Source organism: Neisseria elongata subsp. elongata, assembly GCF_900113545.1.
GTDB lineage: Bacteria > Pseudomonadota > Gammaproteobacteria > Burkholderiales > Neisseriaceae > Neisseria > Neisseria elongata.
Genome location: NZ_FOPS01000008.1, coordinates 1 through 91,907 on the forward strand (window position 1 = coordinate 1; position 91,907 = coordinate 91,907).

Genomic DNA, 91,907 nt, shown 5'->3' on the forward strand with positions numbered 1-91,907 from the left:
AAGCACTACCCCGCTGCCGTCCGACTTGCATGTGTAAAGCATGCCGCCAGCGTTCAATCTGAGCCAGGATCAAACTCTTATGTTCAATCTCTAACTTATAACTTCTGGTCTGCTTCAAAGAAACCGACAGAATAATGTTCAAAACATCATCTTGTCTGTCTTCTAAACAGTGTGAGGCCTAAGCACTCACACTTATCGGTAATCTGTTTGTTAAAGAGCAAAGACGATTATTATAGCACGCCGCTTCTTTTTGTCAAACTATTTCTGAAAAGAAACGGAACTCAACCGTCAAAATACGCCGCCGAAGCGGCGAAGAACCGAACTATACGCACATCCGAAAATACTGTCAAACAAATATTGCAAGAAAATATGGGAAATTGCTTATCAAATTGTTTTATAAAATTTTATTTTTCTAAACCTCGAACAATAAAACTAAAAAATTTATTTTGCGTACATTCTTTCCTAGTAAGTTTGTATATTTGATATGATGCCGCAGTTTTAAAACTTATCTGTATCTTCTCCAAAGATAGGCGATTCCCATGTCTGTTTATACCAGTGTTTCCGATGATGAAATGCGTACTTTTTTAACTGATTACAATTTGGGTGATTTTATTTCCTTAGTAGGAATTGCCCAAGGCGTAACCAATAGCAATTATTTTTTAACCACATCCCATGGCCGTTATGTGCTGACTGTATTTGAAGTGCTGCAACAACACGAACTGCCTTTTTTTCTTCTGTTAAAACAGCATTTGAGCAAAGCCGGCGTTGCCTGCCCGGCACCTATCATGCGAAAAGACGGTCGTTTTGATTCTATCTTGGCAGGGAAACCGGCTTGTTTGGTTAGCTGCCTTCAAGGTGCGGATACGGGTTGGCCGACTATTAGGCAATGTTTTAACACAGGTGCGATGCTAGCCAAAATGCACTTGGCGGGCCGGGATTTTCCGCTGCATATGGAAAACCCCCGCCATGCTGCCTGGTGGCATGAAGCGGCAGATAAACTGCTGCCGGTATTAAATCAAGAAGATGCCGAACTCTTGCAGGATGAGATTGCTTATTTGGACAACCACCCCGATACAGGTTTGCCACGCGGCATTATCCATGCAGACTTATTTAAGGATAATGTGCTGCTGAACGGCGACGATGTAGCGGGTTTTATCGATTTTTATTATGCTTGCGACGGCAATTTTATGTACGATTTAGCGATTGCGGTCAACGATTGGGCGCGAACGGCAGACAATCACTTGGACTCTTCTTTAGAAGATGCTTTCGTTCGCGGTTATGAAAGCATCCGTCCACTTTCCGATGCCGAACGTGCTTATTTCCCTACGGCCCAGCGTGCCGGCTGTATACGTTTTTGGGTTTCCCGCCTGTTGGATTTCCACTTCCCGCAAGAGGGAGAAATGACCTTCATCAAAGACCCGAATGTATTCCGTGATTTGCTGCTGACCTTCAGACGGCCTTAATCCTCTTAAACGGCAGTCTTGTCCCTTTGCCGCCACTCGGAAAGAGTAAATTTACCGAATATGGCCGTTACTGTTTTTTAGATATTTCACTATACTGTTTCAGACGGCCCCGTCCTGCTTTTGAGGCCGTCTGAAAATGTTTTCACACTGGAGAAACTGCTCATGAAACTCTACCGCTACCTCACCGGACCGGACGACGCCTCGTTCTGCCGCCGCGTTACCGAAGCCCTGCAAAACGGCTGGGAGCTGTACGGCAACCCCACCCTCACGTTCGACGGCGAACACATTATCTGCGGGCAGGCCGTCATCAAGGAAAGCGACGGCGGCTACGACCCGGAAAAACCGCTGTCGGAATACTGACCGGACGCGCCGCCGGTTTTCGTTTTTGTTTTTCAGACGGCCCCGATGACGGTTTGAGGCCGTCTGAAACCCGCCCCCACCGAACCTATGCCTCCGAAACCTTCTTATTTCAACCTACCGAACCTGCTGGCGCTGGCGGTACTCTTTATCGTCAGCCTCTCCGTCGGCGTCGACGATTTCAGCTGACGGCACGTCCTCTCGCTTAAAATCCTTAAAATATAAAGAACACAAACACCATACGGCATATCCATCGTTTCAAAATATATTCGTTTTTTAAAGAAATGAATTACCCAAAAAATCCGTACTTGATGATTTTGTTGAGATTGCGCAGAAAATAGACTAAGATAGGCTTATAAGAAAACTTGGGAACATTATTATCAAAACAAACTGTTCAGCGTATTCCCAACATACCCAAACAATGATGTTTTTGTTCCCATATATCCTTGCCGCCCCAATTACAGTCAAATATTTTTCAAAAAGGCAGAATCGAAAATTCTGCCTTTTTTCTTAATTCGGCGCATTTCCCTGCTGCGTTTCATTGATTTTGTTTTTCCGTTACAATCGGACGGTAGTTTTTAATAATCAGACCGCTTGACTATAAAGGAAGGCCGTCTGAAAAATATCCTGCCGACCGGAATAAGAAAAGGAACTCTAATGCCGCACAAACTCCTTCTACCCCTGCTATTACTCTTTCCGACTTCCGTTTTCGCCGCCACACCCGACGGCTCAACTCTAAGTTTGTTATGGGGTTTGCCGTTTGCCTTGATTCTGCTGTCGATTGCTACCGGTCCGCTGCTGTTCTCACACACTTGGCATCATCACTTCGGCAAAATTACCGCGTTTTGGACGCTGCTTTTCCTTATTCCGTTCTCGCTCAGCTATGGCCTAGGTTCCGGCATTTCTACCGTTATCCACGCTCTAGTGGATGAATACATACCCTTTATCGCATTGCTGCTGGCACTCTATACCGTGTCCGGGGGCATTTTGGTATGGGGCAACCTGCATGGCTCGCCCAAAACGAATACCTCCATCCTCGCCATCGGCACCCTGCTGGCTTCCGTGATGGGGACGACCGGCGCGGCGATGTTGATGATACGCCCGCTGCTGAAGGCCAACGATAACCGCAAACACCGCGTACACGCCGTCATTTTCTTTATTTTCCTAGTAGCCAACATCGGCGGCGGCCTGACCCCGCTGGGCGACCCGCCCCTGTTCCTCGGCTTTTTGAAAGGCGTGGATTTCATGTGGACGGTACGCCATATGCTGATGCCCGTATTGATCAGCAGCACCGTCCTGTTAACTCTGTTTTATTTTCTTGACAGACATTTTTACAGCAAAGAAAACGAAATCCAACCCCGCGATCCAAGCCCCGACAGCCGTCTGCAAATCCACGGCAAACGCAACTTTGCCTTGCTAATCGGCATCGTCGGTACCGTATTGATGTCCGGCATCTGGAAACCCGGCATTTCCGTAGATGTATTCGGCAGCCATTACGAACTGCAAAACCTCATCCGCGACCTGCTGCTGCTGTCTATAACCGCCGTTTCGCTGATGATTACGCCGAAACAGGTTCGGGCCGGCAACGAATTCGACTGGGACCCGATAGCCGAAGTCGGCAAACTCTTCCTCGGCATCTTTATCACCATCACACCTGTTTTGGCCATCCTCAAAGCAGGCGAAAACGGTGCGCTGGCAGGCGTGGTCGCACTGGTGCACGACAGCTCCGGCCATCCGATTAACACCATGTACTTCTGGATGTCGGGCCTGTTGTCCGCCTTTTTGGACAACGCACCGACCTATTTGGTGTTCTTCAACCTCGCCGGCGGCGACCCCCACGTTTTAATGAACGGCCACCTGTTCCACACCCTGCTGGCCGTCTCAATGGGTTCGGTCTTCATGGGCGCGCTCAGCTACATCGGCAACGCCCCCAACTTCATGGTAAAAGCCATCGCCGAACAACGCAAAGTGCCCATGCCCAGCTTCTTCGGCTACATGGCCTGGTCGTTCGGCATTTTGGTGCCGCTCTTCCTGCTCCACACACTGGTTTTCTTCGTGTGGCAGATATTTTAAAAAACGGCAGACAGCCTTTCGGGGCCGTCTGAAAACATCCACCGGCCGGACGGAAACGTCCGGCCGGCCTATCTTCCGACAAACCGCAGAATACGAATAACCAATGTAAATCAAGTGCGGCACATTTGGGCAAAGCCAGCAAACCTTGCTATCATCCCTCCCTGCTTTCAGACGGCCTCCAACCCATCAAACACACAATATAGGCCGTCTGAAACCCGCAACAGAAAGAACGACGACACATGATCCGATACAGAATACCCCTGATTGCCGCCCTGCTCTTGGCAGCATGTACCGCCGAAAAGCCCGTAGAACCCGTAAACAGCAGGCACGCCCTACCGTCCGACGTTTCCGGCGGCTTCAGCCTGCCGACCGCCCGCAGCAGCGAAAACCCGGCAAAAACACTGAACGACTACGCCCTCTACGAAAACGTATTGCGCGCCGCCAAAGCCGGCGACGACATCCAGCCCGCCCAATTCCTCAGCGGCCAGAGCGACAGCGCGATGGGCGAAGCCGTCCGCAACGAATGGCTCAAAAGCCTGGCGCGGCGCGGCGACTGGGCAACCTTCCAACGCGAATACGCTAAACTCGCCGCCGAAGGCCGCAGCCAGGAAGTCGGCTGCTACGCCGAAAACCTGCAAGACACCGGCTTGGCGGCAAAACTCGTCCGCGAAACCGGCCGCCTGCCGCAAGGCTGCACCGCCTTAATCGAAACCCGCGCACGGGAAGGCCGTCTGAAAACCACCGATGCCTGGCGGCGCGTACGCGGCCTGATTGCCAACAACCAAACCACTGATGCCTCCCGTCTTGCCGCCGCCCTCGGCAGCCCGCTTGAAGGCGGCAGCGGGCAAGGCGCGCAAGAAAACCTCCTGCGCGGCATCATCGGCGCGAACGCACAAAAAAGCCCGGCGGCAGCCCAAAACCTGAGCAACCAAGAAAGCCTCTTCACCCGCGAACAGGCTGGATTCGCCTGGGGCGTACTGGCGCACCGTCAGGCCAAAAGCCAAAACTTCGCCACCGCCCTCGAATACTACCGCCGTGCCGACCGCAACCAACTGACAAACGACCAATTCGAATGGTTCGCCCGTTCCGCCCTGAGGCTTCAAGACTGGGGCACACTGGCCGACATCATTACCTCCATGCCGGCCGAACTGCAGGGCAATCCAACCTGGCTGTACTGGCTCGGCCGCAGCCACGCCGCACGCGGGGACAACGCCCGCGCCCAAACCCTCTATCGTAAAGCAGAGCAAAGCGGACGCAACTTCTACGCCGTACTGTCCGCCGAAGAACTCGGCAACCGCATCCGCACCGACAACAATGCCGCCGCTGCAAGCCGCCGCGACCTCGACACCCTGGCACGCGACGGCGCCATCGCCCGCGCCCTCACCCTGTTCAAAGCAGGCGGCGGCGACCGCGCCATGCGCCGTGCGGCACAGGCGGAATGGCGTTACGCCACGCGCGGCTTCAACGAAGACACCAAACTGGCCGCCGCCCAGCTTGCCTACGACAACCAATTCTACGAAATGGCCATCCACACCGCCGACAGCACTACACACAAACTCAACTACAACCTGCGCTACATCTCGCCCTTCCGCGACATTACCGGCCGCTATGCCGCCGAAGTAGGCATCGACCCAGCATGGGTTTACGGCCTCATCCGCCAAGAAAGCCGCTTCATGCTCGGCGCGCAATCCAGCGTCGGCGCACAAGGCCTGATGCAGGTTATGCCCGCCACCGCGCGCGAAATCGCAGGCAAAATCGGTATGGACAGCAGCGAACTCTACACCATGGACGGCAACATCCGCATGGGCACATGGTACATGTCCGATGCCAAACGCCGCCTGCAAAACAACGAAGTCATGGCCACGGCGGGCTACAACGCCGGCCCAGGCCGCGCCCGCCAATGGCAGGCATCATCCCCGCTGGAAGGCGCGATTTACGCCGAAACCATCCCGTTCGATGAAACGCGCGACTACGTGAAAAAAGTGATGACCAACGCTACCTACTACGCCTCGTTGTTCAAACAGGCGAACACCTCGCTGAAACAGCGCATGGGCGTCGTTCCCGGCAAATAAGCGCAGGAAATCACCTGAAACTGAAAGGCCGTCTGAAAATCCGTTTTCAGACGGCCTTTCCGTCAAAAATCCATCTCCCATACAGTTTATCCGACCCAAACCGCCAGAATTTTAAAAAATTAACAATAATTTTTAACCGTTTGATTTATTAAATTATTCATTGAAAAATTCATTAACTGGCTGATTGATGGCTTAGATGAAAATGTAAAGCGGCTTGCGACAAAATAAATTATCGGATAAGGTAAAAAACAAGCGGATAACGCCATTAGTATTTAATTATTAAGAAATATTGAAATGTATAACCATGAATGAATATATTATCAAAGAAAAATGGGCGCAACTCAAAGGTAAGGCTAAAGAGAAATGGGGCGAATTGACCAATGATGATTTGGACATCATCGAAGGCAAACGCGACCAATTGGCAGGGAAAATCCGCGAAAAATATGGCTGCACCAAAGAAGAAGCCGAAAAGGAAATCGACGATTGGCTAAACGGTCAAGATTAACGATTTCAATCTAATATTAAAAACATGCGGTTGCTTTCGGCCGTACACTCACCACAACAATTGAAAGGAAAAAAATCATGCTACATTATGCAGTCGTTTTCTTCGTTATCGCCATCATTGCAGCCGTACTGGGTTTCGGCGGCATCGCGGGCAGTGCGGCAGGCATTGCCAAAATCCTGTTTGTCGGCTTCCTGATTCTGTCGGTGTTGTCGCTGATTTTCGGCAAAAAGAAATAACCACCGACAAGTACCGAAAATCCGCTTCGGCAATCGGGCTGGGAAAGCTTTCGCAAATTGTGCGTCTAAAACCCAGCCCTCCATATTCCTGGCTTGTTGATGTATAGGCAGGTGGATTATTACCCGGCAGGCCGTCTGAAAATCCGTTTTCAGACGGCCTTTTCTATTGAAACACATCATAAAACGTAAATCCGCCATTGCCCGTTTTGACAAATTTTAAATATTGAGTTACAAATCACTACAAGGCAGGCATGATTCGGCTGCTGCCGTTGTTTTCAGACGGCCTGACTGCCGGATGCCGCTTGCCGACTAATAAAAAATTGATTGCCTTTTGTTAAGGAGAATTTATGTCTACCCCAAACCCGGCCAAAAAATTCTTCGGCCATCCGATTCAGCTTTCCACGCTGTTCCACATCGAACTGTGGGAACGTTTCTCGTTCTACGGGATGCAGGGCATCCTGATGATTTATCTATACTACGCCGCGAAAGAAGGCGGGTTGGGCATCGATAAAACCCTGGCCGGCGGCATCGTCGGCGCATACGGCGGCAGCGTCTACCTCTCCACCATCCTCGGCGCGTGGCTGGCCGACCGGATTTTTGGGGCGGAAAAAACGCTGTTTATCTCAGGCATCGTCGTGATGCTCGGCCACATCCTACTGGCCGTCATCCCCGGCCTGTCCGGCCTGCTGTTTGGCCTGGTGTGCATCGCATTGGGTAGCGGCGGCGTGAAATCGTCGGCCAGCTCCATGGTCGGCTCGCTGTATGAAAGCGACGAAATGAAACCGCTGCGCGATGCCGGTTTCTCGATTTTCTACATTTCCATCAATATCGGCGGCTTCTTCGGCCCCATCATTACCGGCCTGCTGCAAAAAGATTACGGCTTCCATTACGGCTTCGGCGCGGCTGCCGTCGGCATGGCGTTTGGTTTGTGGTGGTATTCCCTCGGCCGCAAAAATCTGCCGCAAACACCCGCCCCCAATCCGTTGCAGCCGGAAAAAGTAAAAACCGCCGCCGCAATCGGTGTATTGATCATATTGGTTTTGGGCAGCCTGATTGCCACCGGCGCGCTGAACCTCGAAACCTTCCCGCAATTCCTGCTGGCAACGGTGATTCTGGCCGTGATTGCCTACTTTGCGCGACTGCTGGGCAGCCAGCATGTCAATGCGGACAACAAACGCCACATCATCGCCTATATCCCGCTTTTCATTACCATCTGCGCCTTCTGGGCGGTATGGTTCCAGGTGTACACCGTGGCCACCGTATATTTTGACGAAACGGTAGACCGCACCTTCTTCGGCTTTACCGTACCCGTAGCATGGAAAGACTCGATACAGAGTATGTGGGTGGTGCTGTTCTCCGGCGTGTTGGCTGCCGTATGGACGAAAATGGGCAAACGCCAGCCGAAAACGCCGCTGAAATTCGCCCTGGCGATGCTGATAGTCGGCGTATCCTACCTCGGCTTCGTACCCTACATTTCTTCCGGTACGCCGATGCCGATCATCATCTTCGCATTGGTACTGCTGGCCGTAACGATAGGCGAACTGCTGCTGTCGCCGATTTCCCTCTCGCTGTCCACCAAAATCGCCCCGCCGATGTTCAAAACCCAGATGGTGGCCTTGAACTTCCTCGCCCTATCCATCGGTTTTACCTTGGGCGGCCAGTTGTTTAAACGGTTCTATGATGAAAAAGCACCGCTCGATTTCTACTGGTTGCTGTGTATCATCGGCGTATCGGTCGGCATCGCGCTGCTGGTACAGGTTCCCGTACTGAACCGTATGCTCAAAGGTGCGGATTAACATGCGCTTCAGGCCGTCTGAAAACATTTCAGACGGCCTTCCTCTGTTTTTTCAAAGGCATCCCATGAAACGCGCTATTCTCCTTCCCCTACTGCTCGCCGCCGCAACGGCGCAAGCCAATGACAGCACCGGCTTTGTCGAAACCGGCGGCATCCAATATTTAAAAAATCCGCATATTGAAATGCAGAGCGAGGATTTGTACATCAGCCAGCGGCAAATCCGCGTGGCTTATTCGTTCAAGAATCACTCTGCCCAAGACATTACCGAAACCGTATTATTCCCGCTGCCCGAAATACCGGCAACTCCCGACGGTGATTTTGCCGACACCGCTGGCCTCATCAACAGCTTCCGCATTTGGGCTGACGGCAAAGCCGTCAAACCTCAAATCCATGTGCGCGCCTTTTTTGAAACCAAAGACGGCAAAAAACTCGACATGACCGCCAAGCTGAAACAATGCGGTCTGTCCGATATCGAATTGATGGCTCCGTGGACGAATAGATACGACCATGAAAAAGTATCGGCCAAAATCAAAGCCTGCCTGGCCCCGCAGGCGGCCAAACTCAAGCTGAAAGTCGATGACGACATAAGCGATTTCTGGTCGGCAACAATCGTATACAGTTGGAAGCAGACCTTCAAAGCCGGCAAAACCACTAACATAAAACATCAATACACCCCACTTTTGGGCGGCAGCTTCCTCATCCCGCCCGCAGAACCGGAAAAAGGCGGCCCGATGGCGAAAACGTACTGCATCAGAGAAGACCTGCGCCGCACGCTGGCCGACCCGCGCCACCGCTTCCGCACCTACACCCAACTGGGCTACGTCTTAACCACCGGCGCAAACTGGGCCAAGCCGATCGGCAAATTCACACTGACAATCGAGCGCGAACCCGGCCAACTCGTTTCCCTGTGTTGGGACAAATCCTTACGTAAAATCAGCCCGACGGTTTTCCGCGCCGAAAAAACCGATTTCCTACCCAAAAAAGACTTGGATATTATCTTCTTCGCCGATTTAGAACCCATCTAGCCCAAGCACGAATTCTTCCATACCGCGTTTGCAAGCCCGCTATGAAGAAAGCACGGCCTGCGATATATTAGACAAACAAACCGAATCGGACAGGCCGTCTGAAAAACCGAAACCCTGCTTTCAGACGGCCCCTCCACCCATCCAATCCGCCGCCGAAACGGCGCGCACGCAGAAAGGAACAACTCATGAACCCCGCCGCCCAACGCCTTGCCAAACTCCGCCAAACCATGCGCGAACACAACCTCGCCGCCTGGATTATCCCGTCCGCCGATCCGCATTTGTCCGAATACCTGCCCGAACACTGGCAGGCGCGGGTGTATTTTTCCGGCTTCACCGGTTCGGTCGGCACCTTGGTCGTTACCGCCGACAAAGCCGGCCTGTGGGCGGACAGCCGCTATTGGGAACAGGCCGCACACCAGCTCCAAGGCAGCGGCATAGAATTGCAGAAAGTCGGCGAAGTCGCGCCCTACACCGACTGGCTGGCTGCCGAACTGCCGAACGGCGCGGCGGCGGGTGCGGCAGCCGACATGCTGTCGCTGACCGCCAAACGCCAGCTTGAAACCGCCTTCGCCGCCAAAAACATCCGCCTGGACGTATCGCGCGACATCGCCGACGCGGTTTGGACCGACCGCCCCGCCCTGCCGCAGGAAACCGTTTTCCCGCACGACGCGGCCTTCGTTTCCGAAACCGCCGCCGCCAAACTCGCCCGCGTGCGCGCCGCCATGAAAGAACAAGGCGCGGCCTGGCATCTGATTTCTTCGCTCGACGACACCGCTTGGCTGACCAACCTGCGCGGCAGCGACGTACCGTACAACCCCGTATTCCTGTCGTATCTGCTCATCGGCACTGATTCGGCCGTATTGTTTGTCGATGAAGCCAAGCTGAATCCGGCATCGCGCGCGCTGCTGGCCGAAGCGGGCATCACCACCGCGCCCTACACCGCCGTGCGCGAAGCCTTGGGCAAAATTTCAGACGGCCTGCTCGTCAATCCCGACAAAACCGCCGTCAGCACGCTGCAACTCATGCCGTCTGAAAGTCGCCTGATTGAAAACATCAACCCGTCCACCCTGTTCAAATCCGTCAAATCCGCCGCCGATTTGGACCATGTACGCGAAGCCATGCGGCAGGACGGCGCGGCACTGTGCGGCTTCTTCGCCAAATTCGAGCGCAATCTGGCCGACGGCACCGCCATGAACGAGCTGGACATCGACACCATGCTCCACAAATACCGCAGCGCGCGCCCGAACTTCGTTTCACTCAGTTTCAACACTATCGCCGGCTACAACGCCAACGGCGCGTTGCCGCACTACGCCGCCACGCCCGAAGCGTTCAGCGACATCACCGGCAGCGGCCTGCTGCTGATTGACTCGGGCGCGCAATATCTGGGCGGCACCACCGACATCACCCGCGTCGTCCCCGTCGGCGAAACCACGCCCGAACAAAAACGCGACTACACATTGGTCTTAAAAGCCCATATCGCGCTGGCCGAAACCGTGTTCCCCGAAAACATCGCCGCCCCCCTGCTCGACGCCATCTGCCGCAAACCCCTGTGGCAGGAACAATGCAACTACGGCCACGGCACGGGGCACGGCGTGGGCTACTTCATGAACGTGCACGAAGGCCCGCAGGTCATCTCCTACCTTGCCCCCGTCAATCCCCATCACGCCATGAAGGCGGGCATGATTACCTCCAACGAACCCGGCCTCTACCGCCCGGGCAAATGGGGCGTGCGCATCGAAAACCTCGTCGCCAACCAACCCGTAGCCTCGCCGCAGGAAACCGAATTCGGCAAATTCCTGCATTTCGAAACCCTCACCCTCTGCCCCATAGACACGCGCCCGATAGACCTGTCGCTGATGACGGCCGAAGAAATCCGCTGGCTCAACGCCTACCACGCCGACGTGCGCGAAAAACTGCTGCCGCTGGTAGACGGCGAAGCACGCGACTGGCTGCTGCTGCGGACAGAGGCCGTCTGAAAACGGCAAAGGCCGCAATAAATTGAAAGGCCATCTGAAAAACCCGCGACAAGGTTTTTCAGACGGCCTCTTTGATGTTGAAAGCCGTACGGGCTCAATACCCTGCATCCTCCAGCTGCAAAAACGCCCGATAGTAATCCTCCGTCGCCGCATCGTCGGCAACGGACTGCCCGGCTTTGGCCAGATAATCGCGGGCCAAACGGCGGCTTTCCTTACCGAATTTACCGTCGGCCTTAATCTTATAACCGCCTGCCTGCAAACGGCGTTGGATATAGAGCACCTGCTCTTTTTGCGCAGGCAGTTCCATCCTTTCGGTATGATTGTCAGAAGGCCGGCAAAGACTGCCGAAATCCCGTTTCAGCTTCGCAAAAAAACCGTTTCCTTCGAATTCCCCGTTTTCAGACGGCCCCAACCACCCGTCCGCCTGCCTGCACGCCGCCTGAGTTACCTCCAAGGCCAAACGGCCTTCGCTTTTCGGCAGCCAATCCTGCGAGGCGGCAAAACCGTAGGCGCAGGCCGCCAGCCATACAAGGAAGCCCCAGCCGAACAATTTTCCGAATGCCTCCGCATGACGCATCTGCTGGCGGTAGGCAGGCGGCACTTTGCGCCGCTGCCAGGCCACGACCACCATACTGAGCAAAGAAGCCGCAATGCCGACGGCCAACAGGATCAGCAGGAAAGCCAATCCGCCGCCCAGTAATGTTCCGAACGGCTTCGCGGCAATATTCTGTTCGGCATCCCATTCCTGCAACAAGGCCAGATAGGCCAAAACCGGCAGACCGGACAAAACCCACACGGTCGGGGAATAGGCGGGAGACACTTTATCGATGATCAGGTTCAGCACATTGGCCAGCCACCCTGCCATTTCCGTACTGATAAAGCCTTGGCAGGCCGTCTGAACGGCATGGCCGGTATCTTCGTCCTGCGCCGTGCGGCAGTCCGCGATTTTGCGCATGGCATCATCCAAAACCGGCTGTCCGGCATAACGGCTGAAAAACGCCACCGCATCCTTTTTGCCCAATTTCCGCTTTCCGGACAAATTCGTCTGCAGGAACGCCAGCTCGTCGGCAAACAAATCGTCGAACACGGTCGGCCGCACATAGGGATAAGGCGGATTGGAAAACGCATGGCAGATATACGTCTTCCCCTTCAGCCCGAACGGCAGCATGACAGCGGTGCTGATACCGACATACGACATCCCGTGCGTCTTTTCACCCGCCTGCTCCCCATTCAAATCGAAAGGGATTTTCTCGCCGCAAAATTCCGCACCCGACCGGGCCAGCAAATCACTTAATGCCTGCGGCGCAAACCGCGTATCCGCCGCCACCTCGTACGACGGCACGGCCAATGCCTGTATTTCACGGACACGGGTAAAAAAGCCGTAGCCCGAACAATTGCCGCATTTTTCCCTGCCGCTGCCCGAACACGAACCGCACGTCCTGTATCCGCTGCCCCAGCAGCCGCCGCAGCTTTTGTACACCGTCCGCGTACCCCGGTATTGGCTGTTGCCGTCATATACCGGCACCTGCTCGGCATGTTGACCCGAACCGCCGCACCAATGACACCGCTCCCGCCCCGATCCTTGGCAGGAGCGGCATGAGACATTGCCCTTGCCGTGGCAGGATTGGCATTGCTCATGCATGGAAAACGGCCGGAAAGTATGGAAAGCCGTTTCCCGCCCCGATTCGGCCACACCTTTCCCGCCCGCAACACGCAGCCTGTCCATAAAGCCCGCCCGCAAATCTGTATCGCAGGCCGCCCGTTCCGACAATTCGCCGCTGTGCCGCGCAAATGCCGCGCCGTTGTAACCGAAATGATCAGCCATCGAAGCATCGCCCGCCGTTACGCTGTCCTCCATCGTGCCGGAGAAAGACCACAACACGAGCAAACGGACACAGAAATCTTCCGCTTCATACTGCCCGGGCACAACTTCGCCCGCCCGCGCCTGATTACCATCAATCAGATTGCGTAGCTGGTGTAGTAAAATACCCGCCAACTCATCATGTTTTCTGTTATCACTCATTCATTCCCCCTGAAAACGCCCTGCCAGAAACCACGGCCGCGCAATTATACCCACCGGCGCCGAATCGCGCCGACCGTTTCGCACTATAATCCCGCCCGTTTCAATCCATTCGAGGAACCCCCATGATCAGCCGCCTGACCGGAAAACTCATCGAAAAACAGCCGCCGCAAATCGTCATCGACGTAAACGGCGTGGCCTACGAAGCCAACGTTTCCATGCAGACCTTCTACAACCTGCCGCCCTTGAACGAAACCGTGCAGCTCTACACCCAACTCGTCGTGCGCGAAGACGCACACCTGCTGTTCGGCTTCGGCACGGCTGCCGAACGCGCGACTTTCCGCCAACTGGTCAAAGTAAGCGGCATCGGTGCAAAAACCGCCCTGGGCATCCTGTCCGCCATGACCGCCGACGAACTGGCGCAGGCCGTGGCGCAGGAAGATGTCAAACGCCTCTCCTCCGCTCCCGGCATCGGCAAAAAAACCGCCGAGCGCATGATACTCGAACTGCGCGGCAAACTTTCCGGCGGCACGGTTTCAGACGGCCTGTTTGCCCAACCGCAGGCCGCCGACGAAACCGACGACATCATCGGCACGCTGCTGGCCCTGGGTTACAGCGACCGCGAAGCCCGCGCCGCCGTCAAAGGCATCGCCCCGGGAACGGAAGTGGGCGAAGGCGTACGTCTGGCCTTGAAAAATCTGCTGAAATAAGCTGCAAAGCAATAAAAATACAACAGGCCGTCTGAAAATACCGTTTTCAGACGGCCTTTTTACATTCGGCCATGGCGGCAAACATCAATAAAAATTCCCTTTAGCCGATTGGGAGAAACTTTTCTTTACTTGCATTACTTTTAATAGCATAATAAATAAAAATTATTATCAGGAGTTGAGATGAAACAAAAATACTTGGCTTGGCTGCTGATGGGCGGCCTTGCATCAGCACCCATTTTCGCGGAAACCTTGGCAGACCCTGACGAAATCCAGCCTGTCAAAACCTTCTCGCCCCCCAAACCCATTGCGCCAACCGCGGCTCAGGGCTACTTCCCCGAAAACCAATTCGACCGCACCGACCGCAGCAATCATTACTTTGTTACCGAAAACATAGACCAAGCCTTCCGCCCGCTGAAGGCAAACAGCGGCTTTTACGGCAAAAGCTTTTACAACTCCGTTACCGCGCAAGCACGCGGGGCGAAGGTGTACGGAGTAGCCAACCTCAATCACACCAAGGCAAACGGCTACAAAGACGGCGGCGGCCGCGATACCGATTGGAAATACAGCCGCTTCAATCAGGCTTTGGTGCTTGGTTTCGTGCCGTCTGAAAATCAGGAATACCGCCTCACTTATCTGCACGACGACATCAACAACGACCGCCAGCCGCAGTTCGTCAACGACGCATTGGACACCGAACGCCACATTGCCAAACTCAACGCGCGTTGGGGCAATGCCGATTTGAGCAATACGGTCAGCGCGGAAGCAGGCATCATCAAACTCAAACGCCGCGCCGACAATTACTCCCTGCGCCAAAACAACACGCCGCAGCAAGTGTTCGTAGAGCTTGACCGCAAAGTGTATGATTTCTCGCTCAAACACGACGCGGACTTCGGCAAGTTCCACAACACGGCCGCCATCAGCTACCGCAACGACAGCCAAAACGGCGAACGCAACGCCCACACTCCCATGCGCGATTTCCTCAACGGCTACCGTTTCGCCGATGTGCACATCGACCGCTGGCGCATTGCCGATACCTTGTCTTACAAGTTTGACGACCGACACAAACTGGGCTTGGGCTTGAGCTACGAACTCAACGAAGCGGACGTTCGCAAAAATACGGCGCAACCCGCCCATCCGATGAACCGCAATCTCGCCTTCGCCTCGGCGCAACAAATCTGGAAAACCCATTACGGCTACGACTTCAACAGCAAAGTGCGCCGTCATGCTTTATCGGGCGAAATCAAATACGATTTCACGCCGTCTGAAACGCAAAAATACAGCGTTTCCCTTGCTCACTTAGAACGAATCGGCGACAACACCGAACGCTTCAACTCGCTTGCCGCCATCGTGCAAAACCGCATGAACGGTGCGCTGATGAACCAAACCCCAGCCGCCGCCATCGCAGGCAATCCCCTGCTGAAAACCGAAAAACACAACCGCATCAAGCTCACCGCCGACAGCCGCAACGACTACTACAACGGCTACATGAACTCGTTGGCAGGCGCGGGCTGGAACGTGGGCGGCACGCTTGTAGCGGACAAAGTCAAAGACCTGATTATTTTTGACCGCGCACACGGACAAAGCGGTATTTCATCCAATCGCGGCGGCATCATCACACGCAACGTGGACGCACGCCTATTCACAGCGCAAGCCTACGCGCGTTACAACTTCAATCCGCATTGGGCGGCAGGCATCAAAGCCGCCTACAACTACGGACACAACGAAACCGACGGCAGGCCGCTCTATCAAATCCGTCCGTTTGAAGCCGCCGTCCAAGCCGACTACAAAAACTACTTTGCCCACGGCAGCTACAACATCGGCACAGCGGCACGCTTTGTCGCCAAACAAACGCGCGGCGATTTTGACGCGGCAAGCGGTCTGGGCATAGACAAACGCGAAGCCGCCAAAGGCTTTACCGTTGCCGACGTGTACGCAGGCGTAAACATCAAAGACAAATACGGCTTGCGCTTGGGCGTGAACAACGTGTTCAACAAAAAATACGCCGAACACATCAGCGGCGACCACGTCCTCGCCCTGTCGCCAAGCGTGGTGTACGCACCGGGCAGGACATATTGGTTGAGTTTGCATGCGGCTTTTTAAAATCAGGCCGTCTGAAAGAATGCCTACACTGGCTTATTAAGAATTAGGAGATAAAAAATGGATATGAAGAGACGTGATTTCTTAAAAATGACCGCCGCGCTGGCTGCAGCAGGGGTTTCGCCCTCGCTGTTGGCGGCGGGGAAAGAGCAATTTACCGTGTACGGCGCGCCGGCGATGCCCAGCGTCACCATCGCCGTAGCGGCGTTGCAAGGCAAACTGGCGAAACAGGCGGATGTGTCGCTCAAGGTTTGGCGATCGCCCGACCAGCTTCGCGCGGGCGTGGCGAGCGGGCAATTTAAAGTGATGATGAGTCCGAGCAATGTCGGCGTGAACCTGCGCAACCAAGGGCAGAAAGTCGGCATGGTGAATATTTTGACCAACGGCATCACGCAGCTGATGTGCAAAGGCAGCGCGATTACCTCGCCGCAGGATTTGGTCGGCAAAAAAATTCTTGTGCCGTTTAAAAACGACATGCCCGACATCGTGCTGCAAGCCTTGTTGAAAAAACTGAAAATCGACGCGCACGAAGTCGGCATCACTTACACCGCCACGCCGCCCGAAGCGGTGGGGCTGTTTTTGAGCAAGGACTACCACGCCGCCATCCTGCCCGAACCGATGGCAACTGCCAGCATGCTCAAAGGCAAAACCATGGGCGTAAACGTCGTGCGCGGCTTTGATTTGGTAAAAGCATGGGGGCAGGCGTTTGACACCAAACCGCTGATTCCGATGGCGGGCATCATCGCCAACGAAGAATATTTCCACGCACACAAGGCGCAGTTCGACATCTTCCATCAGGATTTGAAAAACGCGCTCAACTGGATACTGGCTAACCGCCAAAGCGCGGCGAAAATCGGCAAAAACTACCTCCCCGCCCCCGAACCCGCCCTAGTCATGGGCTTGGACGGCGCGCGGCTGACGGTAACCAAAGGCAGCGAAGTGAAGAGCGAGATTTTGAAGTTTTACGAAATCCTGATGCAGTTCAACCCGAAACTTCTGGGCGGCAAGCTGCCGGATAACAGGTTCTTCTTGGCTTAAAAGAGGAAAGAGGCCGTCTGAAAATAATGGTGTAGCCATAAAATCCGCCTTGTCATTTTCAGACGACCTATCAGGACATTATCAGCAGCGTAGGTCGGATTCTTGAATCCGACATTTCGGCTAAAAGGGGCTGTCGGATACGAGTATCGGATCTACTCTTTTCAGACGGCCTGCGCGTCCAAACACTCGCCACCATCGCTGCTGTCCGCAACTTATTGGAAAGCGGACAAACCCCTCCGCCCGGATATAGCAAATGCTGCAAAGCTTGTTTGCTGGTAGAGATCTGCCAGCCGGAGTCGTTGGGAAAGCGGGATAGGTCAAAGAATTATATTGAGGAACTATTTTTATAAGAAACACAATTAATATTAATATTAGGTAGATAAATTATGTTAAGAGCTTATTATGGTAAAAGTATTACTGATTTCATCCAGGAAGATGATTTAAATATTTTGGGTACATTAGCTAAAAATCATGGTTATCAAACACTAGAAAAATCGCAACAAAATGCATGGGAACGGCAAATTACCATTTTAAAGTCACAATTAGCAGAACTAACTGGTTATATTTATTTTGAATTTTCAATTCCAAGAATGGGGAAGCGTGTTGATAATATTGTAATTCTTGGAGATAAGATTTTTTTGCTAGAGTTTAAAATTGGCAGCGAACAATATGATAAGCATGCCATTGACCAAGTAATTGACTATGCGCTTGATTTACGAAATTTTCATGAAGGTAGTCATTATGCAAATTTAATTCCTATATTGATTGCAGAGAAAGCGCCAATTTTTGAAAATAATTTTCAGACAGCACAAAATCTAGATCAGGCAATTTTATTGAATGCGCGGAATTTAAATGAGTTTTTCAAACCTTATGATTCAAGTAGTCTGATGGATGTTTTAGCTTGGGAGCAATCTCCATACAAACCAACGCCTACCATTATTGAAGCAGCACAAGCACTTTATCAAAATCATGATGTTGCAGAAATCACGCGTTCAGATGCTGGTGCAAAAAATTTATCAGCTACGGCTAATTGCATTAGTAACATTATTGAGCAAGCCAAACAAGGGAGTAAAAAAGCTATTTGTTTTGTTACTGGTGTTCCAGGTGCAGGGAAGACATTGGCTGGGCTCAATATTGCTAATCAGCGTTTAAAAGTAGCAGAAGATGAGCACGCTGTTTTCTTATCAGGAAATGGCCCGTTGGTACAAGTTTTGCAAGAGGCTTTAGCAAGAGATAGTGTCATTAAAAATAAAATCAAAAAAGAAAATGCATTAAAGGCAACCAAAGCATTCATTCAAAATATTCATCATTTTAGAGATGAATATTTGAAAAATTCACAGGCACCAACTGAAAAAGTTGTGGTATTTGATGAAGCACAACGAGCGTGGAATCAACATCAAACTCGTAAATTTATGAGTCAAAAACGCGGAAGGCCAGATTTTAATCAGTCTGAACCAGAATTTTTGATTGAGGTAATGAATCGCCATCAAGATTGGTGTGTGATAGTTTGCTTGATTGGGGGAGGTCAAGAAATCAACACAGGGGAAGCAGGTCTTGTTGCCTGGATGCAAGCTTTGAAATCTTCTTACATAGATTGGCAGGTGCATTATTCTAATTTAATTGTCAATCAAGACAATTATTTACAAGATACTGCAATAAAAAACTGGTTATCTACGACAGGCGTTAAGCAAAACCATTTACATCTGGCTACTTCAGTGCGTTCGTTTCGGTCAGAAAAAGTTTCGGCATGGGTACACGCGTTATTAGACATAGATGAGCAAGCCAAGTCACTTTGGAAAGAAATTAAAAGCAATTATCCTATTGTACTTACAAGAGATTTGCAAAAGGCTAAAGCATGGGTAAAGGCACAAGCCAAAGGAAGTGAGCGTTATGGCTTGGTGGCTTCATCTGGGGCGCGTCGTCTGAAAGCATTAGGAGTGCATGTCAAAAATGAAATCGACGTGGCCAATTGGTTTTTAAATCCCAAAGATGATGTGCGTTCCTCTTATTTTTTAGAAGATGTGGCAACAGAGTTTGATGTTCAAGGACTTGAGCTTGATTGGGTATGTCTAGCTTGGGGAGAAAATTTCTATTATCAGGATAACCAGTGGTGCTACCAATCCTTTAAAGGATACAAATGGCAAAATATCAATAAAGAAGAGGATAAACAGTTTACCCAAAATGCTTATCGAGTTTTATTAACAAGAGCAAGGCAGGGCATGGTAATCTGGATTCCGGAAGGTAGTGAAAGTGATAACACTCGTCAAAAAAAGTTTTATGATGGGACATATCAATACTTAAAATCTATCGGTATAGATGAATTGGTTTAACTGTAAATACAGTGTGTTTAAATTAAAACCTAAAGAATTTCACCATACGCAAACTGCAAAACATGTTCTATATCACCACCAAAGGCAGTTATCTGCATAAGGAGCAGGAGCGTAAGAAAGTCGTCTGAAAAGAACTTATGGTGTTTATCCGATTGTCCACCCAACTTTTCAGACAGCCTATCGTCCCCAAACCAGCCCCATCAACCAACACTCAAACCATGATTAAAACCGACAAAATACGCAAACCGCAGCCTGCGGTGTTTTACATCATCGACTACCTTTGGAGCGGCTTTGCCGGTCTGAGCGTGGCGATGGTGGTGGTGGCGTTGTGGGCGTGGGGTAGCGCCGTGTTCGGTGAGTTTATGCTGCCTGCGCCGGTTGAGGTGTTTCAAAAATCTTTGGATTTATTGAAACATTTTCAGGAAAACGAAATCGGGATTTCGCTGTGGCGGTCGGTGGTGGGGATTTCGGTTGCTTTGGTAGCAGGATTGGCGGCAGGGCTGGTGGCGGGCAGTTTTAAGACGGCGATGGCTTTACTCAAGCCTATGATTACGATTTTGTTGGCGATGCCGCCGATTATTTGGGTGGTGATGGCGTTGTTTTGGTTCGGTTTCGGCAATCCGAGCGTGCTGTTTACCATCATTGTGTTGGTTGCACCGCTGACGTTTGCGAGTGCGGCAGTCGGGATGGCGAGCGTGAACAAGCAGCATGAGGAATTGTTTGACGCTTATAAATTAGGCCGTCTGAAAAAAATCCGTTATCTGTATATCCCGCATCTGACGGGCTATGTGATTTCCAGCATCGGCGTGGCGGTGGCGATGGGGGTGAAGGTGGTGATTATGGCGGAACTTTTGGGCGCGAGCGAAGGCGTGGGCGCGCGGATTGCGGACGCGAGGGCGATGCTGGAGACTTCGACGGTGATGGCTTATGTGGTGTTGGTCATCGTGTTTGTATCGCTGTTTGAATACCTGATTACCAAGCCTTTGGAAATTTTGTTTATGCCGTGGAGGAGATGATGCTCTGTCTTGAAAACGTGCGTTTTGAAATTCTCCGCGACCCCATCGTGCGCGATTTCAGTTTGAACCTGCAACACGGCGAAGTGAAAGCCTTGTTCGGGCCGAGCGGCTGCGGCAAGACGACGGTTTTGCGGCTGATTGCGGGCTTGGAAACGCCGAAATCAGGCACGATACGCAATACTTTCCGCAAAACGGGTTTTCTGTTTCAGGAAAACCGTCTGCCGGAAAACCTGACCGCGATGCAGAATATCGCCATTTTTATGAACAAACCCGATGAGGACGAAATCATCGCGCTGGCGGCGAAAGTCGGGCTGACTGTGGGCGATTTGAACAAATATCCGACCGAGTTGTCCGGTGGCATGGCGAAACGGGTAGCGTTTTTGCGCCTGCTGCTGTGCGGCTGCGACCTTGCCTTGCTGGACGAGCCGTTTGTCGGTTTGGACCGCGATTTGCGCGATATTTTGGTTGCCATGCTGGTGGAAAAAATCGAGCGGCAGGGCATGGCGTGTATGCTGGTAACGCACGACCGCTTCGAAGCCGCGCGCCTGAGCCATGAAATCATGCTGCTTTCCACTAAGGGCATGAACGTGCAAAACGTGATTACCCTGCCTACGCCGCTGTCCGAACGCGATTCGGCTTTTGAAGAAGCCGTGGTGGCAAGAGAGTTTCAGGGGATTCATTATTATGAATGATACGGGCATTTGAGTGTCTGACGAACCTTGCGGTTCGTTGCCCTCTCCCTAACCTTCTCCCACGGGGCGAGGGGATCAGGTTTCTGAAAATCAGAGGGTGCAGGATTGGGAATCGGATGGCAGGTAAACATTGAAAATGTTCGGGTTTGGCAGCTTAATTCCCTCTCCCCGTGGGAGAGGGCTAGGGAGAGGGCAAGCAAGCCGCAGGCTTGCCTCTTTAGCGAAAGATACGAATCTGTTATCCGAACGCGATTCGGTTTTTGAAAAAGCCGTGGTGCCAAGGGGGCAGGGGATTCATTATGAGGTGCTTTATGTTTTCGACTGTGATTACTGCTGCTGTTTTATATATTGCTACAGCAGTAGATTTGTTGGTAATACTATTAATATTTTTTGCTAGAGCAAATACTAGAAAAGAATATCGAGATATTTATATCGGACAATATTTAGGTTCTGTAATTTTAATATTAGTTAGTTTATTTCTAGCTTTTGTTTTGAATTATGTTCCGGAAAAATGGGTGTTGGGTTTATTAGGTTTAATACCGATTTACTTAGGTATTAAAGTTGCTATTTACGACGATTGTGAGGGCGAAAAAAGAGCTAAAAAAGAATTGGATGAAAAAGGGTTGTCAAAATTAGTCGGTATTGTTGCTTTGGTTACAGTTGCTAGTTGTGGTGCAGATAATATTGGACTTTTTGTTCCTTACTTTGTGACTTTAGATCTTGTCGACTTATTAGTTACTCTTCTTGTATTTTTAATATTGATTTTTGTTTTAGTATATACAGCACAAAGATTGGCTAATATTTCAGGTGTTGGTGAAATTGTAGAGAAGTTTAGTCGTTGGATAATAGCTGTTATTTATATTGGTTTAGGGTTATTTATTATTATTGAAAATAATACAATTCGAACAATAATATCAATAATATGAATGATACGGGCATTTGAATATCTGACGAACCTTGCGGTTCGTTACCCTCTCCCCGTGGGAGAGGGTTAGGGAGAGGGTAAGCAAGCCGCAGGCTTGCTTCTTTGGTAAAAGATACGGACCTGTCTGCCCAATAAATCCATATCCGAAAGCATCTTCATGCAGAATCAAGCCAAGCCATGAATAAATTTTTCACCCACCCCATGCGGCCGTTTTTTGTCGGCGCGGCGGTACTTGCCATACTCGGCGCGTTGGTGTTTTTCATCAGCCCCAGCGCCATCGTCCTGCACCGCCAAATCTTCTTAGAACTCATGCTGCCTGCGGCATACGGCGGTTTTCTGACTGCCGCCATGCTCGAATGGACAGGTTATAAAGGCCGTCTGAAACCCGTTGCCACCGTCTTGGTGGCGTTGTTGTTCGCCGCAACCGTCCTGCTGCCGTTTGCTCCGCAAACCGCTTCGTTTTTCGTCGCCGCCTATTGGCTGGTGTTGCTGCTGTTCTGCGCCTGGCTGATTTGGCTCGACCGCAACACCGACAATTTCGCCCTGCTGATGCTGCTTGCCGCGTTTACCGTTTTTCAGACGGCCTATGCCGTCAGCGGCGATTTGAACCTGTTGCGCGCGCAAGTGCATCTGAACATGGCGGCGGTCATGTTCGTATCCGTGCGCGTCAGCGTCCTTTTGGGTGCGGAAGCACTCAAAGAATGCCGTCTGAAAGACCCCGTATTCATCCCCAACGTCGTCTATAAAAACATCGCCATCACCTTCCTGCTCCTGCACGCCGCCGCCGAACTTTGGCTGCCCGCGCAAACCGCCGGTTTTACCGCATTCGCCGTCGGTTTCATCCTGCTCGCCAAGCTGCGCGAACTGCACCATCACGAACTCCTGCGCAAACACTACGTCCGCACCTATTACCTACTCCAGCTTTTTGCCGCCGCAGGCTATCTGTGGACAGGCGCGGCGAAACTGCAAAACCTGCCCGCTTCCGCGCCCCTGCACCTGATTACTCTCGGCGGCATGATGGGCGGCGTGATGATGGTGTGGCTGACCGCCGGACTGTGGCACAGCGGTTTTACCAAACTCGACTACCCCAAACTCTGCCGCATCGCCGTCCCCATCCTCTTCGCAGCCGCCGTCTCGCGCGCTGTTTTAATGAACGTGAACCTGATATTCTTCATCACCGCCCCCGCGATTCTGACCGCCGCCGTGTTCGTGCTTTATCTGTTGACGTTCGTACCAATCTTTCGGGCGAATGCGTTTACGGATGATCCGGAATAATGGAGAGGCCGTCTGAAAATCTGGTTTATATAGTGGATAGAAATAAAAAACGCCCTATATCGTCATTCCCGCGTAGGTGAAAATTCAGAGTTTGGGTTTTCAGGCATTGATAGGAAAGGATTGTGATGCGACGGTCTGGATTCCCGCCTGCGCGGGAATGACGATACAGGGCGTTCGTATTTGAATTGGCTACAAAACAGCCACCTACCAATCCATGACAAATAACTGACAAAATCCGTCAACTGCCGCCCAGCGTCCCTTCCAACCTGCCCCGAAACGTCAAATCTGCCGTAAAAATACACCTGTCATTCATACCAATCAGACACTAAATACAATTTGATTGAAATTTAAAATCTAAAATAAATAAATACTTAAATAAAAAAATAGCTGGAAATACTCCGTTGGCACAAGCTTTGCTTGATACATTTCATCCGCAACAGGCAACGCCAAAAAGCGAAGCCTGAAGCAAATTGAAAGAATATGTGCCAAGCACATTATGGGATAACCACAAGGCGGCGCCGCATGGGGCGGCAAAGCTGATTTTTAAAACGGTAATTTTTACCAAACACTTAACTGGAGTTAATCATGAAAGCAATGCAAAAAGGTTTCACCCTGATCGAGTTGATGATCGTAATCGCTATTATCGGTATTTTGGCTGCCATCGCCCTGCCGGCTTACCAAGACTATATGCAGAAATCTGCTAACAACGCTTGCTTGGGCGAAGCCAAAGCTTGGGTTAACGGTGCTGTTGCCGAAGTTACTACCGACGGCGAAATCACTACTGCTTGGAAAGCTGCAGCTTGTGACACTACTACTGCTGACCCTGTTACCAACAAACAGTTCACTGCTGCCAAACTGCCGTTTGTTGCCAGAACCCGCGGTACTGCCAGTCTGAAAAAAGACACCGAGTGTGACGTTAAAACTGCAACTTGCGCCCTGAAATAATCTCGGATTTATTTACGACAGCCGCTGCTACAGCGGCTGTTTTCTTTTACCTGGCCGAAACGGCAAAACTTCAGCACGGGTTTGCCAAACTGCCGTTTACCCGCAAAGACAAATCAAACCCGCCTTGCGCTTGCCACATACAAATACGTCCGAACACGCCGTCTGACACTGCCGAAACTGACACAATCCATCACTGCAGCTAACAAAAAGAGTCATATCTGCCGCCGTTCAGCAGCCCATTTGCACCGCCAAACCGCGCTACCATCTAACATGGAAAAATAATACTCTTATAAAACATTAAATTAGAGATAAAATTTTTTCTTGGCACAACGATTGCTTAAAGAATGTCATCTGATTTTTTAATTCTTACTAAATTTGCACAGGAAACAATTCTCCATGAACAGCAAAAACAACATTCGGGGCTTCACATTAATCGAACTGATGATCGTAATCGCCATTATCGGTATTTTAGCCGCCATCGCCCTGCCGGCTTATCAGGACTACATGCAAAAATCCGCTAACAATGCCTGCTTATCAGAGGCCAAAGGCTTTATCAATGCCGGTGTAGCCGAAATCGGCACAGATGGAGTCATGGCTAATACTTACACCGTAAAAGCCTGTTTGTCTGTCAATCCTGCAACCAAGTTAGTTCGCGGTGCGACATGGGATAGAACTGAAACTATCGAATTCGTACCTCAAACCAGGGGAACAGCGGCCCTATTGAAAAAAGTTTCGTGTAAAACACGTACAGGTTCATGTGAGCTGGTAGCTCCGTAAGCAACACATATGCATTAAAGAGGCCGTCTGAAAACAAAATGTAGTTTTCAGACGGCCTGGCTCTTCCCAAATCTAATGATGCGTTAGAACACCTATAACCTGGTAATGTTTAAACCTTCTTAAGATAAATGAAAATATTCTAAAACCCTGCAGAAGGCAACTTGGAATGGCAGCCTGCTTTTATTACTTTTCCTTTATCCAACAACTCATAATACTTGACTAAATTAAATATCCCGCCATCCAAACTCGGCGACCACTTCTATTTTATCGTTCAACACCAGATTAACGGTTTTATATTTTCCTGCTGCTATTACAGCATATAGCCTGCCATGTTGTTTTTCCAAATGGCTCAAATATGCCTTGTCTTCAAAAGTCATCACACTTCTGGCCGCCGGATCTGCTACAGACAACATCTGTACAGTCAATGGGACATATGCCCCCGTACCCACTTGATAGGCCCCCGTCGGTACACCTCCTACAACAGGGAAATTTTCCGTACTACTAGGATTAGCTTCCCATGCCTGCTGAGTAATTACCTCTATACGCCCATAATCGTAAAACACCAGCATTTTGGGATGTTGTTGATACATGGTATTCAAACCGTAGGCTAGTGCGGCCAACTGCACAATACCGATGACCGTAAAATCACCAATTCTTTCCTTAAGACCTTTCATTGGATGAAAAACTAACAATGTCAGCAGCGGTCCCAATACCAAATCTACACCAATTAATAATTGAAGGGCATGAACACCACCATTTAGTTTGAATTGGAATGAAGGATAAAGTACGCTGATTAACCATCCGACAACAGCTAAGAAAATCATCAATGAAAACAAAAAATGTATTAAAGCTGCCCGAAATTTAGATTTAAAAACTACTTTATTAAGAGGTAAACTTTTTTTCATGATTTTCTCAAGTAATGTAAGAATGATAATTTGATTAGTTACAGCAAGATTGAAATGATATTGAATTTTCTTATTCCATTCCTGTTATTAGCTAACATTATACCGCCAATATGCAGATAGCGTTAAAACTATCGTGGATCAACCAAAAGCTGACACCTCCAAACTCAAAAGAGATCCTTAACGAAAACACTAAAATATCTCTCATAAATTGATCCCATACCCTGCACACTTTGCTGCTTCTATCCTTATCCGAATTGAAATTTTACCTACTATATTTTTTATAACTTAAGCCGTCTGAAAAACCATTTCAGACGGCCTTTGTATGGAAACCGGCAGCCAAAATCACTCCACCACAATCTTCGGAAACGCCTGGCTGTAATCCTTGCCTTTATCGGCAATCGTCAGTGCAATGTTGAATGCCGCATCGGTATAAAGTTTGGCAACGGCGGGATGGTTTTCCTGCAAAGCCTTAGCCGTACCGCTATCCATCGCTTCGCGCACTGCCAATGTGAGCGGCAGTTGGCCCAAAAGCGGCACGTTCAACCTTTCGGCCAAGGCCTTGCCGCCGTCGCTGCCGAAAATTGCTTCGCTATGGCCGCAGTTGGAGCAGATGTGTACCGACATATTTTCCAGCACGCCGAAAATCGGGATATTGACTTTGTCGAACATATCCACCGCCTTGCGTGCGTCTATCAGTGCGATGTCCTGCGGCGTGGTAACGACCACCGAGCCGGTAACGGGGATTTTCTGCGATAGGGTAAGCTGAATATCGCCCGTACCCGGCGGCAAATCTACAAACAGGTAATCCACGTCGTCCCATTCGCTTTGAAACAATAATTGCTGCAAAGCCTGGCTGACCATCGGCCCGCGCCAAACCACGGCCTGATCGGTATCGACCAAAAAGCCGATAGACATTACTTGGATGCCGCCGTCCGCCTCCACGGGAATCAGTTTTTTGTTTTCCTGATCGGGCTTGCGGTCTTGCACGCCCAGCATGGTCGGCTGGCTGGGACCGTATAAATCGGCATCCAGCACACCCACACGCGCACCCATCCGCGCCATGGCCATCGCTAAATTAGCGGTGGTGGTGGATTTACCCACGCCGCCCTTGCCCGAGGCCACGGCGATGATGTTTTTCACGCCTTTAATCGTTGCTACGCCGGGCTGCACTTTGTGCGTGGCAATTTCGGTGGCGATTTCGATATGCAGCGGCAGGGTATTACCTTCGGCAGCCAAGACCGTCTGAATACGCTCGGACAGCCCGTCCCACAAATGCGCGGTCGGAAAACCGAAAGATAACTCGATATACAGGCCGTCTGCCTCTTCATGCAGTTTTTTAACGGCCTTTTCTCCGCCCAGGGTGCGTTGCGTGCCGGGCAATTGGATATTTTCCAAAATTTGTGTGTAGTCAGGTGTTTTTTTTCGTTTAAACATGATTATTTCAACTTACTGCAGATGATGGGAAATTTGCCGTCTTCGCTCATATGCAATGCCGCCACATCCAGTTTTTTGACGATATATTCGCGCATTCCTTTAATTTCCTTTTGCTCCTCTACAGCCTGTTTCATGCTGGCAAACATCTCATCGTCTAATCTCCGATCTAACGTGCCTATTTTCGCCAGGTCGTGCATCCTCTCAACCTTTTCCTCACGGACTATGGTTTCCAGCCTGTTGCCCTCCAACCGCCAAGTCCCGCTTTCGGTTGTGCGGTAAATTGCAGTTTTAACGCCTTGTTTTGGCGTATCTGTTTCCAGAGGGATATACATATCCGTATAAGACTTGATTTTTTTATCGGTGGAAAATGTGAAAGTGGATTTGTAGGAAGGGCTGTCGGATTTGCCGGGCGGGACACATGTCCAAGTGCCGGCTAACCTCTCCTCTTGCAACCCACCCGCCCAAGCCGTAGCGGACAATAGGATAAAAAGCCATATGGGCGTTACTCGTCTGAGCATTGGAATCTCCTCGATTATTGTGCAGGGTATTTTAGCAGATTGAACGGGCTGTCGCGAAGGCTCAGGCCGTCTGAAAAGCACAACACAGGCGCAAACGCGGCCGCAACCGTTGAAACGGCACAATATCAGCCGTTTGCATACACTTCCGCGTTTAAAGCATTTTACAGGCCGTCTGAAAATTTGCCCCTGCCGCAACAAATATTTAGAATGCAAAGCTTTCAACTTTGAGCCGCACCATGACCCAGCCGTTTATCGAAATGAAAAACGTCGTCTTCGCCTATGGCGAACGTCCGATACTGCGAGATGTCAGCTTCCGCATCGCGCAGGGCGCGTTTGCGGCGGTAATGGGCGGTTCGGGCAGCGGCAAAACCACGCTGATGCGGCTGATTACCGGCCAAATCCGCCCGCAGTCGGGACAAGTGCTGGTTCAGGGGCGCGATTTGTCGGCCTTTTCGGCGCAGGAACTCCACGAACACCGCCGCCGCATGGGCGTACTGTTCCAGCATGGCGCATTGTTTACCGATTTGTCGGTGTACGACAACATCGCCTTCCCGATGCGCGAGCTGACCAAACTGCCCGAAGCCGTCATCCGCGATTTGGTGCTGCTGAAACTGAACGCCGTCGGCCTGCGCGGCGTAGAAAAACTGATGCCCGCCGAATTGTCGGGCGGTATGGCGCGGCGCGTGGCTTTGGCGCGCACCATCGCGCTCGACCCCGAATTGATGCTGTACGACGAACCGTTCACCGGACTCGACCCGATTTCGCTCGGCGTCATCGCCCACTTAATCAGCCGTGCCAACAAAGCACTGCGTTCCACCAGCGTGATGGTTACGCACGATATTGAAAAATCGCTGGAAATCGTCGATCAAGTGATTTTTTTGGCACACGGCGAAGTGGTATTTTCCGGCTCGCCCCAGGAAATGCGCGAACTCGATTCGCCTTGGGTGCGCCAGTTTGTCGGCGGCCTGGCCGACGGCCCCGTCGCCTTCCGCTATCCGGCGCAAACGACTTTGCAGCAGGATTTGCTGGGGCGTTAAACCAGTTTTCAGACGGCCTGCCGAATACAAAAGGCCGTCTGAAAAAACAATTGAACCGAAATATGAACCTTATCCGAACCGTCGGGGCGAAAACCCTCGGCTTTATACAGGCACTCGGCAGCGTCTGCCTGTTTCTACTGCAGATACTGGCGCACTCCGGCACATCGCTTTTACGCTTCCGCCTGAGCGTGCGGCAAGTGTATTTTGCCGGCGTGCTTTCCGTGCTGATTATCGCCGTCTCCGGCCTGTTTGTCGGCATGGTGCTGGGCTTGCAGGGCTATACCCAGCTGGCCAAATTCAAATCGGCCGACATCTTGGGCTACATGGTGGCGGCTTCCCTCCTGCGCGAACTGGGCCCCGTATTGGCGGCCATCCTGTTTGCCAGCAGCGCGGGCGGCGCGATGACCAGCGAAATCGGCCTGATGAAGGCCACCGAACAACTCGAAGCCATGAATGTTATGGCGGTAAACCCCGTTGCCCGCGTCGTTGCGCCGCGCTTTTGGGCGGGCGTGTTTTCCATGCCGCTCTTGGCCTCCATCTTCAATGTGGCCGGCATTTACGGTGCGTATTTGGTCGGCGTGCAATGGCTGGGTTTGGACGGCGGCATCTTTTGGTCGCAGATGCAAAACAACATCTCCTTCGGCTACGACGTACTCAACGGCCTGATCAAATCGGCCTTTTTCGGCGTGGCGGTTACACTGATAGCCGTCCACCAAGGCTTTCACGCCTTGCCGACGTCCGAAGGCATCCTGCGCGCCAGCACGCGCACGGTCGTATCGTCCGCGCTGGTCGTACTGGCGATAGACTTCATCCTGACCGCCTTCATGTTTACCGGCTGAACGCAGCGCAATTACAACCAAGGAATTTTTCATGAAACGAAGCATTTTGGAATTTTGGGTCGGCCTGTTCGTCCTGATCGGTATCGTCGCACTGGCCTTCTTATCCTTCCGCGTTGCCGGTGGCGGCAACTTCGGCGGCGGCAGCGGGCAAACCTACACCGTCTATGCCAACTTCACCGACATCGGCGGGCTGAAAGTGAAAGCCCCCATCAAAGCATCGGGCGTATTGGTCGGCCGCGTGCAAAACATCGCGCTCGACCCGGCAACCTATCAGGCCAAAGTAACGCTGCAATTGGACAAACAATACACTTTCAGCAGCGACGTTTCCGCCCAAATCCTGACTTCCGGCCTGCTTGGCGAACAATACATCGGCCTGATGCAGGGCGGCGACAGCGACAGCCTGGCCAACGGCGACACCATCAGCCTGACCAGCTCCGCACTGGTGCTGGAAAACCTGATCGGCAAATTCATGACCAATATGGCGGAAGGCAATGCCAAGCCGTCTGAAAAAACAGCCGACAGCCAACCCTAACCCCACAACTCCCGAACCGAGAAAGTTACAACATGAAAACCACATTCTACACAGCAGCCCTGATTACCCTTGCCGCAGCAGGTATCGCACAGGCCACGCCGCAGCAGGCGGTTTCCCAAGTACGCGAAAATGCCGCCCAAGTATTGGCCATCCTGAAAAAAGCCAACGGCAGCAACGATGCGGCCGTACGCAAAGAGGCGGAGAACTATGCTCTGCCCTATTTCGACTTCCAGCGCATGACCGCACAAGCCGTCGGCCAACCCTGGACGCAGGCCACACCGGCGCAGAAACAGGAATTGTCCAAAGAATTCCAAACCCTGTTAATCCGCACCTACTCCGGCACCATGCTGAAATTTAAAAATGCCGCCGTCGATGTCAAAGGCAATCCCATCATCAACCGTGGCGGCAAAGAAGTCATCGTCCGCGTGGAAGTCAGCCAGGCAGGCAGCAAACCGGTCAATATGGACTTCACCACCTATCAGAGCGGCGGCAAATACCGTGTCTACAACGTGGCCATCGAAGGCGCGAGCCTGGTTACCGTTTACCGCAACCAATTCGGCGAAACCATTAAAAACAAAGGCTTCGACGGCCTGATTCAAGAATTGAAAAACAAAAACGGCGGCAAATAATGAACTGCGAAATCTGCGACGGCATATTGCACCTTGACGGCGAAATCACCGTCAAAACCGTGCACGGCAACGCCTACCGCCGATTTGTGCAACTGAGCGGCGGCGACATCAAGGCTGTGGACTTGTCTGCGGTCAGCCGTGCCGATTCGGCCTGCCTGTCGCTGCTGTTTTCCGTACTGCGCCGCAACGGTAGCCGTCCCGAACTGAGGCATATGCCGCCCGCCGTGGCGGACTTGGCCGAACTGTACGAAGTCCGAGAATGGATCACGCCATGAAACGACACCCCATCGCATACACCGCCGCACTGGCATTGCTGCTTGCCGCCCTGCCCGCTGCTGCCAGCGATAAAGAAACCGCGCCGCCGCAAAACACAACACAATCCGGCACGCCTTTTCAGACGGCCTCCGAACCCGCCCGGCAGCCGGCCAAAGCAAAAAGCAAAGACCCCTACGAGCGCTACAACCGTTTCATGTTCAAAGTGAACGACAAAGCAGACCGCTACGTCCTCGCGCCGGTTGCGCGCGGCTACCGCAAAGTTACTCCCGGCCCGGTACGCACCGGCGTGGGCAACTTCTTCAACAACCTGCGCGACGTGGTCAGCTTCGGCAGCAACCTGCTGCGCCTGGACATCAAACGCGCCAGCGAAGACTTCATGCGCGTTTCCGTCAACACCACCTTCGGATTGGGCGGCCTGATCAACGTGGCCGGGGCGGGCGGCATCCCGAACAACAAAAACACCCTGGGCGACACTTTCGCCTCATGGGGCTGGAAAAACAGCAACTACTTCGTTTATCCGATTTTGGGCCCCTCCACCGTCCGCGACAGCCTGGGTACGACCGCACTGATGGCCTATCCGGTGCAAAACGCCGTATTCCACACCACCGCCGGCCGGGCGGCAGCCTCTACCGTCAATGCGGTCAGCACGCGCGAAAGCCTGCTCGACCTGACCGACGGCATGGAGGAAGCCGCCCTCGACCCCTATATCATGATGCGCGACGGCTACATGGAAATACGCCGCCGCCAGCTCGGTTTGAAGCCGTCTGAAGGCAGCGGGGAAGACATAGACATCGACGAATTGGTGGCACCGGAAGAATCTGCCGCCGCCATACCGGCCGCAGCAACTGCCTCAGCCGCTTCCGAACCTGCCGTTGACACAAACGCCGCCGGCATTGCCGCCCCCGAAGCAGCTTCGGCGGAAGAATCCAATCACATCGGCACTATCGGCGAATAATCCGTTTTACCGTCTTCACCATCATCTTGAGGCCGTCTGAAAACACCTTTCAGACGGCCTCATACAATTGGATAACAAGCAAACGGCAACACCATGGTTCACACCATCGGTTTCCTACTGTGCACAGGAAAGACAATGTGATAATGTATCATTTCCGTTAAACAACCTTTGCCAAGGTGAAATGATGAAAAAACTGCTTTTGATTTCCTTAATCGGCATCTGCGCGTCCGCACAGGCGCACGAAGTGTGGGTAAACGCCCCGGCAAAACTCGCCTCGTCCGACACCCTCCGCGCCGATTTGGCCTACAGCCACGACTTCCCTCATGCCGAAAAAATTGCCGACGACCGTTTGCATATCTTCGCCCCGCTGCAACTGACTTCGCCCGACGGCAAACACAGCAACATGAAACAACAGGGCGAGAATTACCAATACACCGGCGGCAAGCTGAAAAAAGGCAGTTACATCATCAGCGCAACCTACAAACCGACATTCTGGTCGAAAGACGCGGCGGGCAAATGGGAACAGAAAAATTTGGCCGAACGTCCCGAAGCGGTATCGTGCGAACAGAGCCGGATGTTTGGAAAAAGCGTGCTGATCGTCGATGACGGCGAAGATTTGTCCGCCATCAGCCGCCCGATCGGCCAAACCTTGGAAATCGTACCATTGGCCAATCCGAACACCGTGCGGCCGGGCAGCCTGTTTCCAGTACAAATCCTATACGAAGGCAAACCGCTGGCAGGCGCGACGGTAACCGCCACCGCCGATACCGTTGCGGCAAAAGACCCGGCGGCCACGCACGACCACCGCGAGCCGCAAGCGTTTTCCGGCAAAACTGACAAACAGGGCAAAGTGAACATCCTGCCTTTGGTTGAAGGGCTGTGGAAAATCAGGCTGGTACACAAAACCCCGTTTGCCGACCCCAAAGTATGCGGCGACTCTACCGCGTATGCCACACTGATTATGCCTGTCGGCACTGCGCGGACAAATGCGGAACCGCATCACCATCATCACCATTAAGCGGCAGATAAAAGGCAAGAGGCCGTCTGAAACCTGAAAATCGGGTTTCAGACGGCCTCTCGGTTTATCCGTACTGCCTACAGCAAGAACGCCGTTGCCAAGCCGAGGAAAATCAGGAAACCGCCGGAGTCGGTTACGGCGGTAATCAGCACCGAGCTGCCGAGTGCGGGGTCTCGGCCGAGTTTTTCCATCACAATCGGAATCAATACGCCCACCGCCGCCGCCAGCAGCAGATTGAGCGTCATCGCCGCCACCATGACCAAACCGATGCCGATGCTGTCGTAGAGCAGGAAGGACACCAGCCCCATCACGCTGCCCCAAATCAGGCCGTTGGCCAGGGCGACGCCGATTTCCTTCCTCAGCAGACGTCCGGTCTGGATGTCGGCCAACTGGCCGACGGCAATGGCGCGGACAATCATGGTGATGGTTTGATTACCCGAATTGCCGCCGATGCCCGCCACAATCGGCATCAGTGCGGCAAGGGCGACGATTTTGGAAATGCTGCCTTCAAACGCGCCGATGACGCGGCTGGCGACGAATGCGGTGCAGAGGTTTACCGCCAGCCACGTCCAGCGGTTTTTCACCGAATCCCACACTGGTGCGAACAGGTCTTCCTCTTCCTGCAAACCGGCCATGTTCAAGATGTCGGCTTCCGATTCTTCACGGATAACGTCCACCATTTCGTCCACCGTGATACGGCCGATGAGCTTGTTGTTTTCATCGATGACGGGCGCGGTAACCAAGTCGTAGCGTTCGAACGCCTGCGCCGCCTCTTCCGCATCGTCGGACGGACGGAAACGCACCACGTCGGTCGCCATTACGTCGGCAACCAAGTCTTCGGGGGCGGATACCAGCAGTTTACGGATGGGCAGCACGCCGATGAGGATGTCGTCTTCATCCACGACGAAGATTTTGTCGGTGTGGTCGGGCAGGCTTTCGAAACGGCGCAGGTAGCGTAACACGACCTCGCAGCTCACGTCTGCGCGCACGCTGACCAATTCGAAATCCATCAGTGCGCCGACCAGGCCGTCTTCGTACGACATCGCCGCCTTCACCTGTTCGCGTTCTTCCTCGTCGCGGGTTTGCAGGGCTTCATAGACCACCTGGTGCGGCAAATCGTCGGCCAGTTCGGCCAAATCGTCGGCATCCAAATCTTCCACCGCCGCCAGCAATTCGTCTTTGCCCATGCTTTCGATCAGGGTTTCGCGCACGGCTTCCGACACTTCCAGCAATACGTCGCCGTCGTCTTCCGGCTCGGCCAGTTTCCACACGACAACGCGCTCTTTCGGCGGCAGCGATTCGAGCAGGACGGCCATGTCCGCAGGGTGCAGTTCGTGCAGGATGGCGGTCAGCTCGACCAGTTTCGCGTTCAGGTTTTCGTCGGCAGGCGCGCGCCCGGCGGAAATATCGGCGTAAACGGGCAGCAGTGCATCGGCCAGTTCGTGAACGTGGTCGATATCCAAATCGAGGCGTTGGCCGTCTGCGGCCTGGGCAGGGGTGGGGATGTTCGGTGTGGTCATAAATGCTCCGCCCGCAGGAAGGCGGCGGCGCATTCAGGCGGGTTCAGAATCAGGTGGAGAAGCGGGAATTTTCGGGAAACGAACCGGGAAGTTCCATGATTTCTGCCTGCGGCGCAGGCGGGCTGTCAAAAACGGGGCGCATTCTAACATAGAAAAGAGGCCGTCTGAAAAACCGTTTGCAGGTTTTCAGACGGCCTCCGGCGTTTGCCGATTTACCAGCCGGGCTTGGCCAGGTTTTGCAGGCCTTCCCTTACTTGGTTTTGCACTTCGCCGTTGAGGCGGCGGCTGATGGCGCGCGCCAAATCGTCTTCGTCAGGCGTGTAATCCACCAATTCGGGGGCTTGGACGACATCGCGGGCGACGCTGTAAATGTTGCCGAAGTCGTCTATCAGTCCATTTTTCTTCGCTTCCAAGCCGGTGTAAACGCGGCCGCTGAATATTTCGGGATCGTTGTCCTTCAGGCGGCTGCCGCGCCCCGATTTGACGGCTTTGATGAATTCGCCGTGTATGTCGTTGAGCATTTGCTGCCAGATGGCCTGCTGTTCGGGCGTTTCTGGTGAGAAGGGGTCGCCCATGCCTTTGTTGCTGCCTGCGGTTTTCAGACGGCGTTTGACACCGATTTTATCCATCAGCTCCGTAAAGTCGAAGCTGCCGCCGATGACGCCTATGCTGCCCACCAGGCTGGACGGGTCGGCATAGATTTTGTCCGCAGCCGCCGCGATGTAGTAGCAGCCGGAAGCACACATGTCTTCGGTAACGACATACAGCGGGATGTCTTTGTGTTCCGCTTTCAGACGGCGTACTTCTTCAAAGGCGGTATTCGAGATGACGGGCGAACCGCCGGGGCTGTTGGCACGGATGATGATGCCTTTGACTTTGCCGTTGGCGTAGGCGGCTTCCAATCCGTCGCGCAGCATCGCCACTTGGTCTTGATAACCGCCGCCGATGACGCCGTTCAACCGGATAACGGCGGTATGCTCGTTCGACTGTTTGTGCAACGCGCTGCCCAAACTGTTTCCGCCGGTACCGGTGCCGCCGCCGCTGCTGCAGCTGTACATGGTGAACAGCGTGCCGGCAAACAGCATCGCGCCGACACCGCGCCAAATATTGCGCCACAAGCGGCTGCTGCGTTGCTCCTTGTGTACGCTCATCAACAGCTTGTAGAGCGTGTCGCGCTCCCAGCTTTCGTTTTCAGACGGCCCGGACGAAGGATGGAAGCCCGATTGTGCCTGTTGCTGTTCTTCTTCGCGTTGGATTTTAAAGCTCATAAATAATTTTCCTGATGTGCAAACGGTGTTTGCTTTGTTTTCAGACGGCCTCTATGCTTCCTTGCCGTTGCAAAAAGCCTTCCAGCTCGCCAAAGCAGGACAAGATACCGATGTTCGGCGCGCTCTGCAAGGTTTCGCGGCTATGCGCGCCCGTTACCACGCCTATCCCGCGCGCACCGGCATGGGCGGCCATTTCGAGATCGAAGGCGGTATCGCCGATGACGATGCTTTCAGACGGCATCACGCCCAGTTCGTCGCACAGCCGCCACACCATATCGGGCGCGGGCTTGGACGGGCATTCGGACGCGCAGGCCGTTGCCAGCCAAAAATCCCCCGTACCGGTTTGGGCTATGGCCTGATTCAAACCGCTGCGCCCCTTGCCCGTGGCCACCGACAGCCAGTACCCCGCCTCCCGCAGGCGTTCCAGGGTGGGCGGTACGTCGGGAAACAGCCGCATATGGCGGTTGTTCGGATTCAGATAATGCGCGGCATAAGTTTCCACCAGTTCTTCATGTTTGCCCATGCCCGCAGTCGGCGCAAGCTGCTGCATCATCTGCATCAGGCTGCGGCCGATTAAGTTGCGGATTCGGTCGGCGGGCGGTTTGGCCAGCCCGCATTCGTAAAAGGCCTGCTGCACGGTTTCGATAATCGGGTTGGTGGTGTCGGCCAGCGTGCCGTCCCAATCGAAGATAAGCAGTTTAGACTGCATCGCTCCCTCCTGCGCCCTTACAAACCCAATTCCCAATCGGTGTTCGGATTGATGCAGAACCCGTCGGTACAGTTTTCGTAATGGCGGAAAATAATATCGGTTACTTCGTCGGCGGTGTCGGCCGTTTCAAACAAATCCAAATCGTCGGGCTTGATAAAGCCGCGCGTCAAAAGCCGGTCGGCTATCCAATCAATCATCCCCTGCCAGAAATCTCGGCCGACCAAAATAATCGGACGGGGCGGAATCTTGCCGGTCTGCACCAGTGTCAGGCTTTCAAACAGCTCGTCCAGCGTGCCGAAGCCGCCGGGCATCACCACATACGCCACAGCGTGTTTCACAAACATTACTTTGCGCGGGAAAAAATGTTGGAATTTAACCGACAAATCCTGATACGGATTGGACTGCTGTTCATGCGGCAGCACGATATTGAGGCCGACGGCGGGACTGCGTCCGGCAAACGCGCCCTTGTTGGCCGCTTCCATAATCCCCGGCCCGCCGCCGGAAATCACCGCGAAGCCCGCATCCGAGAGGCGGCGGGCAATCAGTTCGGCCAGCAGGTAGTCGGGATGGTTTACCGGCGTGCGCGCGCTGCCGTATATGCTGACGGCGGGATAGATGGCGCGCAGTTCTTCGCCTGCCTCGACGAACTCAGACATGATTTTCAGCAAATGATAGCTTTCGCGCGCCTGAATTTCGTTGCGCGTGCCATCGGGCAGGATGGGGTGCGGCAGCTTGTCTTGCAAGGGCATGGGGGCAACTCCGAATTGGGAAAACGGCGGTTATAAACCGATTTGCGCCGCACTGCAAATCTGTCTGCCGATTCAGAGGCCGTCTGAAAACCCCGCTTGCGATACGGAAACGGGTTTTCAGACGGCCTCAAACTGCGGCGGGCGCGTTTATTTGTCTACAAGCAAACTTTGGCCGAGGAAGCCGCCCTTTTCCACGCCGGGGAGGGTGAAGAAATAACCGCCGCCGAACGGGCTGATGTATTCCTCCAAGGGTTCCAGATTGAGTAGGTTTTGCACAAAGATAAAACCGTCAGCAAGATTGGCCTGATACATAACCAGAATCAGGCCGACGTCCAACTGGCCGGACTTGGCCAAACCCATGGAATAGTTGAACGGGCGGCGGAACAGCAAATGCTTTTTCATGAACTCAGGGTCGCGCGGATTACCCAGCCGTATATGGCTGTCGGTAGGGACGGCCTTGCCTTCCGGGTCTTTGGCATAGTCGGGAATGTCGCCCTCTTTTTTCATGCCTAAGGGCGCGCCGCTGTATTTTTCGCGGCCGAAAATGGCCTGTTGCTCCTGCAAGGGCGTCCTGTCCCAAAATTCGACAAAATGACGGATGATGCGTATGGCCTGATAGCTGCCGTTTTTCGTCCATGCCGGTTCGTCCAAACTGTTGGAAGCCACACCCGTCCACAATACTTGGTCGGCGATTTCAGGCTTGCTGACGTCGGGGTTGGCCGTACCGTCGCGGAAGCCCAACAGGTTGCGCGACGCAATCGCGCCCGGCTCGGCCTTGGGCAGCCAGCCGTCCAGCGACCAACGGGTAATCGCGTATTTGGCGGTGTTTTTGATGATGTCGCGCAGGGCGTTTTGACAGGTTTCGGGCGAAAAGGCGCAGATTTGGATGCCGATGTCGCCGTCGCACCATTCTTTTTGCAGTTTGTCGTTGGGGAAATCCTTCATTTCCTGCAAATGCTTGGGCTTTTTACCGCCCAACCCGAAACGTGCGTCAAACAGGCTCGCGCCGACGGATACGGTAACAGTCAGGCCGTCGGGCGGGACGGTTTTGCCCAGCAAGCCGCTGCCGGCAGGCGGCAGCTTTTCGTCGCCGTCCACCAGTTCTCCGCCTTTGGTCAGAAATTCGATGCGGGCGGTCAGGGTGCGGAAATAGTTGATGAGCTGGGAAATATCGGAAACGGTAACATCAAAGGCGCAGAGGATGCCGAAGGTTTGGTGCGGCGTGGTAATGCCGGCCTGATGTACGCCGTAGCAGTCGTAGGAAGTTTGGCTGTGGCTGCCGTTGCCGGAGCAGTCGGCGGCGGCTTTGCCCTCGGGCGATGAAGCCGTTTGAGCGGATTGGCCGCCTTGTCCGCAGGCCGTCAGTGCGGCGGCAGCCGAAACGGCGGCAGCGGTTTTGAGCAGTTTGCGGCGGTCGGGATTGTCGGGCTGTTGCATATTTTTCTCCTGAAAAGGCCGTCTGAAACCGGAAAAACGGTTTTCAGACGGCATCATTTACCTGAATGTGAATCTCTTTCGATTACAATACCCGCCTTTTCAGACGGCTTCAAGTATTAGAATCAAATTTCGGCCGGGCGGATGTCCCAAATATGCTCAAACAGGACAACCTTCTTCCGCCGGCTCTGTATCCAACCGTACAAACCAGCCGCCCACCACGTTTTCCACTTCTTCCATGCCCTGCTTTTTCAAACTCGAAAACAGTTGCACCGACACATCCTGCCGCTCTGAAAACGGTTTTAACGCTTTCTTGACAGAAGACAAGGTTTTAATCTGTTCGTTCTTAGATAATTTGTCGGCCTTTGAAAGCAGGATATGCACCGGCCTGCCAGTTTTGGCGAAAAAATCCAACATTTGGATGTCCAGCGGCTTGAGCGGATGACGGCAATCCATAATCAACACCAAACCGATGAGTTGATGCCGTGTCTGCAAATAATCGCCCAACAGGGTTACCCAATGCTGACGCACCGCCTCCGGTACGGCCGCGTAGCCGTAACCGGGCAAATCAACCATAAAATGACCGTTGGCCAGTTCGAAAAAATTGATATGCTGCGTACGTCCGGGCGTTTTCGATACATAGGCCAGACGAACATGGTTGCACAGCGTATTGATCGCACTGGATTTGCCCGCGTTGGACCGTCCGACGAAGGCTATTTCGGCTCCCGTATCGGGCAAATCTTTCAAGTGGTTTACCGTAGTAAAAAATTTTGCGTTTTGAAATAAGTTCATAACTATGGAAAAAACAGGTAAATTTGGTATAGAATACCACGTTTGCCGAATAATCGGTTTAAAGCGACGGAATTCCGCCGCATATTTTGAGTATCACAGATAAAAAAGGGTATTGCGGATACCGCAATGCCGCAATCAGGAGCCTTCCATGAAACGTACCACCTTACTGACTCTGGCATTGGCGTGCGGTGCGGTGTTTGCCGCGCCGAAGGCCGATTTGGCCAAAGGCAAGCAGATCGCCCAAACCGTATGCGCGGCCTGCCATGCCGCCGACGGCAACAGCGGCATTTCCTCCTACCCGAAACTTTCGTCGCAACATGCCACATACATAATTAAAGAAACCGTTGCCATCAAAGACGGCAAACGGACAACCGGCGGAGCGGCAGCTATGCGCCCGATGGTAGGCAGCCTGAGTGCGCAGGATATTGCCGACGTGGCCGCTTTCTATGCCACCCAAACTCCGAAACCGGGTGAGGCCAATCCGAAAGACAATCTGGACCTGGGCGCCAAAATCTTCCGCGGCGGGCTGTCCGAGAAAAAACTGCCTGCCTGTATGGCTTGCCACGGCCCAAGCGGTGCGGGCATACCGGGCAGCGGCACCGATGTGTCCGCCTATCCCCGCTTGGGCGGCCAACACAAAGACTACACCATGACACAGCTGAAAGCCTATGCCTCCGGCCAGCGCAAAAGTCCCAACGGTATGATGGAAGACGTAGTCAAACGCATGTCTGAAGAAGAGATGAACGCCGTAGCCAACTTCATCCAAGGGCTGCATTGATTTTCAGACGGCCTCCATCTGATAAAGGCCGTCTGAATACCACCATTGGAATAAACAATGACCATCGGGCTGCCGGTACATCCAACGTATCGGCAGCCCGATTTGTAGTAGAATCCACCTCTTTGTTTTCCCGAAATTTCTCTCCCCTAAAGATGGCAACCGGTAAAAAAATCCCGCTTATCCGCCGCCCGTGGTTCGCTTTTTTAAGCTCCATGCGTTTCGCGGTTGCGCTGCTGTGCATATTAGGCATCGCCTCGGTCATCGGCACGGTTTTGCAGCAAAACCTGTCCTACACCGACTACATCGTCAAATTCGGCCCTTTCTGGAGCCGGATTTTCCAAGCACTCGGCCTGTTTGACGTTTACTCCTCCATCTGGTTTGTCGTCATCATGCTGTTTCTGGTGCTCAGCACCGGCCTTTGCCTGTGGCGCAACATTCCGCCCTTTATGCGCGAAATGCGCTCGTTCCGCCTGAAAGCAAGCCGGCAGTCGCTTGCAGCCATGAAACACACCGCCCTGTTGGAAAACGGCCTTACCCCGTCTGTAGGCATGCGTTATTTCAACGTCCGCGGCTTCGCTGTCAAACAAGTCGAACGTGAAGACGGCTCGGTATTGGTTGCCGGTAAAAAAGGGGCGGCCAACAAATGGGGATACATTTTTGCCCACCTGGCCATCATTGTCATCTGCCTCGGCGGCCTGATAGACAGCAACCTGCTATTAAAAATCGGCATGCTGACCGGGAAAATAACTCCTGACAACACAGCGGTATTCGCCCGCAACTTCAAACCCGAAAGCATCTTAAGCGACGGCAATCCGTCATTTCGGGGCAACGTAAACCTCAGTGAAGGGCAAGAGGCCGACGTTGTTTTCCTGAATGCCGACCAAGGGCTTTTGGTTCAACAGTTGCCGTTTTCGGTCAAACTGAAAAAATTCCACATCGATTTCTACGATACCGGCATGCCGAGTGATTTTGCCAGCGATTTGGAAGTTACCGATAAAAAAACCGGCAAGGTCAGCGAACACACCATTCGGGTAAACCACCCACTCACCCTGCACGGCATTTCTATCTACCAGGCAAGCTTTGCCGACGGCGGCTCCGGCCTCCAATTCAAAGCTTGGGATTTGGCGGCGAACAGCAGTCGTTTTGCCGAATTGAAAGGCACATCGATGAACAGTTTTCCGCTGAATATGGGCGGCGAACAAAAATTCACTTTGGAATTCGACAAATTCACATCGATGAACGTTGAAGACATGAGCGAACCGGCCAAAAAAGAGCAAGGTTTGAAACAAAAACTTAACGATGCCCGCGCCGTGAAACAGGAGAAAAAATTCACCAACCTGGGTCCCAGCATCATCTACCGCCTGCGCGATTCTGCGGGACAGGCAATAGAGTTCAAAAACTACATGCTGCCGATCAAGCAGGAAGATGACTACTTTTTCATCACAGGCACCCGCTCCGGCCTCGAGCAGCAATACCGCTGGTTGCGCATTCCTGCCGACAGCAAACACAAGGCCGACACCTTCATGATTTGGCGCGAACTGATGAACGACGAAACCGTCCGCAGCCGCATCAGCACAGCCGCAGCCGCCAGCGCGCCGGAAGACATCCGTCCGCAATTCAAACAAGCCGTTGAAAACACCCTGCTCCTGTTCGCCCGCGGCGGCTATCTGGAATTGGATAAATTCGTCCAAACCGCGGTTCCTGAAAACGAACGGGAAAAAATGCGCGATTATTTCTATCAAATCCTAATCGGCGGTGCCAGCCTCACCTTAGACGAAGCCTTAAACCGGCAAAACCTGCCTGCATGGCAACAGGAAGACAAACGCAACCGTTTCCTATTACACGCCATGGATGCCTATACCGGCCTGACGGAATATCCCGCACCCGTACTGTTGCAACTGGACAGCTTCCAAGAAGTCCGCTCCTCCGGCCTGCAGATGACGAAATCCCCGGGCGCGGTGTTGGTTTACATCGGATCGCTACTGCTGGTATTGGGCACTGTCTTTATGTTCTACATCCGCGAAAAACGCTTCTGGCTGTTATTCGAACCCAACGGCATCCGCTTTGCCATGTCGTCCAGCCGGCACGAACGCGACCTGCAACGAGAATTCCCCGAACATCTGCAAGGCCTGAAACGGCTTGCCGAGGATTTAAACCATGATGCAAACCACCGACAACACTAAAACACACGCCGACCTACCACAGCACGAACTCTTGGCAGAACGTTCTTTTTGGCACTCTCTGGATGCTAGAGACTGGCTGTTTGCCGCCCTGATCCCGCTCATTGCCGCCTTCGTGCAATACACCCTGCCGCACAAAATGGATGTATACGAAGTCGTTATCCTCTGGTCGAGCGTAATCTGCACCGTCAGCCTGGGCTGGTTTTTCAAACCCATGCGCTGGTTCGTCCCGCTCTCGCTGGCACTGGCCTACGGCGGCGTATCCCTCTATGCAGGAAACTTCGGCAACAACGATAAATTCCTCCTGCGCTACTTCCTCAGCAGCCAGTCGGCGATTATGTGGCAATGCGCAATGATTTTTGCCGCCCTATTCGCCTACGCATGCGGCTCCCTGTTGGCTGCACACAAAAAAAGCCAAACCAATACCCTTCTCGGCATGGGTACCGCCTTCGGTTGGATCTCCGCCTTGGCGGGCTTTACCGGCCTCCTGGTTCGCTGGCACGAAAGCTACCTGTTGTTGGGCGATGCCGGCCATATCCCGGTTTCCAACCTCTATGAAGTCTTCATCCTTTTCCTCGTCATCAGCTCATTGATGTACTGGTATTACGAAACCCGTTTTACCGTACAGCGGCTGGGCGTGTTCGTCTACACACTGATGGCCGGAATCGTCTGCTTCGTGCTGTGGTACAGCCTCGCGCGCAACGCACAACAGATTCAACCGCTGATTCCCGCCCTGCAATCGTGGTGGATGAAAATCCACGTTCCGGCCAACTTCATCGGCTACGGCGCATTCTGTATGGCCGCCATGCTCGGCGTGGCCCAGCTTATGGTCATCCGCAGCACCGAAAAAGGCAAAGCCAGCCGCCTGCCCGATTCAGCCGCCATTGAAGAAATCATGTACAAAGCCATTGCCGTCGGCTTCCTGTTCTTTACCATCGCCACCATCCTAGGCGCACTGTGGGCGAAAGCCGCGTGGGGCGGTTATTGGAGTTGGGACCCGAAAGAAGTATGGGCACTCGTCGTCTGGCTGAACTACGCCACATGGCTGCACCTGCGGCTGGTTGTCGGCTGGCGTGGAAAAATATTGGCCTGGTGGGCGATTATCGGCCTCTTCATCACCGCCTTCGCCTTTGTCGGCGTCAACATGTTCCTCAGCGGCCTGCACTCCTACGGGGGACTGTAATCCAACAAAAAGGCCGTCTGAAAACGCAGTTATGCAACGTCTGAAGTCTTTAAGACTGACACCGTCATCATCAGATTTTAAATACTGTTGAAACATTTTCAGACGACCTCCAAACCACACATCCATCAGCACACACCTGCAGCCCGACCCGACAAACACACCATCCTGCTGATAAGGCCGTCTGAAACGAAGTACCGAACAGTGCCGAGCTTCTGCAAAGCTCAAACAGAGTTGGAAGATGCAGAATTTCTGCACAGCCAACACAAAGCTTCCTAAAAACAAGCTCCTACCAAACTGCAGCACAGCCCCGCCCTACCTTATAGTGGATTAAATTTAAATCAGGACAAGGCGACGAAGCCGCAGACAGTACAGATAGTACGGCAAGGCGAGGCAACGCCGTACTGGTTTAAATTTAATCCACTATATTTTCAGACGGCCTCCAACCACGCCAACCCGCAAAAGGAAACATCATGACAACCTGCCGCGAAATCCTTGCCTGGTGCGACGACATCCTGCAAACCGCCCAATTTAAAGACTATGCGCCCAACGGCCTCCAAGTCGAAGGTGCGGAAAAAATTGAAAAAATCGTTGCCGCCGTTACCGCCAGCCGTGCCGCCGTCGAATGTGCCGCACAACAAGGCGCACAACTGCTGCTCGTCCACCACGGCATGTTCTGGAAAAGCGAACCCGCCACCATCACCGGCTGGAAAAAGCAACGCATCGCCACCCTCCTGCACCACAACATCAACATGGCCGGCTACCACCTGTCTCTCGACGCCCACCCCGAACTCGGCAACAACGCCCAACTGGCCAAACTGATGGACTGGCAAACAGATTACACCTGCGGCGAGCAAAACCTACTGAACATAGGCCGTCTGAAAACCCCGAAAACCGTTTCCGAACTGACTGCCGAAATCGCCCAAAAACTCGGCCGCACCCCCACCGTCGTCGGCAATCCGCAACAAACCGTTAGCCGTGCCGCATGGTGCACCGGCGGCGCACAGGGATTTTTTCAGACGGCCATAGACGAAGGCGCCGAAGTTTACGTCACCGGCGAAATTTCCGAAGCGCAATACCACCTTGCCAACGAAACCGGCACAGTTTTCATCTCCGCAGGCCACCATGCCACAGAACGCTATGGCATACAGGCACTTGCCCGTGCCCTGCAACAGAAATTCGGCACGGAAATTTACTTTTTTGACGAACAAAATCCTGCTTAAAATCAAAAAAGACTTCAAAAATTTACCTTATTTTAAATACTACTTTAAGCAACCCTACGAATTCAGGTAGAATTACGGAGTTTAATGGCTCGGTATTTTCAAAATCTTAGGATGACTGAAATAATGGATAATCATGAAATCAATCAAGGCCGCCGCCGCTTCCTCGTGCTGGCAACAGCAGGAGCGGGCGGATTGGCCGCCGCAGGCGTGGCTGCGCCTTTCGTCGCCAGCTGGTTTCCGTCGGAAAAGGCTAAGGCCGCCGGCGCACCTATAGAAATCGACGTTAGCAAAATCGAATCCGGACAAATGCTGACTGCCGAATGGCAAGGCAAACCGATTTGGGTGGTAAACCGCACGGATCAACAACTCAAAGACCTGAAAGGACTGAGCGGCGTCTTGACCGACCCAAACTCCGAGGTCAACCACCAGCCGGAAGACTGCAAAAACGAGACCCGCTCAATCAAACCGAACGTCTTGGTCGCCATCGGCATCTGCACCCACTTGGGCTGTTCGCCGACTTACCGCCCGGACATCGCTCCGGCAGATTTGGGTGCAGAGTGGAAAGGCGGCTTCTTCTGCCCGTGCCACGGCTCCAAATTCGACATTGCCGGACGCGTTTACGCCGGTGCGCCCGCCCCAACCAATCTGGTTATTCCTCCCCATAAATACCTAAGCGACACCACCATACAGGTCGGCGACGAAACATAAAAAGGGACTTAAATTATGGCAAACCAAACCAATAGCAAAGCAAAGGCATTGTTGGACTGGGTGGACGCCCGTTTCCCTTTGTCCAAAATGTGGCGCGACCACCTGTCTGAATACTACGCGCCGAAAAACTTCAACTTCTGGTACTTCTTCGGCTCACTGGCACTTTTGGTGTTGGTGATTCAGATTGTCAGCGGGATTTTCCTCGTCATGAATTTCAAACCCGACGGCAATCTGAACCAATACAACCTGCCGGCTGCGTTTACCGCCGTCGAATACATCATGCGCGACGTATCGGGCGGCTGGATTATCCGCTATATGCACTCAACCGGTGCATCGTTCTTCTTTATCGTCGTTTATCTGCATATGTTCCGCGGCCTGATTTACGGTTCGTTTAAAAAACCGCGCGAACTGGTATGGGTATTCGGCTCGTTGATTTTCTTGGCATTGATGGCTGAAGCCTTTATGGGTTACCTGCTACCTTGGGGACAAATGTCCTTCTGGGGTGCACAGGTGATCATCAACCTATTCTCCGCTATTCCGGTGATCGGCCAAGATTTGTCGGTTTGGATTCGTGGTGACTTTACCATTTCCGATGCCACTCTGAACCGCTTCTTCGCCCTGCACGTCATTGCCGTACCGTTGGTACTGCTCGGCTTGGTCGTAGCGCACATTATCGCCCTGCACGAAGTCGGTTCGAACAACCCTGACGGTGTGGAAATCAAAAAACTGAAAGATGAAAACGGCGTACCTTTGGACGGCATCCCGTTCCATCCGTACTACACCGTTAAAGACATCTTGGGCGTAGTGGTCTTCCTGATTGTCTTCTGTGCCGTTATGTTCTTCGCACCCGAAGGCGGCGGCTACTTCTTGGAAGCGCCGAACTTTGACCCTGCAGACCCGCTGAAAACCCCTCCCCATATTGCGCCTGTTTGGTATTTCACCCCGTTCTATGCCATTTTGCGTGCCATTCCGTCCTTTGCCGGTACGCAGATATGGGGCGTCATCGGTATGGGGGCCGCAGTCGTGCTGATTGCTCTGCTGCCGTGGCTGGATCGCTCTCCGGTAAAATCAATACGCTACCGTGGTCCGATTTTCAAAATTGCGGTTGTCCTGTTCATTATCTCCTTTATCGGTTTAGGCATCCTCGGCGCAATGGCGGCAACTCCGTCCCGCACCTTTATTGCCCGCGCCCTATCGGCCATCTACTTCCTGTTTTTCTTAGCCATGCCGATTTACAGCAAGCTGGATCCAACCAAACCGGTTCCCGAACGTGTAACCATGAGCACAGGCAAACAAAAAGTAATGTTCTTCGTGTACACCGCCATTACATTAATCGGCGCATACCTGTTTGCAACCAATGTTTGATGAGGGCAGCAAAATGAAAAATACATTGAAAAAATGGATTGTTGCCTTTGCCTTGGCAACCCCTATGGCTTTAGCCGGCGCAAGCGGCGACCACCACTACGAAAAAGTCGATATCGATTTGGGTAACCAAGTCAGCCTGCAACGCGGCGCGCAAATCTTTACCAACTACTGCCTGTCCTGCCACTCGGCAAGCAGCATGCGCTTCAACCGTCTGAAAGACATTGGTTTGACCGACGAGCAAATCAAGAAAAACATGATGTTCACCACTGACAAAGTAGGTGATGTGATGCATGCCGCCATGACTCCGGCAGACGGAAAAAAATGGTTTGGTGCGGCACCTCCCGATTTGTCGCTGATTGCCCGTTCGCGTGGTGCTGACTACCTGTATGCCTACATGCGCGGTTTCTATAAAGACCCAACCCGTCCTACCGGCTGGAACAATACTGCGTTTAATAAAGTAGGTATGCCGCATCCGCTGTGGCAGCAACAAGGCGTGCAAGCTGTCGAGCTGGATGGAAAAGGCCAACCCGTTATGGTAAAAGACGAACACGGCCAAGATGTTCCGAAACTGTATTGGGAATCCACCGGTTCCATGACACGCAAAACACCGGACGGCAAAGTCATTACCAAAGAATATGATGACTACGCCCGCGATTTGGTGGCCTTCATGGTTTACATGGGTGAACCTGCACAAGTAGAGCGCAAACAAATCGGCTATGCCGTCTTGATCTTCTTGTTCGCGGTAATGCTGCCGCTGGCCTACTTCCTGAAAAAAGAATACTGGAAAGACGTTCACTAACCTGTCTGACCAAATTCAAGCGGAGGAGATTCCTCCGCTTTTTTGTTTTTCCTCAATAAAACATCATGATACAACGAATTTGTGGTATTTTCAGACGGCCTTGTGTATCATTCTCTTAATTTTCAAACACATCATATCTGCCTTGGCAGATATTTCTTTTCAATTCAGTCGGAGTAATCCTTATGATGATTTTGTATTCGGGCATTACCTGCCCGTTCAGCCACCGCTGCCGCTTCGTCCTATATGAAAAAGGGATGGATTTTGAAATTAAAGACGTGGATATTTTCAACAAACCTGAAGATTTGGCCGTTATGAATCCGTATAACCAAGTACCTGTTTTGGTAGAGCGCGATTTGATACTGCACGAATCCAACATCATTAACGAATACATAGACGAACGCTTCCCCCATCCCCAGCTGATGCCGGGCGACCCCGTTCAACGCGGTCGCGGTCGTTTGGTGCTCTACCGCCTGGAACGCGAATTGTTCAGCCATGTGCAAGTTTTGGAAGCACCGGAATCTACATCCAAAGAACAAGCCAAAGCACGCGAAGCCATTTCCCAAGGCCTGACCATGCTGGCACCTGCATTTTCCAAACACAAATACATCATGGGCGACGACTTTTCCATGATTGATGTCGCCATTGCCCCGCTCCTGTGGCGTTTGGATCATTACGACATCAAATTAGGGAAAAACGCTGCACCGCTGCTCAAATACGCCGAACGCCTGTTCCAGCGCGAAGCCTTTATCGAAGCACTGACACCGGCTGAAAAAGCCATGCGCCGCTAAAATATCATCGAGGGGAAACAACGAATGAACAGCAGCACCAAACCTTACCTGCTCCGTGCCCTGTACGAATGGTGCAACGACAACGGCTACACCGCGCACATTGTTGCCTGGGTAAACGAACATACCCGCGTACCGATGCAATATGTGCGCGACAACGAAATCATGTTGAATATCGGGCCGAATGCCGCACACAATCTGAGCATCGACAACGAATGGGTAAATTTTTCCGCCCGCTTTGCCGGTGTAGCGCACGAAATCTGGATTCCTGTCGGCCACATCTCCAGCCTGTTTGCCCGCGAAACCGGCGAAGGCATGGGTTTTGAAATAGAACCCTACCAACCCTCAACCGAAACCTCGGGCGAAATGGAAACGAAAACGGAAGAAAAAAGGCCGTCTGAAAAACCGGAAAACGGCACGGCAGAAAAGAAAAAGGTTTTGAAGTTCGTCAAATAACCGCCGGCTCACGGCAGGCCGTCTGAAAGCACGTCCTTTCAGACGGCCTCATCCGTATTAACCGGCATCACAGTTCGAATGTAAGGAAACACAATGACTCCCGAACCCAATATCGGCTCTCCGCTGTTTTACGGCGTATTCTTTATCGCCGTCCTCATCATGATCGGCATAGACATGTTGTCGCTAAAAAAAACCGGCGCACACAAAGTCAGCACCAAAGAAGCCCTGCTCTGGTCAGCCATTTGGATTGCCGTATCCTGCGCCTTCGCAGGCTGGCTGTATTGGGAAATCAGCAGCAACCCCGCCTATGGCCACAATATCGCCAAAACCAAAGTAATGGAATATTTCACCGGCTACGTTTTGGAAAAATCGCTGGCTGTAGATAACCTTTTTGTCTTCCTGATGATTTTTTCCTACTTCAAAGTACCGCCCCAATATCAGCACCGGGTATTGTTATACGGCGTATTCGGAGCCATCGTCCTGCGTGCGGTTATGATTTTTATCGGCGCGGTACTGGTCAGCCGTTTCGAATGGATATTGTATATTTTCGGCGCATTCCTGCTCTACACAGGCATCAAAATGGTCAAACAGGGCGGCGATGAGGAAGGCGAAGACCTGTCGCAAAATAAAGTCCTGCAATGGTTGCAAAAGCATATCCGCGTCGGCAAATCATTGAACGGTGAAAAATTCTTCACTGTGGAAAACGGCAAGCGTGTTGCCAGCCCGCTGCTGATGGTGCTGATTATGGTCGAACTGAGTGATGTCATATTCGCCGTCGACAGTATTCCGGCCATTTTTGCCGTTACCACCGACCCGTTCATCGTCCTCACCTCCAACATCTTCGCCATCCTCGGCTTGCGCGCGATGTATTTCCTGCTGGCAGACATGGCCGACCGCTTCGTATTCCTGAACTACGGCTTGGCATTCGTCTTGAGCTTCATCGGCATCAAGATGCTGATTATTCATTGGATTCCCATTCCTGTTACCATCTCGTTGGCAGTCGTCTTCGGCGCACTTGGCGCATCCATCCTCACCTCGCTGGTATACAGCCGGAAAATGGAACGCCGCTGATAATGTGCTACCGCCATTAAAATACAGAAAGGCCGTCTGAAAATATCTTTTCAGACGGCCTCAAATTTTAAAACAGCTTACAGACCCAGTTTTTCTTTCACATGTTTCACATAGCCGTGGTCGTTGCGGCGGATATGCAGGAACAACCAAGTTTCCAACAAATCCATCATTTCCTGACCGACATCGTCGCCGTTATCGAAACGGCCTTTGAATGTTTTCACTTTATTAACGAAATTTTCATGCACGCGGTGATGGGCATCCAGCAGGGGATATTCTGCCATTTCCAACAAGCTTTCCTCATCGGAGAAGTGCTGTACGGTATATTCAATTAAATGGTCCAAAGCCACGCCCATTCCTTCACGGTCATTTGCAACATGGGCATCATGCATCTCATTGATATACTGAACCAAAATTTTGTGCTGTTCATCCACCTGTTCGATGCCGGTGTCCAAATCGGAAGTCCAATGCAAGAAAGTATCTGCCATTTTTAATTCCCTTCATGTGTCTATAAAAATTGAATTATAGGGTTTTCCGTGTAAAGAACAGACAACATTTGCATAATTAAGTTAGAAATTCACTCAAATTTTGACTTTTATCAAACACTTAGTTGTAATTTATTCTCAATCGTCTGATTGCGCAGCCAGCGGGCAGCCGGCGCGATTTCACCTGCCAGCAAACCGATTTCCCCCGCGCCGGACGCACGCAATACATCCGCCGCCGCACCGTGCAACCATACGCCGCCGCAGGCCGCCTGAAACGGCTCGATTCCCTGCGCCAGCAGGCTGCCGATGATGCCGCTTAACACGTCGCCGCTCCCCGCCGTGGCCAACCCCGCATTGCCGCTCAGGTTTTCATACAACATCCCGTTACCGCCGCACACGAGGGAACGATGCCCCTTCAGCACCACCACGGCACGGAAGCGTTCGGCCAGCCGCCGCACCGCCGTTTCCCGGTCGGACTGCACGACGCTTGTCTCCGTACCGAGCAGGCGCGCGGCTTCAGCCGGATGCGGCGTCAGGACCAACTGCGGATACAGCACGGCTTCGGCGGCCAATGCCTCATCATGCGCCAGCAGATTCAGCGCGTCCGCATCCAGCAGCAACGGCGTATCGGAGGCCGTCTGAAAAACCGCCCGCAGCAACTGCGCCGCCTCCGCAGCGCAACCCAAACCGCACCCGGCCACGCGTGCCGACAAATCCGTCCGTTTAAGCAATGCCGACGCGGTATCCAGCATGATTTCGGGATAGGCGGCAATCAGCGGCATGGGCAAAACAGGCTGATGAAAACCGGCCCACACCTTGCCGCAACCGAGCATCAAGGCGGAAGACGATGCCAATACCACCGCCCCGCTCATACCCGCCGCACCGCCCAACACGGCCAGCGTGCCGAACGTGCCTTTGTGACTGTCAGCCTGTCGCGGGCGGAATATTTGCGGAAACCGTTGTACGGCCTCCTCAAGCGGGAAACCTTCGGGCAATCGGTAAAAAACGTTCATGGCCATACTCCTTTACTTCGGATTTTCCGTTTTCAGACGGCCTTATTGTATGCTTTGTCGCCGTCGGATTTGCACCATCCGCATGAATTATTTTAATATTGGTCTTCTTTTGCCAACTTTGCCAACGGTCGAGGCCGCCCCATGGAATCCATTATCGAACTGCGTCATCTGAAAACCCTTCTGGCGTTGGAGGAAACCGGCAGCGTTTCCCTCGCCGCGCAACGGGTATTCCTGACCCAATCCGCCCTGTCGCACCAAATCCGCACGCTGGAAAACTATTACGAAACCCCCCTGTTCGAACGCAAATCCAACCCGCTGCGCTTCACGCCTGCCGGTGCGCGGCTGTTGAAACTCGCCCGTGATTTGCTGCCCCAGGTGGCCGCGGCCGAACGCGACATGGCGCAGATTATCGAAGGCGAAGCGGGCGAACTGCGGCTGGCGGTGGAATGCCACACCTGCTTCGACTGGCTGATGCCCGCCATGGGCGAATTCCGCCCGTTGTGGCCGCAGGTAGAACTCGACATCGTATCCGGCTTTCAGGCAGACCCCGTCGGCCTGCTGCTGTCCCACCGCGCCGATTTGGCGATTGTGTCCGAAGCCGTACCGCAGGCGGGCATTACCTACCGCCCCCTGTTTGCCTACGGCATGGTCGGCATCTGCGCCCCCGAACACCCGCTGGCAGCCAAAGAAATCTGGCAGGCGGAGGACTTTGCCGGCGAAACCCTGATTACCTACCCCGTTCCCGACGACATGCTCGACCTGCTGCGTAAAATCCTGCTGCCGCGCGGCATCAACCCGCAACGCCGCCACAGCGAGCTGACCATCGCCATCGTACAACTCGTGGCCAGCCGCCGCGGCATCGCCGCCCTGCCGTATTGGACCGTGATGCCGTATCTGGAGAAAGGCTACGTCGTCTCGCGCAAAATCACCGAAAACGGCCTGCAAAGCGAACTGTACGCCGCCATGCGGAGCGAAGACGGCGACACAGGCTACCTGGCCGACTTCTGCCAAATCGTGCGCGACCAAGGTTTCGCCACCCTGCCCGGCCTGAGCATACTGGAATAAGGCCGTCTGAAAATGCTCGAACTGCAAAACATCCGCAAACAATTCAACGGCAAAACCGTTGCCGACGGCATCAACCTCCAAGTCGCGCGCGGCAGCCTGCTCGCCATCCTCGGCCGTTCCGGCTGCGGCAAATCCACCCTGCTCAACATCGCCGCCGGACTGACCGCCCCCGACGGCGGACGCGTCCTACTCAACGGTACGGACATCACCGCCCTGCCGCCCGAAAAACGCCGCATCTCGCTGATGTTCCAAGACTACGCCCTCCTGCCGCACCTGACCGTCCTGCAAAACACCGCTTTCGGCCTCAAAATGCGCGGCACCGCCAAACGGCAGGCGGAAGAGGCCGCCGAAGCCATGTTGGAACAAGTCGGCCTGTCGGGCGAAGGACACCGCCGCCCGGACACCCTTTCCGGCGGCGAACAACAACGCGTCGCCCTGGCCCGCGCACTGGCCGCCGAACCCAAACTGCTGCTGCTGGACGAACCCTTTTCCAGCCTCGACACCGGACTGAGGAGCAGCCTGCGCAACCTGACCCGCGCACAGGCAGGCCGTCTGAACATCCCCGCCGTCCTCGTTACCCACGACCCCGAAGAAGCCTTCCTAATGGCCGACCGAATCGCCCTGATGGCCGACGGCCGCATCATTCAAGAAGGCAGCCCCGACGAACTGGGCGCGCATCCGAACAGCGCGGCGGCGGCCAAACTGCTCGGCTGCCGCAACGTTGGCGACACATTCTACCTGCCGCCCGACGCGCTCTTTCCCGACCCCGCCGGCCCCGCCTGCCCCGTCCTCGCCCTACACCGCCTTCCCGGCGGCACGCGCGCCGAAATCGGCCACCCGCAGTTCGGCCGCATAGAAATGCCCCTGCCGCCCGGCTTCTACGGCGGCGAAATCCGCGTCGGCACAGATACAGCCCGCCTGGTACGCTTTCAAACGCCGCTGGACAAACCGGCATAAATACAGGCCGTCTGAAAACAAACGCCGCATGTTTGAGCCTCACAGAAACCCGCAGCGTTCGTTTTCAGACGGCCTTTTGCTATACTGCCGTTTTTGACACGGAAACAGAAAGCCCCGCCATGTCCTCCCCCCGCCCCTATCCCGCCCCGAGCTACCGCCAACGCCTGCAAATCGCCCTGCACTACCTGCTGCCCCAACTGGCCGTTACCCGTGCCGCAGGCTGGCTGGCCGAACGCCGCTGGGGCGTATTGACCACCTTCATTATCCGCGCCTTTGCCGCCCGCTACCGCATCAACCTCGACGAAGCAGCCCGCAGCAATCCCGCCGATTACGCCAGTTTCAACGAATTCTTCATCCGCCCGCTAAAAGACGGCGCAAGGCCGATAGACGGCGACGGGCAAAACCTCTGCCTGCCTGCCGACGGCCGCGTGAGCGAATGCGGCACCATCGAACACGGACGGCTGTTGCAGGCCAAAGGCCACAGCTTTACCGCCGCCGAACTGCTGGCAGGCGACGAAGGACTGGCCGCACGTTTTTCAGACGGCCTCTTCCTCACCACCTACCTTTCCCCGCGCGACTACCACCGCGTCCACATGCCCTGCGACGGCACTTTGCGCCGCATGATTTATGTGCCGGGCGAACTGTTTTCCGTCAATCCCTTCCTAGCCGAACACGTCCCCAACCTGTTTGCCCGCAACGAACGCCTCATCTGCCTCTTTGATACCGAATTCGGCAGCATGGTGCAGATTTTGGTCGGCGCCACCGTAACCGCCAGCATCAGTACGGTGTGGGCGGGTGTCGTCAATCCGCCGCGCACCGCCGCCGTGCGCCAATGGGACTATCCCGAATCGGGCGACGGTGCGGTCGTCCTGCGCAAAGGCGAAGAAATGGGCGCATTCCGCCTCGGCTCCACCGTCATCAACCTTTTCCCGCACGGCAGCGTCCGCTTAAACGAACGCCTGAAGGCAGGCGTGGAAACGCGGATGGGCGAAACCATGGCGCAACGGCTGTCCTAACCCGCCGCATCGAAATACGGAAAGGCCGTCTGAAAACCGGTTTTCAGGTTTTCAGACGGCCTTTTATACTGTTTCCTATACGACAGACCGCATCAGCAGTGAACCAGCGTACCTTCGTTTTCACCGCAAACCACGCGTTTGAGCGCGCCTTCTTTGGCGATGCCGAACACGACGATGTTGAGCTGGCGTTCGCGGCACAGAGCGAAAGCGGTGGCATCCATGACTTTCAGACGTTTGCTCAAAGCCTCGTCGAAAGTGATGGTTTCATAGCGGACGGCGGACGGGTCTTTTTTCGGGTCGGCAGTGTACACGCCATCGACATTGGTGGCCTTCAGCATCACGTCGCAGTTCATTTCCGCGCCGCGCAGCGAGGCGGCGGTGTCGGTGGTGAAGAAGGGGTTGCCGGTGCCGCCGGCGAAAATCACGACTTTGCCCTCTTTCAGATACTGGATGGCTTTCGGACGGGCGTAGGTTTCGGCAATCTGCTGCATGGGCAGTGCGGATTGGACGCGGGCTTTCACGCCGGCGGATTCGAATGCGTCTTTCAAGGCCAAGGCATTCATGACGGTGGCCATCATGCCCATATAGTCGGCCGTCGCACGGTCCATGTTGTCGGCCTGCGAGGAAACGCCGCGGAAGATGTTGCCGCCGCCGATGACGATGCCGACCTGTACGCCGAGTTCGACGATTTCTTTTACCTGGCCGACAATCTGCATGATGGTTTCGCGGTTGATACCGAAGGCATCATTGCCCATCAGGGCTTCGCCGGACAGTTTCAACAGGATTCGTTTGTATTTGGTTTGCGGGGTCATGTGGGATTCCTTTCGGCTGGGAGGACGTGGATAAACGGCGCGCATTATACGCGCTAAACCCCGGCTTTATAAACTGGTAAAGGCCGTCTGAAAGCAGGCTTTACACGATAAAGCAGCTTTCAGACGGCCTATTGTCATCCCGACGGAACGTTTAGCCGGAGAATTTCTTGAACACCAGCGTGCCGTTGGTGCCGCCGAAGCCGAAGGAGTTGGAGATGGCAACGTCGATTTTCGCGTCGCGCGCTTCGTTGGCGCAGTAGTCCAAATCGCAGCCTGCTTCGATGTCTTGTTCGAAGATGTTGATGGTCGGCGGGGATTTTTGATTGTGTACCGCCAACACGCTGTACACTGCTTCCACGCCGCCCGCCGCGCCGAGCAGGTGGCCGGTCATGGATTTGGTGGAATTGACGATGACTTTGCGGGCATGGTCGCCCAGCGCGCGCTTGATCGCTTTGGTTTCGTTGGCATCTCCCAGCGGGGTGGACGTGCCGTGTGCGTTGACGTAATCGACGTCTTCGGGATTCAGTCCGGCATCTTTCAGTGCGCGGGTAACCGCCAATGCAGGGCCTTCTTCGTTCGGAGCGGTGATGTGGTAGGCATCGGAACTCATGCCGAAGCCGACGATTTCGGCGTAAATTTTCGCGCCGCGTTTTTTGGCGTGTTCCAATTCTTCCAACACCAGCACGCCCGCGCCTTCGCCGATAACGAAGCCGTCGCGGCCTTTGTCCCACGGACGGGAAGCGGTGGCGGGGTCGTCGTTGCGGGTGGAAAGGGCTTTCATCGCAGCAAAGCCGCCCACGCCCAAGGTGCTGATCGCGCCTTCGGCACCGCCGGCAATCATCACGTCCGCATCGCCGTATTTAATCAGTCGGGCTGAATCACCGATGGAGTGCGCACCGGTGGTACAGGCGGAAACCATGCCGTAGCTGGGGCCGCGGTAGCCTTTGAGGATGGTTACGTGACCGGAAATCAGGTTAATCAGCGAACCGGGAATAAAGAAGGGGTTGATTCTGCGCGCGCCGCCTTCGAGTACGGTTTTCCCGGTAGCTTCGATGCTGGGCAGGCCGCCGATGCCCGAGCCGATGTTCACGCCGACACGGTCTTTGTCGAGGTTTTCCGCGGCGTCCAAGCCGGAATCGCTGATGGCCTGCAGCGCGGCGGCGATGCCGTAGTGGATGAACACGTCCATGCGGCGGGCTTCTTTGCCGCTGATGTATTGGCCGATGTCGAAATCGCGCACTTCGCCGGCGATTTGGCTGTTGATGTCGGATGCGTCGAAACGGGTGATGAGGCCGATGCCGCTTTTGCCGGACAATAGGTTATTCCAAGCGGTTTGTACGTCGTTGCCGACCGGAGAAACTTGTCCGAGGCCGGTGATGACTACTCTTCTCTGACTCATAGTCTGCTCGCTGTAAAACGGGATTCGGAAACCGGAACGCGCTTGCGGGGGCGGTTTGTTCCGAGCCGCTGTTAATGAGAAACGACCCCTGTGTGCAGGCAAGCCCGCGCGCAGAGGCCGGAATAGGGCAAAGGCCGTGCTTAACCTTGGTGAGCGTTCACGTAGTCGATGGCCAATTGAACGGTAGTGATTTTTTCGGCTTCTTCGTCAGGGATTTCGCAACCGAAGGCTTCTTCCAAAGCCATAACCAGTTCTACGGTATCCAGAGAGTCTGCGCCCAGGTCGTCTTGGAAGGAAGATTCGTTTTTCACGTCGGCTTCGCTGACACCCAGTTGCTCGGCAACGATTTTCTTCACTTGTTGTTCAATGTTTGACATATTCTTTCGTCCTTAATTTAAAGCCTTGCGGCGGTGGTTAATGTGAAAACTCAAAACGGGCGCATTGTACCCGATTGATTTAGAGTTTTCCATCTAATGATGTGTTTGCCTTTCAGACGGCCTTCGGAGGCGGCCGCCGCAGGTGCGAAACGCGGGCATATTAGCATAGGCCGGATTTTGCCGACAAGGGCGTTTTCCGCTGTTTTTTCCAAGGTTTATTCTGCACCGCTGCTGTGCGCACCCTATTACTTGCACACGGTCTCGTTTAAAAACCGCAATACCAGTGCCAATTCTTCCGCCGCTTCTTCCTGTGTGCCGTTGCCGGTATGGCCGCCACAATCGGGGGCGTAGAGCCAGGATTTAGGCGAGATGCCGCGCAGTTTGGCGTAAAACTTCAAGGCGTGGGCGGGGTGTACCCGGTCGTCGGACAGGTTGGTGGTGATGAGTGCGGGCGGGTGGTTTAGGCCGGCTGAAAGGTTGTGGTAGGGGGAAAGCCTTTCCAGGTGCGGGCGCATTTCGGCGTCGTTCGGATCGCCGTATTCCTCTATCCAGCTTGCACCGGCGGAGAGTTGCGTATAAGCCAGCATGTCGGTCAGGGGGACTTCGCACACAAGCGCGCCGATGGCATGTGGTTCGCGCACGAAGGCGGACGCGGTTATCAGTCCGCCGTTGCTGCCGCCCTGTATGGCGATGTGCGGCGGGGAACTCAGGCCGCGTTCGGCCAAGTCGCGCACGACGGCCAGCAGGTCGTCCACGCTGCGGTGTTTGTGTTCGCGCTGGGCGGCGGTGTGCCATCCTTTGTATTCGCCGCCGCCGCGTATGTTGGCCAAGACGAAGGCGTTGCCTTGCGCCAGCCAATGGCGGCCGATGTTGCCCAGATAGTGCGGCAGTTCGGCCACGTCGAAGCCGCCGTAGGCGTAAACAAGCGCAGGGGTGTCGGCGCCGCTGTTTTTGCCGACGTGGAAATACGGTATTTGCGTGCCGTCTGCCGAACGCGCCCAAAGTTGCCGTACGGCGATGCCGTCTGCGTCGAATTGTTTGGGCTGGCGGCGCAGGACACTCAGTTCGTTTACCTGCAAGTCGAGTGCGTACAGGGTCAGCGGGGTGGTGAAGTCGCTTGCGGCGATGTAGAGTAGGTCGCCGCCCCACGGCTGGTCGGTCAGTTCCAGCGCGCCTTGCGGCAGTTCGGGCAGGGTTTGTTCCTGCCATGTTTTGCCCGTCCATTTCCATGCTTTCAGACGGCCTTTGACATTGTCGAGCAGGGAAACGGCGATAAAGCGTTTGGTGGTTTCCACGCTTTCTACCGCCTGCGCGTCGTCGGGTGCGAGCAGCAAGGCGGCCTCGCCCAGTTCGCCTTTGTTGAGTTTGACCGCCACAAGCGCGCCGGCGGGGTAGCTTTTATTGGCACGGTGCCACGGCTGCACGAGTTTGATCAGGAGTTGTCCGGCGATATAGCCGGCGATTTCGCAATCGGTCGGCAGTTTGAGTGCGGCGGTGCGGCCGTCTGAAAAGACTTGGTAATAGGTTTTGGTGAAAAAGCCGGCGGCGGCTTCGATTAAATCGACGGGCGAACCGAGTCCGTCCAGATAACGCCAGGCCTGCACCATCACGCCGTCTTCTTCCATGCGGAAAACCGGCAGGCCGTCTGAAAATTCCTGACCGCGCCGCAACAGCCACACTTCGCGCGGATAACCCGACGCGGTGAGCTGGCGTTCGTCCCACGCGGGGCAGACCCAGACGCTGTCCGCGTCGCGCCAGGCGATGTGGTTTTTGCCTGCGGGAAAATGAAAGCCGCCTTCGACGATGCGGCGGTTGGCCAAATCGAATTCGACGGTATATGCCGCGTCACCGCCTGCCGCACTCAGCGTCAGCAGGACTTGCAGGGGCTGTTCGACATAGTGCGACACGCCGTCCAAATACACGTCGTCGCCCAGAATTTCATCGAAATCGGCCACGGAAAACAGGATTTCCCAATCGGGCATCCCCGCACGGTAAGACGCGGCCGAGCAGACGCGGTACACGCCTTTGGGAAATTCCTCGCTTTGATGGAAATGGTACATGCGGGCGCGGTGTTCCTGACAAAAAGGAATCTGCCTCTCATCCTGCAACTGGGCGAAAATATCGTCCCGCAGGGCGGAAAATTCGGCCGAGCCGGCAAACTGCGCCAGTGTTTCGGCATGCGCTTCAGCGGCGAAGCGGCGGGTTTCGGGGTCGTTTAAATCATGAAAGCGGGCGTAAGGGTCGTGCATGGTGGAAGGCCGTCTGAAAAAAAGCGGGATTATAGCGGCAAATGTTTGTCCGGTCGGATTGGAGGCCGTCTGACAACGGTTTTCAGACGGCCTCGATAGCCTTAACGGGTTGTTTCCTGCGGCAGCAGAATATCCATCAGCGCGATATTGATATAGTAGTTGCTCCTGCCTATCTTTTCTTTATGCAGGAATCCGCCTTCAGTCAGTTCGTCCAGGTATTTGGCGGCACTGGGGCGGGAAACGTTCAGCGTTTTCATCAGGAAATCGATTTTTGTGTAGGGATGGTTGAACAGGTGGTTAATCAGATCTTGGCTGTAGAAGCTGAAGTTTTGCCTGATGCGGTGTTTGTAGTCCAGCATCGCCTGATGGATGTGCTGCACGGTATCGATGCCGTCCTTGGCGGTTTGTTCCACGGCTTCCAGCATATACAGCAGCCAACCTTCCCATTCACCCGTATCACGCACGTGTTGCAGCAGGCGGTAATATTCGCTTTTGTTCCGCACCAGATAGCGGCTGAGGTATAAAACGGGAATCTCCAGTAATCCGGTTAAAACCAGATACAGCACATTGATAATCCTCCCTGTCCTGCCGTTGCCGTCGTAAAACGGGTGAATGCTTTCAAACTGGTGGTGGAGCAGTGCCATGCGGATCAGCGGGTCGATTGGTTTTTCCGTGTTGTCGTCGTTGATAAATGCTTCTAATTTGCGCATCAGGCGAATGATGTCGTCCGTATGCTGCGGCGGCGTATAGACGATTTCGCCGGTACGGTCGTTTTTCAGCATCGTTCCCGACTGTTTGCGGAATCCGACACGGTTCTTTCCAACTCGGCCTGTATTGTCAAAATATGATTGTTGGTCAGCATTCCGTGTTCTTGGATAAGGTCGAAGCCGCAATGCAGTGCTGAAGCATAATTCTGCACTTCTTTGATGGCAGGACTAGACGGGCTTGCCGATATTCCTGCGCGGAACAGTTCGTCATGGGTGGTAATGATGTTTTCGATTTCGGAACTGTCTTTGGCTTCCTGCAAAGACAGCGTGTTAATCAAAATGCCTTGGTTGGGAATACTGCGGCAGATACCTTTTAATTCAGCCAGATAACGATGGGCGGAAGCCAGTTTTTTCAAGACGGCGACAGTTTCGAAATCTATTTCGGGAGGGAATTGTTCGATCGAGTACATTTTAGGGGTTCGGTTAAATGATAAAAAAATCCCGTTTTTTTGCTATATCGCTTCGATATGATAAAAAAACGGGATTTTTTTACAAGTCGTTTTTAATATATTGTTTTAACAAATTATTTTAAGTCACTCTTCAGGTAGCCCTATCTTTTCAACTTCGCCAACGCATCCGCCATCGCCGAATTTGCAGGCTGCTTTTCGCGCTGCGGCTGGCCGGAACGGTTGTTTGCGCCGCGTTTTTCGGTTTCAGGTAGCCTTTTGCCGCGTTTTTCCGCGCCTGCTTCGTCATCCAAGCGCATGGTGAGCGCGATGCGTTTTCTGGCGGCATCGACTTCCAGCACTTTCACTTTCACCACGTCGCCGGCTTTCACGACTTCGCGCGGGTCTTGGACGAAACGATTAGACAGGGCGGAGATGTGTACCAAGCCGTCCTGATGGACGCCGATGTCCACGAATGCGCCGAAGTTGGCGACGTTGGAGACCACGCCTTCGAGTATCATGCCAACTTGCAAGTCGCTGATTTCGTGAATGCCTTCGGCGAAGGAGGCCGTCTGAAATTCGCCGCGCGGGTCGCGGCCGGGTTTTTCCAGCTCGGACAGGATGTCTAAAATAGTCGGCAGACCGAAGCGTTCGTCGGTGAAGTCGGACGCTTTGATTTGCTTCACGCGCTCGCGGTTGCCGATGAGTTCGGCGGCGGTAATGCCTTGTTGCGCCAGCATTTTGGCGACGACGGGATAGGCTTCGGGGTGGACGGCACTCGCGTCCAGCGGCTCTTTGCCGCCGTTAATCCGCAAAAAGCCCGCCGCCTGCTCGAAGGTTTTTTCACCCAAGCGCGGTACTTTCAGCAATTTTTTGCGGCTGTCGAACGCGCCGTTTTCATCGCGGTAGGCGACGATGTTTTGGGCAAGGGTTTGATTCAAACCGGAAATCCGCGCTAAGAGCGGGGCGGAGGCGGTGTTCACGTCCACGCCGACGGCGTTCACGCAGTCTTCGACCACCGCGTCCAGCGATTTGGCGAGCTGGCTTTGGTTTACGTCGTGCTGATACTGGCCGACGCCGATGGATTTGGGGTCGATTTTCACCAATTCGGCGAGCGGGTCTTGCAGCCTGCGGGCGATGGACACCGCGCCGCGCAGGGAAACGTCCAAGTCGGGGAACTCGCGCGCCGCCAGTTCGGACGCGGAATAAATCGACGCGCCGGCTTCGGAAACGACGATTTTGTGCAGCCCCATTTCCGGCATTCCGCGCACCAGTTCGCCCGCGATTTTGTCGGTTTCGCGGCTGGCGGTGCCATTGCCGATGGCGATGAGCTTCACGCCGTGCTGTTTAATCAGGCGCGACAGCGTTGCCAACATATTGTTTTCTTGGTGCAAATAGACGATGACCGTATCCAGCAGCTTGCCCGTGTCGTCCACCACGGCGCATTTCACGCCGTTGCGGTAGCCGGGGTCGAGACCCAAAGTGGTCAGCCGTCCGGCAGGCGCGGCGAGCAGCAAGTCTTTGAGATTGCGGGCAAACACGGTAATCGCGTCGGTATCGGCGGCTTCTTTCAGACGACCTAAGGCTTCAAGTTCCAGCGACAAAAAGATTTTTGCGCGCCAAGTCAGGCGCACGGTGTCGCGCAGCCATTTGTGGCCGTCTGAAACCTTGAAACGGCGGGCGATGATTTGCTCGTATTCGCTTTGCTGCGTAATCGGCGTGTCGTCGGGCTGGTATTTGAGCGCGATGTTCAACACGCCTTCGTTGCGGCCGCGCAAAACCGCCAGCGCGCGGTGGCTGGGCATGGCGCGAATAGGTTCGCGGTGGTCGAAATAATCGCTGAATTTTTCGCCTTCGGTTTCTTTGCCTTCAACGACTTGCGCGTGGATTTCGGCTTCGTTCCACAGCTTGTCGCGCAGCGTGCCGATGAGTTCCGCGTCTTCGGCAAACTGCTCCATCAGAATCGCGCGCGCGCCGTCCAATGCGGCTTTGGCGTCGGGGACGTTTTCGTTCAGGTAGCCTTGCGCGGCGGCTTCCACGTCCTGCGGCTGCTCGGCAAGCAACACGTCCGCCAGCGGCTGCAAACCGTGTTCGCGCGCGATTTGCGCTTTGGTGCGGCGTTTGGGCTTGTAGGGCAGATACAGATCTTCCAGCGCGGTTTTGTTGTCGGCGGCTTCGATTTGCGCCCTGAGGTCGTCTGAAAGCTTGCCTTGCTCTTCAATGCTTTTTAAAACAACGGCTTTGCGCTCTTCCAACTCGCGCAGGTATTGCAACCGCTCGGCAAGCTGGCGCAGTTGCGTATCGTCCAGCCCGCCCGTGGCTTCCTTGCGGTAGCGGGCGATAAACGGCACGGTTGCGCCGTCGTCCAAAAGCTCGACGGCGGCGGTGATTTGGGCGGCGGTGGCGGAGAGTTCTTGAGAGAGGATTTGAGTGATGTTCATGGGGGTCCTTTTGATGGGTGCAGGCTGCTTTTGGGGCTGCCTGAAATTAAGGGTTTTCTGTTTTTTCAAAATAGCCCAGATAGCCAATTGAAGGTGGCAAATCCATATTTTCCAATTCTAGAGGATTGATGCTCCACAAACCCGCCAGCTGCGCGGGCGTTTCTTCATCTTGCGCGGCTATCCATTTTTCAAATACTTCGTCTTGTTCAAATTCTTCTTCGGATTCGACAGATACGATGTTTAAGGATTTTTCGGCGGCGGTTTGCCCGCCGAAGTTTTCCAAGATACAGCTGTCGGAAGTTTCAAAACGCCGTATCCATTTTCCATCCTCCGCTTTTGCCCATGCCAGATAATCCGTTACACGGTAAGAACCGAAATATTGAACTTCTTTGAATTGGTCTAATAACGGCTTTGTCAGCATATTGAACAGGCGTTCCGGATGGAGGCACGGCAGCGCCAAATGACTGACAACGAACACCCAGCCGCGAATGCAGGGCGATACGAAAACGGGCTGCAGGCTGCTTTGATAGTCCGCCGCTTCCATGATTTGAAAACTGCTTTGCCAGTTGGCCGGCTGTATATTCTGCAACGGCAGCTTTTCCAATACGGCTTCGGGCGAATCGGATTTGACCGCCAGCCAATTGGTTTTGAAACCGAATGACAGAGGCCGGTCGGGCTGTGTGTGGATTTCGGGCATCGCGGTTTGGTTTGCAGCTTGGCTTTCGGTTTGGCTTGATGACGCAAAACCCAATTTATTCAGCAATCCGGACAAAAAATTTTGCATGGTGCTTTTCCTTTCAAGGCAATATTTTTCAGATACTTCATGAAGTAATTTGAGGCAGGAATCGTCTGAAAAAACAAAGGCGGATTATGCCACATCGTGATATGGCTTTCAGGCCGTCTGAAGGTAAACCGGATGGCAGGCAAAGGTTTTACCGGGCGTTTCCGCCTTGCATGGCGATTGCCTGCATTTTTGATGGTGATGCGTAAAGAAGGTTTGTGCAGGATGTTTGCCATGTTTTTGAGCATGTATTTGGAAGAAAAGGCCGTCTGAAATATTTTTCAGACGGCCTCTGTTGTTTGAATTCTGTTTGTTGTCAGACGGAATCGGCTTAGATTTCGGTCTGCGTTTTCGGTTTTACGTTGGTAACGATACCGTCTCGGCGGTTTTGCTGTTTCTGCCCTTTGCCGTTGGGAAGGATTTGTTCGACCTTTACGTTGGCCGTGCCGGTGTGGATAAAGCCGAGTTCTTTGGCGGCGGCTTTAGACAAATCCATCACGCGGTTGCCGTGGAAGGGGCCGCGGTCGTTGATGCGGACGACGACGCTTTTGCCGTTGGAGAGGTTGGTTACGCGCGCATAGCTGGGGATGGGCAGCGTGCGGTGGGCGGCGGAGAGGGTGTTCATGTCGAAGCGTTCGCCGCTGGAGGTTTTTTTGCCGTGGAAGCCGGGGCCGTACCATGAGGCCTTGCCGGTCTGGCTGAAACTTTCGATTTTTTTGGTCGGCTGGTATCGTTTGCCGGCTACTTTGTAGCTGAGGTTGGCTGTTTTGTGCAGCGGCTCGGTTTTAACGACCACGTCCGGCTGAGCAGTGGCGGCGGCTTGAGCCGAAGTGTCTGCGGCGGGAGAGGCGCAGGCGCTGAGTGAGAAGGCGGCAACCAGGCCGACGAATAAGTTTGGTTTGGTTTGAATCAAAACTAAATCCTGTTCCGGAGTTGATAAGGTTGGCGGCTGCAAATTCCTTTACGGCCTGTTTTTCAGACGGCCTGTCTGTATGGCAGCTTATAGGCCGTCTGAAAAACCATTTTGCCGCCACGCTTCGAAAACGACGACGGCCACGGTGTTCGACAGATTCATGCTTCTGCTGCCCGCTTTCATCGGCAGGCGGATTTTTTGCCCCGCCGGAAGGCTGTCGAGGATTTCGGCAGGCAGGCCGCGGGTTTCCGGACCGAACAGGAAAACGTCGCCTGGCCGGAATGATACTTGGTCGGGACGTGTGCTGCCCTTGGTGGTCAGCGCGAAAATGCGGCGGCCGGAAAGGGCGGACAGGCAGTCGGCGAAGTTTTCATGCACGGTCAGGCTGGCGAATTCGTGATAGTCCAGCCCGGCGCGTTTCATTTTGCTCGAATCGAGCGGGAAACCGAGCGGTTTGACCAGGTGCAAATCCGCACCGGTATTGGCGCACAGCCGGATGATGTTGCCCGTATTGGGCGGGATTTCCGGCTGGTATAAAACGACAGTAAACATAAAATCAGTCACTTAAAACGGGAGGCACTATGCCCCTATGCGGCGCGGCCGTCAAGATTTTTGCATTTTGGCCTGGGCCAGCGTCCAGCAGTATAGGTTTCCAGCCCCCGCCCGCTTTAGCATTCGGGAAAGTTCGGCCAATGTTGCGTTTGTGGTCGCAACGTCGTCGATTAACAGCAAATTGCGTTTTTTAACATCGCCCGCCACGCGGAACAACCCTGCCACATTTTTCTTCCGTCGCGCATACGGCAGTGTGCTTTGCGGCGGGGCAGGCCGTCTGAAAACCGTGTCTTCGGGCAGCAGGGGCAGGCCGTATCGGGCAGACAGCAGTCGGGCGAGTTCGCCGCATTGGTTGAAGCCTCGTTCCACCAACCTCTCGCGGCTCAGCGGTACGGCGAGGATGCCGTCTATACCGGCATCGTGCAGCCAGGGCGGCGGCAGGGCGGCCATCAGTTCCGCCAACAAACGCTTCAAGGCTATCTGCCGCAGGTGTTTGAATTCGTGCAACAGGCCGCTGACGGGTGGTTCGTAATGCAGCGACGACCATAGTTTTTCAAACGGCGGCGATTTGCGCTGACAGCCGCCGCAGGGGGAAATGCCGTCGCCGATGCCGCCGCAGCGCGGGCAGCTTTGGCTGCCGGCAACGGCCGAACAGCACAAATCGTCCAGGCAGTCGCGGCATATGCCCCCTGAAGCCGAAGCGTGGCATAATAAGCAGCATTCCGGCACACACAAATGCAACCATCGGGAAAAGATATTCATGAACAAGCATCTTCCTCATTCTGTTTACCTGATACACGGCTGGGCGGCAAACGGCCACGTATTCGCAGACCTTTGCCCGCTGTTGCCGACAAATTGGCAGGTACGCGCGCCCGATTTGCCCGGACACGGTGCCGCACCTTTGAACGGCGCGTTCGACATCATGGCCGCCGCCGACACTTTGGCAGCCGAAATGCCCGACAACAGCGATATCGTCGGCTGGTCGCTCGGCGGGCTGGTGGCACTCTACATCGCCATTCGCCATCCGCACAAAGTCCGCCGCCTGTGCCTGACCTCGTCGTTTGCCAAATTCCTCGCCACCACCGACTACCCGCAAGGGCTGAACCGGTCGGCCTTGGACAAAATGATTGCCCTGTTCGAACAGGACTACCCGAAATATATGCGCCAGTTTCTGCAACTGCAACTGCTGAACACGCCGGACGGCGAGGAAATCATCGCCTCCGTCCTGCCCGACATGGTCAAAAACGGCACGCCTGCCGCCCTGCAAAGCGCGCTTGACGCACTCGCACTTGCCGACGCACGCCCCTTCCTGCGCCAAATCCGCCAGCCCGTCTTGCTGGTTTACGGCGGGAAAGACAGCATCACTCCGCCGCGCATGGGCGAATACCTGGAACAACACCTGCCGTTTGCCGAATTGCAGATTATCGAAAAAGCGGCACACGCCCCCTTCCTCAGCCATGCCGCCGAATTTTCCGGCCTATTGAAACGCTTCTTCGGCTGAATATTTTTCAGACGGCCTGACAACCCCCCATCATCCGAACCATATGAACGACCACGACCCGACAGAACACCTTTGGCACCACTGGCCGCAGGCATGGTATCCCGTCGCCCGCGTATCCGGCTTTGCACCCGGAAAAGTACACAACGGCCACCTGTGCGGCCGCGAATGGGTGCTTTACCGCGGAGAAGACGGCGTTTTCCGCGCCACGGACGCATTCTGCCCCCACATGGGCGCACACCTGAAAAGCGCACGCGTAGACGGCTGCTCCCTGGAATGCGGCCTGCACGGCTGCCTGGTAGACCCCGCGCAACAAACCGACACCGAACTGCCGCCCATCGGCAAAGGCTGCCGCATCGGCGCACAGGCCTGGCACTGCATCGAACGCTTCGGACTGGTCTGGCTGCACCCGCCGACCGCCGAACCCCCTCCCCCGCCGTTTGACGGCAACGGCCATCACTGGCTGACCGCAGGCCCGCGCCGCATCTGCGCCGACTGGCGCGCCATGATCTGCAACGGCTTCGACCTCTCGCACATGGCGATGGTGCACCAGCGCACCGTAGACGGAGAACCACAGTTCGAACCCTTGCCCGAAGGCGGCCTCAAAATGACCTACCGCACCCGCATCCTGCCCAAAGGCGGCTTTTCCAGCTGGCTGATGCAGCGGCTGTCGGGCGGGCATATCGACTTAATCCACACCTGCATCGGCAGCAGCATCATGGTGCAAAGCCGCGTCGGCCGTTTCCGCACGACGGGCGTTTTCGCCCTCCTGCCCGAAAACCCCACCGGACACCCTCCCGAACAACGCAGCACGCAGGCCTTTGCCGCCATCGGCATCCCGCACGGCGCACCCCTGCACCGCCTACAACTTTGGATTGCCCGCTTCCTCTACCTGGCCTTCCTGAAAAAAGACTTCGTCGTCGTCGAACACATGCGCCTGAAACTCGACGGTGCGGACGACATCGGCGTCAAACAAGTCGCCGCCTACCAAAGCAGCCTAAAAAGCATGTGAGGCCGTCTGAAAAACCGCCTTACCCCCAACAAACATGATAGACCTCCACTGCCACTCCACCGTCTCCGACGGCGCACTCACCCCGGCCGAAGTCGTCCGCCTCGCCCACGCCAACGGCTGCACCCTGCTCGCCCTGACCGACCACGACCACACCGGCGGTTTGACCGAAGCCCGTGCCGAAGCCGAAACCCTCGGCATCCGTTTTATCAACGGCGTGGAAATCTCCGTTACCTGGCGCAAACGCACCATCCACATCGTCGGCCTCGACTTCGACGAACACCACACCCCGCTGCAAAACCTACTGTCCGAAGTCCGAAAAGGCCGTCTGAAAAGACTCGAGGCCATTGCCGCCAAGCTCGAAAAAAAAGGCATCTTCGGCGCATACGAAGGCGCATTGGAACGGGCGGCCAATCCTGAAATGGTCAGCCGCACCCACATCGCCTCCTTCCTGCTCGACAACGGCCATGTCCGCAACAAACAGCAAGCCTTCACCAAATACCTCGGCGAAGGCAAACCCTGCTCCGTCCCCCACCAATGGGCCGAATTGGCCGACTGCGTGGGTGCAATAAACGGAGCGGGCGGCATCGCGGTCATCGCCCACCCCATGCGCTACAACCTGTCCGCCACCGCCAAGCGCAACCTGTTCGACGAATTCAAAGCCCTGGGCGGGCGCGCCATCGAAGTACACAGCGGCAACAGCAACGCCAACGACCGCCACAACTACGCCCTGCTGGCGGAACGCCACGGCCTGCTGGCCGGCGCGGGCAGCGATTTCCACCGCCCCGGCGACTACGGCGGCGGCATCCTAGGCGCATGCCCCGCCCTGCCCGACCGCTGCCGCCCCGTATGGCATGCCTTCCGCACACCTTATGACAGCTGAAGCAATCAAATTCAAAAAGGCCGTCTGAAAAAAACAAAACTGCTTTTCAGACGGCCTTCCTTTATAAAGCCCCTGCCTCTTCGAGTACGTTTTGGGCGGCGAGTTCGGCCGTGTCGCGCCGCAGCATGTGGTGCAGTTCGTGAAAATCGCGCTGCAGGGCGGCACACTCTTCGGGCGATTCGTACCATTTGATCAGCGCGTCGGCCAGCAGTTGCGGTTTGGCGCGGCTTTGCAGCAGTTCGGGCACGGCCTCGCGCCCCAGCAGGATGTTGGGCAGGCCGACGTGCGGCACTTTGATTTTCCGCTTCACATAGGCGTAGGTCAGCGGGGAGATTTTGTAGCTGATGACCATCGGGCGTTTGCACAGGGCGACTTCGAGGGTGGCGGTGCCGCTGGTGACCAATACGGCGTCGGCGGCGGTGCAGGCCAGGTCGGCATGGGCGGTCATCAGTTGTATGGGCAGGTGTTTGAACCGTTCTTCGGCCAGCAGGGCGGTCAGGCGGTTGCGTGTGGCATGGGTGGCGACGGGCAGCAGGAAGCGGGCGGCGGGGTAGCGTTGCAGTATGAGTTTGGCCGTCTGAAAAAATATCGGCGCCATGTAGTCGATTTCGCTGACGCGGCTGCCGGGCAGCAGGGCGAATACAGGGGTGTCGCCGTCAAGTTTCATTCTCTGCCGGGCGACGGCACGGTCGGCTTCCAGCGGCATGGTTTGCGCCATCGGGTGGCCGACGAATTCCGCCCGCCCGCCCGCGTCGCGGTAGAGCTGCGGTTCCATCGGAAAGAGGCAGAGGACGCGGTTGGCCTGGCGGACGATTTTATTGACGCGCCCACGCCGCCATGCCCAAACAGAGGGGCTGACGTAGTGTACGGTGGGGATGCCCGACTGTTTGAGCTTTTCTTCGACGTGGAGGTTGAAGTCGGGCGCGTCGATGCCGACGAATACGTCCGGCCGCTCGGCGCGCATTTTTTCAATCAGGCCTTTGCGGATGGAGAGGATTTCGGGCAGGCGTTTGATGACTTCGGCAAACCCGCGCACGGCGAGTTTTTCCTGTTCGTAGAGGCTTTCGAAACCGAGCGCGGTCATGCGCGGGCCGCCGATACCGGTGAAACGGGCGTTCGGACAGCGGGCGCGGATGGCTTCCATCAGGTGCGCGCCGAGCAGGTCGCCCGAGGCTTCGCCCGCGCACAGGGCGATGAGGGGGGAGGTTTTGTTCATGTGTTCGGAGGATGTGTTTTTGTTTGACTGTCTGAATGGCGGCGTACCGCCCGAATGCGGTTGAGGCCGTCTGAAAGCGCGGTTTTGGTCAAACCGATGTGTTATTCGTGCTTTCAGACGGCCTTTTATTCAGGCTTTCAAGCCAGCCGCCGCTGTAGTTCCGCCGCCAGTTCGCGGTAGGCCTGCGTGCCTTTGGCTTTGGCATCGTACACCAGCGCGGGCATGCCGTGGCTGGGTGCCTCGGCCAGCCGCACGTTGCGCGGGATGGTGGTGGCGAAGAGTTTGCTGCCGAAGTGCTGTTGCAATTGTTCGCCGACTTCCGCCGCCAGACGGCTGCGGCTGTCGAACATGGTGCGGACGATGCCTGTCAGGTCGAGCTTGGGGTTGATGGCCTGACGGATTTTGCGGACGGTAGCCACCAGGTCGGAAATGCCTTCGAGCGCGTAGTATTCGCACACCATGGGCACGATCACGCCGTCGGCAGCCACCAGCCCGTTCAGGGTCAGCAGGGTCAGCGTGGGCGGGCAGTCGATGAGGATGAAGTCGTAATCGTCCGCCACTTCGGCCAACGCGTTTTTCAGCCGCATTTCGCGGGCGATTTCCTGCACCAGTTCGACTTCCGCCCCGGCCAGCGCGCGGTTGGCGGCCAAGACGTGATAGCCGCCGCTGCCGCCGGTATCGACCGCCGTTTTCACGTCGGCCTCGCCCAGCAAGACATGGTAGACACCGTGCCGGATGGCGGTTTTGTCCACACCGCTGCCCGTGGTGGCGTTGCCCTGCGGGTCGAGGTCTACCACCAAAACGCGGCGGCCGTCGGCGGCCAGCGAGGCCGCAAGGTTGACGGCGGTGGTGGTTTTGCCTACGCCGCCTTTTTGGTTGGCAATGGCGATAATATGTGCGCTCATGGTTTGGTCGGCCCGTTTGTGTTTCGAAACGGCGGATTGTACCGTTATTTGCCGCCGCCCGAAACAGACCGCGCAAGGCCGTCTGAAAGACGGTTTCAGACGGCCTGCCGTTTCTTTATAATGACGCGGCTTGATATCCGCACCCATATCCCCGAAAGGAAAACCCCATGAAGAAATACCTGCCGGTTTTGCTGCTTGCCGCCCTGTCCGCCTGCGGCGGCCAGCCTGCCGAAAATGTCGAACAGCCGCCGAAACCCGAATTTACCGTCAAATTCCTCGATATTTCGGTGCTGGTGCCGAAGCTGCCTTTGGGTGAACCGAAAATCAGCGAGGGGCAGGACGGCGAAAAAACCTACCGCTATCCGATTAACGGCCTGCCGGAAGACAATTTTGTCGAAATCAGCGGCAAATTCCCGGAAAACATGCATGCGGTTAACGGCCGGTGTATGGAAGACCCGGCTGCCGGTTGGGCGCAAGGCAGCGTCTGCCGCGACCTGTTCGACAAACTGACCGCCGCCGTAACCGCCAAGCCCGACATTATCGGCAACTACCTGCTCAGCCACGGCGGTTTGCAGCCCGTGTCGGAACAACGCACTTACGGCGCGGTTCAAGACGGACGTTTCGTGTTCGACGTAGACCGCAAAGGCATGTTCTCGCTGCGCCGCCGCTAAACGGCTTGAGGCCGTCTGAAACCTGTTTTCAGACGGCCTTTCCATCACGGCAAGCCCTTGCCTAAACCCAACCGCCCGCCGAACGGCGGACAACCGTCCCGAAAACAGGCAAACATCCGACCCCGCACGCGGCCAAGCCCTTCACCGGCACACAGGCCGTCTGAAAGCACCCGACCCGCATAGCCGAACGCCGTTCCGGCACAATAAAAACACCACGAGGCTGAAACCATGATGCCAAACCAAACACCCGACTCCGTCCTCCATCTGCTGACCGCCCGCCTCGCCGCCCGAGGTCTTACCGTCAGTTGCGCCGAATCCTGCACCGGCGGCCTGCTGGCGGCGGAATTCACCCGCCTGCCCGGCAGCTCCGCCTGGTTTGAAACAGGCTTCGTTACTTATAGCAACGAAGCGAAACAACGTCTGTTGGGCGTTTCCGCCGACAGCCTGCGGCAATACGGCGCAGTCAGCGAAGCCGTGGTGCACGAAATGGCGGCGGGGGCACGGCAGGCGGCGGATGCCGACTACGCCCTCAGCATTTCGGGCATCGCCGGCCCGGACGGCGGCAGCCCCGAAAAACCCGTCGGCACCGTCTGCTTCGGCCTTGCCGACCGTCAAACCACCTATGCCCGCACCGCCCGCTTCAACGGCAACCGCGACGAAATACGGCGGCAGGCCGTCGATTTCGCCCTCGCGTTCCTCAACGAAACCCTGTCATCTGCACAATAAGCAGGCAGAAATGTGATATTCATATTTATTTCGAAAATTTAACGGTTTACACCCGATTTTATACTAGACTTTCCCCACACAATCCCTTACCATCCGCCCTCTTTTTTCAGTATCACACACCACCACACACAACCATGCTCGATAATTACCGGCTGCCGGCCCGTTGCGCCGTCGTAGCCACGTCTACAAGTTCCCTTGACGAAATCGCATCGGATGACGACCTGCTCTACATCCTGCGCCTGAACATCCATATGGACGGCATCGTCTATTCAGACGGCCTCGACCTGCACCCCGATGCCTTCTACCTCTGGCAGGTCGAAACGCCCGACGACGCGGCCACCACTTCGCCGCCGGCGGAAAAAACCATCAGAAGGCAGTTTGCCGAACTGCGCGACCTCGGCTACCGCGAAGTCATCGTAACCACCTTGAGCGGCAAAATCAGCGGCGCGGCCGACATCATCCGCAAAGTGGCGGTGGAAATGGCGCGCGAAATCACCGTTTACGTCGTCGATACCGGCACGGCCTGCATGCCCGAAGGCCATTTCGCGCTCGAAGCGCTGAAACTGCTGCACCTGGGCTTTGCCCCCGCCGACGTCGTGGCGCACCTCGAACGATTGAAGCCCACCGCCGAAATCATATTCAGCGTGCACAACACACGCCAACTGCGCCGCCAAAGCCACCTGAATCCGACCGAGAAATTCTTTGCCGGACTGCTGGACCTGAAGCCCGTCCTGCGTTTCCGCGACGGCGAATTTTCACGGCTGGATGTCGGCAGAAAGACCGAAAACACCTTGGATGCCTTGGTCGATGCCGTCAAAAAGCAGACTCACGGCAAACACGTCCGCGCCTACGGCCTCTACGGCGGCAACCGCGACCTTTACGAGCAGTTGGCGCAAAAGCTGAAAGACAAAACCGGCTTGAAAATGACCGGCTTTCCGATTTCGCCCGTTATCGGCGCGCACCTCGGCCCCGATGCCGTCGGTGTCGGCTGGGTGGAAGAATTGATGTGATTCCCGCCTGTCCGGCACCATCGTAGCAGCCGGCACTGTTCCCTCATCGTCAAAAGGCCGTCTGAAAATATATTTTCAGACGGCCTCCATCTTTCCGGCATCTTTATTTAATCATCGAAACAGGCTTCATACAGCGGCAGCAGCGCGCGCACCGTATCCGCAATCCAGGCCGCGCTGTCGGTTTTGCCCAAATCGGCGCGTTCGATATGGCGGCCGATGCAGAAGAAATCGTCTTTGCCGTCCAACACGGGCACGCCGCTTTGCGCCACGGTCGGATAATCGGCATATTCGTCGTCCGCACCGTGCCAAATATCGAAAGCCGCATAACGTTCGGTTTCCAAAACATCCAGCCAGCGGTTGTACTGCGGCAGGGCGATGGGCGAAACATCGGCCTTGTAGCAATGCCAGTCCAGGCTGACGGTCAGCCGGCGGCGGTTGAGCAACACCGACAAAATCGCCGCCGCATCGCTGTATTGCGCGTATTTGAAATAGGCGAAAAAATGCGCCCGCACCTGCCAGCCGTTGCACCAGCGTTCGATGTGCGGCGGGGCGAACGGCGCACCCAAATCTTCCGCCACCTGCCGAATCAAGGCCTGCCAATCCTGCCACGCCGCCTTGTAGTCGGCTTTGATTTGCGGAATCGACTCCGGCTGGTATTTTTTCAACTGGGAAAACTGGTAAAACGGGATGTCGAACAGTTCGCTGTGTTTCGGCGTCAGCATGATGCCTGCTCCTTTTGCGGTGAATTGAAACGGCCAATATCCGATTGCCGTCATCGGCTTGCGGCAGCCCTGCATATTTCCGGCAACCCAAATCCGGATTCCCGCCTGCGCGGGAATAGCGGTACGGCCTTACTATATCCTGTATCGGTTCTGCGGCGGGAAGGCCGTCTGAAAACGGCTTTCAGACGGCCTCTTCCTATTCTTCCGGCAGTTCAGCCGAACCCATGCGTTTCAAAATGATGTTGGTTTTGGCGCGCAGGCGTTTGCTGTTCGGGTTGTCGGCGTAGAACAACGGGGCGGGAACGCGGGCGGCCAGGGCGGCGGCCTGTTGTTTGCTCAGGGTGGCGGCGGGTTTGCGGTAAAAACGCTGCGAGGCGGCTTCCGCACCGAATACGCCGTAATCCCATTCGATAACGTTGAGGTAGAGTTCGAAGATGCGGTCTTTGTCGGTGGTGGCTTCGAGCATGGCGGTGATGGCGGCTTCCTCGCCTTTGCGGATGTAGCTCTGCCATTCGTTGAGGAACAGGTTTTTGGCAAGCTGCTGGCTGATGGTCGAGCCGCCACCTTTGATACGGCCGCTTTGTTCGTTGCGGCGCATGGCGTTGCGTATGCCGTTCCAGTCGAAACCGTCGTGTTCGGCAAAGGCCGCGTCTTCCGAGGCAATCAGTGCCTTTTTCAGATTGACGGAGATGCGGTTGTAGGGAACCCAGCGGTAGTCCAAAGCCACTTCCCGCCCTTCACTGCGGAGTTCGTTCATCCGCATAGTCATAAACGCGCTGTGGTGCGGGGCGACGGCGCGATAGGTCAATATGCTGCCGTAAACATAGGCGTTAAACAGGATGAAGGCGGCAAAAGGTAATGCAATCAACCATTTCAACATTTTCAGACGGCCTCTCTCAATGTTTTGATAACGGGTTCGACATCGGGCGAAAACCCGCGCCACAGACGGTAGGATTCGGCGGCCTGACCGACCAGCATGCCCAAGCCGTCTGAAACCCTGTCCGCGCCGTTTCGGCGTGCCAGACGCATAAAGGCGGTCGGCTCGCGGCCGTAAACCATATCGTAGGCCAGTTCGCAATGTTCGAAAACGGCGGGGGATACATCGGGGGCTTGCCCGTTCAAGCCGCCCGACGTGCCGTTGATGACGATGTCGAAGCCTTCCGCCGCGTCTGCCAAAGCGCAAGACAACACGCCGAATTGTTCCGCCAACTCATGCGCTTTGGACGGCGTGCGGTTGGCAACGGTAACGGCGGCGGGTTCTTGCGCCAGCAACGGCTGCAGCACGCCGCGCACCGCGCCGCCCGCACCCAACACCAAAATCCGTTTGCCGCGCAGGGAAACGTTTTGACGGGCGATGTCCCGCACCAAACCGACGCCGTCGGTGTTGTCGGCTTTCAGACGGCCGTCTGAAAGCCGTATCAGCGTATTGGCCGCACCTGCCGCTGCGGCGCGTTCGGACAACTCGTCCGCCAACGCGAAGGCTTCGGTTTTAAACGGCAGGGTAACATTCGCCCCCGCGCCGCCCGAAGCAAAAAACGCCCGCACCGCCGGCGCGAAGCCGCCGATGTCGGCCAGACGGCGGCCGTATTCGATTTCCACCCCTTCCTGAGCGGCAAACAGCTGGTGGATTTCGGGCGATCTGCTGTGGGCAATCGGATTGCCGAACACGGCGTATTGCGAAACGGATGTCATGTCTTTCCTTTGCAGACGGTTTTCAGACGGCCTCAGCCTGACGGTAGATTTTCTTATCGACCCAATACACCAGCAACAGCACCGGCAGGCCGATCAGCGCGGTAAACAGGAAAAAGCCCGGGTAGCCGATTTTGCTCACAATCGTGCCGGAATAGCCGCCCAGCGTTTTCGGCAGCAAGGTCATCAGCGAACTGAAAATGGCGTATTGTACGGCGGTAAAACGGATATTCGTCAACGAAGAGAGGAAGGCGACGAACACCGCACCCGCCAGCCCCGAAGCCAAATTGTCGAAGCCGACCGCCAAATACATAAACAGCACGTCGTGCCCGCGATAAGCCAGCGTGATGAACAACAGATTGGTAGCCGAAGCCAGTACCGCGCCGGCCATCATCATCTTCATCAGCGAAAACCGCTGCGACAGCAGCCCGCCGAGGAAACCGCCCGCCACCGCCATCACCACGCCGAAGGTTTTCACCGCCGCCGCGATTTCGTTTTTGCTAAACCCCATTTCCTGATAAAACACATTGGAAATCACCCCGGCCACAATATCCGAAATGCGGTACAGCCCGATTAAAGCCAAAAGCAGAAGGGCCGAACGGCCGTAACGCCGGAAAAAATCGGCCACGGGCGTTACCCAGGTATCGACGGCCAACTGCTTGGGCACGATTTTCAGCCACACCAAAACCGCACCGGCCAGCCCCGCCGCACCCACCGACATCGTCAGGCGGGCCGCCTCAACCAGCAAGCCCAACAGCGCGTCGTCCTGCTTCGAAAACAAACCGCCGAACCAGGAAAACATTGCCGCAAATGCCGACACGGAACCGAGGAACAGCACAATCAGGCGCAGGCTGTCCGCCAAACTCCGCCGCTTGTCCGCACGGGCGGCCACTTCCGGCTCGCGCATCAGCAAAACCGTCGCCATGCCCACCGCCATCACCGCCGCCATCAGCAAATACGTCTGCTGCCACGCGGCATACACATAATGCCCCGACTTCGACCCGAGCGTTTCCGCCGCATACAGCGCGCCCGCGCCGGAAACAATCATGCCGACGCGGTACCCCGCATTGTAAGTGGCCGACGTTACTGACTGCATCGCCGTATCGTCCCCCGCCGCCTCGATGCGGTAGGCATCGATAACGACATCCTGCGTGGCCGAAGAAAAGCCGAGCAGCACCGCCGCCGCTGCCATCACCGCCAAAGCACCGGGCTGCGCCGGATCGACCATCGCCATCCAAACGATGGCCGACGCCACGGCCGCCTGCGACAACAGCAGCCAGGAACGCCGCCAACCCAGCCGCCCCAAAACAGGCAGCGGCAACGAATCGATTAACGGTGCCCAAACGAATTTGAACGAATAAGCCAACGCCGCCCAGCTGAACATCGTTACCATATCGCGCGACACGCCGGCCTCGCTCAACCACAGCGACAAGCTGGAAAAAATCAGCATAATCGGCACACCGGCGGAAAATCCGAGGAAAAACAGCACGACGGCGCGCGGGTCGGTATAAACGGCGGCGGCATGCAGCCAGCTGGAAGATTGTTTCATGTTGCGAATTTCAAAAAGCCGAACGGCGGAAGGCCGCATTGTAACAAAGGCCGTCTGAAAATTCAGACGGCCTTGCGGGTTTTAACTTTTACCGGCGTTTCGTTCCGTTTTGACGGCCATACCGTTTTCATTCTGCCGAAGCTGCATTTTCAGACGGCCCCTCTCATTCAAAAGTAAATGTAAACGGAATGGAGAATGTTGTATCTACCGGCTGCCCACCCCGTATGGCGGGAAGATAAATCCCCTCCAATGCCGCCTTGCGGGCGGCCCTCTCCAACCTGAAAGGCCTGTTTTCCATTTGGGAATCAGACAGGACTTTTGCCGAAACGACCTTCCCCTCCGGTGAGACATGCACCGCTATGCGGACAGTCCCCTCCTCATCCTCATCGGCCGATGCGGCAGGATAGTGCGGAGCCGGCAGGACATAGGCCTTGCCCGCGCGGTTGTCGCCCGGGCCGTAAAACCAATAAACATATTCGGCATAAGATTTCACCGGTTTGCAGACTGTTTGCCCATCCTCTGCCATTTCACACAATTTCGGCGGCGTAAACTGCGGCTGCCCCGCATCGGCAACGGCCTGCCTACGCAATGCCGGATTGCCCGACTTCCCTTCCTGCCACACGCGGCGTTTTACCCTGCCCTTCTCGTCTATATCGAGCAGCATGACCAGCTCGGCACCCGCCGCGCCGTCCTGGGTCGGCAATATTTTCAATACGGGCAGCTGAACACGATCGCGTTTCCGCAACTGCTGCGCCGTATCGGCCGCCTGCACGCTGTATGCCGAGAGGGCGGATAAAACAAAAATCGAAAAATATTTCTTCATAACAATCACCTTGCACTTTCTTCTATTCAAATGTAACGAAAGCGGCGGACAATGTCATGCAGTCCGCGTACCTTTGTGCCGCAATACTCAAAAAAAGGGGAGGTAAATAGTAAATCATACAGAAACGGCGCATGACAAGTTCCTCAGATGTGATGTCGCAATGAAAAAACAAAGGAGGCCGTCTGAAAAAACAATACTCTGCTTTTCAGACGGCCTCTGCTTGCAGGCTGCAAATGCCTTTATCCTTGGTATGGGTTTTCCACCCCGGCCACCAGGGCGGCAAGGTATTCGCGCAGCTGTTCCTCTCCGCAGCCCATCAGCAGGGCATCCTCAAACGCATCTTGCGCCAGCTGGAAGAGTTCGGTCATATTTTCGTTCATGACTTTGATTTTTTCGGTGCAGGAAACGATGCTGCCGTCGTCGCCGTACCATTTCGGCATGTCGGGCATGGCCATATTTCAGACTCCTCTATCCTTATGGTTTATCTGGTAAAACGACCTGAATCGTAGCGTTTCACCCTGCGGGCGGTAACGTATTTGCTGTTCCAGTATTTGTTGCCCAGGCTGGTGATTTCGATGCTTTTGCCGGTGCGCGGGGCATGGATGAAGCGGTTGTTGCCGATGTAGAGGCCGACGTGCGAGATGCGTCCGCGCGAAGTGCTGAAAAACACCATGTCGCCCGGCTGGAGTTCGCTGCGGCTGACCGCAACACCCATTTTCGCCTGCTCTGCCGACGTGCGGGGCAGGTTGATTTGCATGGTTTTGCGGAAAATATGCTGCATGAAGCCGCTGCAGTCGAAACCGCTGCTGACGGATGTTCCGCCAAAACGGTAGCTGACGCCGAGTAATCCCATTGCATTGCCGATCAATTCGTCCGCTTCGCGGCGGGAAAGGGCGGCGGTACGTTTTGAAGAGGATTGGCTGGAGGCAGGCTCGGAAAATTCCACTTTCGGAGAAGGAGCGGGAGGGGCTTTTGTTTCCTGCCGCCGCTCTGTTTCCGACTGTTGTTTGACCAGTGCCTGCATGCCGTCTTCGTCATAAGGCTGAGGGGGGGCAGCCGGAGGCGGCGGGGCTGGCGGAGCCTCTCGATGTGCAGTTTCTTGGCGGGCGGCTTCCCTTCTTGCCGCCTCGCGGTGTTCCGCTTCTTTTTTCGCGGCCTCTTGCTTTTTCAGGGCTTCCTGTTTGGCGGTATCGGCCTTTTTGTCCTTTTGTTTGCCGTCCTTCTTTTGGCTTTCTTGGTTTCTGCCGCCTGCTTGTGCTGCTTGTTTGTTTTCTTTTTTGTCTTTGCCTGTTTCTTTTTTATTTTTACTGTCTTTATTATCTTTTTTTTCTTTGCTGTTTTTGGCAGCCTCTTTTGGGGTTTCTTTTTTGGCGTTGTTCTTTTCTTTTTCCTGTTTTTTGCCGCCTTTGGCATTGTCTTTTTTGCTGTTTTCCGACTTTGCCCCGTCTTTCTTTTTATCGTCTTTTTTCTTGTCGGCCGGCTCTTTTTTGGCGTTGTCTTTTTTAGCTGCGTCTTTTTTGACGGTTTCTTTTTTGGCCGTTTTCTTATTGTCGGCGTAGGCGGCGGGAAGGGTTGCCGTCAATAGGGCAAACACCGTAAAGAAGTAGGTAAGGATTTGTTTCAAATGGGTCATGCTGTTGTTTCGCTTGCTTGTCGGCCCTGCTCTCCGGCAGCCTGCCGACGGTGTTGGTAACCATTTTTTTCAGACGGCCTCCTGTGCCGTCCGCACGCAAAAATATGCTATGCTGGGCATCTGTCGAGCCGAAAGATACCACATAACCGCCATGATGATACCAACTTTACTCGCTATGCGCGATTTTTCGCGGCTGCGCGAAATCATTGCCATTCTGACCAAACACGGCTTGGGCGAGTTTGTGCAGCGTATCAAATTGTCGGGCAAAACGCCGTCTGAAAACCCCGATGCGGACAGCCGCTACATCCCTACGCCGCGCCGTTTCCGCCTGGCTTTCGAGGAACTGGGGCCGACGTTTGTCAAGCTGGGGCAGATTTTGTCCACGCGGGTGGACATTTTCAATGCCGAGTGGATAGAGGAATTCGAACAGCTGCAATGCAACGTCGCGCCGATTGCCACGGAAGACATCGGCGCGTTGATTGAGGCGCGGCTCGGCCGGCCGATGGACGAAGTGTTTGCCGAGTTAGACGGCAAACCGGTCGGCAGCGCGTCCATCGCCCAGGTGCACGGCGCGGTTTTGCGCAACGGCGAACGGGTGGCGGTTAAAATCAAGCGGCCGGACATTGAAAAAAGCATACGCGCGGATTTGCGTATTTTGAACCATCTGGCAGCCCTCATCGAAACGGAAATCCCCGAAACCCGCCGCTACCGGCCGGTTCAGATGGTTCAGTATTTTGCCCGCAGCCTGGCCAGGGAAACCGATTTGTCGTTCGAACTGCGCTATATGCAGCGTTTCGCCAATGCCTTTTCCGACCATCCTTTCGTCCACATCCCCAAGGTCTATGCCGAGTATTCCAACCGCCAGATTCTGGTGCAGGAATATGTCGGCGGCACCCTCCTGCGCCATGCCGATATCGACCGGATGCCGTCTGAAACCCGCGCCATGCTGGCACGGCGCATTACCGACACCTTGTTTGCCATGATTTTGCAGCAAGGCTTCTTTCATGCCGACCCGCACCCCGGCAACATCTTCATCCGCGACGACGGGCGGATCAGCCTGATTGATTTCGGCCTGGTCGGCCACCTTTCCGCCCCGAGGCGGCACGAAATCCTTTCCCTCATCAAAGCCCTTGCGGAGCGCGACCCGTTTACCATGCAATATGTGCTGGGCAACTGGGCGCAGGGCGAACTGCCCGACGAAAACCTGCTGGGTGCCGACGTGCTGGAAATGCTGTTGAACTACGAAAATACGCCCGTCAGCGACTTACGCATCAGCCAAGTCATCAACGACATCACCCAAATCATGCGCGGCCACGGCCTGACGCTGCCCGCCGATTTGGTGATGCTGTTCAAAACGCTGATTACCCTCGAAGGCGTGGTCAAGCGGCTGGACGGCTCGACCGAACTCTTGGAACAGGCCAAACCCATCGTACTGGCCGAACTGAAGCGCCTCGCCTCGCCCGACTACATCGTGCGGAAAAGCCGCAGGCAGCTGAACACCCTGCTGCAAACCGCCGACGAACTGCCGCAAACCCTCATCCGCCTGTCGCGGCGGCTGCAAAAAGGACAATTCAGCCTCGACCTCGACCTCAAACGGCTGGACGACCTCAGCCACCAGCTCGACCGCGCCACCAACCGCCTGACCATGGGCATCGTTACCGCCGCCTTGATTATCGGCTCCTCCATCGTCATGAGCGTAGACAAAGCCCCCGGCTTCCTCGGCCTGACCGGCTACCTGCTGGCCTTTGCCAACAGCCTGTGGATTATCTGGTCCATCTGGCGTTCGGGCAGGCACTAAGCGCGCAAACACCCACCCCAAACCGTTCAAACCGGTTTTTCAGACGGCCTCCATGTAAACAAGCATCAAAAAACATCAAATCCTGCAAACGGCATTTTAAATCCACCCCCTTCGCCGCATATTGCCGCCCTGTACACACCCAAACAAAGGAAAAAACATGCTGGCCACCATCCTCATCGGTTTTGTCATCGGCGTTCTGGCGAAATTCCTCTATCCCGGCCGCGACAAACTCGGCTTCATCTTCACCACCCTGCTCGGCATCGGCGGATCGGTGCTCGGCAGCTGGGCCGGACAGACGCTCGGCTGGTACGGGCCGGGCCAACCCGCAGGCTGGATTGTCTCCACCATTGCGGCCGTCGCCATCCTTGCCGTTTACAGCCGCCTGAACGGGAAACGCTAAACCGCAAAAAGGCCGTCTGAAAAAACATTTCCGACAAGGCCTGAACACGCGGCCCCGCCCACAAACGGATTTTTCAGACGGCCTCACAGCTATTGTTTGAAAAACAAAGTAAAACCTTCGCATTTTCAAGACTTACTGTTACAATCCGTATCCTTATTCAACAACCCACACATAGGAACGACACCATGCAACATGATGTTTACGACTATACCAACCCGGCCATGGGCGTGCAGCGCAGCGGCGTTTTGCGCAAAACCTACGGCCTCTTGGCAGTGTCCTTCATCCCCTGTGCGCTGGGCGCATTCGCCGCTGCCACCACGGGCTTCAACCTCTTCAGCCTCACCGGCAACCGCTGGGCGGGCATCATCGCCTTCTTCGCCTTCTTCTACGGCATGGTTTTCCTGATTGAGAAAAACCGCTACAGCAACGTGGGCGCAGGCCTTTTGATGGTTTTCACCTTCGGCATGGGCGCACTGATTTCCCCGCTGCTGCAATACAGCCTGAGCATTCCCGGCGGCGCGAACCTCGTCGCCACCGCAGCCCTGATGACTGCGGCAGTATTCGGCGTCATGTCGGTGATGGCGCGAAAAGCCAACGTTGACACCAACGCCCTCGGCCGCTTCCTCTCCGTCGGCGGCGTCATCCTGATGATTGCCGTGGTGGCCAACCTGTTCCTGCAAATGCCTGTCTTCGGACTGGCCATTGCCGGCGCATTCGTCTTCTTCAGCTCGCTGGTCATCATGTGGCAGGTGCGCACCGTCATCGAAGGCGGCGAAGACAGTCACATCAGCGCGGCACTGACCATCTTCATCTCACTGTACAACATCTTCCAAAGCCTGTTGCACATCCTGCTTTCACTGGCCGGTAACGACGATTAAGCCGTACACAGGATAAGATGCTTGAGAGGCCGTCTGAAAACGGAAAACCGTTTCAGACGGCCTTTTCGTTTCCAACCCGGATACGGACGCAAACTGCATCAGCCATTCAGAAATTCCGCCAAAACTGCGGCCATGCCGCCGCACCCCGCATCATCCGCCATATTCCGTCCTGCCAAAGCATTTCCGCTATAATCGCCGCCGGCCGGTGTTTTCAGACGGCCTCCGTCCCCCTCCCATCCATACCGCCATGAAAATAGCCCCCCTGCTCCTGCTGCTTTTACCCCTCCACGCCGCATCCGAAACCGTGCACGTTCCCGCACCGGTTTCATTCGACCGACTGCCGGAAACACCCATCAGCCCCGAGCCGCCGCCCCAACCCGCACCACCCGCCGCCGTCCTTACCGACGACGACGGCAGCACCCTGGAAGCGCAAATCAGCCGCGCACTGACCGAACAAGACTGGCCGCGCCTGACAAAACTGCTGCAAAAATACCAAACCCTGCCCGCGCGCGACCCCGTCCTCCACGACTACGCACTCGGCGCACTCCGCCGCGCCCAACTCCGCCATGACGAAGCCGTCGCACTGTATCGCGGCATTTTGGCGCAACAGCCCGACTTGGCCTATCCGCGTTTCGATTTGGGCGTCATGCTGTTTGAAAACAAACAATACCGCGAAGCGGCGGCGGAACTGCAACGTGCCAAACCCGGCCTGCAACCCGACATGCAGGCACTGGCCGACCGTTATCTGGCAGCCATCAAAAAAGAACAAGGCTGGCAGCCCGAAATTTCCCTGCAATACGCCGCCACCGACAATGTAAACAACGCTTCCGAAGCCGAAATCATCGAATGGGACGGCAGGCAATGGCGGAAAACCGCCGACAGCCTGCCCCAAAGCGCGCACGGTATCCGCTACGGCTTGGGCGTATCACGCGAAATCAACTTGGGCGGCCGCCACTTCGCCGCAGGCCGTCTGAACGGCGACGGCGTACATTATTGGGACCGCCGCGAATACAACGAGCAGAGCATCCACCTTGCCGCAGGCTACAAAAACCGCTCCGTAACGCGCTCGTTCGGCATCCTGCCCTTTATCGAATACAACCGGCTGGGCGACGAACCTTACAACCAAGTATTCGGCGCACAGGCCGACTTTTCAGGCCGTCTGAACGACAAATGGCGCATCGCGCTCAACGCGGGCCATATCTGGAAACGCTATCGCGAAGAACGTACGGCGGCACGCTACGACGGCCACATGCCGTCGGCGGGCGCGACCCTGATATACGCCGCGCCGAAAAACTGGCTGCTGTTCGGCGGCGCGGACTGGTCGCACGACATCACGCGCGAAGCGGAACAGGCTTCCGTGCGCAAAGACGTTCGGCTGGGCGTGTTCAAAACCTTTTCAGACGGCCTCGGCCTGCGCGCCAATCTGCGCTACTCCCGCCGTATTTTCGACGCGCCCGGCACGCTGGTTTACCGATTCGTGCGCAAAGACCGCGAATATCAGGCCGGCGCATCCGTCTGGCACGAAAAATTGTCGTGGAAAGGCTTGGTGCCGCGCCTGAACCTGCAATACCTGAAAGTGGACAGCAATATGGGCGGCTTCTATTCGCGGCGGAATATGCAATGGTTTGTCAGCGTGGAGAAACAGTTTTAAACGTGCCCGGCACACCGGACACACAGCAGGAGACCTTTGCAATAACATAGGTTACTAAAATTTTATGCTCAATCTCATTTTCAAAATGCAAAACCTTTCTGATTTTTCCTACTTTTTGCTCAATATTAGGAAGATTTTAGTCAATTGAAATTTTTTGGCGCATTTTTATGCGTCAAATTTCGTTAACAGACTATTTTTGCAAAGGTCTCAGCAGGTTCTCCAACGCACGAGACAGCAGCCGCACAGGAAAGCAGGCATAAAAAGGCCGTCTGAAAAGTTGTCGCCGCATCGCAGCCACACTTTCAGACGGCCTTATATCGTCCTCGTATTTAAAACGCTTCGCCTACCTGAACGCCGCCGGCCAAATCCCTGACGCCCGACAGTTGCTCCGTCAGCATACGGGCGTGCCGGAAGGCTTCGGTTTGCAGCACGGCCTGTGCCTGCTCAGGCGTCAGCTCATTGGCCATGTATTGCCAACGGGCCGCCAACTGCGGATTGTCGGGCGCGACAAAATCGCGGCGCAGTTCGTCCACCAAATCCGGCCGGTTGCAAACCAGCGCGATGTCGCAGCCTGCACGGAATGCCGCCTGTGCCCGCTGCGCGATGCCGCCTGCGGCAGCCGCGCCTTCCATGGTCAAATCATCGGAAAAAATCACACCGTCGAATTTGAGCTGGCCGCGCAGAATGTCTTGTAGCCAAACGGGTGAAAAGCCGGCAGGGCGGCTGTCGATTTTTCCGTAAACTACATGGGCGGGCATAACGGCGGCCATACCTGCGGCAGACAGGGCGGCAAACGGACGCAGGTCGTCCACCTGCAATTCGTCCAAGCTGCGCGAGTCGTGCGGCAGGGTCAGATGGCTGTCGCCGCCGACGAAGCCGTGGCCGGGAAAATGTTTGCCGCAGGATTTCATGCCGCCGCGTTTCAGGCCGCGCTGTAATGCCAACGCCAATTCAATCACCACGTCCGCATCTTTGTGGAAGCTGCGGTTGCCGATAACGGCGCAATTTCCCCAGTCCAAATCCAATACCGGTGTAAACGACAAATCGATGCCGCAGGCGGCCAGTTCGGCAGCCAACACCCAACCGACCGTTTCCGCCCGTTCTGTGGCGGCTTCCGCCCCTTGTCCGTCCCACATTTCGCCCAATACGCGCATGGCGGGCAGGCGGGTAAAACCCGTGATAAACCGTTGCACGCGGCCGCCTTCATGATCGACGGCCACAATCAGGGGCGGTTGGCGCAGGGCTTTGATTTCCTGCACGAGCAGGATCAGCTGTTCTCTATCTTGGAAATTTCGGCGAAACAGAATCACGCCGCCGACAGCGGGATCAAGCAGGCGTTCTTTTTCTTCGTCGGTGAGTCGGAAGGATTCGACATCGGCCATTATGGGGCCGCGCGGCAGGGTTTTCGGTATCATGGTTTTCAGAGTATGAAAGATTTTTCAGACGGCCTGGAGGCCGTCTGAAACGGGTGGTCGGATGGTTATTGCAGGTTGAGCGCGAGGAACAGGGTGTTCTCGCCGCGCTGGACGAGCAGCGGGATATTGTTGCCCGCTTTTTCCAACGCGCCCCGCATCGAGGCTTCGTCCGTTACCGGATTTTGGCCGACGGACAGGATGTAGTCGCCGCGCTTCAGTCCGGCCTGGGCCGCCACTTTGTCGGCACGCAGCACCAGCAGGCGGTGTTTGTCGCCCGTGATCTGTTCGGCCAGCGTCAGTCCGATGTTGTCGAGGGTGAAACTTTGGTTTTGCAGATTGGTACCGTCATCACCGCCGGTATGGCCGCTTCGGCTGCCGTTGTTTTTATCGGCATTGTCGAGCAGGATTTTTTGTTCGATGACTTCGCCGTTGCGCCAGACTTGGAGCGTAATTTCCTTGCCGGGGGCAATGGAGCCGACCATGACGGGCAGGTCGTTGGAGGCACGCACTTCTTCGCCGTTCACGCTGAGGACGACGTCGCCCTGCTTCAATCCGGCCTGTGCCGCAGGACCGTCGGGCATCACTTGGGTAATCAGCGCGCCCATCGGTTTGCTGAGGCCGAAAGATTTGGCCAGGTTGTAATTGACTTCCTGAATGATGACGCCCAGCCGTCCGCGCTGCACTTTACCCGTGGTGCGGAGCTGGTCGGCCACATTCATGGCAACGTCAATCGGAATGGCGAAGGAAATGCCCATAAAGCCGCCGCTGCGGCTGTAAATTTGGGAGTTGATGCCGACAACCTGTCCGTTTAGGTTGAACAGCGGGCCGCCCGAGTTGCCCGGATTGATGGCGACGTCGGTTTGGATAAACGGGGTGTAGTTTTCATTCGGCAGGCTGCGGCCTTTGGCTGAAACGATGCCGGCTGTGATGCTGTTTTCAAATCCGAACGGCGCACCGATGGCGGCCACCCATTCGCCGATGCGGAGGGTTTTGACATCGCCGATTTTCACTGTCGGCAGGCCTTCGGCTTCGATTTTCAGTAAGGCGACATCCGACTGGGTATCCGAGCCGATGAGTTTGGCACTGAATTCGCGCTTGTCGTTCAATGTAACTTTGATGCTGTTCATACCGCTAACCACGTGGGCGTTCGTCAGGATGTAACCGTTTGCGCTGATAATGAAGCCAGAACCGAAATTCTGATCTTTGTCTTCATCGGGGTTTTGCAGTTGCGGGGCGTTGGGCACCAGGCGTTTGAAGAAATCGTAAAATGGATCGTCTTCGGGGAAAGGACTGTGGTCGGTTTGGTCGGCATTATTTTCGGTTTGTTTGGTTGCCTGGATGTTGACCACGGTCGCACCTTCCTGCTCCATAAGCTTGGTAAAGTCGGGCAGCAGCATATCGACTTTCCCTTGGCTGGTCTGTGCCTCGACCGGCTTGGCAAAAACCTGCTCTTGCGGTTTGGCTGCCGGAACATCATTGTTTTTTTCTTCTTTACCGCAGGCGGTCAGTGCCAGCAAGACGGCAGCGGTAAGGGCGAGATATTTGTGGTGGCGGTTCACGTTTTACTTCCAATTATCCATAGGGGGAAACGGCAAAATTTTAACGGATTTACGGGTATTCTTCCAGAATGCGTAATCAAAGGCCGTCTGAAAACGGATTGTTTTTTCAGACGGCCTTTTGCCGTTACAGGTTTAATGTCAGAACAGGTTGTCCATGTCGGTTGTCTGCCGCTTGGGTGCCGGCTTGGCGGGCTTGTCTGCTTTAGGGGCAGGCTTGTTAACCGGCTCTACCGCGGATTCGCTGTTTTTAGGACGTTTGTTGATCGGCTCCAACGGTACTTCACCGCTGTTTGAAGATCGATTTATCGGCTCCAACGGCTTTTCTTGATTGGGCGATAGTTTTTCCTGCTTAATCTGATCGTCTTTGACTTTGTTGTCTTTCGCTTTCGGTTTGTTATTGGCCGGAGGAGTAACGGCTTCAACCGCCGTATCATCAGGCGCATCCGGCTTGGAAGCAGGTTCGTTTTTCGGTGCCTGCGGTACCAGCGGGTTGCCGTTATTGGCCGGGGCCACAGCTGATGCACCATTCGGCGACCAAACTTCCACTGTATTTTGTTGCTGCACAGGCTGACTCTGCGGCGGCTGCGGACGTTGCAACTCCAACCAAACATTGATCAGCAACGCCGCCACGGCAACGGCGAGAAGAAAGATAAAAAACCAGAACAATTTGCCGATGCTTAAAAAACTTTTCTTTTTAACCGGCTGATTTTCGGATGAGTTTTCTTCGTTCATTCAGGTTTCCTTTTAATGTGGGAGGAACCGTCTTGCAAGACGGTTGAAACTATATCAAGCTTTTGGAAAAGCAGGCTGCAAAACTGAGCAGAGCCTGCATCCGAATAGTATTTCTTTGCCCGATTCAAACATCGTTTGACGCTATACTTAATTATTAGGCATATAACTCTGATAAAGGGTAACAACTTTTTGCACGCCGGCCGTTGTGCTGACCCTCTGTGTAACCGCCGCCTGCTCTTCAGGGGTCAAAATACCCATGACATAAGTAACGCCATCATAAGTAACGATTTTCACTCGGCCGGGATAAACGCCGTTCACACCCAACATCACGGTTTTTACTTTTGTCGTGCTCCATGTATCGGCAGAAATATTGCCGAACGAACGAACTTGGGGGGCGATTTCGATATAGTTGTATACAGCCTGCGCGGACTGCTCGGAACGGGCCACTTGTTCGACAAAACGACGCTCATCCTCTGTGGCAACCTTACCCAAAAGTAAAATATGCCGATTGTAGCTGACAATACTCAAATTCGGATTGTAACCCTCCAAATTATTATTCTGCTTGAGATAAGAAATAGCGGTATTCTTAACCCGCATTTCCATAATCTGATCGTCAGCCTGTGCGCCCGTAGTGCGACGGTCAATCACGGAAGAAGTACCGGCTGCCGCACCACCGATAAGTGCTGCAGCGCAACCGCTCAGAAAAAAGGCTGTCAAAACAGTAGCCGACAATATTTTTATTTTGGCTAAATTCGGAATCATAAGGTATCCTTTCACAAACAGGCAGTTTGCGGACAAACTGCCTGGTAATTAACGGCCGTATTGTAGCGGGTATTAGGCATTATGCGTAGGGCTATATATACGAAATTTCACCTCACTTAAAGGAAAAGCGTCTACTTTATCAAAACTGAAATAGAGAAAGGCCGTCTGAAAATATTAACTTCATCGAAGTAAAAATATTTTTCAGACGGCCTCTAACATATACAGCGTGTTATGCTTCAAAATCAGCTCATTTAAAGCAGCTCACCCCGCAAAGAGAATGTAAATGCTTCCGTAATCTTGATTTCAACCATTTGATTGATCAATTCGGGATTACCGACAAAATTCACCACACGGTTATTGGCCGTTCTAGCCTGCAACTGCTCCGGATCCTTTTTGGACACACCTTCAACCAAACAACGCTGCACCGTACCAACCATGGTTTGATTGATACGTGCCGTTTCAGCCTCGATAACTTCGTTTAATACCTCCAGCCGACGCACTTTTTCTTCATGAGGAGTATCGTCATGCAGATTGGCAGCCGGCGTTCCGGGACGCGGACTGTAAATAAATACAAAACTTAAATCGAAAGCAATGTCTTTAACCAATTTCAACGTCTGTTCAAATTCCCGCTCAGTTTCACCTGGAAATCCAACAATAAAATCAGAACTCAAGCACAAATCCGGACGAATTGCACGCAACTTTCGAATAATCGACTTGTATTCCAAAGCCGTATAGCCGCGCTTCATTGCACTCAACACACGATCTGAACCACTTTGAATCGGTAGATGCAGGTGGGAAACCAACTTGGGCAAATCGCGGTAACATTCAATGATCGCATCAGAAAATTCCCTTGGATGACTGGTCGTAAAACGAAGACGTTCAATCCCGGGAATTTCATGCACAATTCTCAGCAAAGTAGCAAAATCACATACCTCGCCATCATCCATCAATCCGCGATAAGCATTAACGTTCTGCCCCAAGAGATTGATTTCCTTTACACCTTGCTGTGCCAAACCGGCAATTTCCGTCAATACATCATTCAAGGGGCGGGAAAATTCCTCGCCTCGAGTATATGGTACTACACAAAAAGAACAATATTTCGAACAACCTTCCATAATAGAAATGAAAGCAGACCCACCATCGACTCTCGCCGGTGGCAAATGATCAAATTTTTCAATTTCGGGAAAAGAAATATCAACTTGAGGAAGGCCTGTTTCCTTCTTATCATCAATTAGGCGTGGCAAACGGTGAAGTGTTTGCGGACCAAACACTATATCTACAAACGGTGCGCGTTTTACGATTGCTTCACCTTCCTGGGAAGCTACACAGCCCGCGACACCGATAATCAAATCTGGTTTTTTATCTTTTAACGGGCGTACTCGCCCCAAATCTGAAAATACTTTTTCTTGCGCCTTTTCACGCACCGAACAAGTATTAAAAAGGATAATATCTGCTTCATCAGGTTCTGCAACCTGCTCTATGCCGCCATGCTCTTCCTCTAAAACAGATAACATTTTTTCGCTGTCATATTCATTCATCTGACAACCGAACGTACGTATAAAAACTTTCTTCATGGTTTGTATCTTTCAGGTGACCCGTAATCGCGGGACTGATTTTTATAAACCTATAATTATAACTCGTTTACTGAAAAATAAAATAAAACTGTACTGCATTATAAACATGCATAACTAAAATTTCGCATATTTACTTTAGTAGGGATTCAAGGATACTCAAATTGACCAATCTCATTATCAGCCTAATCACGACCACGCTTTTTCAGTTGTTCATATTCACTTGGTGTCAAAATCCAAACTTCTCTTACCTGATTCTGATGATTCAAAAAAACACCTACAGGTTGCCCTATATATCCTTGTAATCGATTTTTAGTAATAAACCTATTGTGAGTATCCTTAATTCGAATACTTTCTAAAGCTTCAGTTTCAGTTCTATTGCTTCCAAGTAGCCCCAGGGTCAAAATCTGAGTCCAACTCCATCCATCACCAGCCAATACGATATCTGGATAATTAACTTGTTTCAGTACAGCTAAACGAATATCAGAAGGTAAAACTCGAGCAGCCCAAACCTGAGAACCTATAAATAGCGTCAACCCCAATACCAATAACTTCTTCATATAACACCCATTCATATTTCCTAACATTTAAACTAGTAGACCATGATAAGCCTAACGCAACACAAAGTGTAGCATAAACGAACACCTTAACACGACTTAAGAAATCTGACTTTCATGAAATTACCTACATACAAAAATTTTAGGGGCTAACGTAGATTAGCCCTAAATTTCACACCATTTTTGCAGGATTTTTAGCTGCCGGGACGGTGTGCCGAAGTTAAATCGAAATTCACATTCTTTCAAGAACAGAGGGAAAGATTTGCGATCGATTCCATTGTATTTGCGCAAGACACGTTTTGCCTGATTCCAAAAATTCTCAATGCCGTTAATGTGGTTCTGACGGTCGGCAAATTCCTTGGAATGGTTGATACGGTAATGGATGAAACCGCTCACGTCCAACTTGTCGTAGCTGCTCAGGCTATCCGTGTAAACAATGCTGTCCGGCATGATTTTCTTTTTGATAACGGGCATCAAAGTATCAGACTTGGCATTATCCACCACAACGGTATAGACCCGTCCGTTGCGTTTCAGAATGCCGAAGACAACCACT

Annotated in this window: 87 protein-coding genes, 1 rRNA gene and 5 pseudogenes; 54 read left to right on the plus strand and 39 right to left on the minus strand. The window is 54.4% G+C overall.

Annotation, left to right across the window (positions count from 1 at the left end):
- Positions 1–85: ribosomal RNA gene (locus BM261_RS08305) — 16S ribosomal RNA — on the minus strand; the annotation flags it as partial.
- Positions 86–539: 454 nt separating this feature from the next.
- On the opposite strand from BM261_RS08305, the gene thrB reads away from it, so the two are divergent.
- The 10 genes from thrB (at position 540) to BM261_RS08355 (ending at position 11,502) form a co-directional block, all read left to right on the plus strand.
- Positions 540–1,463, plus strand: coding sequence for a homoserine kinase (gene thrB / locus BM261_RS08310; RefSeq protein ID WP_074897345.1), 924 nt, complete (start codon positions 540–542; stop codon positions 1,461–1,463).
- 162 nt (positions 1,464–1,625) lie between these two features.
- A complete protein-coding gene (locus BM261_RS08315; protein WP_074897472.1) occupies positions 1,626–1,823 on the plus strand; it encodes a DUF1737 domain-containing protein in 198 nt (65 codons plus the stop codon).
- A gap of 87 nt (positions 1,824–1,910) precedes the next feature.
- On the plus strand, positions 1,911–2,009 hold the full coding sequence (locus BM261_RS08320; protein WP_074897347.1) for an iron ABC transporter: 99 nt from the start codon (positions 1,911–1,913) through the stop codon (positions 2,007–2,009).
- A gap of 468 nt (positions 2,010–2,477) precedes the next feature.
- Positions 2,478–3,893 (plus strand): sodium:proton antiporter, encoded by a 1,416-nt coding sequence (locus tag BM261_RS08325; protein ID WP_074897349.1) that lies wholly within the window; start codon positions 2,478–2,480, stop codon positions 3,891–3,893.
- 239 nt (positions 3,894–4,132) lie between these two features.
- On the plus strand, positions 4,133–5,965 hold the full coding sequence (locus BM261_RS08330) for a lytic transglycosylase domain-containing protein (protein ID WP_074897352.1): 1,833 nt from the start codon (positions 4,133–4,135) through the stop codon (positions 5,963–5,965).
- A 304-nt stretch (positions 5,966–6,269) separates the two neighbouring features.
- A complete protein-coding gene (locus BM261_RS08335; protein WP_074897355.1) occupies positions 6,270–6,470 on the plus strand; it encodes a CsbD family protein in 201 nt (66 codons plus the stop codon).
- A 77-nt stretch (positions 6,471–6,547) separates the two neighbouring features.
- On the plus strand, positions 6,548–6,706 hold the full coding sequence (locus BM261_RS08340) for a DUF1328 domain-containing protein (protein ID WP_003744611.1): 159 nt from the start codon (positions 6,548–6,550) through the stop codon (positions 6,704–6,706).
- Between the two features lie 347 nt (positions 6,707–7,053).
- A complete protein-coding gene (locus BM261_RS08345; RefSeq protein ID WP_074897357.1) occupies positions 7,054–8,502 on the plus strand; it encodes an oligopeptide:H+ symporter in 1,449 nt (482 codons plus the stop codon).
- A gap of 64 nt (positions 8,503–8,566) precedes the next feature.
- A complete protein-coding gene (locus tag BM261_RS08350; RefSeq protein WP_074897359.1) occupies positions 8,567–9,526 on the plus strand; it encodes a DUF4424 family protein in 960 nt (319 codons plus the stop codon).
- Between the two features lie 185 nt (positions 9,527–9,711).
- On the plus strand, positions 9,712–11,502 hold the full coding sequence (locus BM261_RS08355; protein WP_074897360.1) for an aminopeptidase P family protein: 1,791 nt from the start codon (positions 9,712–9,714) through the stop codon (positions 11,500–11,502).
- A 94-nt stretch (positions 11,503–11,596) separates the two neighbouring features.
- Here the strand turns inward: BM261_RS08355 and BM261_RS08360 are convergent, their stop codons facing one another.
- Positions 11,597–13,525 (minus strand): hypothetical protein, encoded by a 1,929-nt coding sequence (locus tag BM261_RS08360; protein ID WP_143095761.1) that lies wholly within the window; start codon positions 13,523–13,525, stop codon positions 11,597–11,599.
- Positions 13,526–13,647: 122 nt separating this feature from the next.
- On the opposite strand from BM261_RS08360, the gene ruvA reads away from it, so the two are divergent.
- The 12 genes and pseudogenes from ruvA to BM261_RS12770 all read left to right on the plus strand — a co-directional run.
- Positions 13,648–14,232: a Holliday junction branch migration protein RuvA gene (ruvA, locus tag BM261_RS08370; protein WP_074897366.1), complete on the plus strand. Its 585-nt coding sequence runs from the start codon at positions 13,648–13,650 to the stop codon at positions 14,230–14,232.
- A gap of 180 nt (positions 14,233–14,412) precedes the next feature.
- Complete coding sequence (locus BM261_RS08375; protein ID WP_074897368.1) at positions 14,413–16,332, plus strand: TonB-dependent receptor; 1,920 nt, start codon at positions 14,413–14,415, stop codon at positions 16,330–16,332.
- A 57-nt stretch (positions 16,333–16,389) separates the two neighbouring features.
- Entirely contained in the window at positions 16,390–17,367 is a 978-nt protein-coding gene (locus BM261_RS08380; protein ID WP_074897370.1) for an ABC transporter substrate-binding protein, read from the plus strand.
- 152 nt (positions 17,368–17,519) lie between these two features.
- Positions 17,520–17,717, plus strand: a pseudogene (locus BM261_RS08390) (CRISPR-associated protein Cas4); the annotation flags it as partial.
- A gap of 36 nt (positions 17,718–17,753) precedes the next feature.
- Positions 17,754–19,697: a DUF2075 domain-containing protein gene (locus tag BM261_RS08395; RefSeq protein WP_074897372.1), complete on the plus strand. Its 1,944-nt coding sequence runs from the start codon at positions 17,754–17,756 to the stop codon at positions 19,695–19,697.
- Between the two features lie 44 nt (positions 19,698–19,741).
- Positions 19,742–19,819: pseudogene (locus tag BM261_RS13055) on the plus strand (CRISPR-associated endonuclease Cas1); the annotation flags it as partial.
- Between the two features lie 96 nt (positions 19,820–19,915).
- Positions 19,916–20,713 (plus strand): ABC transporter permease, encoded by a 798-nt coding sequence (locus BM261_RS08400; protein ID WP_074897374.1) that lies wholly within the window; start codon positions 19,916–19,918, stop codon positions 20,711–20,713.
- Positions 20,713–21,405: an ATP-binding cassette domain-containing protein gene (locus tag BM261_RS08405; RefSeq protein ID WP_172459051.1), complete on the plus strand. Its 693-nt coding sequence runs from the start codon at positions 20,713–20,715 to the stop codon at positions 21,403–21,405. The genes BM261_RS08400 and BM261_RS08405 overlap by 1 nt, the downstream gene beginning before the upstream one ends.
- A 311-nt stretch (positions 21,406–21,716) precedes the next feature.
- A complete protein-coding gene (locus BM261_RS08410) occupies positions 21,717–22,331 on the plus strand; it encodes a CadD family cadmium resistance transporter (protein WP_049248376.1) in 615 nt (204 codons plus the stop codon).
- Positions 22,332–22,507: 176 nt separating this feature from the next.
- Positions 22,508–23,605, plus strand: a complete 1,098-nt coding sequence (locus BM261_RS08415; RefSeq protein WP_074897377.1) for an NnrS family protein — start codon at positions 22,508–22,510, stop codon at positions 23,603–23,605.
- Between the two features lie 585 nt (positions 23,606–24,190).
- Positions 24,191–24,550, plus strand: coding sequence for a prepilin-type N-terminal cleavage/methylation domain-containing protein (locus tag BM261_RS13060; RefSeq protein ID WP_074897380.1), 360 nt, complete (start codon positions 24,191–24,193; stop codon positions 24,548–24,550).
- A 396-nt stretch (positions 24,551–24,946) separates the two neighbouring features.
- A pseudogene (locus BM261_RS12770) lies at positions 24,947–25,058 on the plus strand (prepilin-type N-terminal cleavage/methylation domain-containing protein); the annotation flags it as partial.
- Positions 25,059–25,551: 493 nt separating this feature from the next.
- Here the strand turns inward: BM261_RS12770 and BM261_RS08430 are convergent.
- The 3 genes from BM261_RS08430 to BM261_RS12480 form a co-directional block, all read right to left on the minus strand.
- Positions 25,552–26,232: a hypothetical protein gene (locus BM261_RS08430; RefSeq protein ID WP_143095762.1), complete on the minus strand. Its 681-nt coding sequence runs from the start codon at positions 26,230–26,232 to the stop codon at positions 25,552–25,554.
- A gap of 342 nt (positions 26,233–26,574) precedes the next feature.
- Complete coding sequence (gene apbC, locus BM261_RS08435) at positions 26,575–27,666, minus strand: iron-sulfur cluster carrier protein ApbC (protein ID WP_074897386.1); 1,092 nt, start codon at positions 27,664–27,666, stop codon at positions 26,575–26,577.
- A 2-nt stretch (positions 27,667–27,668) separates the two neighbouring features.
- Positions 27,669–27,998 (minus strand): hypothetical protein, encoded by a 330-nt coding sequence (locus BM261_RS12480; protein WP_143095763.1) that lies wholly within the window; start codon positions 27,996–27,998, stop codon positions 27,669–27,671.
- 422 nt (positions 27,999–28,420) lie between these two features.
- Between BM261_RS12480 and BM261_RS08445 the strand changes: the two genes are divergently transcribed.
- The 7 genes from BM261_RS08445 to BM261_RS08475 all read left to right on the plus strand — a co-directional run bounded on the left by BM261_RS08445 (position 28,421) and on the right by BM261_RS08475 (position 33,470).
- The gene (locus BM261_RS08445; RefSeq protein WP_049252002.1) at positions 28,421–29,221 is read left to right on the plus strand and encodes an ABC transporter ATP-binding protein; all 801 of its coding nucleotides are present in this window, start codon (positions 28,421–28,423) and stop codon (positions 29,219–29,221) included.
- Between the two features lie 62 nt (positions 29,222–29,283).
- Positions 29,284–30,060, plus strand: a complete 777-nt coding sequence (mlaE, locus tag BM261_RS08450; protein WP_074897389.1) for a lipid asymmetry maintenance ABC transporter permease subunit MlaE — start codon at positions 29,284–29,286, stop codon at positions 30,058–30,060.
- Positions 30,061–30,091: 31 nt separating this feature from the next.
- Positions 30,092–30,592, plus strand: coding sequence for an outer membrane lipid asymmetry maintenance protein MlaD (gene mlaD / locus BM261_RS08455; RefSeq protein WP_074897391.1), 501 nt, complete (start codon positions 30,092–30,094; stop codon positions 30,590–30,592).
- 32 nt (positions 30,593–30,624) lie between these two features.
- Positions 30,625–31,221, plus strand: a complete 597-nt coding sequence (locus BM261_RS08460; RefSeq protein ID WP_074897393.1) for an MlaC/ttg2D family ABC transporter substrate-binding protein — start codon at positions 30,625–30,627, stop codon at positions 31,219–31,221.
- Entirely contained in the window at positions 31,221–31,496 is a 276-nt protein-coding gene (locus BM261_RS08465) for an STAS domain-containing protein (protein WP_074897395.1), read from the plus strand. Before BM261_RS08460 ends, BM261_RS08465 begins: the two co-directional genes overlap by 1 nt.
- Positions 31,493–32,452: an MlaA family lipoprotein gene (locus tag BM261_RS08470; RefSeq protein ID WP_240317851.1), complete on the plus strand. Its 960-nt coding sequence runs from the start codon at positions 31,493–31,495 to the stop codon at positions 32,450–32,452. The genes BM261_RS08465 and BM261_RS08470 overlap by 4 nt, the downstream gene beginning before the upstream one ends.
- 184 nt (positions 32,453–32,636) lie before the next feature.
- Positions 32,637–33,470 (plus strand): DUF4198 domain-containing protein, encoded by an 834-nt coding sequence (locus BM261_RS08475; RefSeq protein ID WP_074897399.1) that lies wholly within the window; start codon positions 32,637–32,639, stop codon positions 33,468–33,470.
- Positions 33,471–33,547: 77 nt separating this feature from the next.
- Here BM261_RS08475 and mgtE read toward each other — a convergent pair whose 3' ends face one another.
- The 6 genes from mgtE to yihA form a co-directional block, all read right to left on the minus strand.
- Positions 33,548–34,990 carry a magnesium transporter gene (gene mgtE / locus BM261_RS08480; protein WP_074897401.1) on the minus strand — a complete coding sequence of 481 codons (1,443 nt, stop codon included), beginning with the start codon at positions 34,988–34,990 and terminating at the stop codon, positions 33,548–33,550.
- Between the two features lie 212 nt (positions 34,991–35,202).
- A complete protein-coding gene (locus BM261_RS08485; RefSeq protein WP_074897403.1) occupies positions 35,203–36,258 on the minus strand; it encodes a S49 family peptidase in 1,056 nt (351 codons plus the stop codon).
- A gap of 40 nt (positions 36,259–36,298) precedes the next feature.
- Entirely contained in the window at positions 36,299–36,967 is a 669-nt protein-coding gene (locus BM261_RS08490; protein WP_074897405.1) for an HAD hydrolase-like protein, read from the minus strand.
- Positions 36,968–36,984: 17 nt separating this feature from the next.
- Positions 36,985–37,716, minus strand: a complete 732-nt coding sequence (locus BM261_RS08495) for an LOG family protein (RefSeq protein WP_049252017.1) — start codon at positions 37,714–37,716, stop codon at positions 36,985–36,987.
- A gap of 147 nt (positions 37,717–37,863) precedes the next feature.
- A complete protein-coding gene (efeB, locus tag BM261_RS08500) occupies positions 37,864–39,153 on the minus strand; it encodes an iron uptake transporter deferrochelatase/peroxidase subunit (RefSeq protein WP_074897474.1) in 1,290 nt (429 codons plus the stop codon).
- Between the two features lie 156 nt (positions 39,154–39,309).
- Positions 39,310–39,942 (minus strand): ribosome biogenesis GTP-binding protein YihA/YsxC, encoded by a 633-nt coding sequence (yihA, locus tag BM261_RS08505; RefSeq protein ID WP_074897407.1) that lies wholly within the window; start codon positions 39,940–39,942, stop codon positions 39,310–39,312.
- A gap of 148 nt (positions 39,943–40,090) precedes the next feature.
- On the opposite strand from yihA, the gene BM261_RS08510 reads away from it, so the two are divergent.
- From BM261_RS08510 to BM261_RS08555, 11 genes and pseudogenes are all read left to right on the plus strand, one after another.
- On the plus strand, positions 40,091–40,720 hold the full coding sequence (locus BM261_RS08510) for a c-type cytochrome (protein WP_074897409.1): 630 nt from the start codon (positions 40,091–40,093) through the stop codon (positions 40,718–40,720).
- A 152-nt stretch (positions 40,721–40,872) separates the two neighbouring features.
- The gene (locus BM261_RS08515) at positions 40,873–42,903 is read left to right on the plus strand and encodes a cytochrome c biogenesis protein ResB (protein ID WP_074897411.1); all 2,031 of its coding nucleotides are present in this window, start codon (positions 40,873–40,875) and stop codon (positions 42,901–42,903) included.
- Positions 42,878–44,083, plus strand: a complete 1,206-nt coding sequence (gene ccsB, locus BM261_RS08520) for a c-type cytochrome biogenesis protein CcsB (protein WP_074897413.1) — start codon at positions 42,878–42,880, stop codon at positions 44,081–44,083. Before BM261_RS08515 ends, ccsB begins: the two co-directional genes overlap by 26 nt.
- A 318-nt stretch (positions 44,084–44,401) precedes the next feature.
- A pseudogene (locus BM261_RS12485) lies at positions 44,402–44,509 on the plus strand (IS5/IS1182 family transposase); the annotation flags it as partial.
- Positions 44,510–44,553: 44 nt separating this feature from the next.
- Complete coding sequence (locus BM261_RS08525) at positions 44,554–45,303, plus strand: Nif3-like dinuclear metal center hexameric protein (protein ID WP_074897415.1); 750 nt, start codon at positions 44,554–44,556, stop codon at positions 45,301–45,303.
- Positions 45,304–45,426: 123 nt separating this feature from the next.
- The gene (gene petA / locus BM261_RS08530) at positions 45,427–46,011 is read left to right on the plus strand and encodes a ubiquinol-cytochrome c reductase iron-sulfur subunit (RefSeq protein ID WP_074897477.1); all 585 of its coding nucleotides are present in this window, start codon (positions 45,427–45,429) and stop codon (positions 46,009–46,011) included.
- Positions 46,012–46,026: 15 nt separating this feature from the next.
- Positions 46,027–47,376, plus strand: coding sequence for a cytochrome b (locus BM261_RS08535; protein WP_074897417.1), 1,350 nt, complete (start codon positions 46,027–46,029; stop codon positions 47,374–47,376).
- Positions 47,377–47,389: 13 nt separating this feature from the next.
- Entirely contained in the window at positions 47,390–48,175 is a 786-nt protein-coding gene (locus BM261_RS08540; protein WP_070455330.1) for a cytochrome c1, read from the plus strand.
- Between the two features lie 182 nt (positions 48,176–48,357).
- Positions 48,358–48,963, plus strand: coding sequence for a glutathione S-transferase N-terminal domain-containing protein (locus BM261_RS08545; RefSeq protein WP_070455332.1), 606 nt, complete (start codon positions 48,358–48,360; stop codon positions 48,961–48,963).
- 24 nt (positions 48,964–48,987) lie between these two features.
- A complete protein-coding gene (locus tag BM261_RS08550; RefSeq protein WP_074897419.1) occupies positions 48,988–49,416 on the plus strand; it encodes a ClpXP protease specificity-enhancing factor in 429 nt (142 codons plus the stop codon).
- Between the two features lie 93 nt (positions 49,417–49,509).
- Positions 49,510–50,487: a TerC family protein gene (locus BM261_RS08555; protein ID WP_074897421.1), complete on the plus strand. Its 978-nt coding sequence runs from the start codon at positions 49,510–49,512 to the stop codon at positions 50,485–50,487.
- 77 nt (positions 50,488–50,564) lie between these two features.
- Here BM261_RS08555 and BM261_RS08560 read toward each other — a convergent pair whose 3' ends face one another.
- Both BM261_RS08560 and BM261_RS08565 read right to left on the minus strand, forming a co-directional pair.
- On the minus strand, positions 50,565–50,972 hold the full coding sequence (locus BM261_RS08560) for a bacteriohemerythrin (protein ID WP_070455337.1): 408 nt from the start codon (positions 50,970–50,972) through the stop codon (positions 50,565–50,567).
- Positions 50,973–51,082: 110 nt separating this feature from the next.
- Entirely contained in the window at positions 51,083–51,982 is a 900-nt protein-coding gene (locus BM261_RS08565; RefSeq protein WP_114910533.1) for an NAD(P)H-hydrate dehydratase, read from the minus strand.
- Positions 51,983–52,123: 141 nt separating this feature from the next.
- Here BM261_RS08565 and BM261_RS08570 point away from each other — a divergent pair, with 141 nt between their 5' ends.
- The 3 genes from BM261_RS08570 (at position 52,124) to asd (ending at position 55,020) form a co-directional block, all read left to right on the plus strand.
- Positions 52,124–53,047 (plus strand): LysR family transcriptional regulator, encoded by a 924-nt coding sequence (locus tag BM261_RS08570; RefSeq protein WP_003772403.1) that lies wholly within the window; start codon positions 52,124–52,126, stop codon positions 53,045–53,047.
- Between the two features lie 12 nt (positions 53,048–53,059).
- The gene (locus BM261_RS08575; RefSeq protein ID WP_074897425.1) at positions 53,060–54,004 is read left to right on the plus strand and encodes an ABC transporter ATP-binding protein; all 945 of its coding nucleotides are present in this window, start codon (positions 53,060–53,062) and stop codon (positions 54,002–54,004) included.
- A 119-nt stretch (positions 54,005–54,123) separates the two neighbouring features.
- Positions 54,124–55,020 (plus strand): archaetidylserine decarboxylase, encoded by an 897-nt coding sequence (gene asd, locus BM261_RS08580; protein WP_074897480.1) that lies wholly within the window; start codon positions 54,124–54,126, stop codon positions 55,018–55,020.
- Positions 55,021–55,112: 92 nt separating this feature from the next.
- Here asd and pyrH read toward each other — a convergent pair whose 3' ends face one another.
- The 7 genes and pseudogenes from pyrH to BM261_RS08615 all read right to left on the minus strand — a co-directional run bounded on the left by pyrH (position 55,113) and on the right by BM261_RS08615 (position 64,235).
- The gene (gene pyrH, locus BM261_RS08585; RefSeq protein ID WP_074897427.1) at positions 55,113–55,832 is read right to left on the minus strand and encodes a UMP kinase; all 720 of its coding nucleotides are present in this window, start codon (positions 55,830–55,832) and stop codon (positions 55,113–55,115) included.
- A gap of 151 nt (positions 55,833–55,983) precedes the next feature.
- A complete protein-coding gene (gene fabF / locus BM261_RS08590) occupies positions 55,984–57,231 on the minus strand; it encodes a beta-ketoacyl-ACP synthase II (RefSeq protein ID WP_074897429.1) in 1,248 nt (415 codons plus the stop codon).
- Between the two features lie 140 nt (positions 57,232–57,371).
- Complete coding sequence (gene acpP / locus BM261_RS08595; protein WP_003772398.1) at positions 57,372–57,608, minus strand: acyl carrier protein; 237 nt, start codon at positions 57,606–57,608, stop codon at positions 57,372–57,374.
- A 245-nt stretch (positions 57,609–57,853) separates the two neighbouring features.
- Positions 57,854–59,857 carry a prolyl oligopeptidase family serine peptidase gene (locus BM261_RS08600; protein ID WP_074897431.1) on the minus strand — a complete coding sequence of 668 codons (2,004 nt, stop codon included), beginning with the start codon at positions 59,855–59,857 and terminating at the stop codon, positions 57,854–57,856.
- Positions 59,858–59,958: 101 nt separating this feature from the next.
- Positions 59,959–61,034 (minus strand): annotated as a pseudogene (locus BM261_RS13080) (Fic family protein).
- A 140-nt stretch (positions 61,035–61,174) separates the two neighbouring features.
- Complete coding sequence (locus BM261_RS08610; RefSeq protein WP_074897433.1) at positions 61,175–63,451, minus strand: Tex family protein; 2,277 nt, start codon at positions 63,449–63,451, stop codon at positions 61,175–61,177.
- Positions 63,452–63,497: 46 nt separating this feature from the next.
- Positions 63,498–64,235 (minus strand): hypothetical protein, encoded by a 738-nt coding sequence (locus BM261_RS08615; RefSeq protein ID WP_074897434.1) that lies wholly within the window; start codon positions 64,233–64,235, stop codon positions 63,498–63,500.
- Positions 64,236–64,367: 132 nt separating this feature from the next.
- On the opposite strand from BM261_RS08615, the gene BM261_RS12685 reads away from it, so the two are divergent.
- Positions 64,368–64,505, plus strand: coding sequence for a hypothetical protein (locus BM261_RS12685; RefSeq protein WP_162817035.1), 138 nt, complete (start codon positions 64,368–64,370; stop codon positions 64,503–64,505).
- Between the two features lie 58 nt (positions 64,506–64,563).
- Here BM261_RS12685 and BM261_RS08620 read toward each other — a convergent pair whose 3' ends face one another.
- The 3 genes from BM261_RS08620 to BM261_RS12080 all read right to left on the minus strand — a co-directional run bounded on the left by BM261_RS08620 (position 64,564) and on the right by BM261_RS12080 (position 66,459).
- Entirely contained in the window at positions 64,564–65,145 is a 582-nt protein-coding gene (locus BM261_RS08620) for a septal ring lytic transglycosylase RlpA family protein (RefSeq protein ID WP_074897436.1), read from the minus strand.
- 87 nt (positions 65,146–65,232) lie between these two features.
- Positions 65,233–65,697 carry a tRNA (uridine(34)/cytosine(34)/5-carboxymethylaminomethyluridine(34)-2'-O)-methyltransferase TrmL gene (gene trmL / locus BM261_RS08625; RefSeq protein WP_003772370.1) on the minus strand — a complete coding sequence of 155 codons (465 nt, stop codon included), beginning with the start codon at positions 65,695–65,697 and terminating at the stop codon, positions 65,233–65,235.
- Positions 65,698–65,748: 51 nt separating this feature from the next.
- The gene (locus BM261_RS12080) at positions 65,749–66,459 is read right to left on the minus strand and encodes a ComF family protein (RefSeq protein ID WP_074897485.1); all 711 of its coding nucleotides are present in this window, start codon (positions 66,457–66,459) and stop codon (positions 65,749–65,751) included.
- Here BM261_RS12080 and bioH point away from each other — a divergent pair.
- Genes bioH through BM261_RS08645 form a run of 3 tightly spaced genes read left to right on the plus strand, consistent with a single transcriptional unit; the run spans position 66,458 to position 69,087 of the window.
- A complete protein-coding gene (bioH, locus tag BM261_RS08635; protein ID WP_240317848.1) occupies positions 66,458–67,198 on the plus strand; it encodes a pimeloyl-ACP methyl ester esterase BioH in 741 nt (246 codons plus the stop codon). The two genes, BM261_RS12080 and bioH, sit on opposite strands and share 2 nt — an antisense overlap.
- 43 nt (positions 67,199–67,241) lie before the next feature.
- Positions 67,242–68,207, plus strand: coding sequence for a Rieske 2Fe-2S domain-containing protein (locus BM261_RS08640; protein WP_074897438.1), 966 nt, complete (start codon positions 67,242–67,244; stop codon positions 68,205–68,207).
- A gap of 34 nt (positions 68,208–68,241) precedes the next feature.
- On the plus strand, positions 68,242–69,087 hold the full coding sequence (locus tag BM261_RS08645) for a PHP domain-containing protein (protein ID WP_074897439.1): 846 nt from the start codon (positions 68,242–68,244) through the stop codon (positions 69,085–69,087).
- 61 nt (positions 69,088–69,148) lie between these two features.
- On the opposite strand, the gene lpxB is transcribed toward BM261_RS08645, so the two are convergent.
- Entirely contained in the window at positions 69,149–70,303 is a 1,155-nt protein-coding gene (gene lpxB / locus BM261_RS08650) for a lipid-A-disaccharide synthase (RefSeq protein ID WP_074897441.1), read from the minus strand.
- Positions 70,304–70,440: 137 nt separating this feature from the next.
- Complete coding sequence (locus BM261_RS08655) at positions 70,441–71,208, minus strand: ParA family protein (RefSeq protein ID WP_003772651.1); 768 nt, start codon at positions 71,206–71,208, stop codon at positions 70,441–70,443.
- Positions 71,209–71,375: 167 nt separating this feature from the next.
- Here BM261_RS08655 and BM261_RS08660 point away from each other — a divergent pair, with 167 nt between their 5' ends.
- The 3 genes from BM261_RS08660 (at position 71,376) to BM261_RS08670 (ending at position 73,615) form a co-directional block, all read left to right on the plus strand.
- The gene (locus tag BM261_RS08660) at positions 71,376–71,879 is read left to right on the plus strand and encodes a hypothetical protein (protein WP_074897443.1); all 504 of its coding nucleotides are present in this window, start codon (positions 71,376–71,378) and stop codon (positions 71,877–71,879) included.
- Between the two features lie 228 nt (positions 71,880–72,107).
- Positions 72,108–72,605 carry a CinA family protein gene (locus BM261_RS08665; protein ID WP_083426674.1) on the plus strand — a complete coding sequence of 166 codons (498 nt, stop codon included), beginning with the start codon at positions 72,108–72,110 and terminating at the stop codon, positions 72,603–72,605.
- Positions 72,606–72,739: 134 nt separating this feature from the next.
- Positions 72,740–73,615 carry a DegV family protein gene (locus tag BM261_RS08670; RefSeq protein WP_074897444.1) on the plus strand — a complete coding sequence of 292 codons (876 nt, stop codon included), beginning with the start codon at positions 72,740–72,742 and terminating at the stop codon, positions 73,613–73,615.
- 107 nt (positions 73,616–73,722) lie between these two features.
- On the opposite strand, the gene BM261_RS08675 is transcribed toward BM261_RS08670, so the two are convergent.
- The 7 genes from BM261_RS08675 to BM261_RS12085 all read right to left on the minus strand — a co-directional run bounded on the left by BM261_RS08675 (position 73,723) and on the right by BM261_RS12085 (position 79,422).
- Positions 73,723–74,337, minus strand: coding sequence for an HI_0552 family protein (locus BM261_RS08675; RefSeq protein WP_074897489.1), 615 nt, complete (start codon positions 74,335–74,337; stop codon positions 73,723–73,725).
- A 196-nt stretch (positions 74,338–74,533) separates the two neighbouring features.
- The gene (gene mtgA / locus BM261_RS08680) at positions 74,534–75,217 is read right to left on the minus strand and encodes a monofunctional biosynthetic peptidoglycan transglycosylase (protein ID WP_074897446.1); all 684 of its coding nucleotides are present in this window, start codon (positions 75,215–75,217) and stop codon (positions 74,534–74,536) included.
- Positions 75,218–75,219: 2 nt separating this feature from the next.
- A complete protein-coding gene (gene aroE / locus BM261_RS08685) occupies positions 75,220–76,029 on the minus strand; it encodes a shikimate dehydrogenase (RefSeq protein WP_074897448.1) in 810 nt (269 codons plus the stop codon).
- Positions 76,030–76,051: 22 nt separating this feature from the next.
- The gene (locus tag BM261_RS08690) at positions 76,052–77,575 is read right to left on the minus strand and encodes an AmpG family muropeptide MFS transporter (RefSeq protein WP_074897492.1); all 1,524 of its coding nucleotides are present in this window, start codon (positions 77,573–77,575) and stop codon (positions 76,052–76,054) included.
- Positions 77,576–77,738: 163 nt separating this feature from the next.
- Positions 77,739–78,398, minus strand: a complete 660-nt coding sequence (locus BM261_RS08695; RefSeq protein WP_074897450.1) for an energy transducer TonB — start codon at positions 78,396–78,398, stop codon at positions 77,739–77,741.
- A 239-nt stretch (positions 78,399–78,637) separates the two neighbouring features.
- Positions 78,638–78,853: a hypothetical protein gene (locus BM261_RS08700; RefSeq protein WP_003772629.1), complete on the minus strand. Its 216-nt coding sequence runs from the start codon at positions 78,851–78,853 to the stop codon at positions 78,638–78,640.
- 26 nt (positions 78,854–78,879) lie between these two features.
- Positions 78,880–79,422 (minus strand): C40 family peptidase, encoded by a 543-nt coding sequence (locus BM261_RS12085; RefSeq protein ID WP_083426678.1) that lies wholly within the window; start codon positions 79,420–79,422, stop codon positions 78,880–78,882.
- A 760-nt stretch (positions 79,423–80,182) separates the two neighbouring features.
- Here BM261_RS12085 and BM261_RS08710 point away from each other — a divergent pair.
- From BM261_RS08710 to BM261_RS08725, 4 genes are all read left to right on the plus strand, one after another.
- Positions 80,183–81,829: an ABC1 kinase family protein gene (locus tag BM261_RS08710; RefSeq protein WP_074897494.1), complete on the plus strand. Its 1,647-nt coding sequence runs from the start codon at positions 80,183–80,185 to the stop codon at positions 81,827–81,829.
- Between the two features lie 157 nt (positions 81,830–81,986).
- Entirely contained in the window at positions 81,987–82,229 is a 243-nt protein-coding gene (locus BM261_RS08715; protein ID WP_074897454.1) for a GlsB/YeaQ/YmgE family stress response membrane protein, read from the plus strand.
- 185 nt (positions 82,230–82,414) lie between these two features.
- Complete coding sequence (locus BM261_RS08720) at positions 82,415–83,107, plus strand: Bax inhibitor-1 family protein (RefSeq protein ID WP_074897456.1); 693 nt, start codon at positions 82,415–82,417, stop codon at positions 83,105–83,107.
- 247 nt (positions 83,108–83,354) lie between these two features.
- Positions 83,355–84,758: a surface lipoprotein assembly modifier gene (locus BM261_RS08725; RefSeq protein ID WP_074897458.1), complete on the plus strand. Its 1,404-nt coding sequence runs from the start codon at positions 83,355–83,357 to the stop codon at positions 84,756–84,758.
- A gap of 329 nt (positions 84,759–85,087) precedes the next feature.
- Here BM261_RS08725 and nagZ read toward each other — a convergent pair whose 3' ends face one another.
- The 7 genes from nagZ to BM261_RS08760 form a co-directional block, all read right to left on the minus strand.
- Entirely contained in the window at positions 85,088–86,173 is a 1,086-nt protein-coding gene (gene nagZ, locus BM261_RS08730; RefSeq protein WP_074897460.1) for a beta-N-acetylhexosaminidase, read from the minus strand.
- Positions 86,174–86,238: 65 nt separating this feature from the next.
- Positions 86,239–87,732 carry a DegQ family serine endoprotease gene (locus BM261_RS08735; RefSeq protein WP_074897462.1) on the minus strand — a complete coding sequence of 498 codons (1,494 nt, stop codon included), beginning with the start codon at positions 87,730–87,732 and terminating at the stop codon, positions 86,239–86,241.
- A gap of 138 nt (positions 87,733–87,870) precedes the next feature.
- Positions 87,871–88,464, minus strand: a complete 594-nt coding sequence (locus tag BM261_RS08740; protein WP_074897464.1) for a hypothetical protein — start codon at positions 88,462–88,464, stop codon at positions 87,871–87,873.
- 147 nt (positions 88,465–88,611) lie between these two features.
- Positions 88,612–89,226, minus strand: coding sequence for a BON domain-containing protein (locus BM261_RS08745; protein WP_070453238.1), 615 nt, complete (start codon positions 89,224–89,226; stop codon positions 88,612–88,614).
- Between the two features lie 251 nt (positions 89,227–89,477).
- On the minus strand, positions 89,478–90,800 hold the full coding sequence (gene miaB / locus BM261_RS08750) for a tRNA (N6-isopentenyl adenosine(37)-C2)-methylthiotransferase MiaB (RefSeq protein WP_074897466.1): 1,323 nt from the start codon (positions 90,798–90,800) through the stop codon (positions 89,478–89,480).
- 182 nt (positions 90,801–90,982) lie between these two features.
- Positions 90,983–91,357, minus strand: a complete 375-nt coding sequence (locus BM261_RS08755; RefSeq protein ID WP_074897468.1) for a hypothetical protein — start codon at positions 91,355–91,357, stop codon at positions 90,983–90,985.
- Between the two features lie 162 nt (positions 91,358–91,519).
- The coding region (locus tag BM261_RS08760) for an IS1595 family transposase (RefSeq protein ID WP_143095764.1) at positions 91,520–91,907 on the minus strand (388 nt) is incomplete at its 5' end.

Bases quoted from the DNA above. Each gene is read 5' to 3' on its own strand.
- petA (WP_074897477.1), top strand. From the start codon at position 45,427: ATGGATAATCATGAAATCAATCAAGGCCGCCGCCGCTTCCTCGTGCTG.
- pyrH (WP_074897427.1), bottom strand. From the start codon at position 55,832: ATGACCCCGCAAACCAAATACAAACGAATCCTGTTGAAACTGTCCGGC.
- efeB (WP_074897474.1), bottom strand. From the start codon at position 39,153: ATGCAACAGCCCGACAATCCCGACCGCCGCAAACTGCTCAAAACCGCT.
- BM261_RS08570 (WP_003772403.1), top strand. From the start codon at position 52,124: ATGGAATCCATTATCGAACTGCGTCATCTGAAAACCCTTCTGGCGTTG.
- bioH (WP_240317848.1), top strand. From the start codon at position 66,458: ATGAACAAGCATCTTCCTCATTCTGTTTACCTGATACACGGCTGGGCG.
- BM261_RS08515 (WP_074897411.1), top strand. From the start codon at position 40,873: ATGGCAACCGGTAAAAAAATCCCGCTTATCCGCCGCCCGTGGTTCGCT.
- BM261_RS08445 (WP_049252002.1), top strand. From the start codon at position 28,421: ATGACCCAGCCGTTTATCGAAATGAAAAACGTCGTCTTCGCCTATGGC.
- mtgA (WP_074897446.1), bottom strand. From the start codon at position 75,217: ATGTTGAAATGGTTGATTGCATTACCTTTTGCCGCCTTCATCCTGTTT.
- BM261_RS08405 (WP_172459051.1), top strand. From the start codon at position 20,713: ATGCTCTGTCTTGAAAACGTGCGTTTTGAAATTCTCCGCGACCCCATC.
- BM261_RS08335 (WP_074897355.1), top strand. From the start codon at position 6,270: ATGAATGAATATATTATCAAAGAAAAATGGGCGCAACTCAAAGGTAAG.
- BM261_RS08740 (WP_074897464.1), bottom strand. From the start codon at position 88,464: ATGAACGAAGAAAACTCATCCGAAAATCAGCCGGTTAAAAAGAAAAGT.
- BM261_RS08525 (WP_074897415.1), top strand. From the start codon at position 44,554: ATGACAACCTGCCGCGAAATCCTTGCCTGGTGCGACGACATCCTGCAA.
- ccsB (WP_074897413.1), top strand. From the start codon at position 42,878: ATGATGCAAACCACCGACAACACTAAAACACACGCCGACCTACCACAG.
- BM261_RS08410 (WP_049248376.1), top strand. From the start codon at position 21,717: ATGTTTTCGACTGTGATTACTGCTGCTGTTTTATATATTGCTACAGCA.
- BM261_RS08540 (WP_070455330.1), top strand. From the start codon at position 47,390: ATGAAAAATACATTGAAAAAATGGATTGTTGCCTTTGCCTTGGCAACC.
- BM261_RS08710 (WP_074897494.1), top strand. From the start codon at position 80,183: ATGATGATACCAACTTTACTCGCTATGCGCGATTTTTCGCGGCTGCGC.
- BM261_RS08395 (WP_074897372.1), top strand. From the start codon at position 17,754: ATGTTAAGAGCTTATTATGGTAAAAGTATTACTGATTTCATCCAGGAA.
- BM261_RS08565 (WP_114910533.1), bottom strand. From the start codon at position 51,982: ATGAACGTTTTTTACCGATTGCCCGAAGGTTTCCCGCTTGAGGAGGCC.
- BM261_RS08535 (WP_074897417.1), top strand. From the start codon at position 46,027: ATGGCAAACCAAACCAATAGCAAAGCAAAGGCATTGTTGGACTGGGTG.
- mgtE (WP_074897401.1), bottom strand. From the start codon at position 34,990: ATGACCACACCGAACATCCCCACCCCTGCCCAGGCCGCAGACGGCCAA.
- BM261_RS08575 (WP_074897425.1), top strand. From the start codon at position 53,060: ATGCTCGAACTGCAAAACATCCGCAAACAATTCAACGGCAAAACCGTT.
- aroE (WP_074897448.1), bottom strand. From the start codon at position 76,029: ATGACATCCGTTTCGCAATACGCCGTGTTCGGCAATCCGATTGCCCAC.
- fabF (WP_074897429.1), bottom strand. From the start codon at position 57,231: ATGAGTCAGAGAAGAGTAGTCATCACCGGCCTCGGACAAGTTTCTCCG.
- BM261_RS08495 (WP_049252017.1), bottom strand. From the start codon at position 37,716: ATGCCCTTGCAAGACAAGCTGCCGCACCCCATCCTGCCCGATGGCACG.
- BM261_RS08345 (WP_074897357.1), top strand. From the start codon at position 7,054: ATGTCTACCCCAAACCCGGCCAAAAAATTCTTCGGCCATCCGATTCAG.
- BM261_RS08320 (WP_074897347.1), top strand. From the start codon at position 1,911: ATGCCTCCGAAACCTTCTTATTTCAACCTACCGAACCTGCTGGCGCTG.
- BM261_RS08545 (WP_070455332.1), top strand. From the start codon at position 48,358: ATGATGATTTTGTATTCGGGCATTACCTGCCCGTTCAGCCACCGCTGC.
- apbC (WP_074897386.1), bottom strand. From the start codon at position 27,666: ATGTTTAAACGAAAAAAAACACCTGACTACACACAAATTTTGGAAAAT.
- BM261_RS08330 (WP_074897352.1), top strand. From the start codon at position 4,133: ATGATCCGATACAGAATACCCCTGATTGCCGCCCTGCTCTTGGCAGCA.
- BM261_RS08340 (WP_003744611.1), top strand. From the start codon at position 6,548: ATGCTACATTATGCAGTCGTTTTCTTCGTTATCGCCATCATTGCAGCC.
- BM261_RS08315 (WP_074897472.1), top strand. From the start codon at position 1,626: ATGAAACTCTACCGCTACCTCACCGGACCGGACGACGCCTCGTTCTGC.
- BM261_RS08610 (WP_074897433.1), bottom strand. From the start codon at position 63,451: ATGAACATCACTCAAATCCTCTCTCAAGAACTCTCCGCCACCGCCGCC.
- BM261_RS08745 (WP_070453238.1), bottom strand. From the start codon at position 89,226: ATGATTCCGAATTTAGCCAAAATAAAAATATTGTCGGCTACTGTTTTG.
- BM261_RS08325 (WP_074897349.1), top strand. From the start codon at position 2,478: ATGCCGCACAAACTCCTTCTACCCCTGCTATTACTCTTTCCGACTTCC.
- BM261_RS08690 (WP_074897492.1), bottom strand. From the start codon at position 77,575: ATGAAACAATCTTCCAGCTGGCTGCATGCCGCCGCCGTTTATACCGAC.
- BM261_RS08400 (WP_074897374.1), top strand. From the start codon at position 19,916: ATGATTAAAACCGACAAAATACGCAAACCGCAGCCTGCGGTGTTTTAC.
- BM261_RS08465 (WP_074897395.1), top strand. From the start codon at position 31,221: ATGAACTGCGAAATCTGCGACGGCATATTGCACCTTGACGGCGAAATC.
- BM261_RS08675 (WP_074897489.1), bottom strand. From the start codon at position 74,337: ATGCTGACGCCGAAACACAGCGAACTGTTCGACATCCCGTTTTACCAG.
- nagZ (WP_074897460.1), bottom strand. From the start codon at position 86,173: ATGATACCGAAAACCCTGCCGCGCGGCCCCATAATGGCCGATGTCGAA.
- BM261_RS08665 (WP_083426674.1), top strand. From the start codon at position 72,108: ATGATGCCAAACCAAACACCCGACTCCGTCCTCCATCTGCTGACCGCC.
- BM261_RS08560 (WP_070455337.1), bottom strand. From the start codon at position 50,972: ATGGCAGATACTTTCTTGCATTGGACTTCCGATTTGGACACCGGCATC.
- ruvA (WP_074897366.1), top strand. From the start codon at position 13,648: ATGATCAGCCGCCTGACCGGAAAACTCATCGAAAAACAGCCGCCGCAA.
- BM261_RS08490 (WP_074897405.1), bottom strand. From the start codon at position 36,967: ATGCAGTCTAAACTGCTTATCTTCGATTGGGACGGCACGCTGGCCGAC.
- BM261_RS08725 (WP_074897458.1), top strand. From the start codon at position 83,355: ATGAAAATAGCCCCCCTGCTCCTGCTGCTTTTACCCCTCCACGCCGCA.
- BM261_RS08655 (WP_003772651.1), bottom strand. From the start codon at position 71,208: ATGAGCGCACATATTATCGCCATTGCCAACCAAAAAGGCGGCGTAGGC.
- BM261_RS08715 (WP_074897454.1), top strand. From the start codon at position 81,987: ATGCTGGCCACCATCCTCATCGGTTTTGTCATCGGCGTTCTGGCGAAA.
- BM261_RS08355 (WP_074897360.1), top strand. From the start codon at position 9,712: ATGAACCCCGCCGCCCAACGCCTTGCCAAACTCCGCCAAACCATGCGC.
- BM261_RS08700 (WP_003772629.1), bottom strand. From the start codon at position 78,853: ATGGCCATGCCCGACATGCCGAAATGGTACGGCGACGACGGCAGCATC.
- yihA (WP_074897407.1), bottom strand. From the start codon at position 39,942: ATGAACTTATTTCAAAACGCAAAATTTTTTACTACGGTAAACCACTTG.
- BM261_RS12480 (WP_143095763.1), bottom strand. From the start codon at position 27,998: ATGTATATCCCTCTGGAAACAGATACGCCAAAACAAGGCGTTAAAACT.
- BM261_RS08475 (WP_074897399.1), top strand. From the start codon at position 32,637: ATGAAAAAACTGCTTTTGATTTCCTTAATCGGCATCTGCGCGTCCGCA.
- BM261_RS12085 (WP_083426678.1), bottom strand. From the start codon at position 79,422: ATGCAGGCACTGGTCAAACAACAGTCGGAAACAGAGCGGCGGCAGGAA.
- BM261_RS12685 (WP_162817035.1), top strand. From the start codon at position 64,368: ATGGCAGGCAAAGGTTTTACCGGGCGTTTCCGCCTTGCATGGCGATTG.
- BM261_RS13060 (WP_074897380.1), top strand. From the start codon at position 24,191: ATGAAAGCAATGCAAAAAGGTTTCACCCTGATCGAGTTGATGATCGTA.
- thrB (WP_074897345.1), top strand. From the start codon at position 540: ATGTCTGTTTATACCAGTGTTTCCGATGATGAAATGCGTACTTTTTTA.
- BM261_RS08640 (WP_074897438.1), top strand. From the start codon at position 67,242: ATGAACGACCACGACCCGACAGAACACCTTTGGCACCACTGGCCGCAG.
- BM261_RS08350 (WP_074897359.1), top strand. From the start codon at position 8,567: ATGAAACGCGCTATTCTCCTTCCCCTACTGCTCGCCGCCGCAACGGCG.
- mlaE (WP_074897389.1), top strand. From the start codon at position 29,284: ATGAACCTTATCCGAACCGTCGGGGCGAAAACCCTCGGCTTTATACAG.
- BM261_RS08615 (WP_074897434.1), bottom strand. From the start codon at position 64,235: ATGCAAAATTTTTTGTCCGGATTGCTGAATAAATTGGGTTTTGCGTCA.
- BM261_RS08555 (WP_074897421.1), top strand. From the start codon at position 49,510: ATGACTCCCGAACCCAATATCGGCTCTCCGCTGTTTTACGGCGTATTC.
- BM261_RS08375 (WP_074897368.1), top strand. From the start codon at position 14,413: ATGAAACAAAAATACTTGGCTTGGCTGCTGATGGGCGGCCTTGCATCA.
- BM261_RS08470 (WP_240317851.1), top strand. From the start codon at position 31,493: ATGAAACGACACCCCATCGCATACACCGCCGCACTGGCATTGCTGCTT.
- asd (WP_074897480.1), top strand. From the start codon at position 54,124: ATGTCCTCCCCCCGCCCCTATCCCGCCCCGAGCTACCGCCAACGCCTG.
- BM261_RS08720 (WP_074897456.1), top strand. From the start codon at position 82,415: ATGCAACATGATGTTTACGACTATACCAACCCGGCCATGGGCGTGCAG.
- miaB (WP_074897466.1), bottom strand. From the start codon at position 90,800: ATGAAGAAAGTTTTTATACGTACGTTCGGTTGTCAGATGAATGAATAT.
- BM261_RS08380 (WP_074897370.1), top strand. From the start codon at position 16,390: ATGGATATGAAGAGACGTGATTTCTTAAAAATGACCGCCGCGCTGGCT.
- BM261_RS08415 (WP_074897377.1), top strand. From the start codon at position 22,508: ATGAATAAATTTTTCACCCACCCCATGCGGCCGTTTTTTGTCGGCGCG.
- trmL (WP_003772370.1), bottom strand. From the start codon at position 65,697: ATGTTTACTGTCGTTTTATACCAGCCGGAAATCCCGCCCAATACGGGC.
- BM261_RS12080 (WP_074897485.1), bottom strand. From the start codon at position 66,459: ATGAATATCTTTTCCCGATGGTTGCATTTGTGTGTGCCGGAATGCTGC.
- BM261_RS08510 (WP_074897409.1), top strand. From the start codon at position 40,091: ATGAAACGTACCACCTTACTGACTCTGGCATTGGCGTGCGGTGCGGTG.
- acpP (WP_003772398.1), bottom strand. From the start codon at position 57,608: ATGTCAAACATTGAACAACAAGTGAAGAAAATCGTTGCCGAGCAACTG.
- BM261_RS08600 (WP_074897431.1), bottom strand. From the start codon at position 59,857: ATGCACGACCCTTACGCCCGCTTTCATGATTTAAACGACCCCGAAACC.
- lpxB (WP_074897441.1), bottom strand. From the start codon at position 70,303: ATGAACAAAACCTCCCCCCTCATCGCCCTGTGCGCGGGCGAAGCCTCG.
- BM261_RS08695 (WP_074897450.1), bottom strand. From the start codon at position 78,398: ATGAAGAAATATTTTTCGATTTTTGTTTTATCCGCCCTCTCGGCATAC.
- BM261_RS08430 (WP_143095762.1), bottom strand. From the start codon at position 26,232: ATGAAAAAAAGTTTACCTCTTAATAAAGTAGTTTTTAAATCTAAATTT.
- mlaD (WP_074897391.1), top strand. From the start codon at position 30,092: ATGAAACGAAGCATTTTGGAATTTTGGGTCGGCCTGTTCGTCCTGATC.
- BM261_RS08660 (WP_074897443.1), top strand. From the start codon at position 71,376: ATGAAGAAATACCTGCCGGTTTTGCTGCTTGCCGCCCTGTCCGCCTGC.
- BM261_RS08755 (WP_074897468.1), bottom strand. From the start codon at position 91,357: ATGAAGAAGTTATTGGTATTGGGGTTGACGCTATTTATAGGTTCTCAG.
- BM261_RS08460 (WP_074897393.1), top strand. From the start codon at position 30,625: ATGAAAACCACATTCTACACAGCAGCCCTGATTACCCTTGCCGCAGCA.
- BM261_RS08670 (WP_074897444.1), top strand. From the start codon at position 72,740: ATGCTCGATAATTACCGGCTGCCGGCCCGTTGCGCCGTCGTAGCCACG.
- BM261_RS08485 (WP_074897403.1), bottom strand. From the start codon at position 36,258: ATGAGCTTTAAAATCCAACGCGAAGAAGAACAGCAACAGGCACAATCG.
- BM261_RS08550 (WP_074897419.1), top strand. From the start codon at position 48,988: ATGAACAGCAGCACCAAACCTTACCTGCTCCGTGCCCTGTACGAATGG.
- BM261_RS08360 (WP_143095761.1), bottom strand. From the start codon at position 13,525: ATGAGTGATAACAGAAAACATGATGAGTTGGCGGGTATTTTACTACAC.
- BM261_RS08645 (WP_074897439.1), top strand. From the start codon at position 68,242: ATGATAGACCTCCACTGCCACTCCACCGTCTCCGACGGCGCACTCACC.